The organism is Pseudomonas sp. N40(2020), assembly GCF_014472415.1.
Classification (GTDB): Bacteria; Pseudomonadota; Gammaproteobacteria; order Pseudomonadales; family Pseudomonadaceae; genus Aquipseudomonas.
On the sequence record NZ_JACSZV010000012.1, the window covers coordinates 1 to 112,117 of the forward strand.

Consider the following 112,117-nt stretch of genomic DNA (forward strand, 5'->3'; position numbering starts at 1 on the left):
GACTTTAAGTGCAAGATCAAAAGATCGCAGCCTCCGGCAGCTCCTACACAGGGTTTGGGTTTTAGCAGTTGCAGCCGATGGGTGCCTTGGCAGCTTGCTCCACGCTTAATTCAAACCCTTCGTCCAGCCATCCGGTCACGCCGCCGATCATCTCCTTGACCGGGTAACCCAGTGCTGCCAGTTTCACCGCGGCCTTGTTGGCACCGTTGCAATGTGGGCCGGCGCAATAGACCACGAACAACGTGGTTTTCGGATAACTCGCCAGTGCTTCAGCCGTCAGCAAACGCCCCGGCATATTGATCGCGCCCGGAACATGTCCACGTTCGAATGCCAGTGGCCCGCGCACATCGACCAGCACAAAGTCGACCTCACCGGCCTCTTGGCTGCTGAATACGTCGGAACAATCGGTTTCGAAGGTCAGACGGTTGCTGAAATGCATCAGGGCAATCGCCGACGGGGCGGCAGGAATTTCGCGAACCAGACTGGTCATGGGGTGTTGCTCCTAAATCTGAACGGGTGTGGACAGACTTTATCGAGCCGCCGCTTGCCGCTACAGTGGCGTACAAGACACTGACCGGGAATTTTCCGCCAAATGCCCTTATCACCCAATCTGGTCGCGATTCTGGCCTACGACGGTCTCTGTACTTTCGAGTTCGGCATTGCCGTGGAGATCTTCGGTCTGGCCAGGCCGGAGTTCGATTTTCCTTGGTACGAGCATGCGATTGCTGCGGTCGATCAAGGGCCGATGCGCGCCATGGGCGGGATTCAGGTATTGGCCGATGGCGGTTTGGAACTGCTGGCCGAGGCCCGCACCATCATCATTCCCGGCTGGCGCGACCGTAATGCTGCGGTGCCTCCCGAATTGATCGACGCACTGCGCCAGGCCCATGCCCGGGGAGCGCGACTGTTGTCGATCTGCTCGGGGGTATTTGTGCTGGCAGCCACCGGCCTGCTCGACGGCCACGGCGCCACCACTCATTGGCGTTACACCACTGAACTGGCGCAACGCTTTCCGGCGATTGCGGTTGATCCCGATGTGCTTTATGTCGATTCGGGCCAGTTGATCACCTCGGCCGGCAGCGCGGCCGGCATTGACGCCTGCCTGCATCTGGTGGCGCGGGACTTCGGCACGCAAGTGGCCAATTCGGTGGCGCGACGACTGGTGATGTCGCCGCAGCGTACCGGCGGTCAGGCGCAATTCATTCCGACACCGGTGAGCGCGACGCCGCGCAATGACCTGTCGCGGGTGATGCAGTGGGCGCGCGAGCGCTTGCATGAACCACTGGAGGTGCGCGATCTGGCCAGTGAAGCGGCGATGAGTCAGCGCACTTTTTTACGACGGTTCAGCGAGGCCAGCGGTCAGTCGCCCAAGGCGTGGTTGCAGCATGAACGCCTGGCCCGGGCGCGAGAGTTGCTGGAAAGCACGGATCAGCACACCGAACAGATTGCCGAACGCTGTGGTTATCGGTCGGTGGAGAGTTTCCGGGTGGCGTTTCGTGGCGTGGTCGGGGTGCCGCCGTCGGTGTATCGGGAGCGGTTTGGGCGTGGGGTGAAGGTCAGTTCTTGAGTGAATTTTGAAGGCCCCATCGCGAGCCTGCTCGCGAAGAGGCCCGGTAAAACGCAGCATCATTTTGGCATCAGCCATGAGGCTACAGCGCCTTGCGCCTTTGCCTACAACTACGCCAGAATCCGCCGGCTTGTGCGGCTTGGGGGTCGCCGGTAACTTGGTTCGCGTCACTGAAGGGTCAGTGATCGGGTTTAGTCGCTCGGTGTTATCTCAAGTTCGCAAGCTGTTATTCAGTCGGGTATTTCCATGCCTGCACTCAATGGCGGCTGTGCGCAGGGCGCTTTCGAGCGCGCCGGTAAAGCTTGGGATGCCGGTCGACTAACCTGCGTATAGCTGCCACCTAATGTTTAGTCGCAAAACGGTGTCAGCCTCATTGAGGTTTCCCAGCACATGTTCAAAATAACGCCAAATCCGCCTGAAACAGGCGCGGAAATCGATCCGAATCCAACGTCCCCCTATTCCACCCCGGGCTCCAGAAAACTCCACGAAGCCGCCGAACGCGCCCTCGATCACTATCTGAAACCCACACCGCCTTCACCACCACGCAAACCCAGCACCATGTTCCTCGTTGACCCGAACACAGGCACCGAAGACCTCATGGCCCACGCCTGCGAATCCATGGCTTCGGCCAGCGTCATGCTCAGCGACTTCGCCGCCCTGCTCGACTCGCCCTACCGCAACACCGTTCTCGGTATCCAGCAAGTCGTCATGCTCGGCGAACTCGCGGTCAACCGCGCCCTCGACAAACTCGACCCGAGGCAATGACCATGACCCATAAAACAGATGCACAGGTCGTCGCGGCATTGATTGCCATGGGCTTCAACGAACGGGACAGACGTTGGGCGCAGAACGCCTGCCTGGTGCTCTTCGAAAGCGAACGAGAAACCATCGTCGCCTCCGCCGTCACCGCCCTCGCCCAACTCGATGAGCTGGAAGTCGACGCCGTGCTGCCCGCACTGCACCGTGTGACACGCCGCTTCCCATCACTGCAAAGAACCGTGGCCGACACACTGGCCGAGATGGCGCACGCGGCCTGATTGACCGCGTGATCGTTCTTCGCGAGCAAGCTCGCTCCCACATTGATCTGCGGTGTACTCAACCGCAATCAACTGTAGGAGCGAGCCTGCTCGCGAAGGCTTCCTTTCTGCTGACGAATATCTGAAAGCCAAACTCCAGGAAGGCTTAAGTCATGAAGGAACATCATCCGCGCTTCCAGCGCTATTCAAATGTCTGGGATGCACTGGAAGACACGCCGCAAGATGCCGCCAATATGCGCCTGCGGGCCAAGCTTATGCGCACGCTTTGCGAGACCATTCGAGCGTGGGAGCTGCCTCAAAAAGAAGCTGCTCAACGCTTGGACATTACTCAGCCGCGACTCAACGACGTACTCAATGGCAAAATCGACAAGTTCTCTTTGGATGCGCTGGTCAATCTGTCAGCCGCAGCAAAGCTGGAGGTAGACATCTGCTTCCCGATGGGCCAACCGCTGCAATGGGCCTGAAAGAACGCTGACCCGCCGCCAGCACGCTCAACCAAATGATGAGGGGCTTCGCCCCTCTCACGGCCAAAACGGTCCCCGCCCACCTCAATCCTCCCGTGTCAGCACTTCCAACAACTCAATCTCAAACACAAGATTCGAATGCGGCGGGATCTTGCCCATGGACCGCTCGCCATATCCCAAATGCGCCGGCACCAACAATTTGCGTTTGCCACCGACCTGCATGCCCATCAGTCCCTGATCCCAGCCCTTGATCACCCGCCCGGTACCGATCACGCACTGAAACGGTTTGCCACGGCTGTGGGAAGAATCGAACTCGGTGGCGTCTTCCAGCCAGCCGGTGTAGTGGGTGGTGATCAGCGCGCCTTTGACGACGGCTTTGCCCTCGCCCACCTCAAGATCGATTACCTGCAGTTCATCATTCATGACATTCACTCTATATGTTCGGCCGGCCGCCGTTTTCCCAGAATTGCCGGTAGTTCGCAACCCATTTACGAAGATAGGCGCTGTATCCGAACCCGTGTCAGAACTATTAAGATAGCCAACCGCCACTACTTCACGGATCGCTTCGCCATGCCGGCAGCTCCCGAATGACCCAACTCTGGATAAGTCTTGCAATCGGCACGGTGATGCTTGCCGTCATCGTCCTGCTAATCTGGCGCGAGCGCGGTTTGTGCAAGCAGCTCGACGAGTACCGTGAGCTGCTGACCCGCGCCGCCGATGGCCAGAACATTCATCAGGACGGCGACGTCGAGCGCTTCAAGCGCAGCCAGTATTTTGCGCGCATCGGCACCTGGGACTGGGAGGTCGACACCGATCGGTTGTATTGGTCGGACGCGATCTACGGCATGTTTGGCTTCAAGATCGGCGAAATCACTCCGTCCTATGCATTGTTCTGTTCCTGCGTACACCCGGACGACCGCGTCAGGGTTCGCGCCGGTGAATTGCGCTGCCTGGAAACCGGGGAAAATCACGACGAGGAGTACCGCGTGGTCTGGCGCGACGGCACGATTCGCTGGCTGAGGGAAACCGGCAATGTGGTGAAAAACGACCACGACGCAGTGATCAAAATGATGGGCGTAGTGCGCGACATCACTGAAGAAAAAGCCTCCGCCAGTTACCTCCAGCATCTAGCCCATTTCGATCCGTTGACCGGCCTGCCCAATCGTCTGGTGCTGGAGGAGCGGCTGTCGGAAGCGCTGGATCAGGCGCGCCAGAGCAGCACTCGGGTGGCGCTGGTGTTTGTCGATCTCAACGGGTTCAAAAACATCAACGACCGCTACGGTCACGCCGCTGGCGACCGCGTATTGATCACCACCGCCACACGCCTGCAACGCATCCTGCGCGCGACCGACACCGTCGCGCGTATCGGCGGCGACGAATTCGTGGTGGTACTACAAGGACTGACGCTGGGCCTTGACCTGCAGGATGAAGCCCGCAGTATCTGTCAGAAAATCTTCATCGAACTGTCCCCACCGATCAGCATCGGCAACGACCAGCGCCACATCGGAACCAGTCTGGGCGTCGCGGTGTTTCCCGATCATGCGTCGACCATGGACAGGCTTTTGCACATCGCCGATCTGGCAATGTATGAGGCCAAGCGCAGTGGGAATAATCAGTATCGGTTGGGGGGTGGGCAGACGCTAACCCCAAGCCGGGTGGAGTAATGGTTCAGTAAGGATGCATGCAAAAAATGTGTCAGGAGGATCGAAATCTCCTTCGCATTGAATCAACGCGTGTTTATGGAACTCTGCATTGAATTTTCGTATAACGGTGCAGCCAATACACTCGTGACGAGGATTCACACAATGCTTTTCAAGCAAGTCGATCCAAGCCTAATACACTTTCTTCAGAACCCCCTGAGAAACATCGAGTACCTGGATAAAACCTGCCCAGCACCCAAATGGCATACCCGATTTTTGCATCGTTCCCGTTTGTTGCGAATATTCCTGACGAGCAAGCAACTGAAGTCGTTGATAGGCTCCGAACTTTCTAAAAATCTGCGCGCGATAAAGGACTCATGTAAATCTCAACTTCAACCCAACCCGGAATTAATCGGCAGTAACAACTTCGAACTCTACATGACCACACTCAAGCAATACTTCAACGTAGAAATACCTGCAGGTTACTTCTTCAACACGACCCCGGCAGCCCAGGAATCACTGTCTTTCTACCTGACAAACACTCTATTCACCAAGCTCGAGTACACATGCAATCGTGTGACCGAGAATCTCGATCTTGATGAATCTTTCTTTTACGCAACTTTACGCCACCAGAAACTCTGGACGACTTATTATCTGAGTGAAACATATTTTTTGCTTGACCAGGGCCTTATGCGAGCAAAATACAAGCGCGGCGAACTGCTAATTGAGCCCACCCCGGCTTTGCTGCCTGGTCTTCGACAACGATGGCTCGCCGAGACTTCGGAATTTCACTCCAACATGAGCGATCGATTCTATTTGCAAAACATTGGCAGTTCAGTTATCCAAGGCAGATCGCTTTCTTTCGAAGAAAAGGAAAACCTGACTAACTATATTCTTGATAAATGTCTTTCCATCCACGTTGGCTTCATATCTCCAGTGCTTGAGAAAAACAGCAGGTACCTGTATCTCAGGGACATCGTGTTCATTGCTGCATTTCTGGAGATGCGCGTACTTCAAGGCCATCGAACTACTCATTGCGCGGCGTTCTCGGCTTATGTCAACCCCGCATCGCTGAGCTATATGACCAGTGCATTGTCCACCGAGACATTGCCGAAGGTTGACTCGGCACAGAGCTTTATTGCGGTTCGAGGTAGCGAATATATTCGTGGCGCACTGAATTTCAAGTATGGCTTGAAAAAACTGGTCGGGTTTCTACTGGGTGACACGAAAGACCCTGAAAATACGCACGACGTGAAAAGCCTGTTCGGCAAGAATTTCGAACAAGAGCACATGATCGAATACATTCGAGATATCGACGAACAAAGATACAAGGTATACAAAGGCTTCAAGTCCGGAAACAAAGCAAAAATCAAAGGTTATGACATTGACCTGGTTCTGGAGGACACGACTCATAAGATCTTCTATTTCATCCAGGCCAAATACCGCCTGAGTGCGCAACCTACATTTTTGAGCGAACAATATGAAATATTGCAGAAGTCCGATTTCAAAGCAGGGTACGTTTTACAATTACTCACCCTCAAGAACAACCTAGGAGAACCCGGTATAAAAGACAAGCTAAAGGGACTGGGACTCGCAGCCGCCACCGAAGACAACAGCCACTTCATATTGCTGCACAACTTACCATTCCTGAATTTCCACGTTCATGAAGGCGTGTGTTTTTACGAATGGAATCTGTTCCGAAATCTTCTGAAGAACGGAAAAATCTCACTCAGCCACAATCTAAACATCAAAGAAGAGTACACATTAAAGGACGAGCAACTCAAAGATCCTGAACGCATTGTTGATGCGTATTTTGGCGAAACAACTAGCGGGCGACAGAACTCAATCAATTATGAGCTGTATCGAAACACTCAAGCCACCTACCAACTAGGAGGCTTAAAAATTCGCTGTGACGTTATATAAGCAATAAGATATGAGTAATCGAATGAGGGTCAGCCTGACCACACAGGCTGACCGCTTGAGTTTTGAACAAACCGGTATTGATAAAACTGATAGTTAACGCTCGACCGGTTGCATCTCGACAATCGTCCCGTTGGTGATCATCACCATCACGTACTTGTCGTTGATTTGCACCCACTGCGCCTGTTCGACCGGTGCTTTCAAGCCTTTCTGCTTCCAGTTTTTCAACGCTTTCTCGCTGCGCTGATAAACGTCGGGAGCACGGTCATTGACCTTCAATTCACGGTCGCTGACTGGGGATTGCACGGCGGGTTCGCTTGAGGTTTGCGCCGCTTGAACAAGTGGGCTGATCCCGGCAATGCCGGCGACGAGGGCCAGGCTGGCGATTAGGGTTTTGCTGTTCATCGGTGAACCTCTTGAGATGGCTGATACCTGAACTCCGACTACTGAGATCTGGAAACATTCCTTGTTTTTCGACTGAACTGGCTGGGAGATTGTAGTCGTCACAAATGCCGCCATCGCTGGCAAGCCAGCTCCCACAGGGTTTGTGTTGTTGCAGAAACATTGAGCACCACCGCAGAAACTGTGGGAGCTGGCTTGCCAGCGATGGCGTCGGCACATTCAACATCTTCATTGACTGATAAACCGCGATCGCCAGCAGGCTGGCTCCCACAGGTTTATCAATTGCCTGAAGGGATTGATCCGCTTTGCACATCAATCCATGCCAACAATGCAATTAACATATTGTTACACCTGCGCCACCATCCGCCTCAATAAAAACCGTGCGCCGCCCTCCCGTAGCGCACGTCATAAAAGCGGTGGAGTACTTTTCTATGACAGCCTCAATCCCACACGGCGGCTCGCGGGCCGGCGCCATTTTCCGGGTGACCTCGGGCAACTTCCTCGAACAGTTCGACTTCTTTCTGTTCGGTTTCTACGCCACGCAGATCGCGGCGGTGTTCTTTCCGGCGAGCAGTGAATTCGCCTCCCTGATGATGACTTTTGCAGTGTTCGGCGCAGGCTTTTTGATGCGTCCGCTGGGGGCCATCGTGCTGGGTGCGTACATCGATGACGTCGGTCGACGCAAGGGTTTGATCGTCACCCTGTCGATCATGGCCAGCGGCACGATATTGATCGTGCTGGTGCCCGGATACGAAATCATTGGTTTGTTCGCCCCGGCGTTGGTGTTGATCGGGCGCTTGCTGCAAGGCTTCTCGGCCGGTGCAGAACTGGGCGGCGTTTCGGTTTACCTCTCCGAGATCGCCACGCCCGGTCGCAAAGGCTTTTTCACTGCTTGGCAGTCGGCCAGCCAACAAGTGGCGATCATCGTTGCCGCCGCGTTGGGCTACGCGCTGAATGCGTGGATGGCGCCAGAGGTGGTTGCCGATTGGGGCTGGCGCATTCCGTTTTTCGTCGGTTGCATGATTGTGCCGTTCATTTTTTTCCTGCGCCGGAATCTGGCGGAAACCGAAGAGTTCGCCGCACGCAAACATCGTCCGAGCATGAAAGAGGTGTTCCGCACGTTGGGTCAAAACTGGGGCGTGGTGCTCGGCGGGATGTTGATGGTCGCGCTGACCACCACGGCGTTCTACCTGATCACCGTGTACGCGCCGACCTTCGGCAAAACCGTGCTGCACCTGAGCACGTCCGATGCGTTGCTGGTGACCCTGTTGGTCGGTGTATCGAACTTCTTCTGGTTGCCGATTGGCGGCATGTTGTCCGACCGCATCGGCCGTCGTCCGGTGCTGATCGCCATGTCGCTGCTGGCGCTGGCCACGACTTACCCGGCGCTGTCCTACCTGGTGCAGGCGCCGAGCTTCAGCCACATGTTGCTGTCGTTGCTGTGGCTGTCGTTTATCTACGGCCTGTACAACGGCGCGATGATTCCGGCGCTCACCGAGATCATGCCGGTGGAAGTCCGGGTCGCCGGTTTTTCCCTGGCCTACAGCCTGGCCACGGCGATTTTCGGCGGGTTCACGCCAGCAATGTCGACTTTCCTGATCCAGTACACCGGCGACAAAGCCGCGCCGGGTTACTGGATGAGCATCGGTGCGCTGTGTGCGTTGCTCGCCACGCTGTACCTCTATCGCCGCGCGGGCGGCCGTCTGCAACCCGTTGCGGCATAAGGAGCCTTCAACATGAAAAAACTACTCAACCTCACCGCCCTCGCCCTTTTGGCTTTCAGCGCTTTGGCGCACGCCGAAGAGGTGCGGGTGATGACCTCGGGCGGCTTCACTGCTGCCTATAAAATCCTCGGGCCGAAATTTGCCGCCGCGACGGGCAACACGCTCGACACCCAGCTCGGCCCATCGATGGGCAAGGCACCGGAGGCGATCCCCAATCGTCTCGCACGCGGTGAACACGCAGACGTGGTGATCATGGTCGGCTACGCCCTCGATGAGCTGATCAAGCAAGGCAAAGTCGATCCGGCTTCGCGGGTTGAGCTAGCCGATTCGCGGATCGGCCTGGTGGTGCGCGAAGGCACACCGAAGCCAGACATCAGCAACGTCGAAGCCTTGAAGAAAACCCTGCTCGACGCGCAGTCGGTGGCCTACTCCGACAGCGCCAGCGGCGTGTACATCGAGCAACAGTTGTTCAAGAAACTCGGGATCGAAGATCAACTGAAGCCGAAGGCCAAGATGATCGCGAAAATCCCGGTGGGTTCGGTGGTCGCCACCGGTGATTATCAATTGGGCTTCCAACAGGTCAGCGAATTGTTGCCGGTGCCGGGGGTGAGTTTTGTCTCGAAGATTCCGGAATCGGTGCAGTCAGTGACGCGCTTCGCTGCCGGGATTCCGGTCGGCGCACAGCATCCAGCCGAAGCCAAAGCGTTGCTCGCCTACCTCGCCGCACCCGCCGCCCAGGCTGACGTGCAGGCTACCGGGTTGGATTCGGTCAAGCGCTGATCGTTGGCGGCTGGACTTTCATTTCCACCACCAGCCGCTCCAGCTCCAATGCCGCCGGGGTCAATGTGCGACCCCGGCGCTTGATGATGCCGACACTGCGCATCACTTGCGGATCGGTCAGCGGCACGCGCGTCAGGATCGGATGATCCGGCCCCGGCAGCGCCATCAGCGGCACAGCTGCCACACCCAACCCCGCCTCCACCAGACCAATCATCGTCGTCACATGCCGGGTTTCGCAGATGCTCTGGCGCTGCGGCACCACGCTGCTCAGCGCCTGATCAAGCAAAAAACGATTGCCCGAGGTTTTGTCCAGCGAGATGTAATCCTGCTGATAAAACTCGTCCCACGTCACGCTGCTACGCCCGGCCAACGGATGATCACGGCGGCACGCGACGACGTAGCACTCCTGCACAAGCGGCTCGAAGTCGACTTTGGCATCCTGTGTGCCCAAAAAACTCAAACCGAAATCCGCCTCGCCATTGACCACGGCGCTCAGTACATCGTGAGCGCTGGAGTCGAGCACTTTGACTTTGATCCGCGGGAATTGCCGGTGGTAATGGGCGACCACGCGCGGCATGAAGTAATACGCCGCCGAGGGTACGCAGGCGACCGTGACGTGACCCAAGCGGGTCGAAGCCACTTCGCTGATACCGAGCAACGCCACGTCGAGATCATCCAGCAAGCGCTCGACACTCGGCATGAATCCCCGTCCGGCCTGGGTCAGGCTGACCTTGCGCGTGGTGCGTTCGAACAGCTTCACACCGAGGGCGTCTTCGAGTTTCTCGATGCGTCGGCTCAGTGCTGGCTGCGACAGGCGCACGGTGTCGGCGGCCTTGCGGAAACTGCCCTGCTCGACCACCGCGCGAAAGGCTTGCAGGTCGTTGAGGTCGAAGTTGATGGCCATGGCGGAGACTCGAAAGATTGATTCGCTGAGGCTATAAATGTAACCAATTGATGCAATTTATTACAGGCTCGATGAAGATCGCCCTTATCCTTGTCACCCCCGCCGTACCGCTGTCAGGAGTCAATCAATGCCCCATGAAGGCAATCTGTTACAAGCCGCTGTCGTGTTTCTGTTCGCCGCAGTGCTCACCGTGCCCTTAGCCAAACGTCTGCAACTGGGCGCTGTGCTCGGTTATCTGTTTGCCGGGGTCATCATCGGCCCGTCGGTGCTGGGCCTGATCGGCAATCCGCAGAGCGTGGCGCATATCTCTGAGTTGGGCGTGGTGTTGCTGCTGTTCATCATCGGCCTTGAGCTGTCGCCGCGACGGTTGTGGGTGATGCGCAAATCGGTGTTTGGCGTGGGCCTGGCACAGGTGCTGTTGACCGCCTCGGTGATCGGCGTGCTGGCGTTGTCGGTCTTCGGGCAGCCGCTGAACAGTGCGATTGTGCTGGGACTCGGCCTGGCGCTGTCGTCCACCGCATTCGGCCTGCAAAGCCTGGCCGAACGCAAGGAACTGACCAGCCCCCACGGACGTCTGGCCTTCGCGATTCTGCTGTTCCAGGACATCGCCGCGATCCCGTTGATCGCGCTGGTGCCGATGCTCGCGGGTGTCGATCACCACACCAGCACCGCTGACGATGTGCGTCACAGTTTGCAGGTACTCGGCGGCATTGCCGTGGTGGTGGTCGGCGGGCGCTATCTGTTGCGTCCGGTGTTCCGCGTGGTGGCGAAAACCGGCTTGCCGGAAGTGTCGACCGCCACGGCGTTGCTGGTGGTGATCGGCACGGCGTGGTTGATGGATCTGGTCGGTGTGTCAATGGCGCTGGGGGCGTTTCTGGCCGGTTTGCTGCTGGCGGACTCAGAGTATCGCCATGAACTGGAAGCGCAGATCGAACCGTTCAAAGGCCTGCTGCTCGGGCTGTTTTTCATCAGCGTCGGCATGGGCGCCAATCTCGGTCTGTTGCTCAGTGCGCCGATCACCGTGCTCGGGCTGACGCTGCTGTTGATTGGCTTGAAGCTGCCGCTGTTGTTTTTGGTGGGGCGTCTGGCTGGCGGGCTGAACAAGATCAGCGCCATACGCCTCGGCATCGTGTTGGCAGCGGGCGGTGAGTTTGCCTTTGTGGTGTTCAAGATCGGTCGCGATCAGGGTCTGTTCGAACCGCGCTTGTACGACTTGCTGGTGCTGACCATCACTCTCTCGATGGCGGTGACGCCATTGTTGCTGTTGATCTGCGCGCGACTGGTCAGCCCCAAGGTGCAACCGGTGGAAGTACCAGAGAAATTCCGCGAGATCGACACCGACGCCCCGCGCGTGGTGATCGCCGGCATGGGGCGGATGGGCCAGATCGTTGCGCGTATTCTGCGCGCGCAGAACATCAAGTTCGTGGCACTGGACACCTCGGTGGAAACCATCGAACTGTCGCGCAGCTTCGGCGGTGTGCCGGTGTTCTACGGCGACCCGATGCGCCCGGAAATCCTCAATGCGGCCAAGGTCGGCGAGGCGGAATATTTTGTGATTGCCACGGATGATCCGGAGACCAACATCAAGACCGCCGAGATTGTCCGCAAGCTTTACCCGCACATGAAAATCATCGCCCGGGCCCGTAACCGTCAGCATGTTCACCGCTTGGTGGATGTCGGCGCTGAAGCGATTCGTGAGACCTATTACTCCAGTCTGGAAATGAGCCGACGCACGCTGGTCGGCCTCGGCCTGACCCAGGCGCAGGCCGATGCGCGAATCAAGCGCTTCAAACACCATGACGAACAGGTGCTGGAGGCACAACACGCGGTCTACGATGACGCCGCCAAAGTCCTGCAAACCGCTCAGGAAGCCCGGGCGGAACTGGCGCGGTTGTTTGAGTCGGATCAGTTGGAAGAGGAATCGCGCAAGGCCTGAGTCTTACTCAAATCCCAATGTGGGAGCGAGCCTGCTCGCGAAACTGCTGTGTCAGCCAACACTTCGACAACTGACAGATTGCCTTCGCGAGCAGGCTCGCTCCCACAGGGGATGGTGGTGGACTCAGGTCAGGCCATTTCCAGTTCGAGTTCCTGCTTGACCGGGGCAGTCTCAAACCGATCCGCCAGAAACGGCGTGATGTCCAGCGGCAACGGCTCGTCGTTGACCAGTTTGTCCAGCAACACGCCGGTAATCGCCGAGGTCAGAATCCCGGTGCGGAAGTGCCCGCAGGCATTCAGATAACCCTCCACCCCACGCATCGGCCCGAGGATCGGCAACTCATCCGGCGAGCCCGGACGCAACCCGGCCCAGGTGCGTTTCAGGTTGACGTCTTTGAGCTCCGGCAGACAACGCACCGCGCCCTGCACCAGCCCGGCGATTTCCGGGTAGGTGGTGGTGACGTCGAAGCCCTTGTCTTCGGTGGTGCTGCCGATCAGGATCTCACCGTTGTCCTTTTGCGCCACGTAGCAATCGCTGGTGGTCAGGCAGCCGTTGAGGATTTTCGGCATGCGCTCGGTCAGCAGAATCTGGCCTTTCACCGGCTTCACCGGAATGCGAATGCCGGTGGCCCACTCGCTCAAATCCGCCGCCCAGGCACCACCGGCGTTGATCAGCGTCTTGCAGTGGAACACGCCCTCCTCGGTGGTCTGTACGCCGGTCACACGCGTGCCGTGGTGCAACACGCCGGTGACGTTGGTGTTGACGAAGATGTCGACGCCATTCTGCCGCGCCCCTTCCATGTAGGCATCGGCGAGGCGGAACGGGCTGACCTGGTGATCGCAGAGAAACTCCAGCGCCCCGCGTGCTTCATGGCTGACGCTCGGTTCGGTTTCGCGCAGCGCGGCTTGATCGAGCCAGCGCACCTGATCGGCCAGATGCGGAATGCAGCCGACGATGTGCTCGGCGTAGAGCCGATCCTCGTCGTCATAAATCACGAATTTCAGCCCGGTCTTTTCGAACTTGAAATCCATGCCGTGGTTGTCTTTCAACTCACGGTGCAGCGCCGGGTACAGCGCGTTGGATTGCAAGGCGAAATCGAAAAACGACTCCGGCAGAATGTGCGGTGTGCTCGCGTCCACCGCCACTGCCGCGCCTTGGGTTTCGCGCTTGCGGTTAGCCGACATCATGCGAAAGAAAATCACCCCGCAGCCAAGCCCTACCGACTCGCCGATCGCCCACAAACCACCGGCTGAGGCGCGGGTCGCGTTGCCCGGACGTTTGGCGTCGATCAGTGCAACCTTGAGGTCTTTGCGTTTGGATAATTGATAGGCGCAGGACGCCCCGATCACACCGCCGCCGGCGATGATCACGTCGTAGAACTTACTCATGGGAAGCGGCCTCCGTGCCGACATTCTGGAACGCGGAAAAAGGAATCGGATCAATCGGGAAGCGCGGGCGCAGCCAACCGACATCCTTGCGCCCGGTGGCCTGGCGCAAACGGTCGCTGCAATAGCCGACGCACATGCGCCCCTGGCAATCGCCCATGCTCACGCGGGTACGCATTTTCAGGCTGGCGATGTCTTGCACGCCTTGCTCCAGCGCCCGGTCGATATCGGCGCGGGTCGCGTGCTCGCAGCGGCAGATCACCGTGTCGGCGGCCGGCAATGCAGTCTGGCCGACGCCACGTTCGGTGTAGCGATCCACCGCCGCGCGGAAACGCACGATGGCTTTCAGTTTGCCCAAATACCGGTCGCGGCGTACCTGCGCCAGTTCCTCTTCGAGCACACCACGTTGCAGCAGGATCGACGTCGCCGCGATTTTGCCCGCGAGCATCGCCGCTTCACCGCCGCGAATCCCGCCCATGTCACCGGCAAGATGCACGTGCGGCTCGTTGCTTTGCTGCCAGATGTTCGAATTGGCGCGCAGATAGCCGTCATCGCTGAAGCCGTGATCCAGGCCCATCTGCTGACTGAGTTGCGTGCGCGGAATGAAGCCGTAACCGACCGCCAGCGTCTTCGCTTCAAAACGCTCGACACGGGACATGTCCGGCTCCCAGGTGGCCGAGTACGGCGCGACGCTGACGCTTTTCAGCTCGCCCTCACCGTGGGCTTCGACCACGCCCCAGCCGTAGTTCATCGCGATGCCGTGCAGTTTCAGGTAGGCGAGCATGCTCAAGCCATCGAGGAACAGTTGCGGCTTATTCAGCAGCGCCAGGCTTTCGCGGGCGATCTTGCCGAACGCGCAGGCCTCATACACGCCCGCGACTTTGACGCCTGAGGCATGAAGCTGTGTCGCCACCAGCGGCAGTAACGGCCCGGTGCCGGCAATGATCACCGGCCCTTGCGGTTTGACCACGCCACTCTTGATTTGCAGTTGCAGGCCGCCAAGCAGAATCACCCCCGGCAAGGTCCAGCCAGGAAACGGCACACTGCGTTCGTGGCAACCGGCAGCCAGCAGCAATTGCGGATACTCGATCTCGTGCAGTTGCTCGTCGCCGTCCAGCACCACCAGCGCACGGGTGCCTTCGGCGCCGACCACGCGATGGTTGAGGTGCACGTCGATCAGCCCGGATTGCTCCTGGAATTCGCCGTGCAGTTTGCCCAATGCTTCGGAGTAACGCGGCCCCAGATAATCCAGCTGCACGCCGTCGCGCAACGGCCCGCGATAGACCACGCCGCCGAGTCGCGAGGCTTCTTCCAGCAGCGTACAACGTACGCCGTGGCGCGCCAGTTCGATGGCCGCCGCCATCCCAGCCGGCCCACCGCCGACGATGACCGGTTGCAGGCTCATACAACCTCCTGCGCGGCGACGCGGTTGACCTGGGTTTCAATCTGCATGCCGTCACGCACGACGGTCTGGCAGGCGCGACGCTTGTGGCGGCCGTTGATTTTCACCAGACAGCACTGGCACACGCCCATACCGCAATAGGCGCCGCTGATCTGGTCATGATCGTTGCGTGCAATCTGGCGCACACCGAGAGATTGAATAACGCTGAGGACGGTTTCTCCGATGGCGGCAGTGACCGGTTGGCCGTTGATGTGGACGGTCATATCCGCCTGCGCCAAGGGCTGGATATCGAAGGTTCGTTCTAGGCAGTGCATTGCGGTGTTCATCCGTGAAGATTCAGTTGAGGTTGTGTCAGCTCCTTGCTGCACTACGCCTCGTCGACGCATTTTTTACTGTGATTAGCGCGTCGGCGCGGGTACTTCGTCAGCGCAACAAGGTGCGCGAGAAGCACTGTAGTTCATACCTCAGCAAAGGCCTGGAACATTTACGTTAGGTGATAGCGCCAACGGAAATATTGATCCAGGCCAGTGAAACAGTCGGATTGTTAAACGATCAGTTGGAGAAAACGAACTGGCCTTTGATCTTTTTTGCGCCAATGAAACCCAGGTCAGGGAACAACAGTGTTTTCAGCCAAGCCGCGTAGCCCACTATCGCCAGGGTGATGCCAACACCGATCAGGGTCGACACCGGGTCCTCTTCATAGCCCTTGAACATGCGCGAGAGCTGGCTGATCGTCAGGATCACATAGACGGTGTAAACCGCAGCGATGTTCTTGTAGAAGCCCCACGCGAACAGCAAAGGAATACCGCCCGCCAACAGCATGATCGTCAGTGCCATGCCGGCACTGACTTCATAAAACAGGAAAAATCCGGCAAATGCGCCGATCAATGCCTGAATACAGGTCAGCACGACCAGAATCGTGACTTTGAGTGAATGGCGCTCTCTGAGAGCGGGGTCAGGCCGGCCACCAATCCATGCAGCCAATACTCGATCCTTGACCTTCCCACCCGAGAGTGCCTTGAAGGTTTCGGTCTTGGAGCGGCCGGCGTCGAGCATCTCGATCAGTTGCCGCTTGATTTCCTTCTTGTCCAACGTGCTCATCCTTAAATAACACTGAAAGCGGCCAATCCACTTTCGCTGGCGATTCTCGCCGCTGGCCCCGCAGAAAGCAAAAAGCCGCTACCACCCGAGGGTGGTAGCGGCCGAGGCAAAAGCCCCAATAGAGCAATCAGTGCACGAACAGGGCGATCAGAATAATGATCGGGATCGGTATGCCGAGGAAAAACAGCAGTAATGAGCGCATGGTGATTCTCCCTTTTTAACGGACTGGAGGCACAGTGGTGGTAGTGGTGTAGGTATCGACTTCAACGTACTCGACCGCATCCCGACGACGACCGCCGTAGGTTGCCGCGAGACTGGCGAAGAAGGCACCGGCCAGCAGCGCGATGAACATCCACAACGAGGTCAAGGCTGCAACTTTGGCGGCAGTATCGGCAGCTTGCTGGGCTTTCAGTTTGGCGTCGGCGATGGCTTTCTGGGTGCGGGCATACACTTCGTCGACACGACGCTCAGCGTCGGCCTGACTCAGGTTGGTACGTTGCGCTACCAGTTGCGCGAGGTAGGTGCGGTCTTCGGCGCTGAGCTGACCGTTGGCCAGGCTTTGGGTAAAGATTCGCGCCACTGCGCCATGTGCAGCGTCATCACTGACAGAAGCTGGACGGTCATCGCGGAACAGGTTGTCGATGTAATAACCGTACTGGTTGCTGTCAGTGTTCGCCGCTGCATTTCCGGCCGCTTGGGTCACGGCGCTTGCCGCACCACCGACCACACTGGCACCGGCCTGAACGCCACCGCTGATTACGCTGCTGACCGAACCGACCACCAGAATCGCGGTCACCAGTGTGGCCACGCACCACGCCAGGAACCCATGAGCGGTGTCGCGGAAATACACTTCGTCACCGTGCATGTTCGCCCATTTCACTCGCAGGCGACCTGCAATATAGCCACCCAGACCGGAAGCAATGATTTGCGTCGCCGCCAGCCAGACAATCGTCGTAATACCCAAGCCCTTGGCGCTGATGCCCTCACCGGCCCATGGTGAAACCGCAGAGAATCCCAAACCGAAGCCGAGCAGCACCAAAATCATCGACAGTGCGGCGGCCGCCGCCGCACCGGCGAAGATCGCACCCCAGGACACGCCTGAGACGTTGCTCGACTCTCCTTCGTAGGCAGGATAAAACCCATCAGAGGATCTATTCATTGTTGTAGTGCTCCAGGCATGAAAAATGGTGTTACAACTCGTCACACTACGAATTGCAGCGACCGTGCCAGTTGCCAGAATTAAACAATTCATTAAATTTCAATGATTTATAAAAGATGAACTTCTTAGGACGTTGCAATTTGCAAAGTGCAGCCGATTTCAGCGGGTTTTATGCATTGGCATCGATTGCAGCAGGCGTCGACATTTGCGTGTGCCATAGCCCGAAGATGAAAGTTAATTTAAAGCGCCGCGGAAAATTCTTGGCAAAATGCTGCCATTCCGTTTGAACCGATCAAGGCCTGCCCTATGACTCGCATATTGACCATCGAAGACGACGCCGTGACCGCCCGGGAAATCGTCGCCGAACTCAGCAGCCACGGCCTCGACGTTGACTGGGTCGACAATGGCCGCGAAGGCCTCGACCGCGCCGTGAGCGGCAACTACGACCTGATCACCCTCGACCGCATGTTGCCGGAGCTCGATGGTCTGGCCATCGTCACCACCCTGCGCACCATGGGCGTGGCGACGCCGATCCTGATGATCAGCGCCCTCTCCGATGTCGACGAGCGCGTGCGCGGCTTGCGTGCCGGTGGCGACGACTACCTGACCAAACCCTTCGCCACCGACGAGATGGCCGCGCGGGTCGAAGTGTTGCTGCGCCGGCAGAACAGCGGCGCCACTCAAGCGACGACGTTGCGGGTGGCGGATCTTGAGCTGGATCTGATCAGCCACGAAGCACGTCGCGCCGAGCAGGTGCTGACGCTGCTGCCGACCGAATACAAATTGCTGGAATTCCTGATGCGCAACAGCGGACAGATTCTGTCGCGGATGATGATTTTCGAAGAAGTCTGGGGTTATCACTTCGACCCCGGCACCAACCTGATCGACGTGCACATCGGCCGTTTGCGCAAGAAGATCGACGCGGCGGGCAACGTTCCGCTGATCCGCACGGTACGGGGCTCGGGTTATGTCATTGCCGAACCCGTCTGACGGCTGGCGCTCCTCCAGCAGCCGCTTGCTGGCGCTGTACAGTTCGCTGTTCGTAGCGTGGAGCGCGATCCTCATGGGAGTCATGTACTACGAGGTTTCCGGCTACCTCGACAACCTCGCCAAACATTCGCTGATGCAACGTCAGCACCTGTTTTCGCACTTTCGCGGCCAGCAACTCGATGAAGCGCTCGCCGCGAGCATGACCTTCGATATTCGCGGCATCGACGCTTACGGTCTGTTCGACGCCGAGGGCCGCTACCTCGGCGGCGCCTTGCAACAACTGCCGGAAGGCCTGCCGCTGGACGGCAAGATCCACATGCTTTCCGAATGCGCCGACTCCGATGATCCGACCCTGCCCGCCGACAGCTGCGATGCTGTCGCGACGCAAACCCGCGATGGTCGCTGGCTGGTGCTGCTGCGCGATAACGGCTCGCTGTTCGCCGTGACGCGGATCATTTTGCATGCGTTGTTCTGGGGCGTGTCGCTGACAATTCTTCCGGGGATCGCCGGTTGGCACTTGCTGCGGCGCCGCCCGTTGCGGCGCATTCGTGCGATTCAGGATCGCGCGCAAGCCATTGTGGCCGGCGACCTGACCCAGCGTTTGCCGCTATCCAACCGCCGCGATGAGCTGGACATGCTCGCCGCCATCGTCAACGCGATGCTGGAGCGCATCGAGCGCCTGATGAATGAGGTCAAAGGCGTCTGCGACAACATCGCCCATGATCTGCGTACCCCGCTGACCCGCTTGCGCGCGCAGTTGTATCGCATGCAGCAACAGGCCGGTGAAGGTTCGCAGGAAGCCGCGCAACTGGATCTGGTGCTGGCCGAGGCGGATACGCTGATGGCGCGGTTTCGGGGGTTGTTGCGGATTTCCGAGCTGGAGGATCGTCAGCGCCGTTCAGGGTTTGTCGAACTGGACCCCGTGTTGCTGCTCGAAGAACTTCACGAGTTTTACCTGCCGCTGGCCGAGGAAGGCGAACTGCGCTTCGAACTGAACATGCCGGAGACCTTGCCGCCGCTCAATGGTGATCGGGCGTTGTTGTTCGAGGCCTTGGCGAATCTGCTGAGCAACTCGATCAAATTCACGCCCGCCGGCGGCACGGTGATTTTGCGTGGGGTGAATGATGCCGGGCACACGCGGATTGAAGTACACGACTCAGGCCCGGGGATTCCCGAAGCCGAACGCGAGGCGGTGTTCCAGCGTTTCTATCGTGCCGAGGGCGGGCAGCCGCAAGGTGGTTTTGGCCTGGGATTGTCGATTGTCGCGGCGATTGTCAGCTTGCACGGCTTCAGCCTGGAAGTGCGCAGCAGTGACTTGGGTGGGGCGAAACTGGTGCTGGATTGTCGGCAGAGCCTGATCGCCAACACCTGACCGCTCCTTGGAATGCAATCCCTGTAGGAGTGAGCCTGCTCGCGATAACGGTGTATCAGTCAAAGAAGATATCGACTGACCATGCGCCATCGCGAACAGGCTCGCTCCTACATTGGATTGTGGCGTTCTTCAGGCCGGGTAATTGGCCCGAAGGGCCTCTAGGCCGCCCTGGTAGATGCCGCTGAACAACGCCACCACTTCCTCATCGCTCACACCTTTGGCGGTGAAACGCCCCGACCACGTGACCCGTGCCCCCTGCCCTTGGGCTTCAACCTTGATCGTCGCCAGATAATCGGTGGCCGGGAACGGTGCCTGTTCAATCGAATAGCCGTAGGTCCTGGCGGCATTGTCGAACGTTTGCAGACGTTCAATCACCACGGCGCCATCGGCGGTTTGCAGGGTGCGTACACGCCCGCCGTCGCTGAGTTCGCTGTTGGGAATGAACGGCAGCCAGTCCGGCAGCGTGTTGAAGCCGCCGATCAATTGCCAGACCTGATCGGCCGAAGCCGGGATATCGATGGTTGCGGATGCAGTTGCCATAAAAACGTCTCTCGTAAGGAATTCAGATTGTCAGGCTGTCGACCACACCACCGTCGACCCGCAAAGCGGCGCCGGTCGTGGCCGAGGACAGCGGTGAAGCGATGTAGGTCACCAGATGTGCGACCTCTTCGACATCGGCCACACGCTGGATGATCGAGGTCGGACGCGCCTTGCGCACAAAGGCGTCGGCCTCGTCACGCAGGTTGCGGCCGGACTCGGCAGCGGCGTCCTTGAGCATCTCCTCCAGACCATCGGTGAAGGTCGGCCCCGGCAGAATCGCATTGACCGTCACGCCGGTGCCAGCCAGACGTTTGGCCAAGCCATGGGACACCGCCAGATTGGCGCTTTTGGTCACGCCATAATTGATCATGTCGGCCGGCGTCGCCACCCCGGATTCCGAAGACAGGAAAATCACCCGGCCCCAGCCCTGCTCGACCATCACCGGCACATAATGCCGCGACAGACGCACACCGGAAATCACGTTGACCTCATAGAAGCGCGCCCACTCGCTGTCCGGCGCGTCGAAGAAGTCGACGTCATTAAAGATGCCGAGGTTATTCACCAGAATGTCGGCTTTCGGTTCTGCGGCGAAGAGTTTCTCCGCGCCTTCGGCGGTGCCCAGATCCGCCGTCAAACCGCGCAACTGGGCGCCAGGCACCTTCTGGCGAATGCTCGCCAGTGCCTGCTCGACCTTGGCCGTGTCGCGGCCGATCACCACCACCGTAGCGCCGGATTCAGCCAGCGACTGGCTGATGCCCAAACCGATACCAGCGGTGCTGCCGCTGACAATGGCGAGTTTTCCACTCAGATCAATCTTCATGCTTTCACCTCATCGATTGGCAATGGTGCACGTTCGGACACCAGTTTTGCGTCACGCATGGCCTGCCAGAAACCAGCAGGAATGGTCGCCGACAGTGCGGCCACGTCTTCGGCGATGCGACCCGGCTTGCTCGCACCGGGAATCACCGCTGCAACCGCTGGATGAGCCAGCGAAAATTGCAGGGCAGCGGCTTTCACATCGACGTTGTAAGCCGCAGCGATGCGTTTGATCTGTTCAACCCGGGCGACGATTTCAGGGTTGGCCTTCTGGTATTCGAAGTGCGCACCGCCAGCCAGAATTCCTGAGCTGTAAGGGCCGCCAACGACGATTTCAACGTTTTGCGCCAGCGCCGCCTCCATCAGGCGTTGCAATGGACGTTCGTGGTCGAGCAGCGTGTAGCGCCCCGCGAGCAGGAAGCCATCCGGCTGCGCCTCGGTCAGATCCAGCGTCAACTCGCACGGCTCGACCTTGTTCACGCCCAGGCCCCAGCCCTTGATCACGCCTTCTTCACGCAAACGGGTCAGCACTTTGAACGCGCCGGTGCGGGCCTGATTGAAATATTCCAGCCATTGATCGCCGTAGAAGTCCTGAGCAATGTCGTGCACCCACACGATGTCGAGACGGTCGGTTTGCAGGCGATTGAGGCTGTCCTCGATTGAACGCAGGGTCGCGTCGGCGCTGTAGTCGTTGACGATCTTGTTCGGGCGACCGTGTTCGAACACCCCGCTCTTCTCGCCCAGATCGCGGGCAGCGGCGTCTTCGACTTCATCGAGAATCACCCGGCCGACCTTGCTGCTCAGCACATAGTCGTCGCGCTTGTATTGTTTCAGTGCTTCACCGAGGCGGATCTCCGACAAACCCGAGCCGTAGAACGGCGCGGTGTCGAAGTAGCGCACACCGGCATCCCACGCGGCATGCACGGTGGCCTGCGCTTCTGCTTCGGGGATGGCGCGGAACATGTTGCCCAGTGGGGCGGTGCCGAAGCCCAGTTGGCCGGGCAGTTTGTCTTTCAAGCTCATTGGATTGTCCTCATTCGTTGCGTGGTCTGCGTGACCGTTGAGCAGATCCTAGATTGCGACACCGAGACCGTCCAAGACATAATGCGCATCACTTGAGTCCCTAGAGGTCTGACATGATCGACATTCGCCAATTGCGCTACTTCGTCGCCGTCGCCGAGGAAGAGCACGTCGGCCGTGCTGCCGAGCGGCTGCATATTTCCCAGTCACCGCTGAGCCGGCAGATCGCCCAGCTCGAAGAGCGCCTGGGCCTGACGCTGTTCGAGCGCAGCCAGCAACGCATTCGTCTGACCCGCGATGGCCAGACCTTCCTCGCTGAAACCCGCGCCCTGCTGACCCACGCCAATCGCCTGGAATCCCTCGGCAAGCGACTGGGCCGGGGCGAAGAAGGCGGGTTGTGCATCGGCTACATCGAAAACGCCATGCACGCCGGCGTCCTGCCCAATGCCTTGCGCGTGCTGCGGGTGGACCGGCCGAACGTACATGTCGCGCTGTACAACCTCAGTTCCGCCGAGCAACTGGAAGGCTTGCGACAGCGTAGTCTCGATATTGCCTTGGTGAGTGAGCCGCCGACCGATGACGATCCGGATCTGCTCGGATTTCAGGTACTCGATGATCCGATGCTGTTGGCGTTGCCGGAACAGCATCCGTTAGCTGGCAAGGTCTCATTGAGTCCAGAGGATCTGGCCGATCAGGAATGGATCGGCGTGCAGCCACGGCAGGATGCGAGCGATGAGTTCGTCAGCGCGTGCATCCGTGCAGGCTTTACCCCGGATGTGCGGATGCAGGCGACCGAGCCGTTTACCGCACTGGGGCTGGTGGCGTCGGGGTTGGGGATTGCCATGATCCAGAAGGGTTTGAGCCATAACGCCCCACCGGGGGTGGTGCTGCGCGAGGTGCCGTGGCTGGCGTTTACTACACCGCTGTGGGCGGCGTGGCACCGGATCAATTTGCGGCCGTTGGTGGAGACGTTTCGCAAAGTGCTGACAGGCACCGCCCCCTGACTTCAGGAATGACTGGTTTCACTACACTGAAGAATCCGCACATCGGAGGCTTTGGGCATGAACCGTAACGACCTGCGCCGCGTCGACATGAACCTGTTGCTGATTTTCGAAACGCTGATGTTCGAAAAGAACCTGACCCGCGCCGGGGAAAAACTGTTCCTCGGCCAACCGGCGGTCAGCGCTTCCCTCGCCCGTCTGCGCGATCTGTTCGACGATCCGCTGCTGGTGCGCAACGGCCGCACCCTCGAACCCACGCAACGGGCGCTGGCGATCCTCAAGGAGCTGCAACCGGCGATGGACACCATCTCGGGTGCCGTCAGCCGCGCCAAGGATTTCGACCCGCTGGCCAGCCGTGACGTGTTTCGCATCGGTCTGTCCGACGACGCGGAATTCGGCCTGCTGCCGCCGCTGCTCAAACAGCTGCGCGAAGAAGCACCGAACGTGGTGGTGGTGATCCGCCGGGTGAATTTTCTGTTGATGTCGTCAATGCTCGCCACCGGGGAAATCTCCGTGGGCGTCAGTTACACCACCGAACTGCCGGCCAACGCCAAGCGGAAAAAGCTGCGCGATTTACGCTGCAAGATCCTCCGTGCCGACGACCGTCCCGGTGCGCTGACCCTCGACGATTACTGCGAGCGCCCGCATGCGCTGGTGTCGTTTTCCGGGGACCTGGGCGGGGCCATCGACAACGATCTGGCGCGGGTCAATCGCAGCCGTCGCGTGGTGCTGGCGGTGCCGCAATTCGCCGGGTTACGGGCGATTCTCGCCGGCACCGACATGCTCGCCACCGTGCCGGACTTTGCGGCGTGTGCACTGGTTGAAGGCAGCAACGGTTTGCGTGCCGACGACCCGCCGTTCGACATCGTCCCCTCGGAGCTGTCGATGGTCTGGAACGGTGTTAACGACAACGACCCTGCGGAACGTTGGTTGCGCTCGCTGATTGCCCATCACATGTCGGCTCCGCTGCCGCTGGAGGCGCACTGAACGCTTTGAAATTCGGGTCGACCTCGCGCAGATAAACCGGCAGATCGGTCATCGGCGGCATCTGCGGAATCTCGAAATACATCTGGATCACCCAGCCACGGTGATAGCTGTTGTGGTTGATCACATGCAGGAAAATCGCCCCGGCGTTCATGCTGCCGCCGTCGCCGGAGACGAACTTGAAATCGATCTCGCGATTGAGTGAAGCCTCGGTCTGTTGCTGGCTCCAGGTGCTATACCAGCGATCGACGTCCTGCTGGGCCTGGCGCAATTCGCCGAGATCGGCGTGCACCAGATCATGGGAAGACTGAAAGCCATGGTCTCGCCCCTCAAGGTGCGCCTGCCAGATGCGGTCAACCACGTAGATGTGGTTCAAGGTGCCGATCAGGTTCTTGAAGATCGTTTTGCGCTCCTTGGTGATTTCCTCAGGAGGCAGTGCTTGGAGGCTGTCGAACAGGCGTTGATTGGCCCAGGATTTGTAATCAGCAAACAGGTGGGCAGTGGCCAGGTTGATCATCATGAGGCTCCGCAGGCACAAAAAGGCTGATCCTATGATAGCCCGAGTTGGCGCGGGCGCCGTGGGGCCTGATCGTCGGTCACGATCTACCCCACAGCAATCGTGGTGTGTCAGGCCTTGTGCAGGTGAAGCTGACCGGCGCTGTCGACTTTGACGCTGATCGCCTCGTAACTGGCCAATGTCGCATGCGACGTTTCGAGTGGATGCTGGTGCGTCGTGGTGATGATCATCAGCGGCGCGCCGGCGGCTTCGGCGGCCTGAATGCCGACGGCAGCGTCTTCGAAAATCAGGCAGTCGCGCGGCTCAAGTCCCAGGCGTTTGGCGGCCAGAATATAACCGGACGGATCGGGTTTGCCGGCCTTCACATCCTCGGCAGTGATCATCACCGCAGGCTCGGGAATGCCCGCCGCTGCCATCCGCCGCAAGGCCAGATCCCGCGGCGCCGAGGTGACCATGGCCCAGCGCTCGGCGGGCAGGCGCTTGAGAAACGCTGCCGCACCGGGAATCTCGACAATGCCTTCAACGTCGCCGATTTCCGCCTCGGTGATGAACGCCGCTTGTTCTTCGGCATTCACTCCCGGCAAGTTCAGGCGATTGATGGTGTCGATGGCCCGCGCGCCATGAATGGTCGGCAAAAACGATTCGACGTCCACGCCATGCCGCACGGCCCAGGCTGACCAGATCCGCTCGGCGGCGGCGATGGAATTGAGGACGGTGCCGTCCATGTCGAACAGGAACGCGCCGAACGCGCGGTCAAAAACACAATCGTGAGCAGACAAAGGGTCGCATCCTCTGGCAATGGCAGGCAGGTTGGCCGGGCAATGTAGCATTGCCCGGCCGCACCACCCAGCGTCTCAGTGCAGGCGCGGCGCCTTGGACTTGAACGCGCTGTCCACACAGTCGAGCAATTGACCAATGGCCCAGGGCTTTTTGATAAACGCCACGGGGTACTTGACCCCGGACGTCTCCGGCGTTTCATAGCCGGACATGACCATCACCGGTTTGTCCGGCCAGCGGTCGCCAACCAGATTGGCCAGATCCGCACCATTGAGGGTGCCGGGCATGGTGATATCGGTCAGCAGCAACGCCACTTCCGGCGCATGCTCCTCCAAATATTGCGATGCGGCGTCAGCACTGGTCTGCGGCGCAACCCTGAAACCTTCCTCCTGAAGAATTTCGCAGAGAAACTCCAGAATCAACGGATCATCCTCAACCACCAGAATCAATCCGTCAGGAAGGTGCGTGTCCGCCGTCGGTGTTGGGCACATGGAACTGCACTCCCTGAATTGCATTAACGATTTAGCGGCTTGAATCCGCTGCTTATCTGGTATGAGCGGCGGGTTCTGCAGAAATTCATTTTTGATACAGGTGTTTTCCGAATAGTCGTTTTTGTCCATTGGCGACAGGCGTTCGCGAGGGCGTAATTGTGGTTAAAATGCCCGCCCTTTTGCTTGCCGACCGTGACCGATGAACCCTGAAGCCCTCGCCACCCTCCACGCCCATTTGCTGCCCGCGCTCGCGGCGGCACCGAGCGAGACCCGCCGCCTGTTCCACGGCCGCGGACGTTGCTGGCCGGGGCTGGAGCAGTTGACCGTGGACTGGCTGCAAGGCGTGGTGCTGGTGTCGTTGTTCAAGGAGCCGGCGCCTGAACAGCTTGAAGACCTCAAGCGCTTGCTGCTGGACATCAGTGGTTCGAATGAGTGGCAACAGGCCGGCGCGCATACCCTGTTAATCCAGCACCGTTACCTGCCGCAGAGCACCGCACAATGGCTGGTCGGTGAAGAGATCGACGAAATGACCGTCGTCGAAGGCGGCTTGCAATACCGCGTCGATCTCGGTCGCAAGCAGAACGCCGGGCTGTTTCTTGACATGCGTTACGGGCGCAATTGGGTGCGCGAACAGGCAGACGGCAAGCGCGTGCTGAACCTGTTTGCCTACACCTGCGGTTTTTCCGTCGCGGCTATCGAGGGGGGCGCCAGCCATGTGGTCAACCTGGACATGTCGCGCGCAGCGTTGAGCCGTGGACGCGACAATCATCGGTTGAACGGGCATGACCTGAACAAAGTCAGCTTCCTTGGCCACGACCTGTTCAAGTCCTGGGGCAAGGTGATCAGCAGCGGCCCGTATGACCTGGTGATCATCGACCCGCCGTCGTTCCAGAAAGGCAGTTTTCTGCTGACCAAGGATTACCAGCGCGTGCTGCGCCGTTTGCCGGAACTGCTGACTGCTGACGGTGTGGTGCTGGCGTGCATGAATGACCCGGCGTTCGGTTCAGACTTCTTGATTGATGGCGTGACGCAGGAAGCGCCGAGTCTGCGCTTCGAGCAGCGGTTGGAGAACCCGCCGGAGTTTCCTGACATAGATCCTGAAAGCGGCCTGAAAGCCCTGGTCTTCCAACGCACTCACTGACACAACAATATCCCCTGTAGGAGCTGCCGCAGGCTCGGGCCGCGATCGGACGATCTTTTGATCTTGCCCCTTTAAAAACCAGATCAAAAGATCGCAACCCACCGCAGCTTCCTGCGTATTTCAATTCGGGATGTTTAAAGGTTGTTTCGAATTTGCAGAACCTTCCCACAATGTTTTCAGGTTGTCCGTCGGACGTCAGGTCTCTAGCCTGTGCTCGTCGCTGCCAATTCAGCGACCGGGACTGGAAACCCCGTGGGACTGCAGAACGCAAAAGCGCCATTCATGACGTATGATTGCGCACCTTTTTGGTGTGCACTTTGTTATGGCGGCTGTGCGTGGGGGACCTTCGGGTCGTCCGGGTTTCTCTGCTCCCCGGGTTTCCAGCCTTGCGTACAGCTGCCACCCATTCGACCGGAAGCCGAATGGACCAGCTCCACAGCTTAGAGAGAGAAGAACACCATGAAAAAACCAACACCCAACCCGCCAGAATCAAAAGCCACCACCGACACCACATCCCCCTACGCCTCAGTCGACAGCAAAAAACTCCACGAAGCCGCCGACCGCGCCCTTGATTACTACCTCAATCCCGGTGCCGGCATCATGTCCAGCGCCAACGAGCCGGAGTCCATGTACTTCGCCAACCCCAGGTACAACACCGAATCCCTGCTGGCCAACGCCAGCGAAACCCTCGGCTCGGCCAGCGAAATGCTCAACAACTTCGCCGCTTCACTACCGCCCTCACATCGCAAAACCGCTCTGGGCATCGCCCAAATCGTGATGCTGGGTGAACTGGCCGTCAACCAGGCCCTCGATCACGTAGAAGTGCAACCTTAGGCAACTCCCTCACCACAGTTTTTCCAAGCCAATCCAGGAAAACGCGACCCAAAATCAGGGGTCGCGTTTTTTATATCAATCCGCAAACTGCATGGATAATCTGTTTTCGATCATTCCTACGCAGAGCGTCGGCATGATCAATACACCGCAAGCGTTTTCATGCCCGCTGATTTACCAGCCATGCTCGAAGGGAATACCGAGGCGCAAAGTGATAAGGAAATTTTTTACGAACAGGCAACTTAGTCTGTGGGTGGTGGCAGTTCTATCGGTCAGTGCGATCTTTATGGCTTTTCTGATGCTTGGCGATATTTCGAACCGCCACGATATGAAAATGATAAAACGAAAGAACCGTTGATGATCGAAGGTCCAAATGGCGACGAGAATTACTATGTCCTGCCTCTGGGTACCACGCTATATCACGATAAAAGTTTTCCTGAAGGGCATGATCGTTATGTGGTGTATCTCAACCACAAAGGTGCTATTGCCCACGAAGACGTACCGATGAAACCTGAGTATGGCGGTTCCTTTATTGATCCGCTCTGGTTGGCCAATGTTGATGCGGACAATTTGAAAGACATTTTCAAGCGTTTCCCGCTTTCCAAAAAAGACATCGCCGCCGCTATCAAAGCCAATGAAATAACCAAGGATGATCTGGCCGACATCATTCGCTCGATGCCAGATTGATCGACTCTGTAGGAGCTGCCGAAGGCTGCGATCTTTTGATTTTGATTCTAAAAAACAAGATCAAAAGATCGTCCGATCGCGGCCCGAGCCTTCGGCAGCTCCTACAGGTGTTACTTGGCCATTTGGGTGCCGAGCTCTCGAGCGACATTCAGTTGCTGCCCGGGATCACGCAACTCCGACTCCGGCAGCAACGTCGAACTCAGCACCGTCGCCCCGCTGTAATTGAAAATCCCGTGTTCGATCTGCGCCTTCATCGCCGCGCCATAGCCATGGCGCTCATAGGTGCGCGCGTCCGCCCCGGCGAGTTGGACCAGATGCACGCGCATGCGCTGAAGCAGCTTCACATGGCTGAGGTCACCGCCGAAATCAAACGCCCAGCCATTGCTGAAAACCCGGTCGATCCAGCCCTTGAGCAGCGCCGGCATCGACCACCAATACACCGGGTACACCAGCACCAATGTGTCGGCGCGATCAATGCGTGTCTGTTCGGCCAGCACATCTGCAGGCGGCTGAGCCTCGCGGTGATGCACGGCAAAATCCGCAGCGCCGAAGCGTGGTTCGAAGCCTTCAGCGTATAGGTCGGCGAATTCGACGGTGTTGGCAGGATCAGCCAGTGTCAGGCCTTCGGCGATCTGCGCCGCCACGCCATGAGTCAATGAGCGCGGATCGTGATGCGCGATAACAATCAATGCGTGCATGGGAAATCTCCTGTTGGTGAAGACAGACCAAGGCTTATATACTCTTGGTAAGTTACGGAAAGTAAGTTACGTTTGGTATATAGCGATGTCAACCCACGAAATGTCCGAAGAGAATTCCCCCGCCCAACCGCGCCGGCGCCTGTCCCGTGAAGACCGCCTGCGCCAGTTGCTCGACGTTGCCTGGCAGATCATCCGAGTCGAAGGCACCGATGCCCTGACCCTCGGTTACTTGGCCGAGAAGGCTGGCGTGACCAAGCCGGTGGTCTACGACCACTTCGTCACGCGTGCAGGATTGCTGGCGGCGCTGTACCGGGATTTCGATGCCCGTCAGACCGTGGTGATGGATGCCGCTATTGCTAACTGCGAGCCGTCGTTGGTCGGCACCGCGTCAGTGATCGCAAGTGCGTATGTCGATTGCGTATTGCTGCAAGGCAACGAAATTCCCGGGGTGATTGCCGCGCTGGCCAGCACGCCGGAACTTGAGAAGATCAAGCGTGAGTACGAGGCGATCTTCCTTGAAAAGTGTCGGAGCGTTCTTGCGCCTTTTGCCAGTGGCGGGCAGATCACCCAAGCGGGACTGCGGGCAATGCTCGGCGCCGCCGAAGCGCTTTCCCATGCGGCAGCCAACCGCGAAATCAGCGCCGAAGAAGCCAGCAACGAGCTTTTCGCAACGATCATTGCGCTGGTCGAAAGAGCGGCCGCCCGCGCGACTATTGGAACTTGAGCCCCCCGGCGCTTGAGCCTCACGGGCTCCACTTCCTCCCCATCAAAGAGCTTTGCGGCTCTTTTTTTGTCTGCGTCAATCAGCGCTAAGGTTCGTTGTCACTGCGAATAGACTGCCACGCCGCTTGCGCCAACAACTCGCGATACGCCGTTGGACTGCCCTTCACCCTTCCTGCCAACCAGGCTCGGCAATAACTGTCGGCCTGGCCGATGATCAGCGACGGCAACAGTTCGGCAGGCAGCGCCTTGAGTTCAGCGGCGCGCCCGGACTCGGCCAGCCACTCACGCAGACGCACATTGCGCGTCTTGTTGCGCTCGGCCAATTCTTCCTTGAACGGGCCCTTGGTCACGGCAAACCGCGCGTGGTACTGAAACCGCGCCCATTCCGGTTGGCGCTCGACCCAATCGACATAGCTGAACACCAGCGCCTGCACGCCCTCTTCCGTGGTGTTTGCCGCGTCCAGATAGGCGTCACGCAGGCGCGCCTGATCCTCAAGGGCGGTAAAAAACAGCGCCGCCACCAGGCCTTCCTTGTTGCCGAAATGGTGGTAGATCGCACCGACGCTGGTATCGCATTCGGCGCGGATCATGTCGATGGTGGTGGCTTCGATGCCCTGCTCGTTGAACAGGCTCAGGGCCTTGCGAAAAATATCGCGCTTGAGTTCGGCCCGGCGGCCCGGGTAGCTGCGTTCAAGTAAATCTGCGTTGTCCATGCGGCTCAAGCCTGAAATATGGAGTTGAAAAGGCACGCCGTGCCTATGGCAAAAACACGCCTAGGTTGACAGATTTCCCACAGACAGAATACCGTTCCGCTACAGAACTATATTCTGTAAAGGAACATAATTCCGTAAAACGCTTCCATTGAGGTTTCTCCATGAGCCAGTTTCTCAGCATGTTCAATAGCGCAGGCCCTCAGGCCTTCAGCCAGATGGCCTGCCAGGTTGCGCCGTACTTCAGCAGCATCAACCCGCTGGTGACCGAGTTGCGCGCGAATGCCGCGACAGTGCAAGTGCCGTTTCGCCGCGAGATCACCAATCATTTGGGCACTGTGCATGCGATCGCCATGTGCAACGCGGCGGAACTCGCGGCCGGGATGATGACTGACGTCTCGATCCCAGCCGGCGCCCGCTGGATTCCCAAAGGCATGACCGTGGAATACCTGGCCAAGGCGAAAACCGATGTAACGGCCGTGGCCACTGGCGACGGCATCGATTGGCAGAGCGAAGGCGACAAGATCGTCACCGTGGACATTCACGATACCGAGGGCAAACACGTGTTCACGGCGCGGATCACCATGAACGTGAAACTTGCCTGAACACTGCGGCCACAAAAAAGCCCCTGCTGCCGGACTCGCAACAAGGGCTTTCGGGATGCCTATGGCTGATCAGTGAACGGTCAGCCGTTGGCGGACAAATACCTCGGTGTGACGGGCGGTTTGATCGAGATGCCTGTCGCGCTGCTTCTCGGCATCGAGCATGGCGCGCTTGCCGTTTTTCTGTAGCAGATAGGTGTGGATCTGCTGCACCTCCAGCGAACGGTAGATCGGCATGGTGTCGATGAACCCATGCAAGCCGTTGCTGCGGTAATGCCGCGTACTCATCAGCACTTGCGTCTCGCGCTGGCCGATCACCTCAAAGCCCAGTGCCTCGAAATACGGGACTTTGCCGACAGTGCAGGCCAGTTCGGCGTGGGGATAAAGCCCGACCATTTCAGCGATCATTGCCCGCGCCACGCCCTGACGCCGATGCCCTTCGCGCACCGCCATGTAAGCGACGCTGCACGCCTCCCAATCGCCCTGCACCGGCAGGTACAACAGGAAACCGATGACTTGCTCCGGGTCGTCGTCATCGGTGGCAACCAGCAATTCCACATCAGTGCCCTTCTCGCCATTCAACGCTTCCAGATACAGATGCACCTCATAGCCGACCGCGTACTGATAGACGTTGTACAGCAGATTGCTCGGGCCAAGGCCCACGGCGCTGATGTCGGTCAGGTAGTCGACGACCATCTGCAGAATCTGGCTGTTGACGCCTTCGGGGCATGGGGTTTTGTAGTGGGTGATGCGTGGCATGACGAGCGACCTCCGGCGGAAAACCGCGACATCATACCTTGTGGGCTGACTTCGCCTGTATCGGCAACGACAAATCGAATGTTGCCGAGCCCTTACGTTCCCGCAGGGTTGTGCCTGAAAAAAATTTCATCTACGGCAAACAGGATTTTTCGCGGATTTGGCATCCAATTCTTCAGCTGCGTTCACTTTCCGACGCAGGCCTTGAGGAGTTGTCATGAGCGTTTTGCGTTCCCTGTCCAAATGGCGAAAAACCTGGCTGCTGGTGCCGTTGACCCTCGCAGCGCTGGCCAGCGGCCCGGTGTTTGCCCAACAAGTGGTGATCGTCCAGCAAGCGCCACCGCCAATGCGCATGGAAGTGATGCCCGGCCCGCGTCACGGCTATGTCTGGGACCAGGGCCATTGGCGCTGGCAAGGACGTGGTTATGTGTGGATGCCCGGTCACTGGCAACCGGTGCGGTACAACGCGCACTGGAAACCGGGGCACTGGCAGGCACGAGGGCCGAACTGGTTCTGGGTTGAAGGGCACTGGGTGCGTTGATTGCCACGCGCCTGCACTGATCACTTTGCGGGAACACCATCATGTCGAAAGCCGTTAAATCCCTGCTCGCCGCCACGCTGGTCGCCATCACCCTGTCCGGCTGCGTCGTCGCGCCGGCCCGGCCGCATCGGCCACCGCCGCTGGTGGAAGTCGTGCCGGTCATGCCTGCACCGGGTTATCACTGGGTCGCCGGTCACCACCGCTGGGCCGGTAATCAATGGCGCTGGGTACCGGGGCACTGGCGGGCGTATTGATCGTTGAGGACTGGCGTCACCGCGGTGGCGCCGCCGCATTCACTTGATCCGATAGTGAAAGGTATTGCGCACCGCCGGCACTGACACGGCGACGCCGTCGATGATCCGCGGCTGATAACGGAAGGTTTGCGCCGCGGCCATCGATGGGCGAATAAACAATGGATGGCAGCCGTCCAGCACCTTGGGGTTTTCGACCCGGCCTTGCGGGTTGACCGTGTACTCCACGGAGCAATCACCTTCGATGTTTTTATCCAGTGCTCGCTCCGGATACTCCGGCGCTTCTTTGCTCAGCGGCAGGTATTGGCGGCTGTCGGCCAGCGCTTGCTGGCGCGCACGTTCGGCCTGCTGCGCCTGCTGTTGAGCCTGGGCGGCCTGTTGCTGCGCAGCCTGTTGCTGCGCCAGCCGTTGCCGGGCGGCGTCGTCTTCACGCTTGCGCGCTTGCTCGCGTTGTTGCTCGGCCAGTTGCTCGCGTTTGCGCTCTTCCACTCGCTTGCGCGCCAAGGCCGCCTGTTCGATTTTTTGCGTTTGCGGTGCTGGCTCGGCCTTTGGCTTGACGGGTTCGACCGGCGCCGCCACCGGCTCTATGACCGGTGCAGGCGTCGGTTCAGGCGCGGGAGGTTGCGCGACGGGCGGTGCCACCATCACTAATTGCGTGGTCAGCACCCGAGGTGGCGGAACCTGCGGGATCGGCGGCGACCAGGCGTTGATCAGCAGCACTAGCACCACGACGTGCAAGGCCACCGCCAGCGTCGCCGCGAGGCTGTGTTGCCAGAAAGGGTTGCGCGGCATCGGCGCTGAAATCGTTGCAGGACTGTGCATGATCATCGCCGTCATTGCGGGGCCTCGGTCACCAGCCCGAGGTTAGTGACACCACCCTGTTGCAACGCCGCCATGGCCGCCACAACACTGCCGTAACCGGCGTCCTTGTCGGCGCGGATGTACACCTGCGTGTCAGCACGCTGCGCGACGATCTGCTCGACCTTGGCGCGCATTTCATCAAGGGCCACGGCACTGTCGGTCTGATGTTGGGTGTCGAGTTCGCCGCCCAGATTCCAGTAATAACCACCCTCGGCTTTCACCGACAACGTCAGGATTTGCTGGCGCGTGTCGGTAGCCAGGGCTTCGCTGGCGATCTTCGGCAGTTCGACTTTCACGCCTTGGGTGAGCATCGGCGCGGTGACCATGAAAATCACCAGCAGTACCAGCATCACGTCGATGTACGGCACCACGTTCATTTCGGCCTTTGGCCCGTGCTTGCGTTGCGGCCTGACTAGCATCGTGTTTCTCCTTTCAAGCCGCAGCGGCGAGGTTCAACGGCGAGCCGTGCAATTGCCGATGCAGGCGCACTTGCAGCTCGTTGCCAAAGGCGTAGTAACGGGTGAGCAAAGTCTGGCTGCGTGCCGAAAAGCGGTTGTAGGCGATGACCGCAGGGATCGCCGCGAACAGGCCGATGGCCGTGGCGATCAACGCTTCGGCAATCCCCGGCGCCACCGTCGACAGCGTCGCTTGTTGCACCTGAGACAAACCGAGGAACGAATTCATGATCCCCCACACGGTGCCGAACAGACCGATGTAAGGGCTGACCGAACCGACCGTGGCGAGAAACTGCAAACCCTTTTCCAGTTGCACTTCCTGCTCGCTGATGGCGACGTGCAGCGCGCGTTCGACGCCTTCCTGCACCGCATCGGCGTTGCCGTCAGCGTGCCGGTTCAGGTGATTGAACTCGGCAAATCCGGCATTGAAGATCGGCTCGATCCCGGCCTCGGCCACCGCCACCTGCGCCGACTCGCGATACAGCGGCAACAACTCCGGGGTGTGGCGGAAACGCTGGACGAAATCATTCAGGCGTCGCTCACGTTGTCGCAGTACGCGACTGCGCAGCACGATCAGATACCAACTGAGCATCGACGCCAGCAGCAGAATGAGCATCACGGCCTTGACCAACAGGCTCGCATCGCTGATCAGCCCCCAGATTGTCATGTGTTCGAGTGTGGCCTGCATGGTGAAACTCCTTGTGGGCAATGGCGGTCGTCGCCAGAGACGTCGACCGCGTCGCTATTCGATGGAAAACAAATGACCGATTGATGACAGATCAGGGCAACTTCAGCGTCTGGGTGACTTCATCCCACGGCACGAACTTGAAGTTCTGACTTTGCTCGGGCATGCGCTTGCGGCCGTCCTGCAACACCAGCAAGCCTTTGCTCCACGGCCCGCCGAGGTTGGCTGAAGCGACTTCCAGACCGTCGGTTTCCGAGGCACCGTCTATGCCTGCATCCGCGTTGAGGCCAACCCGGAACGCACCGCGCACGGCGAATGGCGGTTCGGCATCCAGCACCAGATAGCTGTCGTTGCCCTGGCTGGATACCACCAGATAGTCGCGCGCCGCGCTCTGATACAGCGCCAGACCTTCAACATCGGCATGCAACGGGCCACCGACCTTGATCACACTGGCGAGGGTCGCTGGCTGATCGGCACGGGCATCCACGGCCCAGACGCCGACGTCCTCCTCACCGAGAAACAGGCGCTGACGCTGGTCGTCGGCGACACACCCTTCGGGCTGGCTGTCGACCTTGAACTGGCGCACCAACTCACCCTGTACCTTGCCGTTCGGCGCACCGAGGCGGTATTGCAGGAAGGTGCCGTCCTTGTCGTTGGCGATCGCATAGATCTCGCCGCTGGCGGGCTGGAACAGGCAAATGCCGTAGATGTCTTTGAGCGGCGTCGGCACTTCGCCGATGTCGCGCAACTCGCCACTGCGGCGGTCGATGGCGAACAGGCTGAGGCTGTTGTGATCGCGATGGCTGGCCACCGCCAGATCGACGGTCTGCTCGCCGAGTTTGAAGTTCGGCCGCACGTCGACGTTGTTCAAACGCCCGACCGGCAACTCCTGCACCAATTTGCCTTGCAGGTCATACACCAGCAGACCTTGCTTCTTGTTGGTGCCGAGCACGCGGCTGAGGGATGGCTGCTGCGGATGCACCCAAATCGCCGGATCGTCCGCCGCATCGCCCTGACGTGCCACCGGGTCGCTCTGCACTTGCGCCGCGACGCTCGGCAGCACTGGCGGCAATGCCAACGGTGTCGCGCGCCAGTCGAGGTCGCCTTGATAGACACGGCCATCATCATCGTCGCGGATCAACACTTGCAGGCCTTTGGCGGTTTCGCGAAGGGCAAGATTTTCCGGCTCTTTCAGACCCGACAAAGGCAACGTTGCCTGCACCGTCCAGCGCTCACCCTGTTGCTGAAACAGATGCAATTGCGCAGCTTTCGGATCGAGGCCGACGATGCCGCCAGGCACCAGCGCGACGGCGCCCGCCTCGCCTTTGATCTGGCCGAACGGTTCGCGCATGGCCACTGGCGAACGCGTAACATCGCCTTCGGCCTGCGCCGGGTAAGCCCACCAGCCGACATTTTCTTCGTTGACCACCAATTGATGCGCGGCGTCATCGACCCGGCAGAACTTCGCCGACGGCGGCAGCGGCAAACCGCGCACCCGTTGCGCCTGCGCGTTCAGCTTCGCGCCATTGCCCACCAGCCATTGCTCGCCCTTGCCCTCCTCGCCCACCAGAAACACGAACAAGTTGTCGGCGTCATCGCGATACAGGCACACGCCGTTGACCGCAAAATCCCGCGCGGGCAAATGCAGCGGCGTGCCCCAGGTGCGCTTGGCCGGATCAAGTCCGACCACCAGTGCCTGCTGGTTGGCGTTGTCGAGGCTGGCCACCCACACCCGGCGATCATCGGCGCGGCTGTCCAGACTGCTGAAAGAGCCCTTCAGGTGCGCCAGCTCCGCGCCTTGGTCATCAAGTAACAACAGGCCGTTGACGGGACTGACGCCAAGGCGCAGGTCACCCGGTAAAAAACTCAGTTCTTCAAGCTTCAGTTTCGGCGCCCAAGGGGTGAGCGTCAGGCTTGGTGTGGCGGCCAGCGTCTGGCCGGCAGCCAGCGCGATCAGTGCGCCCAACAGCCAATGTTTATGTCGCAGAGAAATACTCATGAACCGGCAGAATCCTTGTCGTGCATGGATCGACGGCGGCACCCGGCCGCCCTCCGAGGCTTAGAAATGAGTGAAGGTCAGGCCGAGCTTGTAGGTCGGGCCGTACTCTTCGTACTGGCCGTTGTAGGAGCGGTGGCCGGTGGATACGAAGTACGGCTCGTCAGTGAGGTTTTGCGCCTCGAAGCTCAGTTGCAGGTTTTTGCTCAGCGAATAGCGCGCGCTGAAATCGACAAAGGTTTGCGCATCGACATGCAGGTCGTGGGCCTTGTCGTTGATCGAGGCCAACTCGTAGAGGTAGTCGGATTTGTAGTTGGCCGACAGGCGCAGGCTGACCTTGTCGTTCTCCCAGCCGAGCATCAGGTTGCCCACGGTGTCGGACTGGCTCGGCAGATCAATGCTGCGTTTGCGGTTGCGCCCGCTGGCCGCGTCGAAGCCTTCGATCTCGGCGTCAGAGCGGCTGAAGGTGGTGTTGGCACCCAGCAGCAAGCCGTTCCACGGCGCCGGCAGCCAGTCGAATTTCTGTGAGTAGGCCAACTCCAGGCCATAGAGTTTGGCGCTGTCGCCGTTGGCAAAGGTGTGCGCTTCGGAGAAATCGGCCCAGGCGCCCGTGCCGGCCAGGTCGGTGTTGTAGACGAAGTTCTTGATGTCTTTGTAGAACACGAACGCCGACACCGTACCGGCATGGCCCATGTAGTGTTCGATACCGAGGTCGAGGTTGCTCGACTCCAGCGGTTTGAGGTCCGGGTTGCCGAACGTCGCTTCATCGTCATCGATGACAAATCCCGGCGCCAGTTGACCGAAGGTCGGGCGCACCACGGATTTTGTCCACGCCGCGCGAACCTGGGTGTTTTTGTCCAGTTGATAGCGTGCGTGCAGGCCCGGCAGCCAGTGGTGGTAACGACGCTTGGTTTCGGTGGCCTCGAAGTCGCCGTCAGTGGCGCCAGTGCCTTTGGCTTCGAACTCGGTGCCCTCGTAACGCAGACCTGCGATGAAGCGCCAGTCGTCGATGTCGATCGTGTTCATCAGGTAGCCGGCGTTGATGTCCTCACGCATCTTGAAGTCGTTAACGGTCGATTCGGTCTCGTCATAGAAGTCGTCGCGGTTGAGACCGCCGATCAGGTTCTTGATCGCGCTGCCGCTGATACCCGGCCCGAACTGGCCGAGACGATAATCCACCGAGCCCTTGGCGAAGCGGCTGAGGTTGAGTTGATCGTCGCTAAAGCCGAGGTCATCGAAGTCCTCGTAGACCCACGCGTCGAGGTCGTTGTCCTTGTTGCGGCGGCTGACTTTGCCACCGAGCTTGACCTGAGACGCATAGCCGCTCAAGTCATAGTCACGGGCCAGATCCAGGCGCAGGTTTTTCTCGGTGTCCTTGGTGTTCTGCTTTTCCCAGTCGACCTTGTCGAGGCTGAAGTTGTTGGCGTCGTAGAAGCCTTGGCCAATGATCGGCCGTGGCTTGTCGTTGCTGTAGAAACCGCTGTCGCTGAAATCGTCATTGCCCGCGAACGCCGCATTGGCGATGTGGCCGGGGCTGTCTTCGCTGGAGCGGCTGTAACCGGCCTGGCCGCTGAGGGTCCACAGCCCGATCATGCGTTCGCCGCCGAACACGTAGGACTGAATTTCCTGGGTTTCTTCGCGCTGCTTGAGCTTGCGTGAGCCTTCGGCATCGCCCAGTACGCCGGCGGCTTGCGGCTCGGCGAATTCGATGCTGGTGGAGTTGCGGGTTTCGCTGTCCTTGTAGCGGCTGTAGAGGGTGCGCAGGTAATAGCTGCTCAGGTCGTCGGGCTTGTAATCGAAGTTCAGACCGCCGCCGGTGCGTTCGCGGCTGATGTCGTAGTCACGCTGTTCGAACTCTTCCAATTGCGCACCGCGCTGGAAATCCCAGGCGCCGCCGGTTTCGACGTTGTCGGAACCGAAATCGCGCTTTTGCCAGCTCAGCGCGGCAGCCACACCGAAGTTGTCGATGCCGTCACCGAGGCTGAAACGGTCACTGATTGCGCCGGAAAATTTCGGGCTGGTCTGGTGGCTGTTCTTGTCGTAGCTGGCTTCGGTGCCGCCGGTATAGAACAGGCCTTTGTGATCGAAGGCCGAGAGGCTTCTGACGTCGACCGTGCCACCCAGCGAGTTGGCGTCCATGTCCGGGGTCAGGGTTTTGATCACCGACAGCGACTGCACCAGCTCCGAGGGCAACACATCGAGGGCTACGGCGCGGCGTTCGCTTTCCGGCGACGGCACCAGCGTGCCGTTGATGGTCACGCTGTTCAGGTCCGGCCCCAGGCCGCGCACGCTGACAAAACGCCCTTCGCCCTGATCACGTTCAACGCTGATGCCCGGCAAACGCTGCGCCGCTTCAGCGACGTTTTCGTCCGGCAACTGCGCCACGCCGTCGGCATGCACCACGCTTTCGATGTTGTCGGAACGGCGCTGCTGCTTGAGCGCCGAGTCAATGCTGGCGGCCTGGCCGACGACTTCGACGTGCTCGACATTGGCGGTGGCGTCGGCGGCGTGCAGGCGCTCACTGGCCATCGCCATCGCCAATGCGGTCAGGGCGAAACTGAAGAGCCCGACGGTGCCGCTGCGCGGATGACTGCTGCGCTGGTACATGATTGTTCTCCCCCAAAGAGTCCGGTCAGGCCAGGCAAACGGCCCGGCAACTGAGAGGGCAAGCTAGGGGCGACGGATGACGCTTCTGTGACAGGGTTGACGGTCGAGCCTTGTAAACCGGGCATTTGCTGCGGTTTGTCTGTGCAAATGAGCTGAAATGACCTCTTCCACTCACCACGGCACTTGTAGGAGTGAGCCTGCTCGCGATTGCGTTTTTCCAGTCACCATTAATATTGGCTGACTTGACGCTATCGCGAGCAGGCTCACTCCTACAGGGGACGTGGTGTTCTTGAAGAAATATTGCACTGGCCGGTGAGCTGATTCGACCTCCCCGCGCCGTCACCCGGCTGTCACAAACATCTGCTGTGCTGACGCGCATTGCTTCTTCGCCAAAGGATCGCGGCCATGTTCTCAGTGCTCAAACCTCACCGTTGGAAACTCGCTGCACTGCTGCTGGCGGCCAACCTCGGTCTGCTTCTGCATCTGGCCTGCGGCGACCTGAAGTCATTCAGTGAATGGGTCTGGCTGGACATCATCGGCGAAGGCGGCTCGGCGCTGTTGGCACTGGTCTGGCTGGGGCTGGTACTGAAGAGTCGTCCGGCCGGGCGCGTGACCAATTATCTGGCGCTGGGCCTGAGCTGCATCTTCTTTTCCTGGTGGATCGACAGCCTCGACGAGTTCATCCGCCTGCCCGACAGCATCACCTGGGATCACTGGCTGGAGTCGGGGCCGATGCCGGTGGGCATGATTCTGCTGACCATCGGCATCTATCACTGGCACCGCGAGCAACTGGCGATCAGCGCGCAAATGGAAAAACGCGAGCGGCTGTTCCGCGAGCATCGGCTGTTCGACAAGCTCACCCCGCTGGGCGGTGCCGACTATCTCAAGCGGCAACTGGCCGACAGCCTTGGCGAGAGCATCGCGCACCAGCAACCGCTGTCATTGCTGGTGCTGGATCTGGACAACTTTGCCGCGATCAATCAGGCCTACGGACATGCCGAGGGGGACGCGGTGTTGCAGGCCCTCAGCCATTTACTGCTGCTCAATCTGCGCCGTCAGGATTTGCTCTGCCGATTGGCCGGTGATCGCTTTGTGGTGTTGCTGCCAAACACCGGCGAGCGTCAGGCGCAACTGCTCGCGCAAGAGCTGCAAGCCGCCGTACACGCCCTGGCGCACAAGACCCGACAGCATGGCGAACGCCTGCAACTGGCGGCCAGCACGGCGGCGGTCATGGCCCTGGACGAGACGCCCGAAGTGCTGCTCAAACGCCTAAACCTGGCACTGGCCCGCGCCAAGTCGCCCTTAGCCAAAAGCGCCTGAGGCCGACCATGACCGTTAAATCCACTTGGTACGAAGCCGACAGTCGCTTCATCCCCGGGCATTACCAACCCGCGACATTGATCGATCTGGCCCTGTCTCGCGATATCGACAGCCATCGTCTTTTGCGCGGTACAGGCCTGTTCCATGAAGACATTCTGGCCGGCCAGACGCGCCTCAGCCCGCAGCAGTTTCTCGGCCTGATCGACAATAGTCGCCGCTTGCTCGACGCCGATGACAGCAGCTTCCTCTTCGGCCAGCGCTTGCTGCCCGGTCACTACGGCGCCGCCAGCCACGCCTTGCGTCACGCGCAAAATCTGCATCAGGCGCTCGATACGCTGGTCCAGCAACAAGCCCTGCTCAGTCCGTTGATGACGCCGCGTCTGCTGCTGGATGAGCGCTTTGCGTACGTCTATTGGCTGGACAGTTGCGGTGCCGGCGAACAATGGCGGTTTTTGCTGGAAGCGGGCATGACGTCACTGGTGGCCATGAGTCAGTGGCTCAGCGGCGAGCGCCTGCCATGGGAATGCAGTTTCAGCCATGCCGAGCCGCGTTACGTCGAACAATATTGGGTGCATCTGGGCGAGCAGACTCAGTTCAAACGCCCGCTGGATTTGATGCGCATTCCCCGCGAGTTTCTCGCCCGCCCCTGGCCCGACGCCTCGGCGACTGCCGGCCAGGTCGCCCGCCAGGAAGCCGTGCGGCAGATCGAGCAACTGGGGTTTGCCGAGAGCTTCACCGATTGCCTGTACCGCCACCTGCAAGATCAAGTCCGCCAGCCACCGAGTCTGGAACAAGCCGCGCAGGCATTCGCCATGAGCCCGGCCACCCTCAAACGCAAACTGCAAAAACACGACACCGGGTTCCAGCAGCAAGTGGATCTGGTGCGCAAACACGTCGCGCTGTACCTGTATCAGGTCAAAGGACTAAGCAACGAGGAAGTGGCCGATTACCTGAGCTTCAGTGATCCGGCGAACTTCCGGCGCTCCTTCAAGCGCTGGACCGGCAGCACACCGAATCTCATCCGCCAGTTGTTCGGCAGCCATTGATCCTGCGCATGACCTGAAGTCACTGCTGGGGCGCCACGACCCGAAACTTGATGGCGATGTCCTTGGACACCACCGTGTCCGCCCACTCCCCCGCGCCGAGGCCAAATTCGTCGCGTTTGAGCAGCAACTCACCGTCGAAAATGCCGATGGCGCTGTCCGGCTTCAACTCCACCGGCACTTGCACCTCACGGGTGATGCCTTTGAGAGTGAGCTGGCCGGCGACCAGATAGCGGTTTTCGGCCACTTGCGTGAAATGACTGGATTCGAATAGCGCCACGGGGAATTGCTGCGTGTCGAACCACGCCGGTTTCACCAATTCAGTGTTGGCGTCTTCACTGCCGGCGTCGATGCTGCTGAGGTCGATGCGCAACGTGGTGCGGGCGCTGGCGAGGTTATCGGTGTCGAAGTCCAGCGTCGCATCGAACTTGCCGAAGGTGCCATACATCCGCGAGCCCATCTGGTTATAGGTGAAACTGATCTGGCTGGCGGTGGTGTTAACGCGGTTGTACTCGACAGCCTGCACGGCAGGGGTGGCGCACAGGTAAAACGCGACAGCCAGCAGCAATCGGATCGACATGGAATTTCTCCGGGCAGCGCTGCCGTCGAGGGACTTGGTTGACTTAAGCAAACAACCGGCGGTTACGCCAGGCGCTAGACCAACCGCTCGATCTTCTGATGCTGCCAAACCAGTTTGTAATACAGGGTCTGCAACACCAGCATCCCTAGATACGCCACCGGAAACGCCATCCACACACCCTGCAAACCATACTGGCCATCCAGCCAATACGCAGCCGGCAACTGCACCCCGACCACACAAATGATCGCAATCACCACCGGCACCAACACCGTGCCGCTGGCGCGCATGATCCCGCCGATGATCGCCTGGAAGCCGAACACCAACAGGCTCCACAACATGATGTGCAGCAGATGCTCGGCCATCGCCCGGGTCGAATTTTCGGTCAGGAACAGGCCGAGCAACCAGTGCGACAACAGGTAACCCAGCACGATCAGGCCGCCGGTCAGGCACACGTTGATCAACAGACCGGTGCGCAGAATCGGCCCCATCCGTTCCAGCCTCCCTGCCCCGATGGCCTGCGCCCCGAGGATAGAAGCGGTAATCGCAATCGACAGCGCCGGGAACTGCACATAGTTGACGATCTGCGTCACCGCGCCATACGCCGCTGTCGCTTGCGAGCCGTGCTGGTTGACCAGGGCCAGAATCACCAGCTCTGAAAGTGACAAGACAATCATCTGCACGCCGGTCGGCAGGCCGATGCGCAGCACTTTGCCAAGAATCGCGCCGTCGAAGCGCAGCGCCGCAAAAAACTCCCGGTCCGGCGCCAGCGGATGCCCCTTGCGAATCAGCCGCCACGAAAGCCACGCCATCGCCGCCAGGTTACCCGCGAGCCCCGCATACGCCGCGCTCTGAATCCCCAGTTGCGGCAGGCCGAACCAGCCGCGAATCAGCGCCGGCGTCAGTGCCAGCCCGACGCACGTCGACACCACCAGCGCCAGCAACGGCGACAGCGTATCGCTTACCCCGCGCAGCAACTGCGTGAACAGCACGAACACCAGCAGCGACGGCAGAATCCACATCATCACATGGGCATACGCCACCGCATCGTCCAGCACATCCGCTGGTGTCCCCAGCCCCGCCAGCGCCTGTCGCGCGAACACACTGCCCAATACCGCCGCCGCCAAGCCGATCAATACCCCCAGCAACAGCGTCGCCCCGGCAATCGCCTTGACCATATGCGGCTCGCGCGCGCCCCACGCCTGACCGATCAACACCCCTGCACCCGCGCCGAGGCCAATCACCAGGGCGATGAAAAAGAACACCACGGGAAACATCCCCGATACCGCCGCCAGCGCCTGGGTGCCAAGCATCTGGCCGATGTAGATGCTGTTGACCGTGCCCGACATCGACTGCAGAAAGTTGGACAGCACCATCGGCGCCAGGAACAGCAGGTAGGTGTGCCAGAGGGGTTTGGTGACGCTGGGGGTTTGCATTGAATAGAGGTCCATCTCGACGGCGGGAGGGCTTATGAAGGATAGCTTCGGTGAGTTGGGGGCGGGGTGCAATTAACATTTCAGGTGGGTGTTGATTGTTGCGTTCATCGTCTGTGTGACGGCCATGGTTCTGTAGGTGACCGTTCGTAGCTGTGGTAAACAACAGCCCATTACAATCTCAGCCATTGAGGCTCTGTTCATGCCCCACTCTCGAAAACTACTGACCAGCACCCTTCTTGCTTTGTTCGCCTGCACCGCTCAAGCCGCCTCGCCTCCTCCAGCACCTGAGGCGCTGAAACCGTTGCTGGAAACACTGAACGAACGCCTGAACATCGGCGATCTCGTCGCGTTGACCAAATGGGACAGCGGCAAGCCGATCCAGGACAGCCCCCGTGAAGCGCAAGTCATCGCCAATGCCCGCACGCTGGCCGCCGAGCGCAAGCTCGACCCGGAAGATGTAGCACAATTGATCGCCGCGCAAATGGAGGCCAACAAACTGGTGCAATACGGTTTGCTCGCGCAGTGGCAAGCAGCGGGCGCCGCACCCGACACGCAGCGTCCTGACCTGGGCAAGCAGATCCGCCCGCGCCTGGATGAGCTGCAAACCCGGTTGCTTGCGCAATACGCCGACTTCTTGCCTTATCGCCATGACCCGAATTGCCCGGTCTGGCTGGCGAAGGCGCGCACGGGTCTGACCCACGATGCGTTGCATGAGCTGGCCTTGACCCGCGCCACCGGTGAGCTTTGCGTTCGCGCGACGGCCCCGTAATCCGGCGTTCGGGCAAACATTGCTGGCGTCGATAGTCACCATCACGTCAATGAAGTTCTCATAAAAAATCCGCGGCGTAAGATCGGCTCCATACCAACCAACAACACCCCGGAGCACACGATCATGAAACGCAAAACCCTTCTCAGCATCGCTTTCTCGGTTTTCGCAGTTAACGCTTTTGCCGCAACCCCGACTCACACCATGGTCGCTGAAGGCGGCTCGGATCGGTTGATTGAAAGTCGTGTGGCTGAGGGCGGTTCGGATCGTCTGATCGAACGCCGTGTTGCCGAAGGTGGCTCCGATCGTCTGATCGAACGCCGCGTTGCCGAAGGTGGCTCCGATCGTCTGATCGAACGCCGCGTTGCCGAAGGTGGCTCCGATCGTCTGATCGAACGCCGCGTTGCCGAAGGTGGTTCGGATCGTCTGCAAGAACGCCGTGTTGCCGAAGGTAGCTCCGATCGTCTGATCGAACGCCGCGTCGCATGAATCAATAGCTCTACCGCAGTCCCCCAGAAAAGCCCGGCCTGATCAGCCGGGCTTTTTTGCGCCCGCAGTTTCGACGCGTTTCATGAACTACGTCGCTGGCAGCCCATCGACAATGTCGCATACCATGGCGCCACTCAAATAAAGACAGACATCGCCCATGCTCAAAGCCAGTCTGCGCAGCCACCTGACCCTGTGGTTCGCCGGTTTGTCCCTGCTGACGCTATTGAGCGTGGGCTTCTATGTCGGGCATATCGCCACCGAACAGATGAAACAGGCCAGCGGCAATGCGCTGTTGAATACCGCACGGTCGGCGGCGACGCTACTGGGCGAGCAGTTACGTGAACGGCAGCTTGAGGTTTATATGCTCAGCCGGGCGCCACATCTGGAGCGTGGCGATCTGGATAACCCGGCGATACTGAAGTCGATGCAACTGCGCACCCAGGCCCGCAACGAGTATGCGTGGATGGGGGTGACCGATGCCAAAGGCCAGGTGCATCAAGCGGTGAATGGTTTGCTGGTTGGTCAATCTGTACAAGCGCGCCCCTGGTTTCAGTCCGGATTGCGCGGCGAATACACCGGCGATCCCCATGAAGCCGTGCTGCTGGCCAAGTTGTTGCCGGGTATGCCCAATGGCGAGCCGTTGCGTTTCATCGATTTTGCCGCACCGATTCATGACGCCGAAGGTCAGGCGATCGGTGTGCTGGGCGCACACGCGCACTGGAGTTGGGTGACACGTATTGTCGAATCGGCAGCGTTTTCACATAAAAACTCCTCGCCGGATATCGAGGCACTGATCATCGATCACGACGGCAAGGTGCTGTACCCGGAAGCAATGATGGGCCAGCAACTGGCGGCTGGTGATTCGGCGTTGCCGGGCTGGTCGGTGGGTAACGGCTATCTGACCAGCATGGTGACCGTACCAACGCCATCGGGCACCGCGCTGTCGTGGTCGATTGCCGTCCGTCAGCCACTGGAAACCGCGCTGCAACCGGCGCGACTGCTGCTCTATAAATTGCTGTTCCTGGGCGTGTTCGCAGCGGTGGTATTCGCCTTGGTGGGGTATTACCTGGCGCTGTACCTGAGCCGTCCGATCGAACAACTCGTCCGCTCGGCCAGGCAGGTTCAGAACAATCAGCCCGGCGCGCACTTCCCGCTTCAGCATCCGGTGCGGGAAATTGCTCAGCTCGGCCAGTCGATTGATGCGATGACGCAATCGCTGCTCGGCAAGGAACGCGAACTGCAAGAAGCCAATGCTTCGCTTGAGGCCACTGTGGCGCAACGCACCGCCGCGCTCATGCAGGCGAACGCAGAACTGTTGAGTCTGGCGACTCACGATGCCTTGACCGGCGTCTACAACCGCCGTCGCTTCGACGAAAAACTCACAGAATACAGCCTGCTGTCCCGGCGCACGGGGCGCCCTTTTGCCCTGCTGCTGATCGACGCCGACCACTTCAAACGCATCAATGACACTCACGGTCACGCGGTGGGTGATGATGTACTGCAACAGTTGGCGCAGTTGATTCAAACCAACCTGCGCACCACCGACTTCGTGGCGCGCTACGGCGGTGAAGAGTTCGCCGTACTGCTGCCGGAAATCGCCCAACCGGATACCCCGGAAGTGGTCGCCGAGAAGATTCGCTCAGCGGTTGCCGATGCGAACTTCTTTGGTATCGGTCAGGTGACGGTGAGCATCGGCGTCGGCCTGGCGGATCCGGCGGACAACAACCAGACAGCGCTGATCAAACGTGCCGATCAGCAGCTGTATCAGGCGAAAGCTGCGGGTCGTAATCAGGTGGCTAGCAGCGTTTAACGTGCAGCGCCGCCCCCCCCTGTAGGAGCCTTCGGCAGCTCCTACAGGGACCGTCAGGTGTTGGTTTTGAGTTTGGTCCACAACCGCGTCGTCAGCCGCGCGATCTTCGCCGGCAGTTCTTCCACGGTGAACAACTTTTCCATCACCGCTTTCGGCGGATAAATCGCCGAATCGCCCTTCACGTCCGGGTTCAGGAACTCACTGGCTGCCGCGTTAGGGTTGGCGTAGTGGATGCTGTTGCTGATGCTGGCGATTACCTTGGGTTCGAGCAGGTAGTTCATGTAGGCGTAGCCGTTCTTCTCATGGGGCGCGCTTTTTGGCATGACCATCATGTCGAACCATAAGGTCGTGCCTTCGTCCGGGATCGAGTAAGCGATGTCGATGCCGTTCTTCGCTTCTTTGGCACTCGAAGCAGCCTGGACAATGTCGCCGTTGAAGCCGATGACCGCGCAGACGTTGCCGTTGGCCAGATCGCTGATGTATTTCGAAGCGTGAAAGTACTGAATGTACGGACGGATTTTCAGTAAGGCCTGCTCAGCCTTTTTGTAATCGTCCGGTTCGTGACTATGCGGTGGCAGGCCCAGATAGTTGAGGGTGATCGGCAACACCTGCGTCGGGTTATCAATGAATGCCACACCACACTGGCTGAGCTTCTTGATGTTCTCTTCGTCGAACAACATCTTCCACGAGCGAGTGATATCAGTGTTGCCGAAAATCGCCTTGATCTTCTCGACGTTGTAACCAATGCCGGCGGTGCCCCACATGTAGGGATAGCCGTATTGATTGCCGGGGTCGTTGACTTCAAGTTTCTGCATCAACAGCGGATCGAGGTTTTTCCAGTTCGGCAGCTGCGCCTTGTCCAGTTTCTGGATCGCTCCGGCCTTGATCAGGCGCGAGAGAAAGTGGTTCGACGGACTGACCACGTCATAACCGGTATTGCCAGTCATCAACTTCGACTCCAGCACCTCGTTACTGTCATGGATGTCGTAAGTGGTCTTGATGCCGGTGGCTTGGGTGAAGTTGGCCAACGTGTCCGGGGCGATGTAGCTATTCCAGTTAGAGATGTTGATGGTTTCTTCGGCATAAACGGATACCGATGTAGCCGCGAGTACGACCGTCAGAGAAAGTGGATGGATGCGCATGTTCTATCACCTGTGTTGAGTGGCTTTTGTTCTTGTGCGATATGCGGAAAATTCAGATTTCAGTTCTGGCCCTGACCGCCTCCACGCGCATGCGAAGCATGGCACCGATATCGAAGAAGGGTCGCGGCGGTAGCCAACCGGGCTCGGCCCGCTGCATCACCGATTGCAGCAATGGCGAATCGACGCCCGAGGCCAGCTCCGCCAACAACCGGCCCCACAACGTCCCGCGCGCCACGCCGGAACCATTGCAGCCCGCTACGGCAAACACGCCCTCTTCGACCCGGTCGAAATACGCCTGGCCGCTGCGGCTCGCGCTCAAATGGCCGGTCCAGGTGTACTGAATGTCTTGCTCGCCGAGGAACGGAAAACGCCGTTGCAGTCCGCGAACATGGTGCTGACGGCGTAGCGCGAGTTCGCTGTTGGAAAGATCGCGAGTGCGGTATTCGGCGGTGTTGCGGATCATCACCCGGCGATCCGGAGTCAGCCGCACCGTGGCGCCGAGGGGCCGGGTCGACAACACACCCCAAGGCTCCACCGCGCCGATGGCCTGAAATTCCTGATCGCTGAGCGGCCGCGTGAGACTGGCGCTGAGTTCCATCGGGAACGTCGCACTGTCGGCAATGCCGACCCGGGGAATGAACGCGTTCAGGCAGACCAGAATCTGTTTGGCTTCGATGCTGCCATCCATCGTATGGGCGCGCAGCCGTCCCTGGCTCAGGCGCTCGATACCGGTGATGTCCGTGTTTTCGTAAACCGTGATGGTGTCCGGCAATGCGTTGAGCAAACCTTTCACATATTTGGCCGGTTGCAGCAATGCGTTGCCGTGGCCGCACCAGATCGCCGCTTCGTAGTGGCGAGTGCCAAGTTTCTGCGCAAGGGCCGCGCCTTGCACAAACTCTGCGCGGGCGCCGAGGGCGCGCAGCGTCGCCAATTTGGCATCGACATGGTCGAGCTTGGCCCGGTCGTTAACGGCGAAGTAGTAGCCGCTGTCGCGAAAATCGCAGTCGATCGCATGGCGAGTGATCCGCTGGCGCACTTCTTCGCTGGCCGCACGGGAAATCATTGTGTCGACTTCAAACCCGGCGAAACCCTGAGCGCCAATCAACTCGCTTTGTGCAGGATGTTCGTGGGCGACGACAAAACCCGAATTGCGCGCCGAAGCACCTTGAGCTGCCCGCTGCCGATCAACCACCACAATGCGCGCCTGAGGATGCATTTCGGCGAGGGTATGCGCGGCACTGAGGCCGGTGATTCCGGCGCCGATAATCAGCCAGTCGGCTTTTTGCGCACCACTCAGGCGACCGCGCTCCGGCGAGCTGCCAGCCTGCGCGATCCAGCCACATACGTTTTCCATGCACCACCTCATTCGACTGTCGTTCTGCGCCTTGCTTCTGCCTGGCATTCATGCGTGAATCGCATGCGCCGATGGAGAAATCTGCCGCCAGAGCTAGAATCTATAAGGTCTTTGCCGGACCGACCAACGCTATAAAATCATTGAGCAATTCTGAAAACGCATGGATAAAATTCGCCACGTTCCCTCACTGCAAGCCATGCAGGCGCTCGTGGAAGTCGCCAGTTGCGGCAGCTTCACCACCGCCGCGCAAAAGCTATGCCTGACCCAAAGCGCCGTGAGCCGACAGATCCAGCAACTGGAAAGCCACTTCAATGTCGCTCTGTTCATCCGCACCAGCCGCAGCCTGCGCCTGACCCCGGAAGGCGAACAAGTGCTGGCCAGCGCCCGCAGCATCCTTGATCAATTGAAAACCCTCGAAGAACGCCTCGCCCCCCAGAAGCGCCCATTCCGCATCCGCATGCATGTGTCACTGGCGGTGCGTTGGCTGCTGCCGAAACTCAGCGACTTTTATCTGAGCCATCCCGAGGTGTCGCTGGCGATTGAAACCGTCGCCACCGAAGTCGTCGAACCGGGCAATGACAGTGACGCCTACATTCTTTATCTGCCGCAGCCGTCGACCGACCCGGACTGCCTGACGCTGTTCGAAGAAACGCTGGTGCCGGTGTGTTCACCCAACTTGGCAAACGCGCCGCGCTCGGTAGAGGAGTTGCTGCGTTTTGCCTTGCTGCATCGTTCGGCGGATCGCCAGGCATGGATCGAATGGCTGGCCGCGAATGACAGCAAACCGCTGGAGGATTACCGGCACATTCCGTTCAACCTCGATGAGTTGGCGCTGGATGCGGCGGCGCGGGGATTGGGCGTGGCGGTGACGGACATGACGCTGGCGGCGGAGTCGCTCGAGCGCGGGGTGTTGGTAGTGCCGTTTGGTGCGCCGTTAAGAACTGGGGGGATTTATTCGCTTTGTCCGCAGCCTTCGGCGGCATCGCACCCGCAATGCACACTGGTGATGCGCTGGTTTGCCGAGCAGGCCATGAACCCAATTGCCCTGTAGGCGCTGCCGCAGGGGATCGAGCGGGTTGTTATTGCGGGAACGTCTGCAGATACGCCAACAGATTTTCGAGTTTCTCCTCATCACTCAACCCCCAGAAAATCATCCGCGTGCCCGGCACAACGCCTTTTGGATCTTTCAGATAAGCCTTCAGCGTTTCGTGATCCCACGTCACTCCTGAATTCTTCATCGCATCGGAATACACGTAGTTCGCCGAGGTCCCGGCTGGCCGACCGATGATGCCGTTGAGTTGCGGGCCGAACCCCGGACGCGCGGACTCGCCGACTTGATGGCAGCCGCCACACAGACGCGGAAAGATTTTTGCGCCGGCCTCAGGGTCACCTGCGGCGTTCACGGCGGTGCTGACCAGGCCAGTAGTGAGGATCAGGGCGAGGGACAGTGAAGCGGTGTTTTTCATTTAGGGTTCCGGAACGGCAGGAATCGGGCGGCGCAAGAGTAGCACTTTGTTTTTACAGGTAAGCGCCGACAACCTTTCTGACGGTGATCAAGGCCTGGCGCAATACCTCCATGTCTACCGATCCCAACGCCAGCCGAATCGCATGCGGTACGTACGTCGCCACCGAAAACGGTTCGGCGGTGGTGACTGAAATCTGTTGCTGCATCAACTCCACGACAATCTGATCGGCGCGTACATCTTCCGGCAGCGGTAGCCACAAAAAGTACGAGGACGGGTGAGTGATGCAGGGCAATCCGTGGAGCAATTCGGCGGCCATTGTCTGACGGGCTCGCGCATCATTACGTTTTTGCTCCTCAAGCTGAGTGACGGTGCCATCATCGAGCCAACCGCAAGCAATCGCCGTCATTATTCCGGGAGTGGTCCAGGTGGTGGCACGGATGATGCGCTCCAGCGCCGGCACCATGAGCGCAGGCGCCGCGATGAAACCGACGCGCAGACCAGTGGCGATATTCTTGGAAAGTCCCGACACGTAAACCGTGCGCTCCGGTGCCAGGTCGACCAACGTTCGCGGTGGGTTTTCCGCCAGAAAGGCGTAGGCCGCATCCTCGATAATCGTCAGATCATGCCGACGGGCAATCGAGACCAGTTGCTCGCGCTGCTCAAGAGGCATGACCCAGCCCAGCGGATTGTGCAACGTCGGCATGCTGTACACGGCGCGCACCGAGCGGCTGCGGCAGAGTTTGTCCAACGCCGCCAGATCAGGCCCTTGCTCGTTGATCGGGATTGCCACCACTTCCAGATGAAGTGCTTCGGCCAGCACTTTGAACCCGGAATAGGTCAGCGCATCCGCCGCAATCACATCACCCGGTTTGAGCAGCGCCATCAACGCAACCGCCAGCCCTTGCTGGGCGCCGTTGACGATCAGCACTTGCTCGGCCTCGACGCTAACGCCACGGCTCAGCAAATGACGCGCGACCGACGCCCGCTCGTGTTGGCGGCCGGCGTGGGGTTGATAACGCAGGAGCGATTCCAGGTCCCCGGACAACGCCAATTGCCGCAACGCCGTACGCAATAGATCAGCCTGACCGGGCAATGACGGGTAGTTGAAATTGAGGTCGATCATGCCGACCGCCACGTCCTTCTGATCAATGCCCTGCCCTGGCGACAACGAGGTTTCCCGCACAAACGTGCCGCGCCCGGTTTCGCCGCTGACCAAGCCCATCGCCTCCAGCTCAGCGTAGACCCGCGAGGCGGTGACCAGTGCCAGCCCTTCCCTTGCTGCCAGTTCTCGATGAGTCGGCAGTCGCGTACCGGGCGCCAGGCGTCCAGAGCGAATGTCCGCCGCATAGGCATCAACAAGGGTTTTATAGCGGGAGCGCGGCATGTCGGGATGTATCCATGACAATTTTTTGATTGTGCTGATTCTCGACCGCAGGATGGCGGCAACGCAACCCCACCTTTGAGCGTGACCTCGTATGGAACGGACATCAAACCTGACAAACCCGGCTCTCGAAAAAACCAGCGGCTGGATCAACGGCTTTATCGGCGTGGTGATCTTCAGCGGTTCGCTGCCGGCCACCCGTCTGGCGGTGCTGGAGTTCGACCCGGTGTTTCTCACCGTTGCGCGCGCGGCCATCGCCGGGGTGTTGGCAGTGATTCTGTTAGGGCTGTTTCGTGAACGGCGTCCGGCGCGCAACCAGTGGCTGTCGTTGTTAATCGTCGCGATGGGTGTGGTGCTGGGTTTTCCATTGCTGACGGCGTTGGCGCTGCAACACGTGACGTCGGCACATTCGATTGTGTTTGTAGGATTGCTGCCACTGGCGACGGCGATTTTTGGCGTGTTGCGTGGCGGTGAACGCCCGCGCGCGGTGTTCTGGTTTTTTTCGGTGCTGGGTAGCGCTTTGGTGGTTGGGTTCGCCTTGTCGCAGGGGCTGACCGCTTCGCCCACCGGTGACTTGCTGATGCTCGCGGCGATTCTGGCCTGCGGCCTCGGTTATGCCGAAGGCGCAAAACTGTCGCGCACTCTTGGTGGCTGGCAGGTGATCTGCTGGGCGCTGCTGTTGTCGCTGCCGCTGATGGCACTGCTCAGCCTGTGGCTGGCGCCCGCCTCGTTCAACCACATCAGCCTGTCGGCGTGGCTGTGCCTGGCTTATGTGTCGCTGTTCAGCATGCTCATCGGGTTTGTGTTCTGGTATCGCGGGCTGGCGCAGGGCGGGATCGCGGCGGTTGGGCAACTGCAGTTGCTGCAACCGTTTTTTGGCCTGGCACTGGCGGCGACGTTGCTGCATGAACAGGTCAGCGTCGGCATGCTCGCGGTAACGCTGGGGGTGATTCTGTGTGTGGCGGGAGCGAAGAAATTTGCGAAATAAGACTCAGGCTCCAGCCTTCCATTCGCGGGGGCTTAATCCGGTCTTGCGTCGAAATGCCCGGGCCAGCGCCGAAGGGCTTTCGTAACCGACTTCTTCGGCGATCAGCGCAATCGGTTTGCCCTCGCGCAGGCGTTTTTGCGCGAGGCTGACCCGCCAGCTCAGCAGATAATCCGCCGGGGGCTGGCCGACGACGCGACGAAACTGTTCGGCAAATCCGGCACGTGACAGGTTGGCCGCTGTCGCCAGATCGGCCACGCTCCACGCTTTCGCCGGTTGTTCATGCATCAGATTCAAGGCGCGAGACAGGCGTGGATCGGCCAGCCCGGCCATCATTCCCGGTTGTTGATCACGACGGCTGATGAGGTGACGCAACAGCAGAATCACCAGCAATTCGAACAGCCGATCCATCACCGCCACGCGCCCGCAATGACCTTCGAAAGCTTCCTTGAACAGCCATTCCAGCGTGCTGCCCAATTCCGGGACTTCGCTGAGTTTGAGCACCAGATAATCCGGCAGCGCCGCCGCCAGAGCATTGCCCGAACCGCCATCAAACGTCAGCGATGCGCAGACCAGTTTCGTCTTCATGGCCTCATCAGCCACCATGCGATGGGCAAAGGGTCTTGGAAAGAAAATGAGTGCGGGCTCATCAAGTCGGATCTCGCGCTGATTGCCCGGTTTGAGTAGCAACTCGCCGGCTTGCAACAGATGCACATGACCATTCGGCTCGCCCTCATGAACGCTGACGCCGCAAAAGTCGCCGCTGTGAAAAGTGCCGGCATGTACAGCGAAATGGCTGAGCAAGGTGGAAAGGCGATCCATGGGCGACTCCCGAGCGAATATCTGGACGATCTGTCGCATATCCTCGACGATCCGCAGCCAAAGCACCAGACGCGCTGATTAACATCAACTCCATCGCCGGCGCACTTCGCGCCCGTCTTTCGGAGAATCACCATGAGCCGCATCAACGCTATCAGCCTCGAATCCGCCACCGACGCCACCCGCCCAGCGCTGGAAGGCGTGAAGAAGAAAATCGGCTTCCTGCCCAACGTGTTCAGCACACTGGCCAAGGCACCGGTCGCCCTTGAAACCTACCTGCAAGCCTCGACGATACTCGGCAAAACCTCGCTGAACGCCAAGGAGAAAGAAGCGGTTTACCTCGCCACGTCGCAGGTCAACGGTTGCGATTACTGCCTGTCGGCCCACACTTTCTTCGCAAGCAAGGCCGGGCTGTCAGCGCAGGACATCCTCGCGGCACGTCAGGGCGAACTCAACGCCTACGCCGCCCTTGCCCAGCAAATCACCCAAAGCCGCGGCCACTTGAGCGACGAGCAGATCGCCGCCGCCCGTGCTGCCGGGATCGATGACACGAAGATCATTGAGGTGATAGCGCTGGTGGCGGTGCAGTCGCTGACCAACTACCTGAACAACGCGGCGCTGACCGATATCGACTTTCCGGCGATTTGAAACCTGGCCACACACAAAACCAATGTGGGAGCTGGCTTGCCAGCTCCCACAGGGATTAGGTTGCTACTGCAAAGGCGTTTAATCGTGATCAACGCCCGCGCGTTTTAACAACTTCTTGCAACGTTCCGACAGATGAAACACCTGCAAATGCTTGCCAGCCTTCTCATAGCGTTCACGCAAGGTTTTCAGCGCGGCAATCGCCGAATAATCGACAAAGCTCAGATGCCGGCAATCCAGCGTCACCCGCGCCGGGTCATTGGCCGGGTCGAACCGGTTGAGAAACGGCGTGGTCGAGGCGAAGAACAACGTGCCGTGCAGGCGATAGAGCTTGCTGCCATCGGCTTCCAGATGCTCATCGGCATACAGTTCACGCGCCTGTTGCCAGGCAAAATTCAACGCAGCGATGATGATGCCGCACAGCACAGCGGTGGCCAGATCGGTGAACACGGTGATGGTGGTCACAGCGATGATCACCAGCACATCGTTGAGCGGCACTTTGTTCACCACCCGCAACGAGGCCCAGGCGAAGGTCTGTTGCGACACTACAAACATCACGCCCACCAGCGCCGCCAGCGGAATACGCTCGATCAGCGGTGACAGAAACAGGATGAACAGCAGAATCAGCACACCAGCCACCACGCCGGACAGACGCCCGCGCCCGCCGGAACTCAGGTTGATCACGGTCTGGCCGATCATTGCGCAACCGCCCATGCCGCCGAATGCGCCGGAGACCATGTTTGCCGCGCCGAGCGCCACGCACTCGCGATCAGGGTAGCCACGGGTTTCGGTGATTTCGTCGGTGAGGTTGAGGGTCAGCAGGGTTTCCAGCAGACCGACCAGCGCCATCAGAATCGCGTAAGGCGCGATGATGCCGAGGGTTTCCAACTTCCACGGAATGTCCGGCAAGGCGAAAGTCGGCAAGCCGCCGGCAATGTGCGCCATGTCGCCAAGGGTGCGGGTCGGCAGGCCGAACAGGTAGACCAGCAGACCCACGCCAAGAATCGCCACCAGTGCCGGCGGCACCGCGCGGGTCAGGCGCGGCAGGATGTAGACGATGGCCATGGTCAGCAGCACCAGCCCGGTCATCAGGTACAGCGGCGTGCCGCTGAGCCAGTCTTCACCGTTCTTGAAATGCTCCAGTTGCGCCAGCGCAATAATAATCGCCAGACCGTTGACGAACCCGAGCATCACCGGGTGCGGCACCATGCGCACCAGTTTGCCCAGACGCAACAACCCGAACGCCATCATGATCAAACCGCCCAGCAACACGGTCGCCAGCAGGTATTGCACACCGTGTTGCACCACCAGCGCGACGATCACCACCGCCATCGAACCCGCCGCACCGGAGACCATCCCAGGCCGGCCACCGAACAGCGCGGTCAGCGTACAAATGATGAAGGCGCCGTACAGGCCCATCAGCGGATTGAGGTGGGCCACCAGCGCAAACGCAATGCATTCGGGCAACAGGGCAAACGAGGTGGTGAGTCCGGCCAGGACATCGGCGCGCAGACGAATCGGTTTCATGGTGTACCTGACTGAGCGGCCGAAGAGTGTGGCCGCAATGTTTTGCGGAAAAAGAGGGCTGCGGATGTTACGGAATTGTCCGGGATCGGGCCAGTGATCGCTGACACCGATCGACTCGCGCATTATGCTGGCGCGCTCCTGCACTCATCGAGTTCGAACATGTCTTCATTGCTGACCGCCCGTGAGGTTTGCCAGCGTTTGCGCGAGGCTGCACTGGGCGTGCTCGCATTCAAACGTTGCGAGACACCCTCCGAGGCCGGACGGGTCGCAGTGGATATCGAAGGCTGGCATCTACTGCTGGATTTTGAGGGTGAACGGTTGCATCACTGTGAATACGCCCGCAGCCCCGATGGCCATGAGGGTGCGCTTGAGACGTGGCAGCGTTATGGCACCGATCCGGTGAGTTTGCTGAGCACTTGGGAATTGACGCAGATCGAGAGGTTGCTGACTGAGCGAGACTGATACGCGTCAATCGGAACGTTTTTTACGGCCCATGGTTGCTCGATGATGGCACTCTGCCCATAATTCGCGCCCCTACATTCCCACGCAAGGAACTGCCGTGAAGAAGTCGCTGTTGTTGATCCCGATGTTGGCGCTGTTGCTGCAAGGGTGTGGCATGACCATGCTGCGCTACGAGCCGAGCTATGAAAACGTCCAGAAGCTAAAGCAAACTCCGCCACTGCATGCGATCAGCAATCCTCAGGTCACTGCCGAATCCGGTGAAGGTTCGCTGGTAGTGCGCGCCAACCCGATCCGCTCACCGTCCGGCAGCATCCCGGCACACATTCAGGATGCGATCACCGAAGAACTGCGCAAGGCCGGCCTGCTGGATCCGCAAGCCCAACGCCAGTTGAAAGTGCTGGTGGTGAAGAATGAGCTTACCGCTGGCATGGGCACGGGTACCGGCAAGCTGGCGGCGCGTTTCACCCTACTTAATGGCAACGATGTCGTGTACGACGCGACCAAGGATGTCAGCAGCCAGTGGAGCAGCAGCTTCTTCGGTTTCATTGCGATCCCGAACGCGGTCAACGCTTACAACCCGCTGTTGCGTGATCTGCTGAAGGATTTGTACAGCGATCCGCAGTTCATTCAGGCATTGAAGTAACAGACAAAAAAAGAGCCGCAATCGCGGCTCTTTTTTTGGCTTCAGGCCCGCGGAATACGGCTTTCGAGTGCCGAGTATTTCAGGCTGTTGCTTTCGACCACTTGCTTGAGCAGCGCGTTGACCTGACGGGTGAACGTGTCACTCATAGCGTCTTTAGGCGTATTGGCCATCAGCGGGATGAACCAGATGCCGAACCAGGTGCCAATGGCATCGTGATTGCTCGCGGTGGTCAGTGCCTGACCTTGTCCGTCCATGGCTTCCAGGCTCATGGTGTACTGATCGGTGCCATATGCCGGGATCACCATCATGCTGAAACCGCTGATGTAAGCCAGCGCCATTTGCCCACCATTAGGCGGATGGTTGTACACCTTCAAGCGCAGGTTGTAGTCGCCCGGCTGCTTCTGGAATTCGTCGAGGGTGACACGGCCAAACAGGCCAGAGTCGGTAAGGATTTTCTGCAGTTGCGGCTTGAGCTGATCGCGCCCCTGCGGCACTTCTACGGCGGAGGCGCTTTTTGGCTCACCCACGTAGAAGTCGAAATCGACATAGACGTTTGGCTTGTTGGCGTAGTTGGCCATCGATGGCAGTGTTACCGGTGCCACTTCGTCTTTTGTGAAACTGGCACAACCGCCCAGCACGAGCACCAGGCCCAGCGCCAGAATTTTCCCGAATTGCATGATGTCCGTCCCTATATGAACAATGCCAAATGATGGCAATGAGCCTTCATTTCGAAAGCCGGGCGGATTCTAGAGACAGTGACCGTCTGGGGAAAGACCGAATTCGGGAAAATGACAAAAATATTTGCTCAGTCTTGCCGTAAATCGAGGAGATAGGTGTAGTACCCCGTATCCCTCACATACCCTAGCGACTCGTACAAACCTTGCGCAGTGAAGTTATCAGTTGCCGTTTCCAGCACCAGACCTTTCGCGCCGGTCTCCACGGCGAACTCGCGTGCAGTGTTCATCAGCAATCTGCCGACACCGAGTCCACGGGCAGCCGGCGCAGTGAACAGATCGCTGAGCAACCAGATGCGGTGAGCGTCGATGGACGAAAAGGTCGGGTACAACTGGACGAAACCCAACGCCTCGCTGCTCTCATCCTGAGCAAGAAAAATCGCTGATTCGTTGCCGGCCATGCGCTCGGCGATGAACGCTCGCGATTGCTCAAGGTTCGACGGTTGTTCATAGAAACCGCGATAGGCGTCGAACAATTTTGCCACCGCGTCCAGATGCGTAGCATTGGCTCTTGATACATGAATAGTCATTTCAACACCCTGCTTTCACATTGATGTTCGATCCAGCATAGCGCTGCCCGTCGAATATGCCCCGGTGGCCCCTCAGCACTTGATGCAGTTCATTTGGTCGGCGACCCGCACCTAGACCTCCACCGGCGGGTAGATGGGAGAGATTAGTGGGGGTTTGTTTGTGATTTGTGTCGCAGTTCAGGGCATGAAGTCCACGGGGAGTTCGAGCTGGTTTTTCATGCGCTCATTCCAGGCTTGCAATGCGTCAGGTAGACCGTTTTTCCATTGCCGCACGTTGGTGTAATAGCGCAGGCGCGCATGGCCTGTATTGTAAGTCACCAACAATACCCAGAAGCGCGCGTCGCTTGCCCGCATCACGACGCCAGTGCCGCCCAGACCACGCATCCACATCTCCGCGACCTCGCTACCTGGCACGTCGGTTGAAGGCTCGCCCGTCATCAAAGAACCGGACACTTCCACCAGCCTCTGATAATCGTCTTTGAGCAGTGTGTGCAGTGCCTGGTTTTCCTCTGGCGTTCGTGCCAGGCCAAGGCTGAGCATGTCGTAATCCAGTGCCAACGGTTGCTGCGAGGCAATAAAACGGCCGGTGTAATACACGCCCATACCACCTCCGCAATCGCCACCCGAACTCACGTTCGAGATATCGAGCACGCCATTGATGGGCGTGAAACTCAGCCTGCACTCGCCTTCTTCATATAGGGCTTCACTGCCATTGAGTGTGGCGACTCCATTCAGATCACCGGAGTTGGCTCCTTCACCCGCCGTGATGTCGAAGTTGATGTGCGTGGCATCAATACGTTTAGTCATCACCGTGGCCGATGTCGAAGAACTTGGCGGAATCAGTTGCCAAGTCGCATTCCAACTGAAGGGCTGAGTGGCGTGTTCGAGCTCGGACAGACGCATCAAATACTCCCGGCGTAGACAGGCAGCCGAGTCACCACAGGCGTTGCGACTTTTCAGCCACTGCCGTTGATCTGTCTTTAGGGCTTTGGGATCGGGGACTTTGGCCATAGTCGAGCGCCAACGCTCTGCGAGTTTCTCGTCAAGGACTGAAATATCCGGATTGCCACAGATGGCTTTTTCAGTCTTGCTGATGGCACTGGCGCAATCAAAACTGCTGGCGTGGGTAACGGAGGTAAACGCGAGGACGGTCAGCGCCAGGGCATGACGGTGAGTGAAAGCGAGCATCGAGAGATTCCATTCTTCAGGCGACGGGCAGTATGCCAGTGCTGCTGCCGGAAATCCTCGGTGTACACAAAGGTTTCAGCCCAACGCGCCCCCTGTAGGATTTGTGATCAGAACACGATATCGGCGGCAGGTTTTACATCGATCCGCGCCACGGAACCGGTCAGGTGTGCCAGATCCTTGTTGTGTTCGGCAATGATGTCTTCGGCGCTCATGTTGCCGTTGTCGACGGTGGAATGTGCATCTGACACGAGCACCACGTCGTAGCCCAGTTGATGGGCCTGGCGCACGGTAGCGTTGACGCAATAGTCGGTTTGCAGGCCGCAGATCACCAATTTTTCAAAGTCTTCGCTCGGCAGCAGTTTGCGCAGGTCGGTCTGGTAGAACGAGTCCGGGGTGGTTTTGCGTACGCGCAGATCTTTGGCGGACGTCTCAAGCCCTTCGGCCAGTTGCCAGCCTTCAGTGCCGTGGGCCAGCGGGCTGTCCTTTTCCTCATGCTGAATCAGCACCACCGGAACCCCGGCCTTTCGGGCGTGGGTGCTGAGGTCGTTGATGGTGCCGATCACGCGCTGGATGTCGTGGCACTGGTATTCGCCCGAGCAAAGTGCGCGTTGGACGTCGATGATCAGTAATGCGGTGGTCATGGTGGGCCTTCCTTGATCGATCCTTGAGACAGGGGCGGGTGTGCGCCCGCCCCCTTTTTACGCCTCTCAGTAACCCAATGACAACCCGGTGTTGCGCCGTGGATCGTTGGCACCGTAGAAGCGGTTTTTGCCTACCGGCTTACCCTCCAGTGATGGCGCGCCGACCAGAATCGCGGCGATATGGTTGGCGTCCTGCGGGCCGGCAAACTTGTGGCCCCAGCTCTCGAGGAGCTTCTTCGTGTCCGGGCTGGCGGCGAAGTCTTCGAGGTTGGTTTCTTCCGGCATCCACTGCTGGTGAAAACGCGGCGCATCCACCGCTTCCTGCAAGCCCATGCCGTAGTCGATGACGTTGAGCATGGTCAGCAAGGTGGCCGTGATAATGCGGCTGCCACCCGGCGTGCCGACCACCATGACCACTTTGCCGTCCTTGGTGACGATGGTCGGGCTCATCGACGACAGCGGCGCCTTGCCCGGCGCGATGGCGTTGGCTTCACCCTGGACCAGACCGTACATGTTCGGCACGCCAACTTTCGAAGTGAAGTCATCCATTTCGTCGTTGAGGATTACCCCGGTCTTGCTCGCCATCACACCCGCACCGAACCAGTCGTTGAGCGTGTAGGTAACCGAGACCGCGTTGCCCCACTTGTCGACAATCGAATAATGGGTAGTGTTGCTGCCTTCGTGGGGCGCAACGCCGGGTTTCAGTTCAGCGGAGACCCCAGCCTTTTGCGGCTGGATGGCGTTACGCAGTTTGGTCGCGTAATTCTTGTCGAGCAGATGCTCGATCGGGTTCTTCACGAAGTCCGGGTCGCCGAGGTAACTGTTGCGATCAACGTAGGCGTGGCGCATCGCTTCGATCTGGTAGTGCATGCCCTGGGCCGAATGGAAGCCCAGATCCTTCATCGGATAGCCTTCAAGAATGTTCATGATCTGGCAGATCACCACCCCGCCAGAGCTTGGCGGTGGCGCTGAAACCACGTGGTAGCCACGGTAATCGCATTCCACCGGAGCCAGTTCGCGGGTCTTGTATTTGTCGAGGTCGGCCTGGGTGATGATGCCCTTGTTGGCCTGATTGGACGTGACGATGGCGTCGGCCACCCAGCCTTTATAGAAGCCGTCGGCGCCCTTCTCGGAAATGGTCCGCAGGGTTTTGCCGAGATCTTTCTGCACCAGTTTTTGCCCGACCTGCATCGGCTCGCCGTTGCTGAGGAAGATCGAACCGGAATCGCGCATGTCCTTCTTGAACACGTCCGTGGCGTACTCCAGCAACTCCACGTCACCCTGCTGCAACTCGAATCCGTCTTCAGCCAGTTTGATCGCCGGGGCGATCATCTCCTTGCGCTGCTTGGTGCCGTACTTGCTAAGCGCCAACTCCATGCCGGACACAGTGCCCGGCACGCCGACCGCCAAGTGGCCACGGGTACTCAGATCCGGGATGACATTGCCGTCCTTGTCGAGGTACATGTTGGCGGTCGCGGCCAACGGGGCTTTTTCGCGGAAATCGAGGAAGGTCTTGCGCCCGTCCGCCAGTTGAATGGTCATGAAACCGCCGCCACCCAGGTTGCCCGCTGCGGGATAGACCACCGCCAGCGCATAACCTACCGCGACCGCCGCGTCGACGGCGTTACCACCGCTTTTCAACACATCGACACCGACATGAGTGGCCAGATGTTGCGCGGTGACCACCATGCCGTTTTCTGCGGCAACCGGTGCCACCGAGGCGGCGTGAGCCATAAGGCAGCTGAGTGCCAGTGAGGTCGCTATCAGCGATTTGGCCAAAGGTTCGTACTTCATGAGTCGATCTCTTTTTTGTTTTCAGGGTCTGTGCAAAACAGAGGCGAACGCTTCAAAAGCAACAAGCAGTATGGTCGGGTTTGCGGTTTGCGCCTCCCCGGTCAGGCAGTATGCTGGGCGCTGTTGCCGCGCTGATCCGGAGTTCTTCCCCATGCCCTACACGTTCATCACCCTGCCCTCGCCGGTCGGCGAGTTGAAGCTGGTCGCGAACGGTTCACGACTGGCGGCCATCCTCTGGGAAAACGATAAACCCAACCGGGTGCGCCTTGGGCCGATGAGTGAAGCGCCGGACAATCCGATCCTGCTGAAAACCGCGCGGCAACTTGAAGAATATTTTGCCGGGACGCGAGATCGCTTCGACCTGGAGCTGGATTTTGCCGGCACGGATTTTCAGAAAAAGGTCTGGGCGGCGCTGCTGACGATCCCGTTCGGCGAGACTCGCACGTATAGCCAGATCGCTCTGCAAATCGGCAATCCAAGTGCCGTGCGGGCGGTGGGCGCGGCAAATGGGCGGAACCCGATCTCAATCGTTGCGCCGTGTCATCGGGTAATTGGCGCATCGGGGAAATTGACCGGGTTTGCCGGGGGGCTTGAGGCTAAAGAGCGATTGTTGACGTTGGAAGGTGGTGACTGGTCAGAGGTTGGCAAAACTGGTGAGCTATTTTAAAGATCAGAAGATCGCAGCCTTATCGATCGAACAGGTTATTCATCGCCGCGTACTGCAACAGCATGATGGTCTTGGCGTCGCAGATCTCGCCGCGCTGGAAGGCCGCCAACGCGTCATCGAATGACCACTCCAACACTTCCAGTTCTTCGGTCTCTTCTTCCAGACCGCCGCCTTCGCTGACCTTCGACGCCGAGTCGTACTCGGCAATGAAGAAGTGCAGTTTCTCGGTCACCGAACCGGGGCTCATATAGGCCTCGAAGACTTTCTTCACGTCATGCACGCGATAGCCGGTTTCCTCCTCGGCTTCGTCGCGAATGCGCTGCTCGGGCGCCGCCCCCTCCAACAACCCCGCCGCCACTTCGATCAGCAGACCGTCATGACCATTGACGAACACCGGCAAGCGGAACTGACGGGTCAGCACCACCGAGCGCTTCTCGCGATTGAACAGCAGAATCGCCGCGCCATTGCCGCGGTCATACACTTCGCGCGTCTGGCGCTGCCACTCGCCGTTATTACGGTGGTAGTCAAAAGTGATTTTCTTCAAGAGATACCAGTCGTGGGACAACACCTGAGTCTCGATGATATTGACCCGTTCGGCTGTGTTAGCCATGACGCCTCATCCTTTTGTCATCAGAAAGCGTTCATAGTCGATTAATCGAACCGACAAAAAAAGCCCGGCAGCGCTACCGGGCTTTTTTATTCACAACTAACGGGCGACGTGCAGCACCGTTTCATCCACCTCTTGTGCGCTTGCCTGCACTCCGGTGATCAGCGGCCCATAACGCCGACTGAACTCCCAGTTGTATGGCACACGATCCTTGCTGACGCCGTTGTCCCAGTTCACCGACCACGTCATCAGGCCCTTGATCGGGTGTCCTTTGATCGCCAACCGTTTGAGCACATTGCCTACAACGGTCTTGTCGATCACATAACCGGTAGCAGCCGCGTCGACGTTGGCGGGCAGACCAATGACGAACTTGTCCGCCGCGATCTTCGTGAAACCACGCGTGCCGGTCACCAGACTTTCCGTCAGGTAATAGAGGAAATCCTCTTTCAGCTCATCGTTGTTCTGCGCGATCCACGCGCCGGCACCGTTGTTGGCCTCCGGCACCCAGACCCCGTCGCCACCCTGGTTGTAGAACTGCGGGGCGATGAAGTCGTAGTAGCCTTCCAGTGCCTGCAAGTAACCGACGTACTTGCCGCTGCTGGTGAGGTACGGAAACTCCGGGGCCATGCTGATGATGAAGTGCTTGCCCTGGCCCGCGTAGTGATCCTTGACCAGTTTCAGCGCAGCCGGCAGGACGGTCTTGTTGGCAGCGAAATCAATCGCGCTCTGTTCAAGATCAATGTCCAGGCCGTCGAAGCCGTAGGTTTCCACCAGACGGATGATTTCATTGGCCAGTGGTTGTTCCTGGCCGCTGTGCAACTCGATGTGCGCATCCGCGCCACCCAGGGAAATCAACACCGCCCGCCCCTGACTGTTGAGCACGCCGACCTGACGGCGGAACTCGGCATCGGTCACGTTGAACGGCTTAAAGGTCGGAATCCCGCTGCCCTTCATGAAGGCCACGGCGACCACGTTGTACTCCTTGGGCACCTCCTCCAGCGCGATGTTGGCAAAGCGGCCTTGGCGATATCCGTCGCTCGGTCCCGCCGGCCAGTTGTGCCAGAAGCCCATGAGGATCTTTTTGTCGGCAATGCTCGGCATCAATGACGCCGCATCGCTCGCCGCGTTTTGCATTAAAGAGAAGTCGATATTTGACATGTTCTAATCCTTCAGAACGTGTGGGTTTTGACGACGCTGCGTCGTTATTTGAAGTCAACGTCGAAGGCCTGATAGAACGCGTTGCCGGTGTTGGCGACGATCCACATCAAGACGATAACGTGATGACCTTGCTTGTTCGCCGGAAGTTTCACCGAGTGATTGACCTTGGCCTTCAGCTCCGCTGAATGGCTGTAGTAAGGCACCTGAGTGTAGAAGTCCTCGAAGAACGGCTGCGCTTCCAGTTGCGCACGGGTGATGCGTTGTTTCGGGTCCCAGCCATCCTTGGTGATCAGCCAGCGATAGCCGCGGGTGGTGTGCGGCGCGGTGTATTCCCATTTGACTTCGAGGGTCTGACCCGGGGTGACATTGAGCAGCGGCCAGGTGAACGGACGACCGAGCTTTTGGCTCATCTCCTCATTCGTGAAGTTCACGCAATCACGCGGATCGGTTTTGCCGCCACTGAGAATGTAGCCGTCGGCCGGCGGCGCGACACTGGCAGAGTCGGATTCGTAGGGCGCTGGAAACGGCCCGGCCACCAGCGCCGGGAAATTCTTGCCGCCTTCCATTTCGTTGACCTGCCAGGCACCGAGCAATCCTTGCTCAATAGCGACCGCACCACGACTCGCCGGGGAGGTGACGCGACCGTGTCGCAGTTGGGTTTGTGCTTGTGGTTGATTCATGTTTTTCACTCCGTTGATTTAAGAACTCTCCTTTCCGAGGAGAGGCCTTCAAGCTAACGGAGGTGATTTTTTTGTCCATCGGCGGTTTTGTCGCAGATCTGTCCGACACAATCAGTAAAACAGCGAAAATACTGGATATAAACACAGTGTATTGTGACGGCTCGCACTCGACGCATAGCCAAAGGCGTACACGTCGAAGTTACGAAATCCCGCATGGGTGACTCACGGTAACTGCGCCTGAAACTCCTTTTCGTACTGTCCGGCGAGCTGTTCTTTCTGGTTTTCGTCGAGTAACTTGCCGGCCATCTGGAAGAATTTGTGCTCCTCTTCCTTGAGGTGGTGATGAACCTTGTCCGAGAGCTTTTTCGCAGTGGCCAGCCATGCCGGGCTGGACATCTCGGTCTCGTCGAGCTCTTCCATCATTTCGTCCATTTCGTGATGTTCGGAAATGGCATGTCGGCTGAGGTCGACACCGTCGTCGAACTTCATCAGCGGGATATAGAAGTGGCGCTCTTCGGCGGTTTCGTGGGCTTTCAGCTCGGCTTTGAGCTGCTTGTAGGCCTCGACGCGCTCCGGCGTATCGCCGCTGGTTTCGATCAGGGCTTTGGCGTAGGTGCGCTGGCGGTCGTGGCTTTCGCGAAGGGCTTCAAAAATGTTCATGGGGTGTCCTCATCAACCGCGTACTGGAATGACGCTGTAAAGGCTAGACCTCGGCGCTTGCGCGACGGTTCCACCTGGGTTGAAACACAGCCACCAGCCGAGATAGGCTGCGGCTTCATGGCTATCAAGGAAGCGCAAATGAATATGCGGATCGAGTTGTCGCAACACTCCACGGAAGAAGAACGCCAGGCCATTCTGGCACCGCTGCATGCCTACAACGTCGCCAAGGCCGGGATCGCGAAATCGGAACCGCTCACCCTACTGGTGCGCGACGATCACGACCAGATTCTCGGCGGGCTCTATGGTCGGCTGGTGTGCCAGTGGTTGTTCATCGATTTGCTGTCAGTGCCTGAAGAAGGCCGAGGTCAGGGTATTGGATCGAAGCTGATGCGCATGGCCGAAGACCTGGCGCGGGAGAAAGGCTGCATCGGGGCATGGCTCGACACTTTCGACTTCCAGGCGCCGGAGTTCTACAAGAAACTCGGTTATAGCCAGTTTGGGGAGATCGTCGATTACCCACCGGGGCACAAGCGGCATTTTTTCCAGAAGCGCTTGATTGATTGAATTTGATAGCCCCTTCCCGAGCAACCTCGCTCCCACATTTGAAATGCATTCCAATGTGGGAGCGAGCTTGCACGCGAAGGGGGCAGTCGCCTCAACACATGATCAGAGACAGGTCGCCAACGCCGCCAACCGGCGCTTGGCCACGAAATCGTCCTTCTGCGCGTAGTAACTCAACGCCGTGCCCGACGCCTCCGTGCTCACATCGACAAACGACTCCGCCGAACGCGTGTAGACCGTCGAACCGGACTTTTTGCCCGGTTGCAGATAAGCCCCGGCATCCACTCCGAACACTGCTTCGTCCTGCCAGGCAAATTGCACGCACTGGGCGACGACTTTCTCGGGCTTGTTCGAGGTCAGGGTTTTGTAGGGCGTTTTAGTGCGAGCATCGTCCATCATCGAACCCGCGCAACCGGCCAGCACCGTCGCGGCCAGCGCCACCATCAGAATTCGCATTGCATTCGCTCATTCAGAAAAAAGCGGACTGTATCACCGCAGCAGCCCGAATCGTTCTGCTTTACTACATTTATAGCGCGACACGCGCGAGCCGCTGCGGCAACCTAAGGTCATCAGCCTCACAAGGAAAACACATGGCGCCTACCGAGCAGCGACATGAACACGCCCTGAAACTGTTTCTCGACGCACGCCCCGAACTGCGCGAAACCCTCGACCATCTCAATCCGCTGTTGGCTCAGGCCAAGGGTGAAACCCAGGCACAGTATCGCGAAGAACGCCTGCATGAAGCGTTCGAGGCCGAGGCGGAAAGCCTAGGGTTGTTTGCCTGGGAACTGACCTTGCAACTGACGGCAGCAACGCCTGATGAATATCAGGCCCAGCGTCTGAACGTTCATCGCGAGGTGGCGGAAATGGCCGGCATGGACTGGCTGGAGTATTGCGACTTGTATGGAATAAAACCGTAACCGCCGCTCAAGGAAACAATCGACGATGCTGCCTTCCGCCTCGACTCACCGCGCCAGTCCCGGCCATCTGCACTCGAAAAAATGGCGCGGGCGCGTGGGACTGGCGCTGGTGGCCAGTCTTTCGGTGCTGGCGGGGATGACCGACGCCATCGGTTTCATGGCCAGCGGCGACTTCGTCTCGTTCATGAGCGGCAACACCACGAGGCTGGCGGTGGCGATCAGTGACGGCGATCTTGGGCTGACCGTGCGCCTGGTGATTCTCGTCGCAACCTTTATTGTCGGTAATGCCTTGGGCGTCCTCGTCGCGCGTCTCGGCGGAAGACGGGCGCTGCCGCTTCTCCTGTGTATCGCCACCCTGCTCTGCGCGGCGGCAGCCTGGCCGTTTGACTCGCAACTGCCGGCACTGCTCGCGGCGATCATTGCGATGGGCATGCTCAATGCGTCGGTCGAGGAAGTGAATGGTCTGCCGGTCGGGCTGACGTATGTCACTGGCGCACTGTCGCGGTTCGGCCGAGGACTGGGCCGCTGGATGCTCGGCGAGCGGCGCAGTGGCTGGCGCGTCCAACTGGTGCCGTGGAGCGGGATGTTCGTCGGCGCCATTCTGGGCGCAGTGCTGGAGCATCATCTGGGACTGAAGGCGATGTTTGTCAGCGGTTTGCTGGCGGCATTGATCGGGCTGCTCTCGCTTAGAATCCCACGACGCTGGCAGTTGGGTTACATGCCGCGCTGACCGATGTCTGCCCCCCCCCCGTGGGCGGGTACGCAACTTGGGTTTCGCGACCGCCTCGATAAAGCTTTATCATGGCCGCAGTTTTGCTGACCGAGTCCGTCATGAAGTTCGCCATCGCACTGTTTTCCGCCGCCCATGCGCCCTCCTCGCGCCGTGCCCTGCTGTTTGCGCAGGCTGCACTGGCCGGTGGGCATGAGATTGTCCGGCTGTTTTTCTATCAGGATGGCGTCTACAACGCCTCTGACGCGGTGGTTACTCCGCAGGACGAACTGGATCTGCCCAAGCAATGGCGCACCTTCATCAACGAGCAGCAACTGGATGGCGTGGTGTGCATCGCCGCCGCTCTGCGCAGGGGCGTGCTGAATGACGAAGAAGCCAAGCGCTATCAGCGTGACGCATTGTCCGTCAGCGCGCCGTGGGAGTTGTCCGGCCTCGGCCAGTTACATGACGCGGTGCAAGACGCTGACCGCCTGATCTGTTTCGGAGGCGCGTGACATGGCCAAATCCCTGTTGATCATCAGTCGCCAATCGCCATGGTCCGGCCCCGGTGCCCGCGAAGCGCTGGACATCGTGCTGGCCGGCGGTGCCTTCGATCTGCCGATCGGTCTGCTGTTTCTCGATGACGGCGTGCTGCAACTGGCCGCCGGGCAAAAGGCCAAGGCCCTGCAACAGAAAGACCTGAGCGCCAACCTGCAAGCGCTGCCAATGTTCGGCGTTGAAGAGCTGTTTTATTGCATCGACAGCGCCACCAGCCGTGGCCTGAACACGCTGTCGCTGGACGAAGCGCAACCGCTCGCCGCCGAGCAAATCACCGCCCTTATTGACCGTTACGACCAGGTGATCACCCTCTGATGTCGACTTTGCATGTGTTGTCTCATTCCCCGTTCGGCGACGATCGCCTGACCAGTTGCCTGCGAGTGATCGGCCATGCCGACGCTTTGCTGCTATCCGGCGACGCGGTATATGCCCTGCAACCGGGCACTGCTCCGTTCAGCGCGCTGCAAACTCGGCGGGTGAAACTGTACGTGCTGGCCGAAGATGCAGAGGCCCGCGCTGTACAGGTTCCAGACTGGGCAGAAACCATCGACTACCCGGCCTTCGTCGAACTGTCGATCCAACACGACAAGGTCAACAGCTGGCTATGAATTGCATGACCGTCGGCGCCCGCGCCATCGAACTGGACAAGGACGGCTTCCTCGTCGACCTCAGCGTCTGGTCACACGACGTCGCCAGTGCCCTGGCCGCCGCCGAAGATATCGAGTTGACCCCCGAACACTGGGAGGTCCTCGAACTGCTGCGCAGTTTCTACGATGAGTTCCAACTGTCCCCGGCCACTCGACCGCTGATCAAATACACCGCGCTGAAACTCGGCCCGGACAAAGGCAACAGCCTGCACCTGAACCGACTGTTCAAAGGCACCCCTGCCAAACTCGCCGCGAAACTGGCGGGCCTGCCCAAACCGACGAATTGCTTATGACCGATTTCCCAGCGCTCACCCTCGAAACACCTGCCGAGCACCCGTTCGCTCAATTCGTCCGGATCCTCGGCAAAGGCAAGCGCGGCGCCCGCGATCTGACTCGCGAAGAAGCCCGGCAAGCCATGGGCATGGTGCTGGACGACGAAGTCGAAGACACCCAACTCGGCGCCTTTCTGATGTTGCTGCGGCATAAAGAAGAAAGCGCCGAAGAGATGGCCGGTTTCACCGAAGCCCTGCGCGAACGTTTGCAGGCGCCAGCCTTGAACGTCGATCTGGACTGGCCGACCTATGCCGGCAAGAAGCGCCATCTGCCGTGGTATCTGCTGGCGGCCAAGTGTCTGTCGCAAAACGGTGTGCGCATCTTCATGCACGGCGGCGGCGCACACACCGCCGGGCGCTTGTATACCGAACAGCTGTTGGCCGAGCTGAATATCCCGCTGTGCCGTAACTGGCAGCAGGTCGGCACGGCGCTGGACAACGGTGGCCTGGCATTCATGCCGCTGATCGACTGGGCGCCACAACTGCAAAAGATGATCGACCTGCGCAATACCATGGGCCTGCGCTCGCCGATCCACTCGCTGGCGCGGATTCTCAATCCGCTGGGCGCGCGTTGCGGGTTGCAAAGCATCTTCCACCCCGGCTATCAGGCCGTACACCGCGATGCCAGCGGTTTGCTCGGCGACACGGCGATTGTGGTCAAGGGTGACGGCGGTGAAATCGAGATCAACCCCGATGCCGACAGCCATCTTTACGGCACCAGCGGCGGCGAGAGTTGGGACGAGGAATGGCCCCAGTTGTCGGCACAGCGCCACGTCAAACCGGCCTCGCTGGACGTCGAACACTTGAAAGCCGTGTGGCGCGGCGACGTGGTCGACAGCTACCCGCAAATGGCGCTGATTTCGACCATGGCCCTGGCACTGCGCGGTCTCGGCCAGAGCCGCGAGCAGGCTTTCGAAACCGCCGAACAATACTGGGCCGCGCGGAATAAATCGATTTAACCGATCATTCGCGCCCGATCTTTGCGCTTTTTGTTCGAACTCATCGGAATAGACTCGACTCCAACGATTATTGGTTTCAGGAGTCTTGAACATGGGTTTGTTAGTCGATGGCCACTGGCAGGACAAGTGGTACGAAAGCAGCAAGGACGGCGCGTTCCAGCGCGAACAGGCGCAACGCCGCAACTGGGTCACCGCTGACGGCCAACCTGGCTCTAGCGGTGAAGGCGGTTTTGCCGCCGAAGCCGGGCGCTATCACCTCTACGTTTCGCTTGCCTGTCCGTGGGCGCATCGCACGCTGATCCTGCGCAAACTCAAAGGCCTGGAAAGTCTGATCGACGTTTCCGTGGTCAGTTGGTTGATGCTGGAAAACGGCTGGACCTTCGACAAGACTCTCGGCTCGACCGGCGACAAGCTCGATCACTTCGACTTCATGCACCAGCGCTACACCGCCGACACGCCTGACTACACTGGCCGCGTCACCGTACCGGTGCTGTGGGACAAAAAGCTCAAGCGCATTGTCAGCAACGAATCGGCGGAGATCATCCGCATGTTCAACAGCGCGTTTGATGATCTGACTGGCAATGATCTGGACTTCTATCCTGCTCCGCTACGCGGTGAGATTGATGCGCTGAACGAGCGAATCTATCCAGCCGTAAACAACGGCGTCTATCGCGCCGGGTTCGCCACGTCACAACAAGCGTATGAGGAAGCGTTCGATGAAGTGTTTGCCGAACTCGATCACTTGGAGCGGATGCTGGGTGCCAACCGTTATCTGAGTGGTGAATACCTGACTGAAGCGGATATTCGCCTTTTCACCACGATTATTCGCTTCGACGCGGTGTATCACGGGCACTTCAAGTGCAACATGCGGCGCATTGCCGATTATCCGAACTTGTCGAACTGGCTGCGTGAGTTGTATCAGTGGCCGGGGATTGCCGAGACGGTGGATTTCCAGCACATCAAAAATCACTACTACGGCAGCCACAAGACCATCAATCCGACGGGGGTTGTGCCGAAGGGGCCGGAGCAGGATTTCACTGTGGCTCATGATCGGGCGCGGCTGGGCGGCAAAGGAGTTTGGCAGAGGGGTTAACAGCTAAAAGCAAAAGATCGTCCGAAGGCTCGGGCCACGATCGGACGATCTTTTGATTTAGCTCAGACCTGCGCCTGAGCCCCTTCAAACCACGCCAGTTTCTCGCGCAGTTTCACCACTTCGCCGACGATCACCAGCGTCGGGGCATGCACTTCATGCTCCGCCACCATTCGCGGCAAATCGGCCAGCGTGCCAGTGAAGACCCGCTGATTGACCGTGGTGCCCTGCTGAATCAGTGCCGCCGGGGTATCCGCCGAACGGCCATGCTTGATCAACTGCTCACAGATCACCGGCAAACCCACCAGTCCCATGTAGAACACCAGCGTCTGCGCCGGAGCGACAAGGTCGGCCCATGGCAGATCGGTGGAACCGTCCTTCAAGTGCCCGGTGACAAAGCGCACTGATTGCGCGTAATCACGGTGGGTCAGCGGAATCCCGGCATACGCCGCACAACCGCTGGCTGCCGTAATACCCGGCACCACCTGGAATGGAATGCCGTGAGCTGCCAGCTCTTCGATCTCTTCGCCGCCCCGGCCGAAGATGAACGGATCACCGCCCTTCAACCGCACCACACGCTTGCCGGCCTTGGCCAGATCGACCAGTTGCTGGTTGATCTGATCCTGTGGCACCGCGTGATCGGCGCGACGCTTGCCGACGTATACCCGCTCGGCATCGCGACGGCACAGGTCAAGAATGGCCGGCGCGACCAAACGGTCGTACAGCACCACATCCGCTTGTTGCATCAGGCGCAAGGCACGGAAGGTCAACAAATCCGGATCACCCGGCCCTGCTCCCACCAGATACACCTCACCCGTGGTGATGTCGGCCTCGCCATCGATCTTCGCTTGCAGCAGACGCTCGGCTTCGGCGCCCTGCCCGGCCAGTTGCCGGTCGGCAATCGGGCCTTGGAATACGTCTTCCCAGAACCCGCGACGTTGCTGCACATCCGGAAACAGGTTTTTCACCTGATTACGGAAACGCGCGGCCAGCCCAGCCAGTTGGCCATAGGTGGAAGGAATCCAGGTTTCAATCTTGGCGCGAATCAAGCGCGCCAGCACCGGCGCATCGCCGCCGCTGGAGATTGCGACGATCAGAGGCGAGCGATCGACGATCGCCGGGAAGATCACGCTGCACAGGGCAGGTGCGTCGACCACGTTGACCGGCACGCAACGCCGATGAGCATCGGTGGAAACCTGGGCGTTCAGCGTTTCGTCATCGGTGGCGGCAATGATCAGCACGCAACCATCCATATCCGCCTCAACGTAACCGCGCAACAGACACTCGCCACCACTGGCGACAACCAATTCACGCAGTTGCGTTTCGATTTCAGGTGCGACCACCCGCAGCAGAGCACCGGCTTCGGCCAGCAGGCGGGATTTGCGCAAGGCAATTTCCCCCCCACCGACGACCAACACACGACTGCCGCGCAGGTTGTGAAACAGCGGCAGATATTTCATTTAGCCGATGACCTCAAGGCCACCCATGTACGGCTTGAGCACGTCCGGCACGCGGATCGAACCGTCAGCCTGCTGGTAGTTTTCCAGCACCGCAACCAGGGTACGACCGACCGCCAGGCCAGAACCGTTCAAGGTGTGTACCAACTCAGGCTTGCCGGTTTCCGGGTTGCGGAAACGCGCCTGCATGCGGCGGGCCTGGAAGTCGCCACAGTTGGAGCACGACGAGATTTCGCGGTATTTGTCCTGGCTCGGAATCCACACTTCGAGGTCGTAAGTCTTGACCGCACTGAAGCCCATGTCGCCGGTGCACAGTGCCAGGGTGCGGTAAGGCAGGCCAAGCAGTTGCAGAACTTTCTCGGCGTTGGCGGTCAGACCTTCCAGCGCTTCCATCGAGGTCGATGGCTCAACGATCTGGACCATTTCAACCTTGTCGAACTGGTGCTGGCGGATCATGCCGCGAGTATCGCGACCCGACGCGCCGGCTTCACTGCGGAAGCACGGGGTGTGCGCAACGAACTTGATCGGCAACAGTTTCGAATCGACGATTTCGCCAGCGACGATGTTGGTCAGCGACACTTCAGCGGTCGGGATCAGGTACAGATCGGCTTCGCCTTCGCGCGCGATCTTGAACAGGTCTTCTTCGAACTTCGGCAGTTGACCGGTGCCTTGCAGTGCCGGCGCCTGAACCAGATAAGGCGTGTAAGCCTCTTCGTAACCGTGCTCGTTGACGTGCAGGTTGATCATAAACTGCGCCAGGGCGCGGTGCAGACGGGCGATCGGGCCACGCAGCAGGGCAAAACGTGCGCCGGACAGCTTGGCGGCGGTTTCAAAATCCAGCCAGCCGAACTTCTCGCCCAGTGCGACGTGATCCTGTACCGGGAAATCGAAAGCAGTCGGCGTGCCCCAGCGGCGTACTTCGACGTTGTCATCTTCGTCCTTGCCGACCGGAACGGATTCGTGCGGCAGGTTCGGGATGCCGAGCAGGATCGAGTCCAGTTCGGTCTGGATCGCGTCCAGCTCGACTTTGCCGGCGCTCAATTCGCCCGCCATGCGCTCGACGTCCGCCATCAGCGGCGCGATGTCTTCGCCGCGCTGCTTGGCCTGACCGATGGATTTGGAACGCGCGTTACGCTCAGCCTGCAGTGCTTCGGTGCGGGTCTGGACGGTCTTGCGCTGTTCTTCCAGCGCTTCGATGCGCGCGGTATCCAGGGCAAAGCCACGGGAAGCCAGGCGGTCCGCTACGTCCTGAAGGTTGCTACGTAACAGTTTGGAATCGAGCATGTCGGTTTCTCGTTATCAAAGTTTGGTCAAGGACAGGCCAGCCCACGTCGCGAGCAGCCCGCCGAATACGCTGAGTGCCGCATAGCCCAGGGCCAGTAACACTTGCCCGCTTTCCAGCAGGCGCACCGTATCCAGTGAAAAGGATGAAAAAGTCGTCAGCCCCCCGAGGAAGCCGACCATCAACCCGGCACGCACCTCGATCGGTACTTCCGGGCGTATCAAAAACAGGCCGTACAACACGCCAATCAACAGACAGCCCACGATATTAACGGCCAGCGTCGCCGTATAGAAGTGCCGAGGCCAATTGGCGTTGACCCAATTGCCGGTGGCGAAGCGCAACAAGGTGCCGGCGATCCCGCCGACGGAGACCGCAACGATCAATGGAATCACTATTTTCTCCGCTGCCGAGGGCTTAAACGGTCAAGTTGGGCGAGGTGGTTGAGTTTCTCGCCGATCTTCAATTCCAGGCCGCGCGGCACTGGTTGATAGAACGGAATCGGCTCGAGCTCTTCCGGGAAATAGTCTTCGCCGGCAGCATAAGCATCCGGCTCATCGTGGGCATAACGGTATTCGTCGCCGTAACCCAGTTGTTTCATCAGTTTGGTCGGCGCGTTGCGCAGGTGCAGCGGGACTTCCAGCGAGCCATTTTCTGCGGCGGCGCGCAATGCAGTCTTGAACCCCATGTACACCGCATTGCTTTTTGGCGCGCAGGCCAGATACGTGATGGCCTGCGCCACGGCCAACTCGCCTTCCGGGCTGCCGAGGCGCTCCTGCACTTCCCACGCTGCCAGACACAGGCTCAGCGCACGCGGGTCGGCGTTGCCGATGTCTTCGCTGGCCATGCGCACTACGCGCCGGGCCAGGTACAGCGGATCGCAACCACCATCGATCATCCGCGCGAACCAGTACAGCGCGCCGTCAGGATTGGAGCCGCGCACCGATTTGTGCAAAGCGGAAATCTGGTCATAGAACGCTTCGCCGCCCTTGTCGAAACGCCGACGGGTGTCGCCGAGCAGACTTTGCAGAAGCTCGGTACCGATCTCGCTATCGTCTTCGGCCAGGTCCGAGGCGTTCTCCAGCAGATTGAGCAAGCGCCGACCATCGCCATCGGCGGCGGACAGCAGCATCTGAAAGCCTTCGTCGTTCAACCTCAGGTTGCGCTTGCCCAGGCCGCGCTCTTCGGTCAGCGCGCGATGCACCAGTTTGCGTAACGCCGCTTCGTCGAGGCTTTTCAGCACATAGACACGGGCTCGCGACAACAAAGCGTTGTTCAGTTCGAACGAAGGGTTTTCGGTGGTCGCGCCGATGAAGATCAGCGTGCCGTCTTCAACGTAGGGCAGGAACGCGTCCTGCTGGGATTTGTTGAAACGGTGCACTTCATCGACGAACAAAATGGTGCGCTTGCCGTACTGGCCGGCCTGCTGCTTGGCGATTTCAACGGCCTGACGGATCTCTTTGACCCCGGCGAGGACCGCCGAGACCGTTTCGAAGTGTGCATCCGAGACTTCTGCCAACAACCGCGCCAACGTGGTCTTGCCCACGCCCGGCGGGCCCCAGAAGATCATCGAATGCAGGGCACCCTGCTCCAGCGCCTCACGCAGGGGCTTGCCGCGAGCGAGCACGTGCTCCTGACCGACGTACTCATCCAGATTGGTCGCACGCAAACGCGCGGCCAGCGGCTGGGCAATCGGTGCACTGCGAAACAGATCCATCACGTACCGTTGAAACCTCGGTTATTACGATTTTTCAGACATGTAGGAAAACCTGTGGTGAGGGGATTTATCCCCTCACCACAAAAGCCCCATCACAGAGCCTATGCGTTATTCCTGGATAACGTCAGCGCCCTTCGGGATATCGAACTTGAACTTCGACGCTGGAACCGGCTCGTTGGCCTTCACCCCGGTGAACAGGATGTTGGTGCGCTGACCGACGCTGTCGATCAGTTGCATGTCATTGAGCAGACCGTTGCGGAACGACAGGCGCAGGTTGTCGAACAGGGTATCCTTGGTTTTCGGCTTGAGGGTGAAGTCGATCACGCCGCCCGCCTCTTTCGCGCTGATGTCGAAGCTCTGGCTGATCTTCGACACATCACCGGACAGCAGCAGCGCCGGGGTCTGGGTCAGACGCTCGTCGAGCTTCTTGATGGTTGCCTGTTCCAGATCCGGGTCCCACAGGGTGACTTTCTTGCCATCGGAGACCATGGTCTGCTCGGCCGGCGCATTGGTGTGCCAGTAGAACAGGCCCGGACGCTGCAAGGTCATGTCGCCAGTGGTTTCCTGCAACTGAGTACCGCTGCCGTCGAGGGTCAGCTGCGAGAAGTTCGCGCTCAGGGTCTTGGATGTTTCAAGCAATTGGGTCAGACGAGCCACGTCCTTGTCATCGGCGTGGGCCGTGAGTGTGGTCAAAGCAAGTACTGGCAGCAGCATGCGGATAAGACGCATGGGAGTCCTCTTGAATACTCGTGGGAAAGCGGCGGCACATCATTGTCCCGCCTGTTGCTTTTGGGGTCAGTCGCGTACCGGGCCGGGAGCCAGGACTTCACGCGAACCGTTGGTGTTCATTGATGTGACGACGCCAGCCATTTCCATGGCTTCGATCATCCGTGCGGCACGGTTGTAGCCGATCTTCAGCTTGCGCTGCACCGCGGAGATCGAAGCCCTACGGCTTTCCAGTACAAACTGCACGGCTTCGTCATACAGCGCATCGGCTTCAGGATCATCGCCGTCGCCACCACCGCTGCTGCCTTCAAAGCCGCTGCCGGCCTCTTCGACACCGTTAAGAATGTCATCGTTGTATTCCGGTGCGCCGCGCAGTTTCCAAGCCTCGACTACACGGTGAACTTCTTCGTCGGAAACGAACGCGCCGTGAACCCGGATCGGCAGGCTGGTGCCCGGTGGCATGTAGAGCATGTCACCGTGGCCGAGCAATTGTTCGGCGCCACCCTGGTCGATAATGGTCCGCGAGTCGATCTTGCTCGACACCTGGAACGCCATTCGGGTCGGAATGTTGGCCTTGATCAGACCGGTGATCACGTCCACCGATGGCCGCTGGGTCGCAAGGATCAAGTGAATACCCGCCGCCCGCGCCTTCTGTGCGATACGGGCGATCAGTTCTTCAACCTTCTTGCCGACGATCATCATCATGTCGGCGAATTCGTCGACGACCACGACGATGGTCGGCAGCTTCTGCAACAGCGGCGCTTCGTCGTGAATGCTTTCGCGTTTGTACAGCGGATCGCTCAATGGCTCGCCGGCGTCCTGGGCTTCCTTGACCTTGGCGTTGAAGCCGGACAGGTTACGCACGCCCATCTTCGCCATCAGCTTGTAGCGACGCTCCATCTCGGCGACGCTCCAGCGCAGGGCGTTGGCGGCGTCCTTCATGTCGGTCACCACCGGGCACAGCAGGTGCGGAATGCCTTCGTAGATCGACAGCTCCAACATTTTCGGGTCGATCATGATCAGCTTGGCGTCTTCCGGGCCGGACTTGAACAGGATCGACAGGATCATCGCGTTCACGCCCACCGACTTACCGGAACCGGTCGTACCCGCCACCAGCAAGTGCGGCATCTTCGCCAGATCGGTAATAACCGGTTTGCCGCCGATGTCGTGGCCCAAAGCCAAAGTGACCGGCGACTTGAAGTTGTCGTACTCGGGGGTCGACAGCACTTCGGAGAAACGCACGATCTGCCGGTCTTCGTTCGGGATCTCGATACCGACCGTGGTCTTGCCCGGAATCACCTCGACCACACGCACACTGGTCACGGCCAGGGAGCGCGCGAGGTCCTTCGCGAGGTTGGAAATGCGACTGACTTTTACGCCGGCGGCAGGCTGGATTTCGTAACGGGTAATCACCGGGCCCGGGTGAATCGAATCCACCGTGACCTCGACACCGAACTCCTTGAGCTTGATCTCCAGCAAGTGGCCGACCGCAGCCAGAGACTCCGGCGAGTAATTGAGTTGTTTCTTTTCCGCAGGATCGAGGATCGAGATCGGTGGCAAGGTACCTTCCACAGCGCTGTCGACGAACAGCGGTGCCTGCTTCTCTTTCTGTACGCGCTTGCTCGGCTCCGGCGCCTTGACGGGAGCCGGTGCAATAACCGGCGGCACCTGCTTCTCGCGGTCGGACATGTGCTTGCTCAGGGCCTGCTCACGTTCGATCAGGCGCTCCTTGACCTTGGCCTGCTCGCGCTTGTCGGTGACAGTCGGTGCGACCACATCGTGCACGCGGTCATCGACTTCACGCAGTTGCGCCACCAGTTGCTTGCGTTCGGTACGCGCTGACCACCAGCGGTTGAGCGCGCCCTGGAACAGTTCGAACAGATCGAGGGTGATCTTGCCGGTGATGTCCATCACCTTGAACCACGACAGATCGGTGAATACGGTCAGGCCGAACAGGAACAGCGCAATGAACAGCAATGTGCTGCCCTGAATGTTCAGCGCGTTTTTGGCCAGATCGCCAAGACTTTCGCCCAACGCACCACCCGCGCCGGCCGGCAGACCGGTGGCGGCGTGAAAATGAATATGCGCCAGCGCAGCGCCAGACAGCACCAAAAACACCAGACCGATCAGGCGCCAGGAAAACAGCCAGCCGCTCCACTGCCACGGTTCGTGGCGTTGGCGGAAGATCTGGTATGCCTTGATCGCCAGCAGCAACGGGAAGATATAGGCGAAATAGCCGAGCACCATGAACAAAATGTCGGCGCTGTAGGAGCCCGCCGGGCCGCCGAAATTCTGCACGTCGTCGATCTTGCTGTTGTGGCTCCAGCCCGGGTCGTCCTTGCCGTAGGTCAGCAAGGCCATCATCAGGAACAGGCACAAGGCGCCGATGGCGATCAATGCACCTTCCTTGAGTCGGTAGTGCAACTGCTGCCGCCAGAGCGGAACGACTGTTTTTGGTGCTTCGGTGGATTTCTTCAAAACGCTACTTTTCCTGCGCCCGAGGCGCGTCCATCTATTGAATGACGATAAAAAACTGCCCAATCCAGGCAGGTAAAAAAGTTGAAGGGCACAACAGAGACTACTTTTAACACTGTGCTGCCGATTTTATAAATACAGCTACAAACACGGCGCGCAGCGAATATTCTGTAACAGCCCGGCATTGTACGGGTTTGTGCGTCTGATGCCATGCTTCAAAGCCCAGTGTTGAGCATAGCCAAGCGTACAAAACCTGTGCGGCAATTTGAGCATGCATTACCTTTTGTGACAAAGGCTTATGAGGTGTATTTGATGAACGTAGCGAAGCATTGCCAGGCCGGTTGCAAGCCAGCCCGCAGCGCTCGCTTACGACCGCAACAAGCTCACCAAGTTGCAGCCCTGCCTGCGTCAAGCAGGATCGGCACGACATTCGTGTCATTTAACGGCACACTTTAGCGCGGGCCGAACAGCCCGCACCGCCCTCCCCTTCCGCAAGCCTGGATGCCATGCTGACTTGGTTACAACGCAACTCCCTGACTTTTCCGCCGCTGGAAAAGGCCATGCGCGACCCCAATGGATTGCTCGCCGCCGGCGGCGACTTGTCCGCCGATCGCCTGATTCAGGCTTATCGCCATGGCTGCTTCCCCTGGTTTTCCGAAGGCCAGCCGATTCTGTGGTGGTCGCCTGACCCACGCACCGTACTGTTTCCCGACGAACTGCATGTTTCGCGCAGCCTGGGCAAATTGCTGCGCCAGCAACGCTACCAAGTAACCTTCGATCAGGACTTCGACGCAGTGATCCGCGCCTGCGCCGCGCCACGGGATTACGCCGACGGCACCTGGATCACTGAAGCCATGCAGGATGCTTACGTAGAGTTGCACCGGCGCGGCTTCGCCCATTCTGTGGAAGTCTGGGATGAGGGCGAACTGGTCGGCGGCCTGTACGGGCTGGCGATGGGGCAGTTATTTTTCGGTGAGTCGATGTTCAGCCGTGCCGACAATGCCTCCAAATACGGCTTTGCCACGCTGGTGCGACACCTGCAAGACTCGGGCTTCGTGCTGATTGATTGCCAGATGCCGACCGATCATCTGCACAGTCTCGGCGCCCGGGCGATTCCCCGCCTCGAGTTCGCCGACTATCTGGCCCGACACCTGGATCAACCCAGTCGTGCCACTTGGGTTTGCTGAGCGACTTTTGCGCGCGTGGCTTACACTTAATTCACCAGCTTATCCCGAGGGTTGATCATGACCGAGTTGGCGCGCTTGAAGTTCTATGCCACTCAACCTCACTCTTGCAGTTATCTGCCCGAGGAGCAGGCCACGACCCTGTTTCTCGACCCGAGCCAGCCCATGGATGTGCATGTCTACGCAGACCTGTCGGAAATGGGCTTTCGTCGCAGCGGCGACCATCTGTATCGGCCTCATTGCCAGAACTGCAATGCGTGCGTGCCTGCGCGCATTCCGGTGTCGCAGTTCATTCCCAATCGCCAGCAGAAGCGCATTTTCAGGCGCAACACCGATTTGCAGGTCCGCCCGGCGAAACCCCAGTTCAGTGAAGAATATTTCGATCTGTACCAGCGCTATATCGAACAGCGCCACGCCGACGGCGACATGTACCCGCCGAGCCGTGATCAATTTTCGACTTTTCTGGTACGCGACCTGCCCTTCTCCCGTTTCTACGAGTTCCGTCTCGACGGACGGTTGCTGGCCGTAGCGGTGACCGATTTACTGCCTAACGGCTTGTCGGCGGTCTACACGTTTTACGAACCGGCCGAAGAACGCCGTAGCCTGGGACGCTTTGCCATTCTTTGGCAAATTGCCGAGAGCCAGCGCCTCGGGCTTGAGGCGGTTTACCTGGGTTACTGGATCAAGAACTGCAAAAAGATGAACTACAAGACGCAATATCGCCCCATCGAACTGCTGATTAATCAGCGCTGGGTGATCCTGAACTAAACCCAAACCCTAAACCCCTTGGCGTAAACCCCATTTTTCGGGCACAATGCACGCCGCTTTTGCCTGGCGCAGTTGCACCGGGCCATTCATTGGATACCGAGGGCTTTACTGCATGTCGAAAGAAGACAGCTTCGAAATGGAAGGCACTGTCGTCGACACCCTGCCCAACACCATGTTTCGTGTGGAGTTGGAAAATGGGCACGTCGTAACCGCGCATATTTCCGGCAAGATGCGCAAGAACTACATTCGTATTCTTACCGGTGACAAAGTGCGCGTCGAGCTGACGCCCTATGACTTGAGCAAAGGGCGCATTACTTACCGCGCTCGTTAATCAAGTCAATACAAAACGCCCGGCTTTGCCGGGCGTTTTTGTTTGTCTGCGGTTTAGGGTTTTCGTTTTTTTTTGGGGGGGCATATCCGTTGCTGCGGGTGCTGCCGCTGGCGGTTTCGCTCTTACAGCGAGTCCCTTTTTCAAACGCCAAAAAGGAACCAAAAGGCTTTTGCCCCGGCGTACGGCACTTCGCTGAGGCTCAGTGTTCCCTCGCTACGGTGTCCATCCGGGGGCATCGCCTACGGTTTGCTTCGCTGCACCTCCTCTCGATGTGTGCGGCTTCGCTGCACGGCGCTACGCGCCTAACCCCCGGATGAACACCTTCGCTCGGCCTTCCGAAGGGGCAAAAGATCAAAAGCCAGATCAAAAGTCCCTCACCCTAGCCCTCTCCCGGAGGGAGAGGGAACTGACCGAGTTGTTTGGCTGACATACATCGACGTGCGATACCGAGTTGAACTCAGGCTTTGAAAAGCACACAAATCGGCCCCCTCTCCTTCCGGGAGAGGGCTGGGGTGAGGGGCAAATCCACCACAAAATCCAAAGCCGACCACACTGTGCTCCTCACCACTCAACAGGATGAGCGTTAGCTAGGCTGCAGATCTTGATCTTGATCCACGGGCGACGTCGGCAGGCTGAGTGGAGGGATTGATCCGGGGGTGGGAGCGCAGCGACCGTTTGGCGAAGCCAAACACATCGAAAGGAGGTGCAGCGAAGCAAACCGGAGGCGATGCCCCCGGATCAATCCCGCAGCGAAGGAACCCGAGCCTAAGCGAGGGCCGTACGTCAGGGTAAAGACCTTTGGTTACTTTGGGGCGTTTGCCAAAGTGACCCGCCGTAAGGGCGGAACCCTAAGAAGCCGTTACCGCAGCAACGGATATACCCCAAAAACACCAGACAACAAAAAGGCGCCCGAGGGCGCCTTTTACTTACAACCAGCCGTCAGGCCATTTCAGCAGTAGTCTCGAAGTCGAACGTCAACTCCCCGTCCTTGATGTCGATGTGAACCACACCGCCATGCTCGGCCAGCTCGCCAAACAGAATCTCCTCCGCCAGCGGACGCTTGATCTTGTCCTGAATCAGACGCGCCATCGGACGAGCGCCCATTGCCGCATCATAACCACCCGCCGCCAGCCAGCTACGCGCCGCATCGGTGACTTCCAGGAGTACCCGCTTGTCTTCCAGCTGCGCCTGAAGCTCGGTAAGGAACTTGTCCACCACACTTTTGATGACCTCATGACTGAGGCGACCAAACTGGATAATGGTGTCCAGACGGTTGCGGAATTCCGGCGTGAAGCTCTTCTTGATCACTTCCATCGCATCAGACGAGTGGTCCTGATGGGTGAAACCGATCGAAGCGCGTGCTGCCGTTTCGGCACCGGCGTTGGTGGTCATGATCACGATCACATTGCGGAAGTCCGCCTTGCGACCGTTGTTGTCGGTGAGCGTACCGTGGTCCATCACCTGCAGCAGCAGGTTGAAGACTTCCGGGTGCGCCTTCTCGATTTCATCGAGCAGCAATACGCAGTGCGGCTGCTTGGTGATCGCTTCGGTCAACAGACCGCCCTGATCAAACCCGACGTACCCCGGAGGCGCACCGATCAGACGCGATACAGTGTGACGCTCCATGTACTCGGACATGTCGAAGCGAACCAGCTCGATCCCCAACGCCTTGGCCAATTGGCGCGCGGCTTCGGTTTTACCGACACCGGTCGGTCCGGCGAACAGGAACGAACCAACTGGCTTGTCAGGCGACTTGAGGCCGGCACGGGACAGCTTGATCGCGGTAGACAGCGAATCGATCGCCGCGTCCTGACCAAACACCGTCAGTTTCAGGTCACGCTCCAGGTTACGCAGCAGTTCCTTGTCGGAACTGGTCACGTGCTTCGGAGGAATCCGCGCGATCTTCGCCACAATGTCTTCAACCTGTGGCACTTCAATGCGCTTCACGCGTTTTTCGACCGGCTGCAGACGCTGATAGGCACCCGCCTCGTCGATCACATCGATGGCCTTGTCCGGCATGTGCCGGTCATTGATGTAGCGCGATGCCAGTTCAGCGGCAGCGCGCAACGACTCATCACTGTATTCGATGTTGTGGTGCGCTTCGAAACGCCCTTTCAGACCGCGCAGGATACCGATGGTGTCTTCCACCGACGGCTCGACGACATCGACCTTCTGGAAGCGACGCGCCAGGGCTCGATCCTTCTCGAAGATGCCACGGAATTCCTGGAACGTGGTCGAGCCGATGCAACGAATGTCGCCAGACGACAGCAGCGGCTTGAGCAGGTTCGAAGCATCCATCACGCCGCCGGACGCAGCACCCGCACCAATGATGGTGTGGATCTCGTCAATGAACAGGATCGCCTGCGGACGTTTTTTCAGTTCATTGAGCAGCGCCTTGAAGCGCTTCTCGAAATCACCACGATATTTGGTGCCTGCGAGCAGAGCACCGAGATCGAGCGAGTAGACAACGCTGTTGGCCAGCAGATCAGGCACCTGGTTGTCGACAATGCGCTTGGCCAGGCCTTCGGCAATCGCGGTTTTACCTACGCCTGCCTCGCCGACCAGCAGCGGATTGTTTTTGCGCCGACGCGCGAGAATCTGCGCGACACGCTCGACTTCCGATTCGCGGCCGACCAGCGGATCAATACGACCCTGGCGCGCGAGTTCGTTGAGGTTGCTGGCATAAGCATCCAGAGGATTGCCTGAAGAAGAAGACTCACCGCCCTCATCGTCCTGCATATCTTGTTCACCTTCAGAGTGATCGCCATGCCCCGGCACTTTGGAAATTCCATGAGCGATGTAGTTGACGACATCAATGCGCGCAACGCTCTGCTGTTTCAGCAGAAACACTGCCTGACTCTCTTGCTCACTGAAGATTGCAACCAGCACATTGGCGCCAGTCACTTCACGCTTGCCCGAGCTCTGTACGTGGAAAACAGCACGTTGCAGTACACGCTGGAAGCCCAGGGTTGGCTGGGTTTCGCGATCTTCGTCATGAACGGGGATCAAAGGCGTGGTGGAGTCGATGAACTCCTGCAGGTCGTGCTTGAGTTTGTCGAGGTTTGCGCCGCAGGCACGCAAAACGGTGGCGGCAGCCTCATTGTCCAATAGGGCCAGCAGCAGGTGTTCGACGGTCATGAATTCATGACGTTTCGAACGAGCCTCCTTGAAGGCTAGATTGAGGGTGACTTCGAGCTCGCGGTTTAACATAGCTTCACCTCATACCCAAGTGGTCGGCGATTAACCGTCCTTCTCGATTTCACAGAGTAGCGGATGCTGGCTTTCCCTGGCGTACTGGTTGACCTGCATGGCCTTTGTCTCGGCGATGTCGCGGGTAAACACTCCACATACTGCCCGCCCTTCTGTGTGGACGGCCAGCATGACCTTGGTCGCCAGCTCGCGATTCAGGTTAAAAAACACCTCGAGCACTTCGACGACGAAATCCATCGGTGTGTAGTCATCGTTGAACAAAACCACCTTGTACATCGGCGGCGCCTGTAACGCAGGCTTTGCTTCCTGAACAGCAACGCCTGCCGAATCGTCGTCGTGCTCCTCTGGAAGATCCTTTTGGAGAAGCGGGCGATCCTGATTGAATGTTAGTCGAATCTGGCTGATTGCATGCATGGAAAGAAAGGTTCGTCAGTTGTGCAAATACAGTGGTGGGGGCGGCAGCACACGTTTTCAACTCCGACTGCCCGGTCACCTTGACTATCGGGAAAACGGTGTTACAACCAATAGAGCCCACAGTGGGTAAAAAAGATCCGCGGAGTCAATCCTTTTAACGGATTAGATTGCGGATGACTTGGATGATACTCCAGCGATGGAGTCTGTTGCAGAGGGATTTGAGCATGGCTGTCGGCAAGGTGAAATGGTTCAACAATGCCAAGGGGTTCGGTTTCATTAATACCGACACCCACGAAGGTCGAGATGAGGACGGCAAAGAGATTGATTTCTTTGCGCATTACTCCGCCATCCAGATGGACGGATATAGAACCCTCAAGGCCGGGCAAGCCGTGAGTTTTGATATTGTGCAAGGCCCCAAAGGCCTGCATGCGCACAATATTAAAGCCACCGAGGCCGTGAAAGAAGCCGCTCCGGCCACCGCTCAGCAGCAATCAGTCACCAGCTGACGCAACAAAACCGCCCGCCATAAAAAAGCCGCCCGACTCGATCACTCGAGCCGGGCGGCTTCGTTACAACTGTTTTTATTACATGTGCGAAATCAGCGCATCACCGAAGCCAGAAGACGAAACCAGCTTGGCACCATCCATCAGACGTTCGAAGTCATAGGTCACGGTTTTGGCACTGATGGCGCCGTTGGTGCCCTTGATGATCAGATCCGCCGCTTCGACCCAGCCCATGTGCCGCAGCATCATTTCCGCTGACAAAATCAATGAGCCCGGGTTGACCTGATCCTTGCCGGCATACTTCGGCGCAGTGCCGTGGGTCGCTTCGAACATCGCCACGGTGTCGGACAGGTTGGCGCCCGGCGCAATACCGATACCGCCCACTTCTGCCGCCAGGGCGTCGGAGAGGTAGTCGCCGTTGAGGTTGAGGGTCGCGATCACATCGTATTCGGCCGGGCGCAGCAGGATCTGCTGGAGCATGGCGTCGGCGATGGCATCCTTGACGACAACGTTCTTGCCGGTTTTCGGATTCTTGAACTGCATCCAAGGGCCACCGTCGAGCAGGGTCGCGCCGAACTCTTCGGCCGCCACTTCGTAGGCCCATTCCTTGAAGGCACCTTCGGTGAACTTCATGATGTTGCCTTTGTGCACGATGGTCAGCGAGTCGCGATCGTTATCGACCACATATTGCAGAGCCTTGCGCGCCAGACGCTTGGTGCCCTCTAAAGAAACCGGCTTGACGCCGATGCCGCAGTTTTCGTCGAAACGGATCTTGGTGACACCCATTTCTTCTTTAAGGAATTTGATGACCTTGGTGGCTTCCGGCGAACCGGCCTTCCACTCGATACCGGCGTAAATGTCCTCGGAGTTTTCGCGGAAGATGGTCATGTCGACGTCGCCAGGCTTTTTCACCGGGCTAGGCACACCTTCGAACCAGCGCACCGGGCGCAGGCAGACGTACAGGTCGAGTTGCTGACGCAGGGCCACGTTCAGCGAGCGAATCCCCCCACCCACCGGAGTGGTCAGAGGGCCTTTGATGGAAACCACGTAATCCTTGACTGCGTCCAGCGTTTCCTGAGGCAGCCAGGTGTCCTGATCGTAAACCTGAGTGGCTTTTTCCCCGGCATAGACTTCCATCCAGGAAATCTTGCGCTTACCGCCGTATGCCTTTTGAACTGCAGCATCGACAACCTTGATCATCACCGGACTGATGTCGACACCAATGCCGTCACCTTCGATGAAGGGAATGATCGGGTTATCAGGAACATTGAGAGAATGGTCTGCATTGACGGAGATTTTGTCGCCGACGGCTGGAACCTGAATCTTCTTGTAACCCATGCTGAACTCCATTGTTTGGATTGAACATCTGGCTTGGTTCGAGCGTAACCCAGTTAAATCAACACGCAAACCCTCTGTTCACGGCGCGAGCACATCTGGTTTCGTACAAGCCTGAAAGCAAAGGGAAAAGCGCCAAACTCAAGCATTCGCGGCGACTCTACGCCTCACCTTGCCCTGCGACCTTTAGACCAATGGACGAGAATCGTTGCATATGAACCATCGGCAGATTGCCAGCTACCTATGTATAATGCCGCCCGCTGACCAAAGGGTCACGACGGCTGGCCTCTCTAGAACGAGACTTTCCGCCTGATTGGTTGAGCTGTTACCGCAGCCCGACCGCTTGACGCTCTACTGATGCACCCAACATCACCGCGAAGAATCTCGACATTCGGTTCATGGATGACTTTGAACGAACGCGCTTACCCGGCGCCCCTCGAGTTTCTGCGCACGCTTTAGCAAAGAAGAGAGAGTTAATCCGAATATGCCCACCCGCTCGAAGATCATCTATACCTTCACCGACGAAGCCCCAGCCCTCGCCACCTATTCCCTGCTGCCGATCATCGAGGCTTACACCGCCTCGGCCGATATCGCCGTGGAAACCCGCGATATCTCTCTTGCAGCGCGCATTCTGGCCAGCTTCCCCGAGCAACTGGGCGAAAAAGCCGTAGCCGACCACCTCGCCGAACTGGGCGACCTGGCCGTTACGCCTGAAGCCAACATCATCAAGCTGCCGAACATCAGCGCTTCGGTGCCACAGCTGCAAGCCGCAATCAAAGAGCTGCAAGCTCAGGGTTACAACCTGCCGGATTACCCGGAAACCGTGACCAGCGACGCCGACAAAGACGCCAAGGCGCGTTACGACAAGGTCAAGGGCAGCGCCGTGAACCCGGTTCTGCGCGAAGGCAACTCCGATCGTCGCGCTCCGCTGTCGGTCAAGAACTACGCACGCAAGCACCCGCACAAAATGGGCGCCTGGGCCAAAGACTCCAAGTCCCACGTCGCGCACATGAGCACCGGCGATTTCTACGGCAGCGAAAAAGCTGCCCTGATCGACGCCGCTGACGCTGTGAAGATCGAACTGATCGCCAAAGACGGCACCGCTACCGTCCTGAAAGAAAAAACCACCGTTCAGGCTGGCGAGATCCTCGATTGCGCCGTGATGAGCAAAAACGCCCTGCGCGCGTTCATCGCTGCTGAAATCGAAAGCGCCAAGGCTCAAGGCGTGCTGCTGTCGGTTCACCTGAAAGCGACCATGATGAAGGTCTCCGACCCGATCATGTTCGGCCAGATCGTTGCCGAGTTCTATAAAGACGCACTGGCCAAGCACGCTGACGTGCTGGCCCAGATCGGCTTCAACCTGAACAACGGCATCGGCGATCTGTACGCTCGCATCAAGGCCCTGCCGGCCGAGCAACAGGCACAGATCGAAGCTGACATGGCAGCGGTCTACGCCGCCCGTCCGTCGTTGGCGATGGTCAACTCCGACAAAGGCATCACCAACCTGCACGTGCCGAGCGACGTTATCGTCGACGCCTCGATGCCAGCGATGATCCGTGACTCCGGCAAGATGTGGGGCACCGACGGTCAGTTGCACGACACCAAGGCTGTGATCCCGGATCGTTGCTACGCAACCATCTACCAGGCCGTGATCGAAGATTGCAAAGCCAATGGCGCATTCGATCCGACCACCATGGGCAGCGTGCCAAACGTTGGCCTGATGGCGAAGAAAGCCGAAGAGTACGGCTCGCACGACAAGACCTTCCAGATCAAGGCTGACGGCGTGGTTCGCGTGACCGACAGCAAAGGCACCCTGCTGATGGAACAGGCTGTTGAAGCCGGCGACATCTTCCGCATGTGCCAGACCAAAGACGCACCGATCCAGGACTGGGTCAAACTGGCCGTCAATCGTGCTCGCGCCAGCAGCACTCCAGCTATTTTCTGGCTGGACCCAATGCGCGCTCACGACGGCGTAGTGATCGAGAAAGTTCAGGCCTACCTGAAGGATCACGACACTGCGGGTCTGGACATCCAGATCATGGCGCCGGTCGACGCAATGAAGTACACCCTGCAGCGCACTCGCGAAGGCAAGGACACCATCTCGGTGACCGGTAACGTACTGCGCGATTATCTGACCGACCTGTTCCCGATCATGGAACTGGGCACCAGCGCCAAGATGCTGTCGATCGTGCCGCTGATGAACGGTGGCGGCCTGTTCGAAACCGGCGCCGGCGGCTCGGCTCCGAAGCACGTGCAGCAACTGGTCGAAGAGAACTTCCTGCGCTGGGATTCGCTGGGTGAATTCCTGGCTCTGGCGGCATCCCTCGAGCATTTGGGTGTGAACTACAACAACCCGAAAGCGCTGGTTCTGTCCAAGACTCTGGATCAGGCTACTGGCCAGTTCCTCGACAACAACAAGTCGCCATCGCGCAAAGTCGGCAACATCGACAACCGCGGCAGCCACTTCTACCTGGCGATGTACTGGGCTCAGGCCCTGGCAGCCCAGACTGAAGACGCTGCACTGCAAGCGCAGTTCGCGACTCTGGCCAAGACTCTGACCGAGAACGAAGCAACCATCGTTGCCGAACTCAACGCCGTTCAGGGCAAGCCAGTGGACATCGGCGGTTACTACCACGCCAATGCCGAACTGATCAGCAAAGCCATGCGCCCAAGCGCAACCCTCAACGCGGCGATTGCTGCGCTGGTTTAAGGTTGTAAAGGGAACATCACAAACCCCGGCCTGGTGCCGGGGTTTGTGTTTTCAGGCAAAGATAGACAGAAGACAGAGGAATCCCTATGGACTGGCTCCCCCACATCACCGTCGCCACCATCGTCGAAGACAACGACCGCTTCCTGATGGTCGAAGAGCACAAGGCCGGCCGTAACGTGCTCAACCAGCCCGCCGGCCACCTGGACCCGGATGAAACCCTGATCGAAGCCGCCGTGCGCGAAACCCTCGAAGAAACCGGCTGGGACGTCGAACCAACCGGCGTGATCGGCATTTACCTGTATACCGCGCCAAGCAACGGCGTGACTTATCAACGTGTTTGCTTCTCCGCCAAGACCATAAAACACCATCCGGACTACCAACTCGACGACGGCATCCTCGGCGCCAAGTGGCTGACTCGCGACGAATTAATCGAGCAGCGCGACAACTGGCGCAGTGAGCTGATCATCCGCTGCATCGATGATTACCTGGCCGGCCATCACTTCGGCCTCGAACTGATCCGCCCTTCTCTTTAGCCTTGAGGCCGTGAGCCTGATAGAATCGCGTCCTTTTTCAAGACACTCATTGAATCCCTATGCGTGATCCAGCCCCTTCTGACACATCCAAGAAGCGCGTCATTGTCGGCATGTCCGGCGGCGTGGACTCTTCCGTTTCCGCTCTCCTGCTGATCGAGCAGGGCTATGAAGTGGAAGGCCTGTTCATGAAGAACTGGGAAGAAGACGACGGAACGGAATACTGCACCGCCATGGACGATCTGGCGGATGCCCAGGCCGTGTGCGACAAGATCGGCATCAAGCTGCACACCGCCAACTTTGCCGCCGAGTACTGGGACAACGTGTTCGAGCACTTCCTGGCCGAATACAAGGCCGGGCGCACGCCGAACCCGGACATCCTGTGTAACCGCGAAATCAAGTTCAAGGCGTTCCTCGACTACGCCATGATGCTCGGCGCCGACCTGATCGCCACCGGCCACTACGTGCGCCGCCGCGACATCGATGGCCGCACCGAACTGCTCAAAGGCCTCGATCCGAACAAGGATCAAAGCTACTTCCTGCACGCCGTCGGCGGCGAACAGATCGCCAAGACGCTGTTCCCGGTCGGCGAACTGGAAAAACCGGAAGTGCGCGCAATTGCCGAGAAGTACGAGCTGGCCACCGCCAAGAAGAAGGATTCCACCGGAATCTGCTTCATCGGCGAGCGTCGCTTCAGTGACTTCCTCAAGCAATACCTGCCGGCACAACCGGGCGAGATCAAGACCACCGAAGGCGAAGTCATCGGCCGTCACCACGGCTTGATGTATCACACCATCGGTCAGCGTCAGGGCCTGGGCATCGGCGGCTTGAAGGATGCCGGCGACGAGCCGTGGTACGTGCTGCGCAAGGATCTGGACAACAATGAACTGATCGTCGGCCAGGGCAACAACCATCCATGGCTGTTCTCCAGCGCCCTGCTCGCTTCGGAAATCTATTGGGTCAACCCGATCGACCTGAGCCAGCCGCTGCGCTTGACCGCCAAAGTGCGCTATCGCCAAAGCGATCAGGCCTGCACTCTGGAAAAAACCGCAAGCGGTTACCGCGCCGTATTTGACGAGCCGCAGCGCGCGGTCACGCCGGGCCAGTCGGTGGTGTTCTATGACGGTGAAGTCTGCCTCGGTGGCGGTGTGATCGAAGTCGCCGAGCCGTGGAGCGGTCAGGCATGAGCCCGACTCAGGAGCAACTGACGGCGCTGGGCGGCGTGTTTCTCGCGGCCGTACTGGTTGACCGGATCGCCAAGACTGGCCAGACCAACGAGGCCGGCCTGAGCTGCATGCTCGGCAGCCTGCTGGTGCGCGACCCGAAAGACACGCTGGACGTGTACGGCGGCGACGATATCAACCTGCGTGAAGGTTACCGGGCGCTGATCGGCGCACTTGAACGCGACCCAAGCACTTTGCAGCGCGAGCCACTGCGTTATGCCCTGTCGATGCTCGGTCTTGAGCGCCAACTGGCCAAACGTGGCGACCTGCTCGACACGATCGGCAAGCGCTTGCCGCAGATCCAGTCGCAGGTCGAGCACTTCGGCCCGGCCCACGAAAACGTGGTTGCCGCGTGCGGCGCGCTTTATCAGGACACTTTGAGCACTCTGCGCCAGCGGATTCAGGTGCATGGCGACATGCGCAACCTGCAGCAGCCGAGCAACGCATCGAAAATCCGCGCCTTGCTGCTCGCCGGCATCCGTTCGGCGCGCCTGTGGCGTCAACTCGGCGGCCATCGCTGGCAGTTGGTGGTCAGCCGCCGCAAGCTGCTCAAAGAGCTGTACCCGTTGATGCGCAGCGAGTAAATCGCCGCGCAATAAAAGCTTTGTAGTCTGTAACGCGTAATACGCCGGTCAGTTGGCAACGGACCGGCGGATTTTTTCATGTATGATACGCGCCCCATTTCGTTGCCCGACTGTCCGAGAACACCCCATGCAGCTCTCTTCGCTCACTGCGGTTTCCCCTGTTGACGGCCGCTACGCCGGCAAAACCCAGGCCTTGCGCCCGATTTTCAGCGAGTACGGCCTGATCCGTGCCCGCGTTCTGGTTGAAGTGCGCTGGCTCCAGCGCCTGGCCGCCCATACCGGTATCCCGGAAGTGCCAGCCTTCTCCGCCGAGGCCAACGCCGTTCTCAATGAACTGGCTGAAAACTTCGCGCTGGAGCACGCCGAGCGCGTCAAAGAGATCGAGCGCACCACCAACCACGACGTCAAAGCGATCGAATACCTGCTCAAAGAGCAGGCGGCCAAACTGCCGGAGCTGGCCAAGGTCAGCGAGTTCATCCACTTTGCCTGCACCAGCGAAGACATCAACAACCTGTCCCACGCCCTGATGCTGCGCGAAGGCCGTGACGACGTGATGCTGCCGCTGATGCGCCAGACTGCCAACGCCATCCGCGAACTGGCCATCCGTTTCGCTGACGTGCCGATGCTGTCGCGTACCCACGGTCAACCGGCTTCGCCGACCACTCTGGGTAAAGAACTGGCGAACGTGGTTTACCGTCTCGAGCGTCAGATCGCTCAAGTCGCTGCCGTACCGCTGCTGGGCAAGATCAACGGCGCTGTCGGCAACTACAACGCCCACCTGTCGGCCTACCCGCAAATCGACTGGGAAGCCAACGCCCGCGCCTTCATCGAAGACGAGCTGGGTCTGGGCTTCAACCCGTACACCACGCAAATCGAACCGCACGACTACATCGCCGAGCTGTTTGACGCCATTGCGCGCTTCAACACCATCCTGATCGACTTCGACCGTGACATCTGGGGCTACATCTCCCTGGGTTATTTCAAGCAGCGCACCATCGCTGGCGAAATCGGTTCGTCGACCATGCCGCACAAGGTCAACCCGATCGACTTCGAAAACTCCGAAGGCAACCTGGGCATCGCCAACGCGCTGTTCCAGCACCTGGCGAGCAAACTGCCGATCTCCCGCTGGCAGCGCGACCTGACCGACTCCACCGTACTGCGCAACCTCGGTGTCGGCTTCGCCCACAGCGTGATCGCTTACGAAGCCAGCCTCAAAGGCATCAGCAAACTGGAGCTCAACGAGCAGAAGATTGCCGCTGACCTCGACGCTTGCTGGGAAGTCTTGGCTGAGCCGATCCAGACCGTGATGCGTCGCTACAACATCGAAAACCCGTACGAAAAGCTGAAAGAACTGACCCGCGGCAAGGGCATCAGCCCTGAAGCGTTGCAGACTTTCATCGACGGCCTGGACATGCCAGCCGCAGCGAAAGCCGAGCTGAAACAGCTGACCCCGGCCAACTACATCGGCAACGCTGTAGCGCAAGCCAAACGCATCTGATCGACCGCTTGAACCGTTTGAGACGCCCGGCCGCGCCGGGCGTTTTTATTCCCGTCTGAAAAGTGCTTTTTTTCAATAGGTTACATATGAATTCCGATATTCCTCTTCAACTTCTGGGCGGCATCACGGCGCGCGAATTCCTGCGCGACTACTGGCAGAAAAAGCCACTGCTGATCCGCCAGGCGATTCCTGACTTCGAAAGCCCGATCGACGCCGACGAACTGGCCGGCCTGGCCCTGGAAGAAGAAGTCGAATCGCGCCTGGTCATCGAGCATGGCGAGCGCCCATGGGAACTGCGACGCGGCCCGTTCGCTGAAGACGAATTCAGCAAGCTGCCGGAAAAAGAGTGGACTCTGCTGGTTCAGGCAGTCGATCAATTCGTACCGGAAGTCAGCGAACTGCTGGAAAACTTCCGTTTCCTGCCGAGCTGGCGCGTCGACGACGTGATGATCAGCTTCGCAGCCCCAGGTGGCAGCGTCGGCCCGCACTTCGACAACTACGACGTGTTCCTGCTGCAAGGTCACGGCAAGCGCAACTGGAAAATCGGCCAGATGTGCGACTCCGAGAGCCCGCTGCTGCAACACGCCGATCTGCGCATCCTCGCCGAATTCCACGAAACCGAAGAGTGGGTTCTGGAACCAGGTGACATGCTTTACCTGCCACCGCGTCTGGCCCACTGCGGCGTCGCCGTGGATAACTGCATGACCTACTCGGTAGGCTTCCGCGCCCCGAGCGCGTCTGAAGTGCTGACCCACTTCACCGACTTCCTCAGCCAGTTCCTGACCGACGAAGAGCGCTACACCGACGCCGACGCGCAGCCAGCGGCCGATCCGCATCAGATTCAGCACGATGCGCTGGATCGCCTGAAAAGCCTGCTCGCCGAACACATGAGCGACGAGCGTCTGCTGCTGACCTGGTTCGGCCAGTACATGACCGAGCCACGCTACCCGGAACTGGTAGCCGGCCCGGAAGAAGTCGAAGAAGAAGACTTCCTCAGTGCTCTGCAAGATGGCGCCGTGCTGATCCGCAACCCGAGCGCGCGCCTGGCCTGGTCGGAAGTCGATGACGATCTGCTGCTGTTCGCCAGCGGCCAGAGCCGTTATCTGCCGGGCAAACTGCGCGAGCTGCTGAAGCTGATCTGCGCCGCCGACGCCTTGCACACCGACAACCTTGGCGAGTGGCTGAACGACGAAGACGGTCGCGGCCTGCTGTGCGAACTGGTCAAGCAAGGCAGCCTGGGGTTCGCTGATGAATAAAATTCGCGTACGTGTCGCAGACTGGCAGAAGGACATCGCCGAGATCCGGCGCATTCGTGAAACGGTGTTCATCGCCGAACAATCGGTGCCACCCGAGCTGGAATGGGACGCCGATGACGCGACCGCTGTGCATTTCCTGGCATTTGAGGGCGACTTTCCGATCGGCACTGCGCGTCTGTTGCCCGATGGGCACATTGGCCGGGTTTCCGTGCTGAAAGACTGGCGCGGCATGAAGGTCGGCGACGCGCTGATGCAAGCGGTCATTGCTGAAGCAGAAGAGCGCGGACTGAAGCAGCAAATGCTCAGCGCTCAGGTGCAAGCCACGGCGTTCTACGAGCGCCTGGGTTTCAGCCTGGTCAGTGAGGAGTTCCTGGAAGCAGGGATTCCGCATGTCGATATGGTTCGCCATTCGGCATGACCCCTGACCTGATCGTTCCCACGCTCTGCGTGGGAATGCCTCTCGGGACGCTCCGTGTCCCTTGCGGCATGTGACGCAGAGCGTCACTGGCTGCATTCCCACGCGGAGCGTGGGAACGATCACGCCCCGCCATTTTCTGATGTCGGGGCGTTTTGCTGTCTACGATTCAACTTGCCCCACCCCGGGCCGACAAACTGGCAATATCAAGCCTTTCGAAAGCGGAGATAACGGACATGTCCCTACGCACCCTGCTCACCACCCTGCTGCTCGGCTGCAGTTTTTCGGTGATGGCAGCCACAGAAATCGTCCCCCTCAAGTACCGCACCAGCACCGACATGCTGCCGATGGCGCAGGATTTCCTCGGTAAGGATGGCCAGGTCAGCGCCTATGGCAACCAACTGATCGTCAAGGCGGAGCCGGACAAGATTCAGGAACTCAAGGCGTTGCTGATCCAACTCGACACCGCGCCGAAACGCCTGCTGATTACCGTCGACACCAACGAAAACAATGGCCGTGGCGACGAAGGTTATTCAGTCAACGGTGCGCAGACCCGCATCATCAGCCGCAGCACCGCCAGCCGTGACGGCGGCATTCAGCAAGTACAGGCCAGCGAAGGCGCTCCGGCGCTGATCCAGGTCGGCCAGAGCGTGCCGATCACCAACAGTCAGACCAACTCCTACGGCGATTACAGCAGCCAAACCCAATACCGCAACGTCACTCAGGGTTTTTACGTCACCGCGAGCGTCACCGGCGACATCGTTCATCTGGCAATCAGTACCAACCGTGACCGCATGAGCCAGGAACGTCCCGATGTAGTGAACGTGCAAAGCACCGACACAACCGTCAGCGGGCGCCTCGGCGAGTGGATCACTCTAGCCGGCGTCAATCGCCAGACTCAGGCTGACAAACAGGGCCTGGCCCGCAGCTACTCGACTCAAGGCCGGGATGACATGACCCTGCGGGTGAAAGTCGACAGCCTGGACTAAAGCACCGAAAACTGACTGATTAGTCGTATTAGACGAAAGATGTAGTGCTTTAAAAAAAGCACTACAAAACGTTTGACGAGCCAAAAAAGCGAAGGCATGATGGCCTCGCTCCCGCTAATCAGAGGCCCTGGCAAGGGCCTTCGAAGCGCTGTTCGCATCTACCCCGCGAACCGTTTCGTGTCTGTACCGCCCACAAGGTGTGTTTGACGAGGTTGCCGACTGGAACGAAGTTGTCCCGAGGGACGGAAGCGTAATTAGGTAACCCGGCATCACACTGTAGTTCGTATAAAGGCCCACGACGCCCGAATGCGCCCGCCAGTTTCGCCTTTACCTGCTCACTTCCCCTCGAGCTCATCGTTCATCCCGTCGCCTACCCCGCCGAATCCGACTTGACCACCTAAGCTTCTGGTCAGCGAGCGCAGGAATTTTCCACCGCAGAACAACTTTTCATAAAAGACGCGACGAGGTTTATCTCCATGGCACTGACACGCGAACAGCAAATTGCAGCCCTTGAAAAAGACTGGGCTGAAAACCCGCGCTGGAAAGGCGTGACTCGCACTTATTCCGCTGCTGACGTCGTCCGTCTGCGTGGCTCGGTTCAACCTGAGCACACCTTTGCGAAAATGGGCGCCGAGAAGCTGTGGAACCTGGTAACCCAGGGTGCCAAGCCGTCCTTCCGCCCAGAGAAAGATTTCGTCAACTGCATGGGCGCCCTGACCGGCGGCCAGGCTGTTCAGCAAGTCAAAGCCGGTATCCAGGCAATCTACCTGTCGGGCTGGCAGGTAGCTGCGGACAACAACTCCGCCGAATCGATGTACCCGGACCAGTCGCTGTACCCGGTGGACTCGGTGCCAACCGTGGTCAAGCGCATCAACAACTCGTTCCGTCGCGCTGACCAGATCCAGTGGAAAGCCGGCAAGAACCCGGGCGACGATGGCTACATCGACTACTTCGCGCCGATCGTGGCTGACGCTGAAGCCGGTTTCGGCGGCGTACTGAATGCTTACGAGCTGATGAAGAGCATGATCGAAGCAGGCGCCGCCGGCGTTCACTTCGAAGACCAACTGGCTTCCGTGAAGAAATGCGGCCACATGGGCGGCAAGGTTCTGGTGCCAACCCAGGAAGCCGTACAGAAGCTGACCGCAGCGCGTCTGGCAGCTGACGTTGCCGGTACTCCGACCATCATTCTGGCCCGTACCGACGCTAACGCTGCTGACCTGCTGACTTCCGACTGCGACCCGTACGACCAGCCGTTCGTGACTGGCGAGCGCACCCAGGAAGGTTTCTACAAGGTACGTGCCGGTCTGGATCAAGCGATCGCCCGTGGCCTGGCATACGCGCCGTACGCCGACCTGATCTGGTGCGAAACCGCCAAGCCGGATCTGGACGAGGCTCGTCGCTTCGCTGAAGCGATCAAGAAGGAATACCCGGACCAACTGCTGTCGTACAACTGCTCGCCTTCCTTCAACTGGAAGAAAAACCTGGACGACGCGACCATCGCCAAGTTCCAGCGCGAACTGTCCGCCATGGGCTACAAGCACCAGTTCATCACCTTGGCCGGCATTCACAACATGTGGCACAGCATGTTCAACCTGGCGCACGACTACGCCCGTAACGACATGACTGCCTACGTGAAGCTGCAAGAGCAGGAATTCGCTGACGCCTCCAAGGGTTACACCTTCGTGGCTCACCAGCAGGAAGTGGGCACCGGCTACTTCGATGACATGACCACCGTGATTCAGGGTGGCTCGTCCTCGGTAACCGCACTGACCGGTTCGACCGAAGAAGAACAGTTCCACTGATCTGCTTCACCTGAGCAAACGGCCTCTGCGGATCGAATAGAAAGCTAACCGCAGAGCCGCAAGACTGACGCCCCGACTGGTTCGGGGCGTTTTTTTGCCTGTGATGTTCCTCACCACACAAATCCCAAAGGTTCTGTGTCAGACCTTTCTGAAAAAACATTGATCCATAGCGGTATGGGCGTCAGAAAAATCAGTTAAAACAGGCGCCACCGCTACTTGCAGTAACGGGCATATAAGACAACTTCCCAACTACTGCACCGCTAAACAGTTACAAAATCACCTCAAACGATATTAATTATCATTTAGCCGCAACTATGCTCGTTACATTTCCCACAAAACATAATTCGCAGAAAACCGGCTAATGCCCGCTATGCTTGGGCTACGGGGCATCGGAGGCGCGCTATGTCCTTATTCCAATAAATAATTTCGCTATAGGAATTTTACTTGCAGGGTGTTTAGCCATAAAATCAGCGCGATTGATTGCTGCGACATATCGTCACTGCCTATTTCTTTATCAAGCTCAGAGACCTTTGCTCTCTGTTAAGGATTACCAGCATGCCCGAAGCGACAGGACTCATGGCCCACAACTGGGGCTTTGCCATTTTCCTTCTGGGTGTCGTCGGCCTGTGTGCCTTCATGCTTGGCGTCTCCAGCCTCCTCGGGTCAAAAGCCTGGGGCCGCAGCAAAAACGAACCGTTCGAGTCGGGCATGCTACCTACCGGTGGCGCCCGCTTGCGGCTCTCAGCCAAATTCTATCTGGTCGCGATGCTGTTCGTGATCTTCGATATCGAAGCCCTCTTTCTCTTTGCATGGTCTGTGTCTGTCCGCGAAAGCGGCTGGACCGGATTCGTCGAAGCTCTCGTTTTCATAGCAATTCTGTTGGCAGGTCTTGTCTACCTGTTCCGAGTGGGCGCCCTTGACTGGGCTCCGGAAGCTCGTCGCAAGCGGCAGGCGAAGCTGAAACAATGAGGCTTTGGCAATGCAATACAATCTCACCAGGATCGACCCCGATGCTCCTAACGAGCAGTATCCGATTGGCGAACGGGAAACCGTTTCCGATCCGTTAGAAGATCAAGTTCACAAAAACATTTTCATGGGCAAGCTGGAAGACGTGCTGAGTGGCGCGGTCAACTGGGGACGTAAGAACTCCCTGTGGCCGTACAACTTCGGCTTGTCGTGCTGCTACGTGGAAATGACCACTGCCTTCACGGCGCCCCACGACATCGCGCGCTTTGGCGCCGAAGTTATCCGGGCATCACCGCGCCAGGCCGACTTCATGGTTATCGCCGGTACCTGCTTCATCAAGATGGCGCCGATCATTCAGCGTCTCTACGAGCAAATGCTCGAACCGAAGTGGGTTATCTCCATGGGTTCGTGCGCCAACTCCGGTGGCATGTACGACATCTACTCCGTGGTTCAAGGGGTGGACAAGTTCCTGCCGGTGGACGTCTACGTACCTGGCTGCCCGCCCCGTCCGGAAGCATTTCTGCAAGGCTTGATGCTGTTGCAGGAATCGATTGGACAGGAGCGTCGTCCGCTTTCCTGGGTCGTTGGTGATCAAGGCGTTTATCGCGCCGACATGCCTTCGCAAAAGGAACAGCGCCGCGAACAGCGAATCGCAGTCACCAACCTGCGCAGCCCTGACGAAGTCTGATCCAGATCTGTTCTTACAAAGAAACGAGAAGCTGGTTTCATTCTTTACGTTGACCGAAAGCGAAAAAATAACCATGACTACAGGCAGTGCTCTGTACATCCCGCCTTATAAGGCCGACGACCAGGATGTGGTCGTCGAACTCAACAACCGTTTTGGCGCCGAAGCGTTCACCGCTCAGTCGACCCGCACCGGCATGCCGGTGCTGTGGGTGGCTCGCGCCAGACTCGTCGAAGTCCTGACTTTCCTGCGCAACCTGCCCAAGCCGTACGTCATGCTCTATGACCTGCACGGCGTGGACGAGCGTCTGCGCACCAAGCGTCAAGGGCTGCCGTCGGACGCCGAATTCACCGTGTTCTATCACCTCATGTCGCTTGAGCGTAATAGTGACGTGATGATCAAAGTCGCCTTGTCCGAAAGCGACCTGAGCTTGCCGACCGTTACCAGCATCTGGCCGAACGCCAACTGGTACGAGCGTGAAGTCTGGGACATGTTCGGCATCGACTTCAAAGGCCACCCGCACCTGTCGCGCATCATGATGCCGCCCACCTGGGAAGGTCACCCGCTGCGCAAGGACTTCCCGGCGCGCGCCACCGAATTCGATCCGTACAGTCTCAACCTCGCCAAGCAACAGCTTGAGGAAGAAGCCGCGCGCTTCCGTCCTGAAGACTGGGGCATGAAGCGTTCCGGCACCAATGAGGACTACATGTTCCTCAACCTGGGCCCGAACCACCCTTCGGCGCACGGTGCGTTCCGCATCATTCTGCAACTGGACGGTGAAGAGATCGTCGACTGCGTGCCAGACATCGGTTACCACCACCGTGGTGCCGAGAAGATGGCCGAGCGTCAGTCCTGGCACAGCTTCATTCCGTACACCGACCGTATCGACTACCTCGGCGGCGTGATGAACAACCTGCCGTACGTGCTCTCGGTCGAGAAGCTCGCCGGCATCAAGGTGCCCGAGAAGGTCGACGTCATCCGCATCATGATGGCCGAGTTCTTCCGGATCACCAGCCACCTGCTGTTCCTGGGTACCTACATCCAGGACGTCGGCGCCATGACCCCGGTGTTCTTCACCTTTACCGACCGCCAGAAGGCGTACACGGTGATTGAAGCCATTACCGGTTTCCGTCTGCACCCGGCCTGGTACCGCATCGGTGGTGTCGCACACGACCTGCCACGCGGCTGGGAAAAACTGGTGAAAGATTTCGTTGAGTGGCTGCCAAAACGCCTCGACGAATACACCAAGGCTGCCCTGCAAAACAGCATCCTCAAGGGTCGTACCATCGGCGTCGCCGCCTACAACACCAAAGAGGCCCTGGAATGGGGCGTCACCGGTGCCGGCCTGCGTTCGACCGGTTGCGACTTCGACCTGCGTAAAGCGCGTCCTTACTCCGGCTACGAGAACTTCGAGTTCGAAGTGCCGCTGGCCGCCAACGGCGATGCCTACGACCGCTGCATGGTTCGCGTCGAAGAGATGCGCCAGAGCATCAAGATCATCGACCAGTGCATGCGCAACATGCCGGAAGGCCCGTACAAGGCGGATCACCCGCTGACCACGCCGCCGCCGAAAGAGCGCACGCTGCAGCACATCGAAACCTTGATCACGCACTTCCTGCAAGTTTCGTGGGGCCCGGTCATGCCGGCCAACGAATCCTTCCAGATGATCGAAGCGACCAAGGGCATCAACAGTTATTACCTGACGAGCGACGGCGGCACCATGAGCTACCGTACCCGGATCCGTACTCCAAGCTTCCCGCATCTGCAACAGATCCCTTCGGTGATCAAAGGCAGCATGGTCGCGGACTTGATTGCGTACCTGGGTAGTATCGACTTCGTTATGGCCGACGTGGACCGCTAAGCATGAACAGCACGCTTATCCAGACAGACCGTTTCACCTTGAGTGAAACCGAGCGCTCGGCCATCGAGCACGAGCTGCATCACTACGAAGACCCGCGCGCGGCGTCGATCGAAGCCCTGAAGATCGTTCAGAAAGAACGCGGCTGGGTGCCGGATGGCGCCCTGTACGCAATCGGCGAGATCCTCGGCATCCCGGCCAGCGACGTTGAAGGTGTGGCGACGTTCTATAGCCAGATCTTCCGTCAGCCGGTCGGCCGACACATCATTCGCGTCTGCGACAGCATGGTCTGCTACATCGGCGGCCACGAGTCGGTGGTCAGCGAAATCCAGAACAATCTGGGCATCGGCCTGGGTCAGACCACCACCGACGGTCGGTTCACCCTGCTGCCTGTCTGCTGCCTCGGCAACTGCGACAAGGCTCCGGCACTGATGATCGACGACGACACCTTTGGTGATGTGCAGCCTGCTGGCGTTGCCAAACTGCTCGAGGGCTACGTATGACCCTGACATCTTTCGGCCCGGCCAACCGCATCAAGCGTTCGGCCGAGACACACCCGCTGACCTGGCGTCTGCGTGACGACGGCAAAGCCGTGTGGCTCGACGAATACCAGGCCAAGAACGGTTACGCCGCAGCGCGCAAAGCCTTCGCAGACATGGCCCAGGACGACATCGTCCAGACCGTGAAGGACGCAGGCCTGAAGGGTCGCGGCGGTGCAGGCTTCCCCACGGGTGTGAAGTGGGGCCTGATGCCCAAAGACGAATCCATCAACATCCGCTACCTGCTGTGCAACGCGGATGAAATGGAGCCGAACACCTGGAAAGACCGCATGCTGATGGAGCAACTGCCCCATCTGCTGATCGAAGGCATGCTGATCAGTGCTCGCGCGCTGAAAACCTACCGTGGCTACATCTTCCTGCGTGGCGAATACACCACCGCCGCCAAGCACCTCAACCGTGCCGTGGAAGAAGCCAAGGCTGCTGGCCTTTTGGGCAAGAACATCCTGGGTTCGGGTTTTGATTTCGAGCTGTTCGTCCACACCGGCGCCGGGCGTTATATCTGCGGTGAAGAAACCGCACTGATCAACTCCCTCGAAGGCCGCCGCGCCAACCCGCGCTCCAAGCCGCCCTTCCCTGCCGCCGTTGGCGTGTGGGGCAAGCCGACCTGCGTGAACAACGTTGAAACCCTGTGCAACGTGCCGGCGATCATTGCCGACGGCGTTGACTGGTACAAATCGTTGGCCCGCGAAGGCAGCGAAGACATGGGCACCAAGCTCATGGGCTTCTCCGGCAAGGTCAAGAATCCGGGCCTGTGGGAACTGCCATTCGGCGTCACCGGTCGCGAGTTGTTCGAAGACTACGCCGGCGGCATGCGCGACGGTTACAAGCTCAAGGCCTGGCAGCCAGGTGGCGCCGGTACCGGTTTCCTCTTGCCAGAACACCTCGACGCACAAATGTACGCCGGCGGCATCGCCAAAGTGGGCACCCGTATGGGTACCGGCCTGGCGATGGCGGTGGACGACAGCGTCAACATGGTCTCGCTGCTGCGCAACATGGAACAGTTCTTCGCCCGTGAGTCGTGCGGTTTCTGCACACCGTGCCGTGATGGTTTGCCATGGAGCGTCAAGCTGCTGATGGCCATCGAGAATGGCGAAGGCCAACCGGGCGACATCGAGACCCTGCTGGGTCTGGTCGGCTTCCTCGGCCCAGGCAAAACCTTCTGTGCTCACGCACCGGGTGCCGTGGAGCCGTTGGGCAGTGCCATCAAATACTTCCGTCCAGAGTTCGAAGCCGGTATCGCGCCTGTCAGCGCCGCCGTCCCGCCTCTGGCAAGCCCGATCGTAATCGGCGCGTAAACGCTTAATAAGGTGAAGGGCCCGTGCCCTTCGCCTCCTGCGATGACGCCTTTCGAGGCTGGTTTGATTCGCACGGATAACAAGATTCCATTAGCCACGCCCGCTGACACCGGGCCAACGAAGACCTTTGAACCATGGCCACTATCCACGTAGACGGCAAAGCGCTCGAAGTCGACGGGGCAGACAACCTGTTACAGGCATGTCTGTCGCTGGGCCTCGACATTCCATATTTCTGCTGGCACCCCGCGCTTGGTAGCGTCGGGGCTTGCCGCCAGTGCGCGGTCAAGCAGTACACCGACGAGAACGACACCCGTGGTCGCATCGTCATGTCCTGCATGACCCCAGCCACCGACAACACCTGGATCTCCATCGAAGATGAAGAATCCAAGGCGTTCCGCGCCAGTGTTGTCGAATGGCTGATGACCAACCACCCGCACGACTGCCCTGTGTGCGAAGAAGGCGGTCATTGCCACCTGCAAGACATGACAGTGATGACCGGCCACAACGAGCGCCGTTATCGCTTCACCAAACGTACCCACCAGAACCAGCAACTGGGCCCGTTCATTTCCCACGAAATGAACCGCTGCATCGCTTGCTACCGCTGCGTGCGTTTCTACAAGGACTACGCTGGCGGCACCGACCTCGGTGTATTTGGCGCCCACGACAACGTGTACTTCGGTCGCGTTGAAGACGGCACCCTCGAAAGCGAGTTCTCCGGCAACCTCACCGAGGTCTGCCCGACCGGTGTGTTCACCGACAAGACTCACTCCGAGCGCTACAACCGTAAGTGGGACATGCAGTTCTCGCCGAGCATCTGCCATGGCTGCTCGAGCGGTTGCAACATTTCCCCGGGTGAGCGTTACGGCGAACTGCGTCGCATCGAAAACCGTTTCAACGGTTCGGTGAACCAGTACTTCCTGTGCGACCGTGGCCGTTTCGGTTATGGCTACGTCAACCGCACCGACCGTCCACGTCAGCCACTGCTGGCCGACGGCACCAAGCTTGGCCTGGATGCTGCGCTGGACAAGGCTGCCGATCTGCTGCGCGGTCGCAACATCGTCGGTATCGGTTCGCCGCGTGCCAGCCTGGAAAGCAACTACGCGTTGCGTGAACTGGTTGGCGCCGAGCACTTCTACTCCGGTATCGAAGCGTCCGAACTGGAACGCATCCGTCTGGTCCTGCAAGTGCTCAAAGACAGCCCGCTGCCAGTGCCAAACATGCGCGATATCGAAGACCACGACGCCATCTTCGTCCTCGGTGAAGACCTGACCCAGACCGCCGCCCGTATGGCGCTGTCCTTGCGTCAGTCGGTCAAAGGCAAAGCCGAAGAAATGGCCGACGCCATGCGCGTTCAGCCATGGCTCGACGCTGCGGTGAAAAACATCGGTCAGCACGCGCTGAACCCGCTGTTCATCGCCAGCCTCGCTGAAACCAAGCTCGACGATATCGCCGAAGAATGCGTTCACGCAGCTCCCGATGATCTGGCGCGCATCGGTTTCGCCGTGGCTCACGCTCTGGACGCCAGCGCACCGGCCGTTGAAGGTCTGGACGCCGAAGCAATGGAACTGGCCAAACGCATCGCCGACGCCCTGCTCGCGGCCAAACGTCCGCTGATCATCGCCGGCACTTCGCTGGGTTCGAAAGCGCTGATCGAAGCGGCAGCGAACATCGCCAAAGCTCTGAAGCTGCGCGAGAAGAACGGTTCGATCAGCCTGATCGTGCCGGAAGCCAACAGCCTCGGTCTGGCCATGCTCGGTGGCGAATCGGTGGATGCTGCGCTGCAAGCCGTCATCGATGGCAAAGCCGACGCCATCGTCGTGCTGGAAAACGATCTGTACACCCGCACCGCCAAAGAGAAAGTCGATGCTGCGCTGAACGCCGCGAAAGTGGTGATCGTTGCTGACCATCAGAAGACTGCTACCAGCGACCGCGCGCATCTGGTACTGCCAGCCGCCAGCTTCGCTGAAGGCGACGGTACGCTGGTCAGCCAGGAAGGTCGCGCCCAGCGCTTCTTCCAGGTTTTCGATCCGCAATACCTGGACGCGAGCATTCTGGTTCACGAAGGCTGGCGCTGGCTGCACGCCCTGCGCGCCACCCTGCTGAACCAGCCGATCGACTGGACGCAACTCGACCACGTCACCGCTGCCGTTGCTTCGAGCACCGAGCAACTGGCGCGTATCGTCGACGCTGCACCGTCTGCTGCGTTCCGTATCAAGGGTCTGAAACTGGCGCGTGAGCCGCTGCGTTACTCCGGTCGCACCGCGATGCGCGCCGACATCAGCGTTCACGAACCACGCACCCCGCAAGACAAAGACACCGCGTTTGCCTTCTCCATGGAAGGTTACTCGGGCTCCGCCGAACCGCGTCAGCAGGTGCCATTCGCCTGGTCGCCGGGCTGGAACTCGCCGCAGGCCTGGAACAAGTTCCAGGACGAAGTCGGTGGTCACATCCGCGCTGGCGACCCGGGCACCCGCCTGATCGAAAGCACCGGTGATTCGCTGAACTGGTTCGCTGCCGCTCCGCGCGCATTCAACCCGGCGCCGGGCACCTGGCAAGCTGTGCCGTTCTACCACCTGTTCGGTAGCGACGAGAACTCTTCGAAAGCCGCTCCTGTGCAGGAACGCATTCCAGCGGCCTACGTTGCACTGGCCAAGTCTGAAGCGGATCGCCTTGGGGTCAACGACGGTGCACTGCTGAGCCTGAACGTGGCCGGCCAGACCCTGCGTCTGCCATTGCGTATCAATGAAGAACTGGGCGCAGGTCTGGTGGCATTGCCTGCGGGCATCGCCGGCATTCCACCGGCATTCGCCGGCGTATCCGTCGACGGTCTGCAGGAGGCAGCGCAATGACCTGGTTCACCCCTGAAGTGATCGATGTGATCCTGACGGTCATCAAAGCGATCGTGATTCTGTTGGCCGTAGTGGTCGCAGGCGCGTTGCTCAGCTTTGTCGAACGTCGCCTGCTGGGCTGGTGGCAGGACCGTTACGGTCCGAACCGCGTTGGCCCGTTTGGTATGTTCCAGATCGCCGCCGACATGCTGAAGATGTTCTTCAAGGAAGACTGGACCCCGCCGTTTGCCGACAAGGTGATCTTCACCCTGGCACCGGTTGTGGCCATGTCCGCCTTGCTGATTGCGTTCGCAATCATCCCGATCACCCCGACCTGGGGTGTAGCGGATCTGAACATCGGTCTGCTGTTCTTCTTCGCCATGGCCGGTCTGTCGGTCTACGCGGTGCTGTTCGCCGGCTGGTCGAGTAACAACAAGTTCGCCCTGCTGGGTGCCTTGCGTGCCTCGGCGCAGACCGTGTCCTACGAAGTGTTCATGGGCCTGGCCCTGATGGGCATCGTGGTGCAGGTCGGCTCGTTCAACATGCGCGACATCGTCGAGTACCAGGCGCAGAACCTGTGGTTCATCATTCCGCAGTTCTTCGGCTTCTGTACCTTCTTCATCGCTGGCGTCGCCGTGACTCACCGTCACCCGTTCGACCAGCCGGAAGCGGAACAGGAACTGGCTGACGGTTACCACATTGAATACGCCGGTATGAAATGGGGCATGTTCTTCGTCGGTGAATACATCGGCATCATCTTGATCTCGGCGCTGCTGGTCACCCTGTTCTTCGGTGGCTGGCACGGTCCGTTCGGCATCCTGCCGCAACTGTCGTTCCTGTGGTTCGCACTGAAGACCGCGTTCTTCATCATGCTGTTCATTCTGCTGCGCGCTTCCATCCCGCGTCCGCGTTATGACCAGGTGATGGATTTCAGCTGGAAATTCTGCCTGCCACTGACCCTGATCAATTTGCTGATAACCGCTGCGGTTGTGTTGTGGAACACGCCCGCGGTTGCGGTTCAGTGAGGATTTGACCCATGTTCAAATATATTAGCGACATCGTTAAGGGTACTGGTACCCAGTTGCGCAGCCTGGTCATGGTCTTTGGCCATGGCTTCCGCAAGCGCGACACCCTGCAATACCCGGAAGAAGCGGTCTACCTGCCACCACGCTACCGTGGTCGTATCGTCCTGACCCGCGACCCCGATGGCGAAGAGCGTTGCGTAGCCTGCAACCTGTGCGCCGTGGCTTGCCCGGTGGGTTGCATCTCGCTGCAGAAAGCTGAAACCGAAGACGGTCGCTGGTACCCGGACTTCTTCCGTATCAACTTCTCGCGCTGCATTTTCTGCGGTCTCTGCGAGGAAGCCTGTCCGACCACCGCGATCCAGCTGACCCCGGATTTCGAGATGGCCGAGTTCAAACGTCAGGATCTGGTGTACGAGAAAGAAGATCTTTTGATCTCCGGCCCCGGCAAAAACCCTGATTACAACTTCTATCGTGTTGCAGGTATGGCAATCGCTGGCAAGCCGAAAGGCGCTGCGCAGAACGAAGCCGAACCGATCAACGTGAAGAGCTTGCTGCCTTAAGGAAGAACGATGGAATTCGCTTTCTATTTCGCATCGGGTATCGCTGTTGTGTCCACGCTTCGCGTGGTCACCAACACCAACCCTGTGCACGCCCTGCTCTACCTGATCATCTCGTTGATCGCCGTGGCCATGACCTTCTTCGCACTCGGCGCACCGTTCGCCGGCGTGCTGGAAGTGATCGCCTACGCCGGCGCCATCATGGTGCTGTTCGTGTTCGTGGTGATGATGCTGAACCTGGGCCCCGCCGCCGTTCAGCAGGAACGCGTCTGGCTCAAGCCCGGTATCTGGGCGGGGCCGGTGATTCTCGCCGCCCTGCTGCTGGCCGAACTGCTGTATGTGCTGTTCGCTCACCAGAGCGGTCAGGCCATCGGCCACACCACCGTAGACGCGAAAGCCGTGGGCATCAGCCTGTTCGGCCCGTACCTGCTGGTGGTCGAACTCGCCTCGATGCTGCTGCTCGCCGCAGCCGTCACGGCGTTCCATTTGGGCCGTAACGAGGCGAAGGAGTAAGACATGCCTGCTATCCCTCTCGAACATGGGCTTGCCGTCGCCGGCATCCTGTTCTGCCTTGGTCTGGTCGGCCTGATGGTCCGCCGCAACATTTTGTTCGTGTTGATGAGTCTGGAAGTGATGATGAACGCCGCGGCACTGGCCTTCATCGTTGCAGGCGCCCGATGGGGCCAGCCGGATGGACAGATCATGTTCATCCTGGTGATCAGCCTGGCAGCCGCCGAGGCCAGTATTGGCCTGGCGATCCTGCTGCAACTGTATCGCCGCTTCCACACGCTCGATATCGACGCTGCCAGTGAGATGCGCGGATGAACTTAATCTTTCTGACTTTCGTATTCCCTCTGATCGGTTTCCTGCTGCTGTCGTTCTCCCGTGGACGCTGGTCGGAAAACCTTTCGGCGCTGGTCGGCGTGGGTTCCATTGGCTTGTCGGCGATTGTCACCGCCTACGTCATCTGGCAATTCAACGTCGCGCCTCCCGAAGGCGGTCACTACACCCTGGTGCTTTGGCAGTGGATGGCGGTGGAAGGCTTCAAGCCTGACTTCGCCCTCTACATCGACGGCCTGTCGATCACCATGCTCGGCGTGGTGGTTGGCGTAGGTTTCCTGATCCACCTGTTCGCCTCCTGGTACATGCGCGGTGAAGCGGGTTACTCGCGCTTCTTCTCGTACACCAACCTGTTTATCGCCAGCATGCTGTTCCTGGTCCTGGGCGATAACCTGTTGTTCCTGTACTTCGGCTGGGAAGGCGTGGGCCTGTGCTCGTACCTGTTGATCGGTTTCTACTACAGCAACCGCAACAACGGTAACGCCGCACTCAAGGCCTTCATCGTGACCCGGATCGGCGACGTGTTCATGGCCATCGGCCTGTTCATCCTGTTCCAGCAAGTGGGCACGCTGAACATCCAGGAACTGCTGGTGCTGGCACCGCAGAAATTCCAGGTCGGCGATTTCTGGATCACGCTGGCGACCCTGATGCTGCTGGGCGGCGCTGTCGGTAAATCGGCACAACTGCCGCTGCAAACCTGGCTGGCAGACGCGATGGCCGGTCCTACCCCGGTTTCGGCACTGATCCACGCTGCAACCATGGTGACCGCAGGCGTTTACCTGATCGCCCGTACTCACGGCCTGTTCACCCTGGCGCCGGACATCCTGCACCTGGTCGGCATCGTCGGTGGTGTGACCCTGGTTCTGGCTGGTTTCGCTGCTCTGGTACAGACCGACATCAAACGTATCCTCGCCTACTCGACCATGAGCCAGATCGGCTACATGTTCCTGGCGCTGGGTGTGGGTGCCTGGGATGGCGCGATTTTCCACCTGATGACCCACGCCTTCTTCAAGGCCCTGCTGTTCCTTGCTTCCGGTGCGGTGATCGTTGCCTGCCACCACGAGCAGAACATCTTCAAGATGGGCGGCCTGTGGAAGAAACTGCCACTGGCTTATGCCAGCTTCATCGTCGGCGGCGCGGCACTGTCTGCCCTGCCACTGGTCACCGCAGGTTTCTACTCCAAGGACGAAATCCTTTGGGAAGCGTTCGCCAGCGGCAACCACGGTCTGCTCTATGCAGGTCTGGTGGGTGCGTTCATGACGTCGCTGTACACCTTCCGCCTGATCTTCATCGCGTTCCACGGTGAAGCCAAGACCGAAGCCCACGCCGGTCACGGCATCGCTCACTGGCTGCCACTGTCGGTGCTGATCGTGCTGTCGACTTTCGTCGGCGCCATGATCGTTCCACCGCTACACGGCGTACTGCCTGAGAGCGTTGGCCATGCCGGTGGCGAAGCCAAGCACAGTCTGGAAATCGCGTCGGGCGCCATCGCCCTGGCCGGTATCCTGCTGGCGGCCCTGCTGTTCCTCGGCAAGCGTCGCTTCGTGACGGCAATTGCCAACAGCGGCATCGGCCGTTTCCTTTCGGCCTGGTGGTTCGCTGCCTGGGGCTTCGACTGGATCTACGACAAACTGTTCGTCAAGCCGTACCTTGCGATCAGCCACATCCTGCGCAAAGACCCGCTCGACCAGACCATCGGTCTGATCCCGCGTATGGCCAAGGGTGGTCACACTGCCCTGAGCCGCACCGAGACCGGTCAACTGCGTTGGTACGCTGCTTCGATGGCTGCTGGTGCCGTGCTGGTTATTGGCGCCATCGTGCTGGTAGCGGTCTGATATGAACCTTGCGAATTTGCGAAAGGAAACGAGCCCGTCATGATTCTGCCTTGGCTAATCCTGATCCCCTTCATCGGCGGCCTGCTGTGCTGGATGGGTGAGCGCTTCGGCGCTACCCTCCCCCGCTGGATTGCGCTGATCACCATGTCCCTGTTGCTCGCGATCGGCCTCTGGCTGTGGGCGACCGGCAACTATTCATTTGCCCCGGCGCCTGGCGCCGATCCGACCTGGGCGCTTGAGTTCAAGCACATCTGGATCGAGCGTTTCGGCATCAGCGTGCACCTGGCCCTCGACGGCCTGTCGCTGTTGATGATCCTGCTGACCGGTCTGTTGGGTATCCTCTCGGTACTGTGCTCGTGGAAAGAGATTCAACGTCACGTTGGCTTCTTCCACCTGAACCTGATGTGGATCCTGGGCGGCGTTGTCGGCGTGTTCCTCGCCCTCGACCTGTTCATGTTCTTCTTCTTCTGGGAAATGATGCTGGTGCCGATGTACTTCCTCATCGCGCTCTGGGGTCACAGTTCTTCGGACGGCAAGAAAACCCGGATCTACGCAGCGACCAAGTTCTTCATCTTCACTCAGGCTTCCGGCCTGATCATGCTGGTGGCGATCCTCGGTCTGGTGCTGGTCAACTTCAACAACACTGGCGTGATTACCTTCAACTACGCCGACCTGTTGAAAACCAAGATGTCGATGACCACCGAGTACATTCTGATGCTCGGCTTCTTCATCGCCTTCGCGGTCAAGCTGCCCGTCGTACCGTTCCACTCCTGGTTGCCTGACGCTCACGCCCAGGCGCCGACCGCTGGTTCCGTCGACCTCGCCGGTATCCTGCTGAAAACCGCTGCCTACGGCCTGCTGCGTTTCGCCCTGCCGCTGTTCCCGAACGCTTCGGCCGAGTTCGCGCCGATTGCCATGACCCTCGGTCTGATCGGGATCTTCTACGGTGCGTTCCTGGCGTTCGCACAAACCGATATCAAGCGTCTGATCGCCTTCTCGTCCGTTTCCCACATGGGCTTCGTGTTGATCGGCATCTACTCCGGTAGCCAACTGGCGCTGCAAGGTGCCGTGATCCAGATGCTCGCGCACGGTGTGTCGGCAGCGGCACTGTTTATCCTCAGCGGTCAGTTGTACGAGCGTCTGCACACTCGTGACATGCGTGAGATGGGCGGGCTGTGGTCGCGTATCGCTTACCTGCCGGCGATCAGCCTGTTCTTCGCAGCCGCTTCGCTGGGCTTGCCAGGCACCGGTAACTTCGTCGGCGAGTTCCTGATCCTGATCGGTTCTTTCGCCAGCTGGCCTTGGATCACCGCGATTGCCACCTCCGGTCTGGTGTTCGGTTCGGTCTACTCGCTGATCATGATCCACCGTGCGTATTTCGGCCCGTCCAAATCGGATTCGATCCTGCACGGCATGGACGCTCGCGAACTGATCATGGTGCTAGGCCTTGCGGTGCTGCTGATTTACCTCGGCGTCTACCCGCAACCGT

Annotated in this window: 114 protein-coding genes and 1 pseudogene (1 of these 115 cut by a window edge); 65 read left to right on the forward strand and 50 right to left on the reverse strand. The window is 59.3% G+C overall.

The features are described from left to right. Positions 1–61: 61 nt before the first annotated feature. Complete coding sequence (locus IAI51_RS10300; RefSeq protein WP_187678381.1) at positions 62–490, reverse strand: rhodanese-like domain-containing protein; 429 nt, start codon at positions 488–490, stop codon at positions 62–64. Between the two features lie 102 nt (positions 491–592). Here IAI51_RS10300 and ftrA point away from each other — a divergent pair, with 102 nt between their 5' ends. The 4 genes from ftrA (at position 593) to IAI51_RS10320 (ending at position 3,068) form a co-directional block, all read left to right on the forward strand. Next, a complete protein-coding gene (gene ftrA, locus IAI51_RS10305) occupies positions 593–1,567 on the forward strand; it encodes a transcriptional regulator FtrA (RefSeq protein WP_187678382.1) in 975 nt (324 codons plus the stop codon). 390 nt (positions 1,568–1,957) lie between these two features. Further along, on the forward strand, positions 1,958–2,332 hold the full coding sequence (locus IAI51_RS10310; protein ID WP_187678383.1) for a DUF6124 family protein: 375 nt from the start codon (positions 1,958–1,960) through the stop codon (positions 2,330–2,332). A 2-nt stretch (positions 2,333–2,334) separates the two neighbouring features. Further along, on the forward strand, positions 2,335–2,604 hold the full coding sequence (locus IAI51_RS10315) for a hypothetical protein (protein WP_187678384.1): 270 nt from the start codon (positions 2,335–2,337) through the stop codon (positions 2,602–2,604). A gap of 152 nt (positions 2,605–2,756) precedes the next feature. Further along, positions 2,757–3,068, forward strand: a complete 312-nt coding sequence (locus tag IAI51_RS10320) for a helix-turn-helix domain-containing protein (protein ID WP_187678385.1) — start codon at positions 2,757–2,759, stop codon at positions 3,066–3,068. An 84-nt stretch (positions 3,069–3,152) separates the two neighbouring features. Here IAI51_RS10320 and IAI51_RS10325 read toward each other — a convergent pair whose 3' ends face one another. Then, positions 3,153–3,491 (reverse strand): FKBP-type peptidyl-prolyl cis-trans isomerase, encoded by a 339-nt coding sequence (locus tag IAI51_RS10325; RefSeq protein ID WP_187678386.1) that lies wholly within the window; start codon positions 3,489–3,491, stop codon positions 3,153–3,155. A 164-nt stretch (positions 3,492–3,655) separates the two neighbouring features. On the opposite strand from IAI51_RS10325, the gene IAI51_RS10330 reads away from it, so the two are divergent. Next, positions 3,656–4,732: a sensor domain-containing diguanylate cyclase gene (locus IAI51_RS10330; RefSeq protein ID WP_187678387.1), complete on the forward strand. Its 1,077-nt coding sequence runs from the start codon at positions 3,656–3,658 to the stop codon at positions 4,730–4,732. Positions 4,733–4,873: 141 nt separating this feature from the next. Further along, on the forward strand, positions 4,874–6,631 hold the full coding sequence (locus tag IAI51_RS10335; protein WP_187678388.1) for a hypothetical protein: 1,758 nt from the start codon (positions 4,874–4,876) through the stop codon (positions 6,629–6,631). 93 nt (positions 6,632–6,724) lie between these two features. On the opposite strand, the gene IAI51_RS10340 is transcribed toward IAI51_RS10335, so the two are convergent. Continuing rightward, positions 6,725–7,033: an RcnB family protein gene (locus IAI51_RS10340; protein WP_187678389.1), complete on the reverse strand. Its 309-nt coding sequence runs from the start codon at positions 7,031–7,033 to the stop codon at positions 6,725–6,727. Positions 7,034–7,461: 428 nt separating this feature from the next. On the opposite strand from IAI51_RS10340, the gene IAI51_RS10345 reads away from it, so the two are divergent. Both IAI51_RS10345 and IAI51_RS10350 read left to right on the forward strand, forming a co-directional pair. Continuing rightward, positions 7,462–8,754, forward strand: a complete 1,293-nt coding sequence (locus IAI51_RS10345) for an MFS transporter (RefSeq protein ID WP_187678390.1) — start codon at positions 7,462–7,464, stop codon at positions 8,752–8,754. Between the two features lie 12 nt (positions 8,755–8,766). Next, on the forward strand, positions 8,767–9,534 hold the full coding sequence (locus IAI51_RS10350; protein ID WP_187678391.1) for a substrate-binding domain-containing protein: 768 nt from the start codon (positions 8,767–8,769) through the stop codon (positions 9,532–9,534). Here the strand turns inward: IAI51_RS10350 and IAI51_RS10355 are convergent. Next, positions 9,524–10,438, reverse strand: a complete 915-nt coding sequence (locus tag IAI51_RS10355) for a LysR family transcriptional regulator (protein WP_187678392.1) — start codon at positions 10,436–10,438, stop codon at positions 9,524–9,526. The two genes, IAI51_RS10350 and IAI51_RS10355, sit on opposite strands and share 11 nt — an antisense overlap. A 127-nt stretch (positions 10,439–10,565) precedes the next feature. Here IAI51_RS10355 and IAI51_RS10360 point away from each other — a divergent pair, with 127 nt between their 5' ends. Next, positions 10,566–12,374 (forward strand): monovalent cation:proton antiporter-2 (CPA2) family protein, encoded by a 1,809-nt coding sequence (locus IAI51_RS10360; protein WP_187678393.1) that lies wholly within the window; start codon positions 10,566–10,568, stop codon positions 12,372–12,374. Between the two features lie 128 nt (positions 12,375–12,502). Here the strand turns inward: IAI51_RS10360 and hcnC are convergent, their stop codons facing one another. From hcnC to IAI51_RS10385, 5 genes are all read right to left on the reverse strand, one after another. Next, positions 12,503–13,762 carry a cyanide-forming glycine dehydrogenase subunit HcnC gene (gene hcnC, locus IAI51_RS10365; protein ID WP_187678394.1) on the reverse strand — a complete coding sequence of 420 codons (1,260 nt, stop codon included), beginning with the start codon at positions 13,760–13,762 and terminating at the stop codon, positions 12,503–12,505. Continuing rightward, the gene (gene hcnB, locus IAI51_RS10370; protein WP_187678395.1) at positions 13,755–15,164 is read right to left on the reverse strand and encodes a cyanide-forming glycine dehydrogenase subunit HcnB; all 1,410 of its coding nucleotides are present in this window, start codon (positions 15,162–15,164) and stop codon (positions 13,755–13,757) included. The genes hcnC and hcnB overlap by 8 nt, the downstream gene beginning before the upstream one ends. Further along, positions 15,161–15,475 carry a (2Fe-2S)-binding protein gene (locus IAI51_RS10375; RefSeq protein WP_095190222.1) on the reverse strand — a complete coding sequence of 105 codons (315 nt, stop codon included), beginning with the start codon at positions 15,473–15,475 and terminating at the stop codon, positions 15,161–15,163. Before IAI51_RS10375 ends, hcnB begins: the two co-directional genes overlap by 4 nt. A 238-nt stretch (positions 15,476–15,713) precedes the next feature. After that, positions 15,714–16,253 (reverse strand): hypothetical protein, encoded by a 540-nt coding sequence (locus IAI51_RS10380; protein WP_187678396.1) that lies wholly within the window; start codon positions 16,251–16,253, stop codon positions 15,714–15,716. 226 nt (positions 16,254–16,479) lie between these two features. Then, on the reverse strand, positions 16,480–17,421 hold the full coding sequence (locus IAI51_RS10385; RefSeq protein WP_187678397.1) for a hypothetical protein: 942 nt from the start codon (positions 17,419–17,421) through the stop codon (positions 16,480–16,482). 306 nt (positions 17,422–17,727) lie between these two features. Here IAI51_RS10385 and IAI51_RS10390 point away from each other — a divergent pair, with 306 nt between their 5' ends. After that, positions 17,728–18,411 carry a response regulator transcription factor gene (locus IAI51_RS10390; protein ID WP_187678398.1) on the forward strand — a complete coding sequence of 228 codons (684 nt, stop codon included), beginning with the start codon at positions 17,728–17,730 and terminating at the stop codon, positions 18,409–18,411. Then, a complete protein-coding gene (locus tag IAI51_RS10395; RefSeq protein WP_187678399.1) occupies positions 18,389–19,783 on the forward strand; it encodes a sensor histidine kinase in 1,395 nt (464 codons plus the stop codon). Before IAI51_RS10390 ends, IAI51_RS10395 begins: the two co-directional genes overlap by 23 nt. 129 nt (positions 19,784–19,912) lie before the next feature. On the opposite strand, the gene IAI51_RS10400 is transcribed toward IAI51_RS10395, so the two are convergent. The 3 genes from IAI51_RS10400 to IAI51_RS10410 are packed head-to-tail and all read right to left on the reverse strand — an operon-like array spanning position 19,913 to position 22,162. Beyond that, positions 19,913–20,323: an SRPBCC family protein gene (locus IAI51_RS10400; protein WP_187678400.1), complete on the reverse strand. Its 411-nt coding sequence runs from the start codon at positions 20,321–20,323 to the stop codon at positions 19,913–19,915. Between the two features lie 22 nt (positions 20,324–20,345). Then, positions 20,346–21,143, reverse strand: coding sequence for an SDR family NAD(P)-dependent oxidoreductase (locus tag IAI51_RS10405; RefSeq protein ID WP_187678401.1), 798 nt, complete (start codon positions 21,141–21,143; stop codon positions 20,346–20,348). Next, positions 21,140–22,162 (reverse strand): aldo/keto reductase, encoded by a 1,023-nt coding sequence (locus tag IAI51_RS10410; protein ID WP_187678402.1) that lies wholly within the window; start codon positions 22,160–22,162, stop codon positions 21,140–21,142. Before IAI51_RS10410 ends, IAI51_RS10405 begins: the two co-directional genes overlap by 4 nt. A gap of 113 nt (positions 22,163–22,275) precedes the next feature. Between IAI51_RS10410 and IAI51_RS10415 the strand changes: the two genes are divergently transcribed. Together IAI51_RS10415 and IAI51_RS10420 are read left to right on the forward strand one after the other, a co-directional pair. Beyond that, positions 22,276–23,163 (forward strand): LysR substrate-binding domain-containing protein, encoded by an 888-nt coding sequence (locus tag IAI51_RS10415; protein WP_187678403.1) that lies wholly within the window; start codon positions 22,276–22,278, stop codon positions 23,161–23,163. A 57-nt stretch (positions 23,164–23,220) separates the two neighbouring features. Continuing rightward, complete coding sequence (locus tag IAI51_RS10420) at positions 23,221–24,147, forward strand: LysR substrate-binding domain-containing protein (protein WP_187678404.1); 927 nt, start codon at positions 23,221–23,223, stop codon at positions 24,145–24,147. Here the strand turns inward: IAI51_RS10420 and IAI51_RS10425 are convergent. From IAI51_RS10425 to IAI51_RS10435, 3 genes are all read right to left on the reverse strand, one after another. Next, positions 24,062–24,661, reverse strand: a complete 600-nt coding sequence (locus IAI51_RS10425) for a DinB family protein (RefSeq protein ID WP_187678491.1) — start codon at positions 24,659–24,661, stop codon at positions 24,062–24,064. The two genes, IAI51_RS10420 and IAI51_RS10425, sit on opposite strands and share 86 nt — an antisense overlap. A 110-nt stretch (positions 24,662–24,771) precedes the next feature. Next, on the reverse strand, positions 24,772–25,440 hold the full coding sequence (locus IAI51_RS10430) for an HAD family hydrolase (RefSeq protein WP_187678405.1): 669 nt from the start codon (positions 25,438–25,440) through the stop codon (positions 24,772–24,774). A 75-nt stretch (positions 25,441–25,515) separates the two neighbouring features. Next, positions 25,516–25,929, reverse strand: a complete 414-nt coding sequence (locus IAI51_RS10435; RefSeq protein ID WP_187678406.1) for a response regulator — start codon at positions 25,927–25,929, stop codon at positions 25,516–25,518. Between the two features lie 199 nt (positions 25,930–26,128). Between IAI51_RS10435 and IAI51_RS10440 the strand changes: the two genes are divergently transcribed. The 3 genes from IAI51_RS10440 to IAI51_RS10450 all read left to right on the forward strand — a co-directional run bounded on the left by IAI51_RS10440 (position 26,129) and on the right by IAI51_RS10450 (position 28,588). Continuing rightward, entirely contained in the window at positions 26,129–27,070 is a 942-nt protein-coding gene (locus IAI51_RS10440; RefSeq protein ID WP_187678407.1) for a class I SAM-dependent methyltransferase, read from the forward strand. Between the two features lie 459 nt (positions 27,071–27,529). Continuing rightward, a complete protein-coding gene (locus IAI51_RS10445; RefSeq protein WP_187678408.1) occupies positions 27,530–27,904 on the forward strand; it encodes a DUF6124 family protein in 375 nt (124 codons plus the stop codon). Between the two features lie 246 nt (positions 27,905–28,150). Then, complete coding sequence (locus tag IAI51_RS10450) at positions 28,151–28,588, forward strand: hypothetical protein (protein WP_316249761.1); 438 nt, start codon at positions 28,151–28,153, stop codon at positions 28,586–28,588. Positions 28,589–28,698: 110 nt separating this feature from the next. Here the strand turns inward: IAI51_RS10450 and IAI51_RS10455 are convergent, their stop codons facing one another. Then, a complete protein-coding gene (locus IAI51_RS10455; protein WP_187678409.1) occupies positions 28,699–29,286 on the reverse strand; it encodes an NAD(P)H-dependent oxidoreductase in 588 nt (195 codons plus the stop codon). Positions 29,287–29,371: 85 nt separating this feature from the next. Between IAI51_RS10455 and IAI51_RS10460 the strand changes: the two genes are divergently transcribed. Next, positions 29,372–30,010, forward strand: a complete 639-nt coding sequence (locus tag IAI51_RS10460; RefSeq protein WP_187678410.1) for a TetR/AcrR family transcriptional regulator — start codon at positions 29,372–29,374, stop codon at positions 30,008–30,010. An 85-nt stretch (positions 30,011–30,095) separates the two neighbouring features. Here the strand turns inward: IAI51_RS10460 and IAI51_RS10465 are convergent, their stop codons facing one another. After that, positions 30,096–30,722 (reverse strand): TetR/AcrR family transcriptional regulator, encoded by a 627-nt coding sequence (locus IAI51_RS10465; protein WP_187678411.1) that lies wholly within the window; start codon positions 30,720–30,722, stop codon positions 30,096–30,098. Positions 30,723–30,883: 161 nt separating this feature from the next. Between IAI51_RS10465 and IAI51_RS10470 the strand changes: the two genes are divergently transcribed. Then, positions 30,884–31,324: a hotdog fold domain-containing protein gene (locus tag IAI51_RS10470; RefSeq protein ID WP_187678412.1), complete on the forward strand. Its 441-nt coding sequence runs from the start codon at positions 30,884–30,886 to the stop codon at positions 31,322–31,324. A 69-nt stretch (positions 31,325–31,393) separates the two neighbouring features. Here the strand turns inward: IAI51_RS10470 and IAI51_RS10475 are convergent, their stop codons facing one another. Then, entirely contained in the window at positions 31,394–32,080 is a 687-nt protein-coding gene (locus IAI51_RS10475) for a GNAT family N-acetyltransferase (protein ID WP_187678413.1), read from the reverse strand. 214 nt (positions 32,081–32,294) lie between these two features. Here IAI51_RS10475 and IAI51_RS10480 point away from each other — a divergent pair, with 214 nt between their 5' ends. Both IAI51_RS10480 and IAI51_RS10485 read left to right on the forward strand, forming a co-directional pair. Next, entirely contained in the window at positions 32,295–32,618 is a 324-nt protein-coding gene (locus IAI51_RS10480) for a YXWGXW repeat-containing protein (RefSeq protein WP_187678414.1), read from the forward strand. 41 nt (positions 32,619–32,659) lie between these two features. After that, entirely contained in the window at positions 32,660–32,872 is a 213-nt protein-coding gene (locus tag IAI51_RS10485; RefSeq protein ID WP_187678415.1) for a YXWGXW repeat-containing protein, read from the forward strand. Between the two features lie 39 nt (positions 32,873–32,911). Here the strand turns inward: IAI51_RS10485 and IAI51_RS10490 are convergent, their stop codons facing one another. From IAI51_RS10490 to IAI51_RS10510, 5 genes are all read right to left on the reverse strand, one after another. Beyond that, positions 32,912–33,706, reverse strand: a complete 795-nt coding sequence (locus tag IAI51_RS10490) for an energy transducer TonB (RefSeq protein ID WP_187678416.1) — start codon at positions 33,704–33,706, stop codon at positions 32,912–32,914. Beyond that, positions 33,703–34,149 (reverse strand): protein TolR, encoded by a 447-nt coding sequence (tolR, locus tag IAI51_RS10495; protein ID WP_187678417.1) that lies wholly within the window; start codon positions 34,147–34,149, stop codon positions 33,703–33,705. The genes IAI51_RS10490 and tolR overlap by 4 nt, the downstream gene beginning before the upstream one ends. A 13-nt stretch (positions 34,150–34,162) precedes the next feature. Beyond that, positions 34,163–34,873, reverse strand: coding sequence for a protein TolQ (tolQ, locus tag IAI51_RS10500; protein ID WP_187678418.1), 711 nt, complete (start codon positions 34,871–34,873; stop codon positions 34,163–34,165). Between the two features lie 91 nt (positions 34,874–34,964). Then, a complete protein-coding gene (locus IAI51_RS10505; protein WP_187678419.1) occupies positions 34,965–36,869 on the reverse strand; it encodes a phytase in 1,905 nt (634 codons plus the stop codon). A gap of 60 nt (positions 36,870–36,929) precedes the next feature. Continuing rightward, positions 36,930–39,473 carry a TonB-dependent receptor gene (locus IAI51_RS10510; protein WP_187678420.1) on the reverse strand — a complete coding sequence of 848 codons (2,544 nt, stop codon included), beginning with the start codon at positions 39,471–39,473 and terminating at the stop codon, positions 36,930–36,932. A 405-nt stretch (positions 39,474–39,878) separates the two neighbouring features. Between IAI51_RS10510 and IAI51_RS10515 the strand changes: the two genes are divergently transcribed. Together IAI51_RS10515 and IAI51_RS10520 are read left to right on the forward strand one after the other, a co-directional pair. Further along, positions 39,879–40,793, forward strand: a complete 915-nt coding sequence (locus IAI51_RS10515) for a GGDEF domain-containing protein (protein ID WP_187678421.1) — start codon at positions 39,879–39,881, stop codon at positions 40,791–40,793. Positions 40,794–40,801: 8 nt separating this feature from the next. Beyond that, positions 40,802–41,839 (forward strand): AraC family transcriptional regulator, encoded by a 1,038-nt coding sequence (locus IAI51_RS10520; protein ID WP_187678422.1) that lies wholly within the window; start codon positions 40,802–40,804, stop codon positions 41,837–41,839. Positions 41,840–41,858: 19 nt separating this feature from the next. On the opposite strand, the gene IAI51_RS10525 is transcribed toward IAI51_RS10520, so the two are convergent. Together IAI51_RS10525 and IAI51_RS10530 are read right to left on the reverse strand one after the other, a co-directional pair. After that, positions 41,859–42,416: a YceI family protein gene (locus tag IAI51_RS10525; protein WP_187678423.1), complete on the reverse strand. Its 558-nt coding sequence runs from the start codon at positions 42,414–42,416 to the stop codon at positions 41,859–41,861. A 74-nt stretch (positions 42,417–42,490) separates the two neighbouring features. Further along, a complete protein-coding gene (locus tag IAI51_RS10530) occupies positions 42,491–43,849 on the reverse strand; it encodes an MATE family efflux transporter (protein ID WP_187678424.1) in 1,359 nt (452 codons plus the stop codon). A gap of 199 nt (positions 43,850–44,048) precedes the next feature. Here IAI51_RS10530 and IAI51_RS10535 point away from each other — a divergent pair, with 199 nt between their 5' ends. The 3 genes from IAI51_RS10535 (at position 44,049) to IAI51_RS10545 (ending at position 46,914) form a co-directional block, all read left to right on the forward strand. Then, on the forward strand, positions 44,049–44,618 hold the full coding sequence (locus IAI51_RS10535; protein WP_187678425.1) for a chorismate mutase: 570 nt from the start codon (positions 44,049–44,051) through the stop codon (positions 44,616–44,618). A 123-nt stretch (positions 44,619–44,741) separates the two neighbouring features. Next, entirely contained in the window at positions 44,742–45,104 is a 363-nt protein-coding gene (locus tag IAI51_RS10540; protein ID WP_187678426.1) for a hypothetical protein, read from the forward strand. A 157-nt stretch (positions 45,105–45,261) separates the two neighbouring features. Continuing rightward, the gene (locus IAI51_RS10545) at positions 45,262–46,914 is read left to right on the forward strand and encodes a diguanylate cyclase (RefSeq protein WP_187678427.1); all 1,653 of its coding nucleotides are present in this window, start codon (positions 45,262–45,264) and stop codon (positions 46,912–46,914) included. A gap of 53 nt (positions 46,915–46,967) precedes the next feature. Here the strand turns inward: IAI51_RS10545 and IAI51_RS10550 are convergent, their stop codons facing one another. After that, entirely contained in the window at positions 46,968–48,056 is a 1,089-nt protein-coding gene (locus IAI51_RS10550) for a polyamine ABC transporter substrate-binding protein (RefSeq protein ID WP_187678428.1), read from the reverse strand. Between the two features lie 52 nt (positions 48,057–48,108). After that, positions 48,109–49,410, reverse strand: coding sequence for an NAD(P)/FAD-dependent oxidoreductase (locus IAI51_RS10555; protein WP_187678429.1), 1,302 nt, complete (start codon positions 49,408–49,410; stop codon positions 48,109–48,111). A gap of 160 nt (positions 49,411–49,570) precedes the next feature. On the opposite strand from IAI51_RS10555, the gene IAI51_RS10560 reads away from it, so the two are divergent. Further along, positions 49,571–50,461 (forward strand): LysR family transcriptional regulator, encoded by an 891-nt coding sequence (locus tag IAI51_RS10560; RefSeq protein WP_187678430.1) that lies wholly within the window; start codon positions 49,571–49,573, stop codon positions 50,459–50,461. Between the two features lie 28 nt (positions 50,462–50,489). On the opposite strand, the gene IAI51_RS10565 is transcribed toward IAI51_RS10560, so the two are convergent. Together IAI51_RS10565 and IAI51_RS10570 are read right to left on the reverse strand one after the other, a co-directional pair. Further along, positions 50,490–50,876, reverse strand: a complete 387-nt coding sequence (locus tag IAI51_RS10565; protein WP_187678431.1) for a c-type cytochrome — start codon at positions 50,874–50,876, stop codon at positions 50,490–50,492. A 52-nt stretch (positions 50,877–50,928) separates the two neighbouring features. Continuing rightward, a complete protein-coding gene (locus IAI51_RS10570; RefSeq protein WP_187678432.1) occupies positions 50,929–52,260 on the reverse strand; it encodes a PLP-dependent aminotransferase family protein in 1,332 nt (443 codons plus the stop codon). 91 nt (positions 52,261–52,351) lie between these two features. Between IAI51_RS10570 and IAI51_RS10575 the strand changes: the two genes are divergently transcribed. Then, positions 52,352–53,245: a DMT family transporter gene (locus IAI51_RS10575; RefSeq protein WP_187678433.1), complete on the forward strand. Its 894-nt coding sequence runs from the start codon at positions 52,352–52,354 to the stop codon at positions 53,243–53,245. A gap of 3 nt (positions 53,246–53,248) precedes the next feature. Here the strand turns inward: IAI51_RS10575 and IAI51_RS10580 are convergent, their stop codons facing one another. After that, positions 53,249–54,064 (reverse strand): AraC family transcriptional regulator, encoded by an 816-nt coding sequence (locus tag IAI51_RS10580; protein WP_187678434.1) that lies wholly within the window; start codon positions 54,062–54,064, stop codon positions 53,249–53,251. Positions 54,065–54,196: 132 nt separating this feature from the next. On the opposite strand from IAI51_RS10580, the gene IAI51_RS10585 reads away from it, so the two are divergent. Beyond that, on the forward strand, positions 54,197–54,709 hold the full coding sequence (locus IAI51_RS10585) for a carboxymuconolactone decarboxylase family protein (RefSeq protein WP_187678435.1): 513 nt from the start codon (positions 54,197–54,199) through the stop codon (positions 54,707–54,709). A gap of 78 nt (positions 54,710–54,787) precedes the next feature. Here IAI51_RS10585 and IAI51_RS10590 read toward each other — a convergent pair whose 3' ends face one another. Next, positions 54,788–56,233 (reverse strand): SulP family inorganic anion transporter, encoded by a 1,446-nt coding sequence (locus tag IAI51_RS10590; protein ID WP_187678436.1) that lies wholly within the window; start codon positions 56,231–56,233, stop codon positions 54,788–54,790. Between the two features lie 159 nt (positions 56,234–56,392). On the opposite strand from IAI51_RS10590, the gene IAI51_RS10595 reads away from it, so the two are divergent. Further along, complete coding sequence (locus tag IAI51_RS10595; RefSeq protein WP_187678437.1) at positions 56,393–56,695, forward strand: hypothetical protein; 303 nt, start codon at positions 56,393–56,395, stop codon at positions 56,693–56,695. Positions 56,696–56,792: 97 nt separating this feature from the next. Next, positions 56,793–57,338 (forward strand): hypothetical protein, encoded by a 546-nt coding sequence (locus IAI51_RS10600; protein ID WP_187678438.1) that lies wholly within the window; start codon positions 56,793–56,795, stop codon positions 57,336–57,338. Positions 57,339–57,379: 41 nt separating this feature from the next. Here the strand turns inward: IAI51_RS10600 and IAI51_RS10605 are convergent, their stop codons facing one another. The 5 genes from IAI51_RS10605 to ggt form a co-directional block, all read right to left on the reverse strand. Then, the gene (locus IAI51_RS10605) at positions 57,380–58,015 is read right to left on the reverse strand and encodes a hypothetical protein (protein ID WP_187678439.1); all 636 of its coding nucleotides are present in this window, start codon (positions 58,013–58,015) and stop codon (positions 57,380–57,382) included. 128 nt (positions 58,016–58,143) lie between these two features. Further along, entirely contained in the window at positions 58,144–58,602 is a 459-nt protein-coding gene (locus IAI51_RS10610) for a GNAT family N-acetyltransferase (protein ID WP_187678440.1), read from the reverse strand. A gap of 177 nt (positions 58,603–58,779) precedes the next feature. After that, positions 58,780–59,790 (reverse strand): lysozyme inhibitor LprI family protein, encoded by a 1,011-nt coding sequence (locus tag IAI51_RS10615; RefSeq protein ID WP_187678441.1) that lies wholly within the window; start codon positions 59,788–59,790, stop codon positions 58,780–58,782. 107 nt (positions 59,791–59,897) lie between these two features. Beyond that, positions 59,898–60,431, reverse strand: coding sequence for a cysteine hydrolase family protein (locus tag IAI51_RS10620; RefSeq protein WP_187678442.1), 534 nt, complete (start codon positions 60,429–60,431; stop codon positions 59,898–59,900). A gap of 66 nt (positions 60,432–60,497) precedes the next feature. Next, positions 60,498–62,225, reverse strand: a complete 1,728-nt coding sequence (gene ggt / locus IAI51_RS10625; RefSeq protein WP_187678443.1) for a gamma-glutamyltransferase — start codon at positions 62,223–62,225, stop codon at positions 60,498–60,500. 151 nt (positions 62,226–62,376) lie between these two features. Here ggt and IAI51_RS10630 point away from each other — a divergent pair, with 151 nt between their 5' ends. Continuing rightward, positions 62,377–62,892, forward strand: a complete 516-nt coding sequence (locus IAI51_RS10630; protein ID WP_187678444.1) for a methylated-DNA--[protein]-cysteine S-methyltransferase — start codon at positions 62,377–62,379, stop codon at positions 62,890–62,892. Positions 62,893–62,911: 19 nt separating this feature from the next. Here the strand turns inward: IAI51_RS10630 and IAI51_RS10635 are convergent, their stop codons facing one another. The 4 genes and pseudogenes from IAI51_RS10635 to IAI51_RS10650 all read right to left on the reverse strand — a co-directional run bounded on the left by IAI51_RS10635 (position 62,912) and on the right by IAI51_RS10650 (position 65,997). Next, positions 62,912–63,502 carry an NUDIX domain-containing protein gene (locus tag IAI51_RS10635; protein WP_187678445.1) on the reverse strand — a complete coding sequence of 197 codons (591 nt, stop codon included), beginning with the start codon at positions 63,500–63,502 and terminating at the stop codon, positions 62,912–62,914. A 156-nt stretch (positions 63,503–63,658) separates the two neighbouring features. Beyond that, positions 63,659–64,657, reverse strand: a pseudogene (locus IAI51_RS10640) (chitinase); the annotation flags it as partial. A 44-nt stretch (positions 64,658–64,701) separates the two neighbouring features. Beyond that, entirely contained in the window at positions 64,702–65,337 is a 636-nt protein-coding gene (locus IAI51_RS10645; RefSeq protein WP_187678447.1) for a lytic polysaccharide monooxygenase auxiliary activity family 9 protein, read from the reverse strand. Between the two features lie 222 nt (positions 65,338–65,559). After that, positions 65,560–65,997: a hemerythrin domain-containing protein gene (locus IAI51_RS10650; protein ID WP_187678448.1), complete on the reverse strand. Its 438-nt coding sequence runs from the start codon at positions 65,995–65,997 to the stop codon at positions 65,560–65,562. 138 nt (positions 65,998–66,135) lie between these two features. Between IAI51_RS10650 and IAI51_RS10655 the strand changes: the two genes are divergently transcribed. After that, complete coding sequence (locus tag IAI51_RS10655) at positions 66,136–66,561, forward strand: GNAT family N-acetyltransferase (RefSeq protein ID WP_187678449.1); 426 nt, start codon at positions 66,136–66,138, stop codon at positions 66,559–66,561. Positions 66,562–66,663: 102 nt separating this feature from the next. On the opposite strand, the gene IAI51_RS10660 is transcribed toward IAI51_RS10655, so the two are convergent. Continuing rightward, positions 66,664–67,014, reverse strand: a complete 351-nt coding sequence (locus tag IAI51_RS10660) for a hypothetical protein (RefSeq protein ID WP_187678450.1) — start codon at positions 67,012–67,014, stop codon at positions 66,664–66,666. A gap of 134 nt (positions 67,015–67,148) precedes the next feature. Between IAI51_RS10660 and IAI51_RS10665 the strand changes: the two genes are divergently transcribed. The 8 genes from IAI51_RS10665 to IAI51_RS10700 all read left to right on the forward strand — a co-directional run bounded on the left by IAI51_RS10665 (position 67,149) and on the right by IAI51_RS10700 (position 71,776). Continuing rightward, on the forward strand, positions 67,149–67,478 hold the full coding sequence (locus tag IAI51_RS10665; protein ID WP_187678451.1) for a DUF6388 family protein: 330 nt from the start codon (positions 67,149–67,151) through the stop codon (positions 67,476–67,478). A 25-nt stretch (positions 67,479–67,503) separates the two neighbouring features. Further along, on the forward strand, positions 67,504–68,208 hold the full coding sequence (locus IAI51_RS10670) for a YoaK family protein (protein WP_187678452.1): 705 nt from the start codon (positions 67,504–67,506) through the stop codon (positions 68,206–68,208). 101 nt (positions 68,209–68,309) lie between these two features. Further along, the gene (tusD, locus tag IAI51_RS10675; RefSeq protein ID WP_187678453.1) at positions 68,310–68,702 is read left to right on the forward strand and encodes a sulfurtransferase complex subunit TusD; all 393 of its coding nucleotides are present in this window, start codon (positions 68,310–68,312) and stop codon (positions 68,700–68,702) included. Between the two features lies 1 nt (position 68,703). Next, on the forward strand, positions 68,704–69,060 hold the full coding sequence (gene tusC / locus IAI51_RS10680; RefSeq protein ID WP_187678454.1) for a sulfurtransferase complex subunit TusC: 357 nt from the start codon (positions 68,704–68,706) through the stop codon (positions 69,058–69,060). After that, positions 69,060–69,353: a sulfurtransferase complex subunit TusB gene (tusB, locus tag IAI51_RS10685; protein ID WP_187678455.1), complete on the forward strand. Its 294-nt coding sequence runs from the start codon at positions 69,060–69,062 to the stop codon at positions 69,351–69,353. The genes tusC and tusB overlap by 1 nt, the downstream gene beginning before the upstream one ends. Next, complete coding sequence (locus IAI51_RS10690; RefSeq protein ID WP_187678456.1) at positions 69,350–69,685, forward strand: TusE/DsrC/DsvC family sulfur relay protein; 336 nt, start codon at positions 69,350–69,352, stop codon at positions 69,683–69,685. Before tusB ends, IAI51_RS10690 begins: the two co-directional genes overlap by 4 nt. Next, positions 69,682–70,683 (forward strand): glycosyl transferase family protein, encoded by a 1,002-nt coding sequence (locus IAI51_RS10695; protein WP_187678457.1) that lies wholly within the window; start codon positions 69,682–69,684, stop codon positions 70,681–70,683. Before IAI51_RS10690 ends, IAI51_RS10695 begins: the two co-directional genes overlap by 4 nt. Before the next feature lie 91 nt (positions 70,684–70,774). Further along, the gene (locus IAI51_RS10700) at positions 70,775–71,776 is read left to right on the forward strand and encodes a glutathione S-transferase family protein (protein WP_187678458.1); all 1,002 of its coding nucleotides are present in this window, start codon (positions 70,775–70,777) and stop codon (positions 71,774–71,776) included. A gap of 62 nt (positions 71,777–71,838) precedes the next feature. Here the strand turns inward: IAI51_RS10700 and cysG are convergent, their stop codons facing one another. From cysG to IAI51_RS10730, 6 genes are all read right to left on the reverse strand, one after another. After that, complete coding sequence (gene cysG / locus IAI51_RS10705) at positions 71,839–73,233, reverse strand: siroheme synthase CysG (RefSeq protein ID WP_187678459.1); 1,395 nt, start codon at positions 73,231–73,233, stop codon at positions 71,839–71,841. Continuing rightward, a complete protein-coding gene (gene serS, locus IAI51_RS10710) occupies positions 73,234–74,514 on the reverse strand; it encodes a serine--tRNA ligase (protein WP_187678460.1) in 1,281 nt (426 codons plus the stop codon). 15 nt (positions 74,515–74,529) lie between these two features. Next, positions 74,530–74,904 (reverse strand): fluoride efflux transporter CrcB, encoded by a 375-nt coding sequence (crcB, locus tag IAI51_RS10715; protein ID WP_187678461.1) that lies wholly within the window; start codon positions 74,902–74,904, stop codon positions 74,530–74,532. Beyond that, entirely contained in the window at positions 74,904–76,226 is a 1,323-nt protein-coding gene (locus IAI51_RS10720; protein ID WP_187678462.1) for a replication-associated recombination protein A, read from the reverse strand. The genes crcB and IAI51_RS10720 overlap by 1 nt, the downstream gene beginning before the upstream one ends. Positions 76,227–76,334: 108 nt before the next feature. Next, positions 76,335–76,955, reverse strand: a complete 621-nt coding sequence (gene lolA / locus IAI51_RS10725) for an outer membrane lipoprotein chaperone LolA (protein WP_008087013.1) — start codon at positions 76,953–76,955, stop codon at positions 76,335–76,337. A 66-nt stretch (positions 76,956–77,021) separates the two neighbouring features. Further along, entirely contained in the window at positions 77,022–79,430 is a 2,409-nt protein-coding gene (locus tag IAI51_RS10730) for a DNA translocase FtsK (protein ID WP_187678463.1), read from the reverse strand. A 503-nt stretch (positions 79,431–79,933) separates the two neighbouring features. Between IAI51_RS10730 and aat the strand changes: the two genes are divergently transcribed. The 3 genes from aat to infA all read left to right on the forward strand — a co-directional run bounded on the left by aat (position 79,934) and on the right by infA (position 81,710). Beyond that, positions 79,934–80,614, forward strand: coding sequence for a leucyl/phenylalanyl-tRNA--protein transferase (gene aat / locus IAI51_RS10735; protein WP_187678464.1), 681 nt, complete (start codon positions 79,934–79,936; stop codon positions 80,612–80,614). Between the two features lie 57 nt (positions 80,615–80,671). Next, the gene (locus tag IAI51_RS10740) at positions 80,672–81,379 is read left to right on the forward strand and encodes an arginyltransferase (protein ID WP_187678465.1); all 708 of its coding nucleotides are present in this window, start codon (positions 80,672–80,674) and stop codon (positions 81,377–81,379) included. 112 nt (positions 81,380–81,491) lie between these two features. Continuing rightward, entirely contained in the window at positions 81,492–81,710 is a 219-nt protein-coding gene (gene infA / locus IAI51_RS10745; RefSeq protein WP_002553999.1) for a translation initiation factor IF-1, read from the forward strand. A 939-nt stretch (positions 81,711–82,649) separates the two neighbouring features. On the opposite strand, the gene clpA is transcribed toward infA, so the two are convergent. Both clpA and clpS read right to left on the reverse strand, forming a co-directional pair. Next, positions 82,650–84,920: an ATP-dependent Clp protease ATP-binding subunit ClpA gene (clpA, locus tag IAI51_RS10750; RefSeq protein ID WP_187678466.1), complete on the reverse strand. Its 2,271-nt coding sequence runs from the start codon at positions 84,918–84,920 to the stop codon at positions 82,650–82,652. A gap of 30 nt (positions 84,921–84,950) precedes the next feature. Continuing rightward, positions 84,951–85,334 carry an ATP-dependent Clp protease adapter ClpS gene (gene clpS / locus IAI51_RS10755; protein ID WP_016987405.1) on the reverse strand — a complete coding sequence of 128 codons (384 nt, stop codon included), beginning with the start codon at positions 85,332–85,334 and terminating at the stop codon, positions 84,951–84,953. 224 nt (positions 85,335–85,558) lie between these two features. Between clpS and IAI51_RS10760 the strand changes: the two genes are divergently transcribed. Beyond that, on the forward strand, positions 85,559–85,840 hold the full coding sequence (locus tag IAI51_RS10760; protein WP_187678467.1) for a cold shock domain-containing protein: 282 nt from the start codon (positions 85,559–85,561) through the stop codon (positions 85,838–85,840). Between the two features lie 78 nt (positions 85,841–85,918). On the opposite strand, the gene icd is transcribed toward IAI51_RS10760, so the two are convergent. Further along, positions 85,919–87,175 (reverse strand): NADP-dependent isocitrate dehydrogenase, encoded by a 1,257-nt coding sequence (icd, locus tag IAI51_RS10765; RefSeq protein WP_187678468.1) that lies wholly within the window; start codon positions 87,173–87,175, stop codon positions 85,919–85,921. 481 nt (positions 87,176–87,656) lie between these two features. On the opposite strand from icd, the gene IAI51_RS10770 reads away from it, so the two are divergent. From IAI51_RS10770 to nuoM, 21 genes are all read left to right on the forward strand, one after another. Continuing rightward, positions 87,657–89,882, forward strand: coding sequence for an NADP-dependent isocitrate dehydrogenase (locus IAI51_RS10770; RefSeq protein WP_187678469.1), 2,226 nt, complete (start codon positions 87,657–87,659; stop codon positions 89,880–89,882). Positions 89,883–89,968: 86 nt separating this feature from the next. Continuing rightward, entirely contained in the window at positions 89,969–90,415 is a 447-nt protein-coding gene (locus IAI51_RS10775) for an NUDIX hydrolase (protein ID WP_187678470.1), read from the forward strand. 59 nt (positions 90,416–90,474) lie between these two features. Then, positions 90,475–91,599, forward strand: a complete 1,125-nt coding sequence (mnmA, locus tag IAI51_RS10780; protein WP_187678471.1) for a tRNA 2-thiouridine(34) synthase MnmA — start codon at positions 90,475–90,477, stop codon at positions 91,597–91,599. Continuing rightward, positions 91,596–92,219 carry a high frequency lysogenization protein HflD gene (gene hflD, locus IAI51_RS10785; RefSeq protein ID WP_187678472.1) on the forward strand — a complete coding sequence of 208 codons (624 nt, stop codon included), beginning with the start codon at positions 91,596–91,598 and terminating at the stop codon, positions 92,217–92,219. The genes mnmA and hflD overlap by 4 nt, the downstream gene beginning before the upstream one ends. 127 nt (positions 92,220–92,346) lie before the next feature. Further along, the gene (gene purB / locus IAI51_RS10790; protein WP_187678473.1) at positions 92,347–93,717 is read left to right on the forward strand and encodes an adenylosuccinate lyase; all 1,371 of its coding nucleotides are present in this window, start codon (positions 92,347–92,349) and stop codon (positions 93,715–93,717) included. A gap of 86 nt (positions 93,718–93,803) precedes the next feature. Further along, positions 93,804–94,973, forward strand: coding sequence for a cupin domain-containing protein (locus IAI51_RS10795; RefSeq protein ID WP_187678474.1), 1,170 nt, complete (start codon positions 93,804–93,806; stop codon positions 94,971–94,973). Then, complete coding sequence (locus tag IAI51_RS10800) at positions 94,966–95,391, forward strand: GNAT family N-acetyltransferase (RefSeq protein WP_034155132.1); 426 nt, start codon at positions 94,966–94,968, stop codon at positions 95,389–95,391. The genes IAI51_RS10795 and IAI51_RS10800 overlap by 8 nt, the downstream gene beginning before the upstream one ends. Before the next feature lie 233 nt (positions 95,392–95,624). Beyond that, entirely contained in the window at positions 95,625–96,377 is a 753-nt protein-coding gene (locus tag IAI51_RS10805; RefSeq protein WP_187678475.1) for a secretin N-terminal domain-containing protein, read from the forward strand. 476 nt (positions 96,378–96,853) lie between these two features. Beyond that, complete coding sequence (aceA, locus tag IAI51_RS10810; protein ID WP_187678476.1) at positions 96,854–98,179, forward strand: isocitrate lyase; 1,326 nt, start codon at positions 96,854–96,856, stop codon at positions 98,177–98,179. Positions 98,180–98,734: 555 nt separating this feature from the next. Then, positions 98,735–99,148, forward strand: coding sequence for an NADH-quinone oxidoreductase subunit A (locus IAI51_RS10815; RefSeq protein ID WP_003223812.1), 414 nt, complete (start codon positions 98,735–98,737; stop codon positions 99,146–99,148). Positions 99,149–99,158: 10 nt separating this feature from the next. Beyond that, positions 99,159–99,833, forward strand: a complete 675-nt coding sequence (locus tag IAI51_RS10820) for a NuoB/complex I 20 kDa subunit family protein (protein WP_003223809.1) — start codon at positions 99,159–99,161, stop codon at positions 99,831–99,833. A 73-nt stretch (positions 99,834–99,906) separates the two neighbouring features. Beyond that, positions 99,907–101,691: an NADH-quinone oxidoreductase subunit C/D gene (gene nuoC / locus IAI51_RS10825; RefSeq protein WP_187678477.1), complete on the forward strand. Its 1,785-nt coding sequence runs from the start codon at positions 99,907–99,909 to the stop codon at positions 101,689–101,691. A 2-nt stretch (positions 101,692–101,693) separates the two neighbouring features. After that, on the forward strand, positions 101,694–102,191 hold the full coding sequence (gene nuoE, locus IAI51_RS10830) for an NADH-quinone oxidoreductase subunit NuoE (RefSeq protein ID WP_007920186.1): 498 nt from the start codon (positions 101,694–101,696) through the stop codon (positions 102,189–102,191). After that, a complete protein-coding gene (nuoF, locus tag IAI51_RS10835; protein WP_187678478.1) occupies positions 102,188–103,543 on the forward strand; it encodes an NADH-quinone oxidoreductase subunit NuoF in 1,356 nt (451 codons plus the stop codon). Before nuoE ends, nuoF begins: the two co-directional genes overlap by 4 nt. A gap of 134 nt (positions 103,544–103,677) precedes the next feature. After that, a complete protein-coding gene (gene nuoG, locus IAI51_RS10840; protein ID WP_187678479.1) occupies positions 103,678–106,392 on the forward strand; it encodes an NADH-quinone oxidoreductase subunit NuoG in 2,715 nt (904 codons plus the stop codon). Next, positions 106,389–107,396, forward strand: coding sequence for an NADH-quinone oxidoreductase subunit NuoH (nuoH, locus tag IAI51_RS10845; protein WP_187678480.1), 1,008 nt, complete (start codon positions 106,389–106,391; stop codon positions 107,394–107,396). Before nuoG ends, nuoH begins: the two co-directional genes overlap by 4 nt. 11 nt (positions 107,397–107,407) lie before the next feature. Beyond that, positions 107,408–107,956 carry an NADH-quinone oxidoreductase subunit NuoI gene (gene nuoI, locus IAI51_RS10850; protein WP_187678481.1) on the forward strand — a complete coding sequence of 183 codons (549 nt, stop codon included), beginning with the start codon at positions 107,408–107,410 and terminating at the stop codon, positions 107,954–107,956. Between the two features lie 9 nt (positions 107,957–107,965). Then, the gene (gene nuoJ, locus IAI51_RS10855; protein ID WP_187678482.1) at positions 107,966–108,466 is read left to right on the forward strand and encodes an NADH-quinone oxidoreductase subunit J; all 501 of its coding nucleotides are present in this window, start codon (positions 107,966–107,968) and stop codon (positions 108,464–108,466) included. Positions 108,467–108,469: 3 nt separating this feature from the next. Beyond that, positions 108,470–108,778: an NADH-quinone oxidoreductase subunit NuoK gene (gene nuoK / locus IAI51_RS10860; RefSeq protein ID WP_187678483.1), complete on the forward strand. Its 309-nt coding sequence runs from the start codon at positions 108,470–108,472 to the stop codon at positions 108,776–108,778. Further along, positions 108,775–110,628 carry an NADH-quinone oxidoreductase subunit L gene (nuoL, locus tag IAI51_RS10865; protein ID WP_187678484.1) on the forward strand — a complete coding sequence of 618 codons (1,854 nt, stop codon included), beginning with the start codon at positions 108,775–108,777 and terminating at the stop codon, positions 110,626–110,628. Before nuoK ends, nuoL begins: the two co-directional genes overlap by 4 nt. Before the next feature lie 39 nt (positions 110,629–110,667). Beyond that, positions 110,668–112,117 carry the 5' portion of an NADH-quinone oxidoreductase subunit M gene (gene nuoM / locus IAI51_RS10870; protein WP_187678485.1) on the forward strand. It continues 83 nt past the right edge of the window, so only the first 1,450 of its 1,533 coding nucleotides appear in the window; its start codon is at positions 110,668–110,670; its stop codon lies off the right edge, out of view.

Coding starts and splice junctions, on each gene's coding strand:
- IAI51_RS10300 (WP_187678381.1), bottom strand. CDS start 490: ATGACCAGTCTGGTTCGCGAAATTCCTGCCGCCCCGTCGGCGATTGCC.
- ftrA (WP_187678382.1), top strand. CDS start 593: ATGCCCTTATCACCCAATCTGGTCGCGATTCTGGCCTACGACGGTCTC.
- IAI51_RS10310 (WP_187678383.1), top strand. CDS start 1,958: ATGTTCAAAATAACGCCAAATCCGCCTGAAACAGGCGCGGAAATCGAT.
- IAI51_RS10315 (WP_187678384.1), top strand. CDS start 2,335: ATGACCCATAAAACAGATGCACAGGTCGTCGCGGCATTGATTGCCATG.
- IAI51_RS10320 (WP_187678385.1), top strand. CDS start 2,757: ATGAAGGAACATCATCCGCGCTTCCAGCGCTATTCAAATGTCTGGGAT.
- IAI51_RS10325 (WP_187678386.1), bottom strand. CDS start 3,491: ATGAATGATGAACTGCAGGTAATCGATCTTGAGGTGGGCGAGGGCAAA.
- IAI51_RS10330 (WP_187678387.1), top strand. CDS start 3,656: ATGACCCAACTCTGGATAAGTCTTGCAATCGGCACGGTGATGCTTGCC.
- IAI51_RS10335 (WP_187678388.1), top strand. CDS start 4,874: ATGCTTTTCAAGCAAGTCGATCCAAGCCTAATACACTTTCTTCAGAAC.
- IAI51_RS10340 (WP_187678389.1), bottom strand. CDS start 7,033: ATGAACAGCAAAACCCTAATCGCCAGCCTGGCCCTCGTCGCCGGCATT.
- IAI51_RS10345 (WP_187678390.1), top strand. CDS start 7,462: ATGACAGCCTCAATCCCACACGGCGGCTCGCGGGCCGGCGCCATTTTC.
- IAI51_RS10350 (WP_187678391.1), top strand. CDS start 8,767: ATGAAAAAACTACTCAACCTCACCGCCCTCGCCCTTTTGGCTTTCAGC.
- IAI51_RS10355 (WP_187678392.1), bottom strand. CDS start 10,438: ATGGCCATCAACTTCGACCTCAACGACCTGCAAGCCTTTCGCGCGGTG.
- IAI51_RS10360 (WP_187678393.1), top strand. CDS start 10,566: ATGCCCCATGAAGGCAATCTGTTACAAGCCGCTGTCGTGTTTCTGTTC.
- hcnC (WP_187678394.1), bottom strand. CDS start 13,762: ATGAGTAAGTTCTACGACGTGATCATCGCCGGCGGCGGTGTGATCGGG.
- hcnB (WP_187678395.1), bottom strand. CDS start 15,164: ATGAGCCTGCAACCGGTCATCGTCGGCGGTGGGCCGGCTGGGATGGCG.
- IAI51_RS10375 (WP_095190222.1), bottom strand. CDS start 15,475: ATGCACTGCCTAGAACGAACCTTCGATATCCAGCCCTTGGCGCAGGCG.
- IAI51_RS10385 (WP_187678397.1), bottom strand. CDS start 17,421: ATGAATAGATCCTCTGATGGGTTTTATCCTGCCTACGAAGGAGAGTCG.
- IAI51_RS10390 (WP_187678398.1), top strand. CDS start 17,728: ATGACTCGCATATTGACCATCGAAGACGACGCCGTGACCGCCCGGGAA.
- IAI51_RS10395 (WP_187678399.1), top strand. CDS start 18,389: ATGTCATTGCCGAACCCGTCTGACGGCTGGCGCTCCTCCAGCAGCCGC.
- IAI51_RS10400 (WP_187678400.1), bottom strand. CDS start 20,323: ATGGCAACTGCATCCGCAACCATCGATATCCCGGCTTCGGCCGATCAG.
- IAI51_RS10405 (WP_187678401.1), bottom strand. CDS start 21,143: ATGAAGATTGATCTGAGTGGAAAACTCGCCATTGTCAGCGGCAGCACC.
- IAI51_RS10410 (WP_187678402.1), bottom strand. CDS start 22,162: ATGAGCTTGAAAGACAAACTGCCCGGCCAACTGGGCTTCGGCACCGCC.
- IAI51_RS10415 (WP_187678403.1), top strand. CDS start 22,276: ATGATCGACATTCGCCAATTGCGCTACTTCGTCGCCGTCGCCGAGGAA.
- IAI51_RS10420 (WP_187678404.1), top strand. CDS start 23,221: ATGAACCGTAACGACCTGCGCCGCGTCGACATGAACCTGTTGCTGATT.
- IAI51_RS10425 (WP_187678491.1), bottom strand. CDS start 24,661: ATGATCAACCTGGCCACTGCCCACCTGTTTGCTGATTACAAATCCTGG.
- IAI51_RS10435 (WP_187678406.1), bottom strand. CDS start 25,929: ATGTGCCCAACACCGACGGCGGACACGCACCTTCCTGACGGATTGATT.
- IAI51_RS10440 (WP_187678407.1), top strand. CDS start 26,129: ATGAACCCTGAAGCCCTCGCCACCCTCCACGCCCATTTGCTGCCCGCG.
- IAI51_RS10445 (WP_187678408.1), top strand. CDS start 27,530: ATGAAAAAACCAACACCCAACCCGCCAGAATCAAAAGCCACCACCGAC.
- IAI51_RS10455 (WP_187678409.1), bottom strand. CDS start 29,286: ATGCACGCATTGATTGTTATCGCGCATCACGATCCGCGCTCATTGACT.
- IAI51_RS10460 (WP_187678410.1), top strand. CDS start 29,372: ATGTCAACCCACGAAATGTCCGAAGAGAATTCCCCCGCCCAACCGCGC.
- IAI51_RS10465 (WP_187678411.1), bottom strand. CDS start 30,722: ATGGACAACGCAGATTTACTTGAACGCAGCTACCCGGGCCGCCGGGCC.
- IAI51_RS10470 (WP_187678412.1), top strand. CDS start 30,884: ATGAGCCAGTTTCTCAGCATGTTCAATAGCGCAGGCCCTCAGGCCTTC.
- IAI51_RS10475 (WP_187678413.1), bottom strand. CDS start 32,080: ATGCCACGCATCACCCACTACAAAACCCCATGCCCCGAAGGCGTCAAC.
- IAI51_RS10480 (WP_187678414.1), top strand. CDS start 32,295: ATGAGCGTTTTGCGTTCCCTGTCCAAATGGCGAAAAACCTGGCTGCTG.
- IAI51_RS10485 (WP_187678415.1), top strand. CDS start 32,660: ATGTCGAAAGCCGTTAAATCCCTGCTCGCCGCCACGCTGGTCGCCATC.
- IAI51_RS10490 (WP_187678416.1), bottom strand. CDS start 33,706: ATGACGGCGATGATCATGCACAGTCCTGCAACGATTTCAGCGCCGATG.
- tolR (WP_187678417.1), bottom strand. CDS start 34,149: ATGCTAGTCAGGCCGCAACGCAAGCACGGGCCAAAGGCCGAAATGAAC.
- tolQ (WP_187678418.1), bottom strand. CDS start 34,873: ATGCAGGCCACACTCGAACACATGACAATCTGGGGGCTGATCAGCGAT.
- IAI51_RS10505 (WP_187678419.1), bottom strand. CDS start 36,869: ATGAGTATTTCTCTGCGACATAAACATTGGCTGTTGGGCGCACTGATC.
- IAI51_RS10510 (WP_187678420.1), bottom strand. CDS start 39,473: ATGTACCAGCGCAGCAGTCATCCGCGCAGCGGCACCGTCGGGCTCTTC.
- IAI51_RS10515 (WP_187678421.1), top strand. CDS start 39,879: ATGTTCTCAGTGCTCAAACCTCACCGTTGGAAACTCGCTGCACTGCTG.
- IAI51_RS10520 (WP_187678422.1), top strand. CDS start 40,802: ATGACCGTTAAATCCACTTGGTACGAAGCCGACAGTCGCTTCATCCCC.
- IAI51_RS10525 (WP_187678423.1), bottom strand. CDS start 42,416: ATGTCGATCCGATTGCTGCTGGCTGTCGCGTTTTACCTGTGCGCCACC.
- IAI51_RS10530 (WP_187678424.1), bottom strand. CDS start 43,849: ATGCAAACCCCCAGCGTCACCAAACCCCTCTGGCACACCTACCTGCTG.
- IAI51_RS10535 (WP_187678425.1), top strand. CDS start 44,049: ATGCCCCACTCTCGAAAACTACTGACCAGCACCCTTCTTGCTTTGTTC.
- IAI51_RS10540 (WP_187678426.1), top strand. CDS start 44,742: ATGAAACGCAAAACCCTTCTCAGCATCGCTTTCTCGGTTTTCGCAGTT.
- IAI51_RS10545 (WP_187678427.1), top strand. CDS start 45,262: ATGCTCAAAGCCAGTCTGCGCAGCCACCTGACCCTGTGGTTCGCCGGT.
- IAI51_RS10550 (WP_187678428.1), bottom strand. CDS start 48,056: ATGCGCATCCATCCACTTTCTCTGACGGTCGTACTCGCGGCTACATCG.
- IAI51_RS10555 (WP_187678429.1), bottom strand. CDS start 49,410: ATGGAAAACGTATGTGGCTGGATCGCGCAGGCTGGCAGCTCGCCGGAG.
- IAI51_RS10560 (WP_187678430.1), top strand. CDS start 49,571: ATGGATAAAATTCGCCACGTTCCCTCACTGCAAGCCATGCAGGCGCTC.
- IAI51_RS10565 (WP_187678431.1), bottom strand. CDS start 50,876: ATGAAAAACACCGCTTCACTGTCCCTCGCCCTGATCCTCACTACTGGC.
- IAI51_RS10570 (WP_187678432.1), bottom strand. CDS start 52,260: ATGCCGCGCTCCCGCTATAAAACCCTTGTTGATGCCTATGCGGCGGAC.
- IAI51_RS10575 (WP_187678433.1), top strand. CDS start 52,352: ATGGAACGGACATCAAACCTGACAAACCCGGCTCTCGAAAAAACCAGC.
- IAI51_RS10580 (WP_187678434.1), bottom strand. CDS start 54,064: ATGGATCGCCTTTCCACCTTGCTCAGCCATTTCGCTGTACATGCCGGC.
- IAI51_RS10585 (WP_187678435.1), top strand. CDS start 54,197: ATGAGCCGCATCAACGCTATCAGCCTCGAATCCGCCACCGACGCCACC.
- IAI51_RS10590 (WP_187678436.1), bottom strand. CDS start 56,233: ATGAAACCGATTCGTCTGCGCGCCGATGTCCTGGCCGGACTCACCACC.
- IAI51_RS10595 (WP_187678437.1), top strand. CDS start 56,393: ATGTCTTCATTGCTGACCGCCCGTGAGGTTTGCCAGCGTTTGCGCGAG.
- IAI51_RS10605 (WP_187678439.1), bottom strand. CDS start 58,015: ATGCAATTCGGGAAAATTCTGGCGCTGGGCCTGGTGCTCGTGCTGGGC.
- IAI51_RS10610 (WP_187678440.1), bottom strand. CDS start 58,602: ATGACTATTCATGTATCAAGAGCCAATGCTACGCATCTGGACGCGGTG.
- IAI51_RS10615 (WP_187678441.1), bottom strand. CDS start 59,790: ATGCTCGCTTTCACTCACCGTCATGCCCTGGCGCTGACCGTCCTCGCG.
- IAI51_RS10620 (WP_187678442.1), bottom strand. CDS start 60,431: ATGACCACCGCATTACTGATCATCGACGTCCAACGCGCACTTTGCTCG.
- ggt (WP_187678443.1), bottom strand. CDS start 62,225: ATGAAGTACGAACCTTTGGCCAAATCGCTGATAGCGACCTCACTGGCA.
- IAI51_RS10630 (WP_187678444.1), top strand. CDS start 62,377: ATGCCCTACACGTTCATCACCCTGCCCTCGCCGGTCGGCGAGTTGAAG.
- IAI51_RS10635 (WP_187678445.1), bottom strand. CDS start 63,502: ATGGCTAACACAGCCGAACGGGTCAATATCATCGAGACTCAGGTGTTG.
- IAI51_RS10645 (WP_187678447.1), bottom strand. CDS start 65,337: ATGAATCAACCACAAGCACAAACCCAACTGCGACACGGTCGCGTCACC.
- IAI51_RS10650 (WP_187678448.1), bottom strand. CDS start 65,997: ATGAACATTTTTGAAGCCCTTCGCGAAAGCCACGACCGCCAGCGCACC.
- IAI51_RS10655 (WP_187678449.1), top strand. CDS start 66,136: ATGAATATGCGGATCGAGTTGTCGCAACACTCCACGGAAGAAGAACGC.
- IAI51_RS10660 (WP_187678450.1), bottom strand. CDS start 67,014: ATGCGAATTCTGATGGTGGCGCTGGCCGCGACGGTGCTGGCCGGTTGC.
- IAI51_RS10665 (WP_187678451.1), top strand. CDS start 67,149: ATGGCGCCTACCGAGCAGCGACATGAACACGCCCTGAAACTGTTTCTC.
- IAI51_RS10670 (WP_187678452.1), top strand. CDS start 67,504: ATGCTGCCTTCCGCCTCGACTCACCGCGCCAGTCCCGGCCATCTGCAC.
- tusD (WP_187678453.1), top strand. CDS start 68,310: ATGAAGTTCGCCATCGCACTGTTTTCCGCCGCCCATGCGCCCTCCTCG.
- tusC (WP_187678454.1), top strand. CDS start 68,704: ATGGCCAAATCCCTGTTGATCATCAGTCGCCAATCGCCATGGTCCGGC.
- tusB (WP_187678455.1), top strand. CDS start 69,060: ATGTCGACTTTGCATGTGTTGTCTCATTCCCCGTTCGGCGACGATCGC.
- IAI51_RS10690 (WP_187678456.1), top strand. CDS start 69,350: ATGAATTGCATGACCGTCGGCGCCCGCGCCATCGAACTGGACAAGGAC.
- IAI51_RS10695 (WP_187678457.1), top strand. CDS start 69,682: ATGACCGATTTCCCAGCGCTCACCCTCGAAACACCTGCCGAGCACCCG.
- IAI51_RS10700 (WP_187678458.1), top strand. CDS start 70,775: ATGGGTTTGTTAGTCGATGGCCACTGGCAGGACAAGTGGTACGAAAGC.
- cysG (WP_187678459.1), bottom strand. CDS start 73,233: ATGAAATATCTGCCGCTGTTTCACAACCTGCGCGGCAGTCGTGTGTTG.
- serS (WP_187678460.1), bottom strand. CDS start 74,514: ATGCTCGATTCCAAACTGTTACGTAGCAACCTTCAGGACGTAGCGGAC.
- IAI51_RS10720 (WP_187678462.1), bottom strand. CDS start 76,226: ATGGATCTGTTTCGCAGTGCACCGATTGCCCAGCCGCTGGCCGCGCGT.
- lolA (WP_008087013.1), bottom strand. CDS start 76,955: ATGCGTCTTATCCGCATGCTGCTGCCAGTACTTGCTTTGACCACACTC.
- aat (WP_187678464.1), top strand. CDS start 79,934: ATGCTGACTTGGTTACAACGCAACTCCCTGACTTTTCCGCCGCTGGAA.
- IAI51_RS10740 (WP_187678465.1), top strand. CDS start 80,672: ATGACCGAGTTGGCGCGCTTGAAGTTCTATGCCACTCAACCTCACTCT.
- infA (WP_002553999.1), top strand. CDS start 81,492: ATGTCGAAAGAAGACAGCTTCGAAATGGAAGGCACTGTCGTCGACACC.
- clpA (WP_187678466.1), bottom strand. CDS start 84,920: ATGTTAAACCGCGAGCTCGAAGTCACCCTCAATCTAGCCTTCAAGGAG.
- clpS (WP_016987405.1), bottom strand. CDS start 85,334: ATGCATGCAATCAGCCAGATTCGACTAACATTCAATCAGGATCGCCCG.
- IAI51_RS10760 (WP_187678467.1), top strand. CDS start 85,559: ATGGCTGTCGGCAAGGTGAAATGGTTCAACAATGCCAAGGGGTTCGGT.
- icd (WP_187678468.1), bottom strand. CDS start 87,175: ATGGGTTACAAGAAGATTCAGGTTCCAGCCGTCGGCGACAAAATCTCC.
- IAI51_RS10770 (WP_187678469.1), top strand. CDS start 87,657: ATGCCCACCCGCTCGAAGATCATCTATACCTTCACCGACGAAGCCCCA.
- IAI51_RS10775 (WP_187678470.1), top strand. CDS start 89,969: ATGGACTGGCTCCCCCACATCACCGTCGCCACCATCGTCGAAGACAAC.
- mnmA (WP_187678471.1), top strand. CDS start 90,475: ATGCGTGATCCAGCCCCTTCTGACACATCCAAGAAGCGCGTCATTGTC.
- hflD (WP_187678472.1), top strand. CDS start 91,596: ATGAGCCCGACTCAGGAGCAACTGACGGCGCTGGGCGGCGTGTTTCTC.
- purB (WP_187678473.1), top strand. CDS start 92,347: ATGCAGCTCTCTTCGCTCACTGCGGTTTCCCCTGTTGACGGCCGCTAC.
- IAI51_RS10795 (WP_187678474.1), top strand. CDS start 93,804: ATGAATTCCGATATTCCTCTTCAACTTCTGGGCGGCATCACGGCGCGC.
- IAI51_RS10800 (WP_034155132.1), top strand. CDS start 94,966: ATGAATAAAATTCGCGTACGTGTCGCAGACTGGCAGAAGGACATCGCC.
- IAI51_RS10805 (WP_187678475.1), top strand. CDS start 95,625: ATGTCCCTACGCACCCTGCTCACCACCCTGCTGCTCGGCTGCAGTTTT.
- aceA (WP_187678476.1), top strand. CDS start 96,854: ATGGCACTGACACGCGAACAGCAAATTGCAGCCCTTGAAAAAGACTGG.
- IAI51_RS10815 (WP_003223812.1), top strand. CDS start 98,735: ATGCCCGAAGCGACAGGACTCATGGCCCACAACTGGGGCTTTGCCATT.
- IAI51_RS10820 (WP_003223809.1), top strand. CDS start 99,159: ATGCAATACAATCTCACCAGGATCGACCCCGATGCTCCTAACGAGCAG.
- nuoC (WP_187678477.1), top strand. CDS start 99,907: ATGACTACAGGCAGTGCTCTGTACATCCCGCCTTATAAGGCCGACGAC.
- nuoE (WP_007920186.1), top strand. CDS start 101,694: ATGAACAGCACGCTTATCCAGACAGACCGTTTCACCTTGAGTGAAACC.
- nuoF (WP_187678478.1), top strand. CDS start 102,188: ATGACCCTGACATCTTTCGGCCCGGCCAACCGCATCAAGCGTTCGGCC.
- nuoG (WP_187678479.1), top strand. CDS start 103,678: ATGGCCACTATCCACGTAGACGGCAAAGCGCTCGAAGTCGACGGGGCA.
- nuoH (WP_187678480.1), top strand. CDS start 106,389: ATGACCTGGTTCACCCCTGAAGTGATCGATGTGATCCTGACGGTCATC.
- nuoI (WP_187678481.1), top strand. CDS start 107,408: ATGTTCAAATATATTAGCGACATCGTTAAGGGTACTGGTACCCAGTTG.
- nuoJ (WP_187678482.1), top strand. CDS start 107,966: ATGGAATTCGCTTTCTATTTCGCATCGGGTATCGCTGTTGTGTCCACG.
- nuoK (WP_187678483.1), top strand. CDS start 108,470: ATGCCTGCTATCCCTCTCGAACATGGGCTTGCCGTCGCCGGCATCCTG.
- nuoL (WP_187678484.1), top strand. CDS start 108,775: ATGAACTTAATCTTTCTGACTTTCGTATTCCCTCTGATCGGTTTCCTG.